The organism is Parageobacillus sp. G301 (assembly GCF_030268025.1).
Lineage (GTDB): Bacteria > Bacillota > Bacilli > Bacillales > Anoxybacillaceae > Parageobacillus_B > Parageobacillus_B toebii.
Map to the genome: position 1 here is coordinate 1,168,973 of NZ_BSDB01000002.1, position 113,699 is coordinate 1,282,671.

Consider the following 113,699-nt stretch of genomic DNA (forward strand, 5'->3'; position numbering starts at 1 on the left):
TGAAATTGGCGTTCCGGCGCATATTAAAGGATATTTATATTTACGTGAAGCAATCGCGATGGTATATAACGATATCGAATTGCTCGGTTCCATTACGAAAGTGCTTTATCCAGACATTGCGAAAAAATACAACACAACCGCCAGCCGTGTAGAGCGGGCGATTCGCCATGCGATTGAAGTTGCTTGGAGCCGCGGCAACATTGAATCAATTTCTTCCTTATTCGGCTACACGGTCAGCATGTCCAAAGCAAAACCGACAAACAGCGAGTTCATCGCGATGGTGGCGGATAAGTTAAGATTAGAACATAAAGCTTCTTAAGAGGTTGATGAATAAGGATTTAGCCGTAAAGGCAAAACCAACTAATTCTGATAAACTGAACTAAAAACTCGGATTTTAAACCAATAAACTTTTTCCATCTCACCCAATAAATCGAATGATTTATTGGGTATTTCTTTTTATTGAGATGGGGGGTTAAATCATGAAGATGTGCATTTTTCACAGGTAATGGCGAGGAAATTAAAGTATACATACGATTTAAGGACAGATATACAGATACAGCACTGTTGTTTCCAACCACAAGGAACACTCAGCTTACTATACAGTCATTTGAAAAGCAACTAAGACAAGCGGGAGAGCGGATAGGATTGTCTATTCATCCACATCAAATACGAAACAATTTTGCAAGGTAGTATTTGCTAAATGGTGGCGACTTTTATACATTGAGCAGAATATTAGGCCGCAGTTTTGTTAAAGTAGCGGAACAGGCTTATATGGACTTAACAAGAGAGGAAATTGCAAAGAAATATCAACAGCATAGTCCTTTAGCTAAATGGAAAATAAGATAAATATTAATGTTTAGGTAAAGAAGCGGAAATGCCGCTTCTTTTTTCTGTTTACGCTCACCTAAATTTTATTTTAAATGAAAAAAGAGGGGAATGTTTAGTTTTACCAATGTGAGTGAGTAAAACCATTTTTATGTGTTTTTTGAAGGTTATGTGGAATTTTACTGCATTAACGGAGGTTTTACTTCAAGAAGGAGTAGAGTCTTTTTGTTGTGCTAACGAACAGGTTAGTTAGAGAAGGAATAACACTATAGAGTATTAGTTTGAATAGACTTTTACATAATTAAGGGGGGATTAAGATGGAAATTTGTTCAGGGAAAGGTGGTGTTATGTCAAGAAAACGGATACGTTAAACAGAGAGGAAGTCACTTGCTTATGTAACTGTTTTTTCTCGTTAGCGCTTTATCTTATTAGACATCTCGAACGTATATTTATAATCTTATAATCCCCCTGTTCTCCGTGTGTATTTTTATGTTCGTAATAGAAGTCACCGGCACGCAAATATCGCTAACAAAAATATATAGGATCGAAGCAATACTATTTCAAATCCTTGGCATGCCGGCATTTTCTATTATAGACAAGGGCTTATTAAAAACCTTATTGTTGTTCACTTTGCTTTTTTTCCAATTCGAGCAATTTTTGGATTAAAATATGTTGAGGCATATGCATAATCTGTTCGATGGGCATTCCTAACGCTTTCGCTAATTTTTGCGCTGTTTCTAAGGAGATTTGCAATGGTCTCATCTTATCACCTCGCTTATTATCAATAGTATAGCAAATTTTTTGGTTTTCTCGCATATATTTTGATGATCGTTTTTGTACTGGATCGACAGAAGGGAGTAAACAAACGTATGACAAAAATTTTCGCACACCGCGGTTCCGCCGGCACACATCCGGAAAATACGATGATCGCTTTTTATGAAGCAGAACGAGTCGGAGCGGATGGGATTGAATTGGATGTGCAACTAACCAAAGATGGGCAAATTGTTGTTATTCATGACGAAACGATCGACCGAACGACAGATGGAACCGGCTGGGTAAAAGATTTTACGTATCGGGAATTGCAGCAATTTAACGCTGTATATAAATTTGCCGATCAATATGATGTTTGCCGCATCCCTCTATTAGAGGAAGTGCTGGCATGGATTTGCTCGACGACACTATTGTTGAATATTGAGTTAAAAAACAGTTTGATTGCGTATGAAACATTAGAGCAAAAAGTCATCGATATGATCCGGCATTATGGCCTAGAAGATCGCATTATTTTATCGTCTTTTAATCATAATAGTATGGCGCTTTGTCGCAGTCTTGCGCCAAATATAGAAACGGCTTTATTATATATGGAGTCTTTATACGATCCGTGGAAATATGTTCGAGTGATGAGAGCGGATGGGTTGCACCCTTATCATCGAACGGTGACGGAGCCGTTTGTTCGCCAAGCTCGTCATTATCAAATTGCCATCCGTCCATTTACGATTAATCAAGAGCCACTAATGGAAAAAATGTTCCAATACGGAGTGGATGCCATTTTTACTGATTATCCGCGCAATGCGAAGAATATTCGGGAAAATAAAAAAACGCCCTAAGCGCGAGAACCGTTTAAGGCGTTTTTTTCTTTTTTTGGAATCGTGGTTGGACTTTATTTCGTTTTCGGTCACGATGCAAAATAAACCCCCCGATAAAAGACAAGCCAGCTGCAAACAAAAGAAAGCCGCCCAAAAATTGCAGTGAAAGGGACGGAAATGGAGAATGCAAAATACCAAATAGTGTATCACGCATCCATTTAATGCCTAGTGCGGCTAACAAACCAGGAATGACTAAAATGAGCAGAGCAATGATCCGTACCATTATGATCATGATCCTTTCACAGAGAAAAAGTTGTTTCATCCCTCATCATAACGGTTCCGCTTTATTTGTCAAGCAAAGAAAAAATAATTATGATAAAAATACCTGCAAAAACTTGCACATTGAAAAGAGCGGTGAATAAAAATGAAAAAGGTATTGATTATTGGAGCTGGAAATGGAGGCACAGCACTATTAAAGCTGCTGGAAAAAACAACAATGTTTCAAATTGTCGCAGTAGTTGATATCAATGAGAAAGCTTGCGGTATAAAACTTGCGAAAGAAATGAATATTGCTACTGGAACCGACTGGCGTGCTTTTACGAGTGAAGAAATTGACCTTATTATTGAAGCGACAGGAAAACAGGAAGTGTTGGATGAGATCCGCAAACATTGTTCGCCGAATACGATTGTCGTGCCAGGGACAGTCGCTCATATAATGGCCGAACTTGTCGAAGAAAAAGAAATGTTGATTGCGAAACTGAAAAGCGAAACAACAAGGCGCGGTTTGATTTTTAATTCTGCGCATGACGGAATGATTGTCGTTGACGAGTTTGCCTATATTACGGATATCAATAACAGCGCCGCGGAAATGATTGAAGTGGATAAAGAGGAAGTCATCGGAAAACACATTTTAGAAGTCATCCCAACGAGCGGCCTGCCGCGAGTGTTAAAAACAAAACAAACAGAATTTCATCAAGAATTAAAATTAGAAAATGGCAAAAAAATCATTACAACGAGAATTCCAATGATTGATGAAACGGGTAAACTGTTCGGTGCATTAGCTGTTTTTAAAGATATTACGGAATTAGTAAAGCTAGCGGAGGAAATTACCGACTTGAAAGAAATGCGCATGATGTTGGAGGCGATTATTCATTCTTCAGAGGAAGCTATTTCCGTTGTTGATGAGCATGGAAACGGCATTTTAATTAATCCCGCTTATACGCGCATTACCGGCCTGACGGAAGAAGAAGTAATCGGCAAGCCGGCGACCGCCGATATCGCCGAAGGGGAAAGCATGCACATGCAAGTGCTCAAAACGCGCCGGCCTGTTCGTGGGGTGCGGATGAAAGTAGGGCCAAAAAACCGCGATGTGGTTGTGAATGTGGCGCCGATTATTGTCGATGGAGTGCTGAAAGGCAGCGTCGGGGTGATTCATGACGTATCCGAGATCCAGCGGCTGACAGCGGAGCTTAATCGGGCAAGGCAAATTATCCGTACCCTCGAAGCGAAATATTCGTTTGCCGATATTATCGGTACGTCAGAGGGAATAAAGGTAGCAATTGAACAAGCGAAAGTAGCCGCAAAAACGCCGGTGACGATATTGCTGCGTGGCGAATCCGGCACAGGAAAGGAATTATTTGCTCACGCGATTCATAATGCAAGTGATAGAAAATATAACAAATTTATCCGTGTCAATTGTGCGGCCATTCCTGAAACACTATTAGAGAGCGAGCTGTTTGGTTATGAAGAAGGGGCATTTTCCGGGGCAAAGCGCGGCGGCAAACGCGGCTTGTTTGAAGAAGCGAACAACGGCAGCATTTTCCTGGACGAAATCGGTGAGCTTTCTGCGAATACGCAGGCGAAACTGCTTCGCGTTTTGCAAGAAGGGGAAATCGTCCGCGTCGGAGGCACGAAGCCAATCCCGATTAACGTCCGTGTCATTGCCGCCACGAATGTCAACTTGGAAAAAGCAATCGCAGAAGGAACGTTTCGTGAAGACTTATACTACCGGTTAAATCGCATGCCAATTTATATTCCTCCATTGCGGGCGAGAAAAGAAGATATACCCGCACTATGCCAGCATTTAATTCAAAAACTTAATCAAGACTACGGACGCAATGTCGAAGGAGTCACTTCGGCCGCGCTTGACCTCCTGCTTGCTTACGATTGGCCGGGAAATGTTCGCGAATTGGAAAATGTATTAGGCCGGGCGATGATTTTTATGAAGTTTAATGAAGTGATGATCGATGTTCATCATATTCCGCCCCTTGATATTTCGCGAGCCGATTCTTCTCCCCATAAAAATGAGAAGGAGACGGAAATCCGTCCGCTTGAGGAGATGGTGGAGCAATATGAAGCAAGCATCATCAAGCAGGCGCTGCGAAAATACAACAACAATAAAACGGCGACAGCGCGGGCGCTGGGCATTTCGATTCGCAATTTATATTACAAGTTGGAGAAATATAATATTGACAAAAATAGCATGCAATAATTTGCACACCATGCAAATTATTGCTTATAATCAGCGAAAAAATAAAGCGCTTTCAAGTTTTTGGGGTTGGCACGTTTTTTGCATACTAATAAAGGTGCCTCCACAAATTTCATAAAGAGGTTGGTGCATAAGATGAAGCTGCAATCGTTGATCGATCATGCAACCAAATATACCGATATGACGGTAGCCGTCGCGGCAGCGGAAGATGAAGAAGTAATTGATGCCGTAACGATGGCGATCGCTCGCCATTTCGGAAAGTTTGTGTTGTATGGAGACCGTGAACAAATTGTGCAACTGTTGAGGCGAAAAGGCTATGAGAATTCCAGACATATTGAAATCGTCCATGCCAATTCCACTGTGCAAGCCGCTGAGCTGGCGGTAAAAGCCGTTCACTTCAATGAGGCAAATGTCTTGATGAAAGGGAACATCCCGACCGCTACGCTTTTAAAAGCGGTGTTAAACAAAGAATACGGCCTGCGGACGGGAAAGGTGCTTTCCCATGTCGCGGTGTTTGAAGTTGCCGGCTATGACCGTTTCATTATTGTGACGGATGCCGCGATGAATATTTCACCTGATTTAGAACAAAAAGCGCAGATTGTGGCGAATGCCGTTGCCGTAGCCCGGTCAATTGGCATTGACGTGCCGAAAGTGGCGCCGCTGGCGGCGGTGGAAGTAGTCAACCCAGCGATGCCGGCTACCGTTGATGCGGCAGCGCTGACCACGATGCAAAAACGCGGACAAATAAAAGATTGCATCATTGATGGACCGCTTGCCCTCGACAATGCTGTTTCGGCTATAGCGGCGGAGCATAAGCGCATTGACAGCGAAGTGGCGGGAAGGGCAGATATTTTGCTTGTTCCTGACATTGAAGCGGGAAACATGCTATATAAGTCACTTGTTTATTTTGCCAATGCCAAAGTCGGGGCCGTCATCGCTGGGGCGAAGGCACCGATTGTCCTTACATCACGCGCCGATTCGGCGGAAAGCAAATTATATTCGTTAGCGCTCGCGGTTTGTTCCGCGTCCAAATAAACCATTAGGGAGGAAGTTATCATGGAACTGTTTAAATACATGGAACAATACGATTATGAACAATTGCTGTTTTGCCAAGATAAAGAATCGGGATTGAAAGCGATCATCGCTATTCACGATACAACGCTCGGACCGGCGCTAGGCGGTACGCGCATGTGGATGTATAACTCGGAAGAAGAAGCGATTGAAGATGCGCTCCGCTTAGCCCGCGGCATGACGTATAAAAACGCTGCGGCAGGGCTCAACCTTGGCGGCGGAAAAACGGTCATTATCGGTGACCCGCGCAAAGATAAAAATGAAGCGATGTTCCGCGCGTTCGGCCGCTTTATTCAAGGATTAAACGGCCGCTATATTACAGCGGAAGATGTTGGTACGACGGTGGAAGACATGGATATTATTTATCAAGAAACAGATTATGTCACAGGAATTTCCCCTGAATTTGGTTCTTCCGGAAATCCATCTCCCGCAACCGCCTATGGTGTTTATCGCGGTATGAAAGCGGCGGCAAAAGAAGCATTTGGCAGCGATTCATTAGAGGGAAAAGTCGTTGCTGTGCAAGGGGTCGGCAATGTCGCCTATCATTTATGCCGTCATCTTCATGAAGAAGGGGCGCAACTTATTGTTACTGACATTAACAAAGAAGCGGTGCAGCGCGCCGTTGAAGAATTTGGCGCCAAAGCGGTAGATCCGAACGATATTTACGGCGTCGATTGCGACATTTTTGCTCCATGTGCGCTTGGCGGGATTATTAACGACCAAACGATTCCGCAATTAAAAGCGAAAGTCATTGCCGGTTCGGCGAACAACCAGCTAAAAGAGGCAAGACATGGCGATATCATTCATGAAATGGGCATCGTGTACGCGCCAGATTATGTCATCAATGCCGGCGGCGTCATTAACGTTGCCGATGAGTTGTACGGCTACAATCGCGAGCGTGCAATGAAAAAAATCGAACAAATTTACGACAATATCGAAAAAGTATTTGCGATTGCCAAACGTGATGGTATTCCAACATATAAAGCGGCAGACCGCCTTGCGGAGGAACGGATTGAAACGATGCGCAAGTCCCGCAGCCAATTTTTACAAAACGGCCATCACATTTTAAGTCGACGTCGCGGTCGTTAATTACAACACATGGAGGCGGGAGAATGATTCCCGCTTCCATGGTCAGAAATGGAGGTTACAAACGTTGCAAGAGCAGAAGTTTCGCATTTTAACCATTAATCCTGGATCGACCTCGACAAAAATTGGTGTGTTTGAAGATGAACGCTCCATTTTTGAAAAAACGATTCGCCATGACGCGGAAACGTTGCAGCGCTATCCATCGATTATTGATCAATATGAGTTTCGTAAACAAACGATTTTAGACGCGCTTGATGAAGAAGGCATCAATCTTTCCAAATTAAGCGCTGTTTGCGGCCGCGGCGGACTTTTGCGCCCGATTGAAGGCGGAACGTACCGCGTCAATGAGCAAATGCTGGAAGATTTGAAAAAAGGCTATTCTGGGCAGCACGCTTCCAATCTTGGCGGCATTTTGGCGCATGAAATTGCTTCGGCGCTAAATATCCCCGCGTTTATTGTTGACCCTGTTGTTGTCGATGAACTGGAACCAATTGCCCGCATTTCGGGATTTGCGCTGATTGAACGAAGAAGCATTTTTCATGCGCTAAACCAAAAGGCGGTAGCACGCCGTGTCGCCAAGCAGCTTGGCAAACCATATGAAGAACTGAACCTGATTGTCGCTCATATGGGTGGCGGGATTACCGTCGGCGCTCATAAAAAAGGTCGAGTGGTGGATGTCAATAACGGTTTGGACGGGGAAGGACCGTTCAGCCCAGAGCGAGCCGGTACGGTGCCTGCGGGAGATCTCGTTTCGCTATGTTTCTCGGGAGAGTATTATCGTGATGAGGTAATGAGCATGCTCGTTGGAAAAGGCGGGTTAGTCGGTTACCTTGGCACGAATGATGCCGTGAAAGTCGAAAAAATGATCGAAGCGGGAGATGAAAAAGCAAAGCTTATCTATAGCGCAATGGCCTATCAAGTGGCGAAAGAAATTGGTGCAGCAAGCGCCGTATTGGCGGGAAAAGTCGATGCGATTATTTTAACAGGAGGACTTGCATACGGAAAACAATTTGTGAAAGAAATTATTGATCGTGTGAACTGGATTGCCGATGTGTTTGTCCACCCGGGTGAAAACGAGTTGCAAGCGCTTGCGGAAGGGGCGTTGCGCGTGTTGCGCGGCGAAGAAAAAGACAAAGTATATCCGAGCGGGAATGTGGCACACACAACCGTTTTGCGATAGAAAGGAGAAAACGATATGGCAAAAGAATATGATCTTGTCATCCTTGGCGGCGGCACCGGAGGATATGTGGCAGCGATTCGCGCTTCCCAGCTAGGGCTAAAAACAGCCGTTGTCGAAAAAGGCAAGCTGGGCGGAACGTGTCTGCATGCCGGCTGCATTCCAAGCAAGGCGCTGCTGCGAAGCGCGGAAGTATACGCACAAACGAAAAATAGCGAAACGTTCGGAGTCATGGCAAGCGATGTACGCCTTGACTTCGCCAAAGTGCAGGCGCGCAAAGCAGCCATTATCGAACAGCTCCATAAAGGCGTTCAGCACTTAATGAAAAAAGGAAAAATTGACGTTTATGCCGGAACTGGGCGCATTTTAGGCCCATCCATTTTCTCGCCGATGCCGGGGACGATTTCCGTGGAAATGAATGACGGTTCGGAAAACGAGATGCTCGTGCCGAAAAATGTTATCATCGCCACAGGTTCGCGTCCGCGGACGCTGCCAGGCCTTGACATTGACGGCAAATTGGTCATGACATCCGATGAAGCGCTGCAAATGGAAACACTTCCTTCTTCCATTATTATCGTCGGCGGCGGTGTCATTGGCATTGAATGGGCATCGATGCTGAATGATTTTGGGGTGGAAGTGACGGTATTGGAATACGCGGAGCGAATTTTGCCAACCGAAGACCGCGATGTATCCAAGGAAGTAGAAAAGCTTCTTAAGCGCCGCGGCATTACGATTGTCGCAGGGGCAAAAGTCTTGCCGGAAACGTTGGAAAAAGGAAATGGTGTGACGATTAAAGCGGAATATAACGGCGAGCAAAAAACGTTTACCGCCGAAAAAATGCTCGTTTCCGTCGGCCGCCAGGCAAACATTGAAGGAATCGGCATTGAAAATACCGATATTGTCGTCGAAAAGGGATTTATTCAAACGAACGAGTTTTACCAAACGAAAGAATCGCATATTTATGCGATTGGCGATGTCATCGGCGGCTTGCAGCTAGCACATGTAGCATCCCATGAAGGCATCGTTGCTGTCGAGCATATTGCCGGCCAAAATCCATCGCCGATCGACTATACCATGATTTCGAAATGCGTCTACAGCCGTCCGGAAGTCGCAAGCGTCGGCTTAACGGAAGAAGAAGCGAAAGCAAAAGGATATGATGTCAAAGTCGGAAAATTCCCGTTTAAAGCGATCGGCAAAGCGCTCGTGTTTGGCGAAGCGGAAGGATTCGTGAAAATCGTAGCCGATCAAAAAACGAACGACTTGCTTGGCGTTCATATGGTAGGACCTCACGTTACCGATATGATTTCCGAAGCGGGACTCGCTCGCGTGCTGGATGCGACGCCGTGGGAAGTCGCGCATACGATTCATCCGCATCCAACGTTATCAGAAGCGATGGCAGAAGCGGCGCTTGCCGTGGATGGAAAAGCGATTCATTTTTAAGCGAATAAAGGGAGGTTGTTTCGATGGCTGAAAATCGTCACCAAGCGCTAGGCTTAAGCGATGAAACGGTATTGCAAATGTATGAAACGATGTTGTTGGCTCGTAAAATCGACGAGCGTATGTGGTTATTAAACCGCGCTGGAAAAATTCCGTTCGTTATCTCCTGCCAAGGGCAGGAAGCGGCGCAAGTCGGCGCGGCGTTTGCCCTTGATCGTACGAAAGATTATGTTTTGCCTTACTACCGTGATATGGGCGTTGTTTTAACATTCGGGATGACGCCGACGGAATTAATGCTTTCCGCGTTTGCGAAAGCGGAAGATCCAAACTCCGGCGGCCGGCAAATGCCAGGCCACTTCGGGAAAAAGAAAAATCGCATCGTAACCGGCTCATCTCCAGTAACGACGCAAGTGCCGCATGCGGTTGGCATTGCGCTGGCGGCAAAAATGGAGAAGAAAGATTTTATCGCGTTTGTCACGTTTGGGGAAGGTTCATCAAACCAAGGCGATTTCCATGAAGGAGCGAACTTTGCCGGCGTGCATAAATTGCCTGTTATTTTCATGTGCGAAAATAACAAATACGCGATTTCTGTGCCAATTTCAAAACAATTGGCGTGCGAAAAAGTATCGGACCGCGCCATCGGTTACGGTATGCCGGGCTATACGGTAGACGGAAACGATCCGCTTGAAGTGTACAAAGTCGTGAAAGAGGCAGCTGATCGTGCCCGCCGCGGTGAAGGACCGACATTGATTGAAACGGTTTCCTATCGTTTAACCTCGCATTCTTCCGACGACGATCAACGCGCATACCGGTCCGAAGAAGAATTAGAAGAAGCGCGTGCCAAAGACCCGATTATTTCGTTTGCGAAATATTTAAAAGAAGCCGGTGTGTTAACAGACGAACTAGAAAAAGAAATTCATGACCGCGTCATGAAACAGGTGGACGAAGCGACCGATTATGCGGAAAAGGCGCCATACGCGGAACCAGAACATGCCTTAAAGTACGTATATGCAGAGAAGTAAGGGGGAATGGACGATGCCAGTGATTTCCTATATTGATGCTGTGACGATGGCGATTCGCGAGGAAATGGAACGCGACCCGCGCGTCTTCGTATTAGGAGAAGATGTTGGAAAAAAGGGCGGGGTGTTTAAAGCGACGCAAGGATTGTATGAACAGTTCGGCGAAGAGCGTGTCATTGATACTCCGTTATCTGAATCTGCGATCGTTGGGGTCGGAATCGGTGCGGCGATGTACGGATTGCGCCCAATTGCTGAAATTCAATTTGCTGATTTCATCATGCCTGCGGTCAACCAAATTATTTCGGAAGCGGCGCGGATTCGCTACCGCTCCAATAATGACTGGAACTGTCCGATCGTCATCCGTGCTCCATACGGCGGCGGCGTTCACGGCGCCTTATACCATTCGCAATCAGTGGAAGCGATTTTTGCAAACCAGCCAGGTTTAAAAATTGTCATGCCATCGACACCATATGATGTAAAAGGGTTATTAAAAGCGGCGATTCGCGATGAAGACCCGGTGCTTTTCTTTGAACATAAGCGCGCGTATCGTCTGATTAAAGGAGAAGTGCCGGAAGGAGATTATGTATTGCCAATCGGCAAAGCAGACGTTAAACGCGAGGGCGACGATATTACCGTTATTACGTATGGATTATGTGTTCATTTTGCGCTGCAAGCGGCAGAACGGGTAGCGCAAGATGGCATTTCCGCGCACATCCTTGATTTGCGTACGGTATATCCGCTAGATAAAGAAGCGATTATCGAAGCGGCAAGCAAAACAGGAAAAGTGCTGCTGATTACGGAAGATAACAAAGAAGGAAGCGTCATGAGCGAAGTGGCCGCCATTATCGCTGAACATTGCTTGTTTGATTTAGACGCGCCAATTATGCGCCTTGCCGGCCCGGACGTCCCGGCGATGCCATACGCACCGACGATGGAAAAATTCTTTATGGTGAACCCGGACAAGGTCGAAAAGGCAATGCGCGAGCTAGCGGCGTTTTAAGCAGACGGATTTTTGCGATTCAAAATGCAGATTTGAACGGAGATAGGAGGTTATCCCACGTGGCAATTGAACAACTTACCATGCCCCAGCTCGGGGAAAGCGTCACCGAAGGAACGATCAGCAAATGGCTTGTATCTGTCGGCGACAAAGTAAACAAATACGATCCGATCGCCGAAGTCATGACAGATAAAGTGAATGCGGAAATTCCTTCGTCATTTACGGGCGTGATCAAAGAAATTATCGCGAATGAAGGAGAAACGCTGCCGGTTGGCGCCGTGATTTGTACGATCGAAGTGGAAGGCGAAGGAACAGCAGCGGAAGCGAAACAAGAGGAAGCACCGAAAGCAGAAGAGACAAAAGGAGCAGCTGCTCAAGCGCCAAAAAAAGCGGATCGGGCCAATAAAGGCCGCTATTCGCCAGCTGTTCTTCGCCTCGCTCAAGAACATAATATTGATTTAGAGCAAGTGCAAGGAACGGGACTGGGAGGACGGATTACGCGCAAAGATTTGTTAAAGCTCATCGAATCCGGAAATATTCCGAAAGCCGGTGGGCAGCCGGCCGCTTCATCCCAGCCTGCACCGCAGCCAACACCAGTGCAAGAAGCGCCGAAAGCAGAACCCGCAGCTGTTCCAAAACAGGCGGCGACAAGCGTTCCTGTTCATGCAGGCGACATCGAAATTCCAGTCACCCCTGTGCGCAAAGCGATCGCCACGAACATGCTTCGCAGCAAACACGAAGCGCCGCACGCATGGACGATGGTCGAAGTCGATGTGACGAACTTAGTGGCATACCGCGACTCGATCAAAGACGAATTCAAAAAACGCGAAGGTTTCAATTTAACATATTTTGCCTTCTTCGTCAAAGCAGTCGCGCAAGCATTGAAAGAATTCCCACAAATCAATTCGATGTGGGCAGGCGACAAAATTGTCCAGAAAAAAGACATCAACATCTCGATCGCAGTGGCGACAGATGATGCGTTATTTGTTCCAGTCATTAAGCACGCCGACGAAAAATCGATCAAAGGCATCGCACGCGAAATCGCCGAGCTGGCCGCAAAGGCGCGCGCCGGCAGACTCCGCCCGGAAGATATGCAAGGCGGCACGTTTACGGTGAACAACACCGGTTCCTTCGGCTCGGTGCAATCGATGGGCATCATCAACTATCCGCAAGCGGCGATTTTGCAAGTCGAATCGATCGTCAAGCGCCCGGTTGTCAAAGACGGCATGATCGCCATCCGCGATATGGTCAACTTATGTCTATCCCTTGACCACCGCGTCTTAGACGGCCTCATTTGCGGCCGCTTCCTTGCGCGTGTCAAAGAGATTTTGGAAAACGTATCGAAAGACAATACGCCGATTTATTAATGGAAGAACCCCACCGCAAATTCGTTTGTGGTGGGGTTTTTCGTGTTATAATACTCCTAATACAAATCTTCTCCAAGAAGGGCTTATCGATGAATACAGCGGAGCTTTTAGAAAGTGGGGATTGCATTGGACCAGCCCTTCCTGATATTTGCCGTTTATTTTGATAAATTATCAAAAGACGGATTGCGTTTTGTTCATTGCTAGAACTCTCCTCATATATTACAATAAAAATATCAGCAATATTTTTAAAAATGAAAAAGAAAGCGATTTCTAAAGGATGGGAGAAAAGATATAAGGGGGAGAACGCAGTGAGCGATATTTCAGCGATGAAGCAGCAGTCGTTTCCCATTCCAAGCTTCGAGGAATGGAAACAGGAAGTCGAGAAGTCGTTAAAAGGGAAGCCATTCGAAAAACTTTATTCGACTACATATGAAAATATCACGATTAAACCCATTTATACGCGTCAGGACATAGAGTCGCTTGCTCATGTCGAACAGTATCCAGGTTTTCCGGGCTATGTTCGCGGAACCAAGCCGAACGGATATATTCGCGAACCATGGAAGGTCAGCCAGGAAATTTCAGCTAGCAGTCCGACGGAGTGGAATGAAATCGTTAAACACGATTTGGAAAGAGGGCAAACAGAAATCCATATCGTGTTGGAACGGCTAGGTTTTCCGGTAACATCGGTTGACGATATCGAAGCCATGTTTTCCGGCATTTCTTTGGATAAATATTCGCTTCGCATCGATGCGGGGGCACAATCGCTTTCATTTTTGGCATTGCTTGCCGCCTATTTGCAAAAACAGCAAATACCATTTGACGCAGTGCGCGGAACGATTGGGATGGATCCAGTCGGTGCACTTGCGGAAAAAGGCCAGCTTTCAACCCCGCTTGCGGCATTGTACGACGTGATGGCCGATGTGACGAAATGGGCAAAAGAAAACATGCAGGGTGTAAAGACGGTCATTGTCCGCGGCGAACCGTACCATAACGGCGGGGCAAACGCGGTTCAAGAATTAGCGTTTGCGTTCGCAACAGCGGTGGAATATATTCGTGCATGCTTGGACAGAGGATTGGTGATTGATGCCATTGCGCCGCAAATCCACTTTTCGTTTGCAATCGGTTCGAACTTTTTTATGGAAATCGCAAAGCTTCGCGCAGCAAGACTTGTTTGGTCCAACATCGTACAGGCGTTTGGCGGCAGCGAATCATCGCAAAAAATCGCGATGCATGCGCGCACGTCTTATTTTACGAAAACGGTTTACGATCCATATGTAAACATGCTTCGGGCGACGGCGGAAGCGTTCGCCGCAACCATTGGCGGCGCCGACAGTCTTCACGTCTCTCCGTTTGATGAAGCGATTGGACGCGCGGACGAATTTTCTCGAAGAATCGCCCGCAATACACAGCTTATTTTGTTGGAAGAAGCGCATATCGCCAATGTCATCGATCCGGCCGGCGGTTCGTACTATGTCGAAACATTGACGGCGCAAGTGGCGGAAGAGGCGTGGAAGCTGTTCCAGCAAATCGAAGAAAAAGGCGGTATCGTGAAAGCACTTCAAGACGGTTTTGTACAAGCAGAAGTGGAAAACGTCGCCGAACAGCGAAAAAATAATGTGAAAAAACGGAAAGAAAAGATTGTTGGAACGAACTTTTACGCCAACTTAGCGGAAGCGCCTGTGCAAAAAGCGAGTGAAAACAACGAAAACGATGAAAAACAACTATCTTCTTCAGCGCTAAACGAAGAAAACGTCGCACAATTGCAAGCGGGATTCGGTGAAAAACGATGGATCGAGACAGCTATTTTTATGGCAGTTCGTCGAGCAACCGCTCAGGAAATCGAAGCGGCATTAAAAGCAGATGAAGCATCCGTAAGCGTCAAGCCGATCAAACAATGGCGCTTGGCCGAACCGTTTGAACAACTGCGCAAAGCTTCGGAAGCGCATCTTGAAAAACATGGAGCGCGTCCGACGGTGCATTTAATTAACATTGGCTCCATTCCAAACTATAAAGCACGCGCCGATTTTATTACCGGCTTTTTTGAAGCCGGCGGCATGGCAGTAGTGAAAAGCGAAGGGGTACATACCGCTGAGAAAGCGGTGTCGGAAGCAATAAACGCAAACGGCACGCATTATATTATTTGCGGATCTGATGAAAGCTACACGGACATCGTTCCTGCCATCGCGAAAGCGTTAAAGCAAGCGAATTCAAATATGAAGTTGTACGTGGCTGGAAAGCAAGCGCCGGATGTGGAACAATCATTCGTGCAAGCTGGCGTGGATGGTTTTATTCACATCGGTTCGAATTGTTATGAAACGATTGTATCGTTTATGAAGGAAATGGGGGTGGACCTCAATGAGTAAAAAGGTAGATTTTACAAATATTTCGCTGCGCATGCCGGAAAAAACGGCAGATGAACAGCAATGGAAGCAGGCGATCGAAGAAAAAGTGCGCGCGTCCATCGATGACTTATTGTTTCAAACAAATGAACATATCACCGTAAAACCGCTATATACGAAAAAAGATATCGAAGGCTTTGATTTTCTTGATTATATGCCGGGAATTCCACCGTATTTGCGCGGACCGTATCCATCGATGTACGTGAATCGGCCGTGGACGATCCGGCAATACGCAGGTTTTTCGACAGCGGAAGAAAGCAACGCATTTTATCGACGCAACTTAGCGATGGGACAAAAGGGGCTGTCCGTCGCGTTTGACCTTGCGACCCACCGCGGCTATGACTCCGACCATCCGCGCGTCGTTGGTGACGTCGGCAAAGCGGGAGTGGCGGTCGATTCGATTTTAGATATGAAAATTTTGTTTGACGGCATTCCGCTTGATCAAATATCGGTATCGATGACCATGAACGGCGCGGTGCTGCCGATTATGGCATTTTATATCGTCACCGCCGAAGAGCAAGGCGTCACGCAAGATAAGCTCTCCGGAACGATTCAAAACGATATTTTAAAAGAATATATGGTGCGCAACACGTATATTTATCCTCCGGAAACGTCGATGCGCATTATCGCTGACATTTTTGAATACACTTCCAAATACATGCCAAAGTTTAACAGCATCAGCATTTCCGGATATCATATGCAAGAAGCGGGAGCGCCGGCGGATATTGAATTGGCGTATACGCTTGCGGACGGATTAGAATATGTTCGTACAGGATTAAAAGCAGGAATTGATATTGACTCGTTCGCGCCAAGATTGTCATTCTTCTGGGCAATCGGCATGAACTATTTCATGGAAGTCGCGAAAATGCGCGCGGCGCGCATTATGTGGGCAAAAATGATGAAAACGTTCAATCCGAAAAATCCAAAATCGCTCGCATTGCGGACGCATTCGCAAACATCTGGCTGGAGCTTAACCGAGCAAGATCCATTTAACAACGTTGTGCGTACATGTATTGAAGCGCACGCCGCTGCGCTTGGGCATACGCAATCGTTGCATACGAACGCGCTCGATGAAGCGATCGCGCTTCCGACTGATTTCTCCGCGCGCATCGCCCGCAATACGCAGCTTTACTTGCAAGATGAAACAGGCATTTGCAATGTCATTGACCCATGGGCAGGTTCTTACTATGTGGAAACGTTAACGAACGAATTGATGAATCGCGCGTGGAAGCATATTGAAGAAATCGAAAGCCTTGGAGGCATGGCGAAAGCGATTGAAACGGGGCTTCCGAAAATGCGCATCGAGGAAGCGGCGGCAAGACGCCAAGCGAGAATCGATTCTGGTGCGGAAACGATTATCGGCGTCAACAAATATCGCCCGGAAAAAGAAGAACCAATCGAGATTTTAGAAGTCGACAATACGGCGGTTCGGATGCGGCAAATCGAAAAATTAAAACAGCTGCGCGCTTCCCGTGATGAACAAAAAGTGCAGGAAGCGCTTGACGCGATTACAAAAGCGACGGAAACGGGAGAAGGAAACTTGCTCGAGCTCGCCGTACAGGCAGCGCGCGCCCGCGCGACATTAGGCGAAATTTCGTACGCGATCGAAAAAGTAGCCAAGCGACACAAAGCGGTCATTCGCTCGATTAGCGGGGTGTACAGCTCCGAATTCACAAATGAAGAACAATTCGAGCGAGTCAAGAAAATGACTAATGAATTTTATGAATTAGAAGGCCGCCGTCCGCGTTTAATGGTAGCGAAAATGGGGCAAGACGGCCATGACCGCGGAGCGAAAGTGATCGCCACTGCCTTTGCCGACTTAGGATTTGACGTCGATATCGGTCCATTGTTCCAAACTCCGGAAGAAACGGCGCGTCAGGCGGTCGAAAACGACGTCCATGTCGTTGGGATCAGTTCGCTTGCCGGCGGGCATAAAACATTATTGCCGCAATTAGTGGAGGAATTGCGGAAGCTTGGCCGCGAAGACATTATTGTCGTCGTCGGCGGCGTTATTCCGCCGCAAGACTATGAATTTTTGTATGAGCATGGAGCGGCGGCGATTTTCGGACCAGGCACGGTCATTCCAACCGCAGCGGAAAAAGTATTGAAAGAAATTTATAAACGTCTCGGCTACGAGGAAGTGAGGCAATGAACGGCGAACGGACGCATCGCCCTGAATGGGTGGAAAAAGAGAGAGAAAGTGAGTTTGCGACCGCTTATGTGAAAACCACTGCTTCCGCTTCGCCAAAACGTTGGGTGAAGCGGAAAGAAAGGTCAGTAAAAGAATATGTCGAAGGCGTGTTGAACAATGACCGCACGATTTTAGCCCAGGCAATCACCCTTGTTGAGAGCAATGCGCCCAAGCATATGGACATTGCCCAACAAGTGTTAAACGAACTGCTTCCACATGTCGGAAAATCGATCCGCATTGGCATCACCGGCGTGCCGGGAGCAGGAAAAAGCACGTTTATTGAAGCGTTTGGCACGTTTTTATGCGAACAAGGGCACCGTGTTGCCGTATTAGCGGTTGACCCGAGCAGTTCTTTAACAGGCGGCAGTATTCTTGGCGATAAAACGCGGATGGAGTCGTTAGCGCGCCATCCGCGTGCATTTATCCGTCCGTCGCCATCAGGAGGAGCGCTCGGCGGTGTGCATCGAAAAACGCGTGAGACGATGATGCTTTGCGAAGCGGCAGGATATGATGTTATTTTGGTAGAAACGGTTGGTGTCGGGCAAAGCGAATTTGTCGTACGCGGCATGGTCGATTTCTTTTTAATGCTTGTTTTAACAGGCGCTGGGGACGATTTGCAAGGAATAAAACGCGGAATTATGGAATTAACCGATGCGGTTGTCATTAATAAAGCGGACGGAGACAATAAGCCAAAAGCGCTGGCCGCGCAAAAAGAGTATAATCAGATTCTTCATTATTTGCGCCCAGCGACACCAGGGTGGGAGACAAAAGCATATACGTGTTCGGCTCTTTTAGGAGAAGGCATCGAAGAAATTTGGAACGTGATTCAGAAGTTTGTAGAAACGACGAAACAATCAGGCGTGTTTGACATGCGCCGGCGCCATCAGCAAAAAGATTGGATTTACTCAATGATTAAAGATTATTTAGAAACGAGTTTCTTTTCCCATCCCGCAGTAAAAGAAAAGCTGCCGGTCATTGAAAATAACGTTATTTCTGGAACGCAATCCGTTACTTCCGCGGTGCGAGAACTCATTAAGATATATGAAAGTAGGTCGTAATGGAAAAATGTGATACGATAAGAAAAGGAGGTGCTTGAGCATGTTTCAATTTCCGTTATTTAATGATATCGTGGAACAATCGCGCCGCGAAATCGTGGAGGCTGGCTTTGAAGAATTGCGTACACCTGAAGAAGTGGATGCCGCATTTAAGCGACCGGGCACAACGCTTGTAATGATTAACTCGGTATGCGGCTGTGCGGGGGGCATTGCCCGTCCTGCAGCGGCGCATGCGATTCATTATGACAAACGTCCAGACCATCTTGTAACCGTATTTGCCGGCCAAGATAAAGAGGCAACAGCGCGAGCAAGGGAATATTTTGAAGGACAGCCGCCTTCTTCTCCATCTTTCGCTTTACTAAAGGACGGCAAGCTTTGTACGATGATTCATCGTCATGAAATCGAAGGGCACGAGCCGATCGAAGTCGTCCAAAAGCTGCAGGCGGCGTTTGATCAATATTGCGATGAAGTATAACGGAGCTGAATTTTTCAGCTCCGTTATTTATTTTGTTATTCTCAAAAAGCAAAAATAATTTATTTATAATTAAAAAATAGATTGCATAATTATTACTATGTGTGTTAATATACAAAACATAGAATATATATTCAAAAAACAAGTATGCATTATTAATCTTCAAAACTTATTTCGCAATATTATAAAAATTATTTAAACTTTTGAGAAGAGAGGGAGAGACACCGTATGAAAAAATCATTGTTGCTTTTTATTGCTAGCATTTTATTAATTGGTTTGCTCTCGGCATGCGGCACAGGCGGAGAACAGAAAAACGGAAGCGGAGAACAAAAGAAAGTGTTAAAAATGGGTACTTCCGCCGACTATGCGCCATTTGAATATATCGATACCACAAAAGGCAATGAAATTATCGGATTTGATGTCGATTTGGCGAAAATGATTGCGAAAGAATTGGGATATGACGTTCAAATTGTTGATATGGATTTTAGCGGTCTTATCCCAGCACTGCAGTCAGGAAAAGTAGATTTTGTATTGGCGGGGATGACTCCAACGAAAGAACGCAAGAAAAACGTTGATTTCTCGGATGTGTATTATGTAGCGCGAAACATGATCGTTTCCAAGAAAGGAAGCGGCATTAAAACAGTTGAGGATTTAAAAGGAAAAACGGTTGGTGTTCAAACCGGCTCGATTCAAGAAGGAGAAGCAAATAAAATTGCAAAGAAAGTTGACATGAAAATTGAAAGCCGCAACCGCATTCCGGAGTTAATTCAAGAGATTCAAGCAGGGCGCTTTGATGCAGCAATTATCGAAGATACAGTTGCAAAAGGATATCTAGATAGCAGCAATGGCAAACTAGAAGGCCATACAATCCCGACAGACAAAGAAAAATCAGGATATGCGATTGCTTTTCCAAAAGGAAGCAAGCTTCGCGATGAGTTTAATAAAGTATTGCAAGAAAAGATCAAAAACGGCGAAGTGGACAAGTTGATTAAAAAATGGTTTGACCAATAATTTGTAATGCGTTCAAAAAGGGGGGTCCTTTTTGAACGTTTTCACTATGTTGCAAGGAAGGATGAAGGCTCGGTGAACTTAGATTTTTCACAAATTGTTCCATCAATTCCATTTATATTAGCAGGAATTGCAGTTACATTGAAAATTGTCGTTTTCGCGGTGCTGTTAGGGTTTGTGCTTGGAGTTATTTTAGCGTTAATGAAAATTGGCAGAATGAAGGTTTTGACATGGTTTGCCGATGCGTATACATCCGTATTTCGCGGCACGCCGCTTGTGTTGCAGCTTGTCCTTATTTATTTTGGAATACCGCAGCTTACCGGTGTTGAAATTGACGCATTTCCCGCAGCGGTCATCGCGTTCGGGCTAAACTCTGCCGCCTATGTTTCTGAAATCATCCGCGCCGGCATTTTAGCCGTTGATAAAGGGCAGCGGGAAGCGGCGCTGGCGCTTGGTGTTCCATACAAGCTAATGATGCGTGATATTATTTTGCCGCAAGCGCTGAAAAATATTTTACCGGCATTGATGAATGAATTTATTACATTGACGAAAGAATCTGCAGTCGTAACGGTAATTGGAGCAATGGATGTCATGCGGCGTGCTTACATCGTTGGCGGACAAGTGTATCGGTATATTGAGCCGCTGTTGATTGCCGGGCTTATTTACTACGTTTTAGTCATGCTTCTTACGCTGCTTGGCAAAGCGTTAGAAGGGAGATTGAGAAAAAGTGATTAAAGTAGAAGATTTGCATAAATCGTTTGGCAAATTAGAAGTATTAAAAGGAATTACAACAACGATTAAGCAAGGCGAAGTAGTGGCGGTTATTGGTCCATCTGGGTCAGGAAAATCCACGTTTTTACGCTGCTTAAACTTGTTGGAAGAACCGACAAGGGGGAGAATTTGGATCGGTGACGAGGAAATTACAGATAAAAAGACAAACATTATGAAAGTGCGCCAGCATGTCGGCATGGTGTTTCAGCATTTCCATTTGTTTCCGCATATGACCGTGCTTGAAAACGTCACGTATGCGCCGATTAAAGTAAAAGGAATGACAAAGGCCGAAGCGGAAGCGAAAGGAATTGAACTGTTGAAAAAGGTCGGATTGGAACAAAAGGCAAACGAATATCCAAGCCGGCTGTCGGGAGGCCAAAAACAGCGCGTAGCGATTGCGAGGGCGCTTGCCATGTCGCCGGATGTAATGTTGTTTGACGAACCAACGTCAGCGTTGGATCCGGAAATGGTCAAAGAAGTGCTTGAAGTCATGAAGTCGCTTGCCCATACGGGAATGACGATGGCGATTGTTACGCACGAAATGGGCTTTGCCCGCGAAGTTGCCGACCGGGTGTTGTTTTTAGACGGCGGCCAGCTCATCGAGGACGCGCCTCCGCAAGAATTTTTCACATCTCCGAAAAGCAAGCGGGCTCAAGAATTTCTTGAAAAGATGCTATAATAAAGTACAATAAAAAGATGGTCCCTTGGATCATCTTTTTTACTTTTTTAAGCAGGGGAATGAAAAAATGGTGAAGATTGGATATCGCACAGCGAAAACAGCAATAGGCACCGCGCTTTCAATTAGCATCGCTCAGCTAGTGGGATTACATAATTTTGCCTCTGCCGGCATCATTACGATTTTATGCGTTCAAGTAACGAAAAAAAGATCGTTAAAAGCCGCATGGGCTCGTTTTGTCGCATGTGTTGTCGCGATGCTGTTTTCGTATATTTTTTTCCAAGGAATAGGGTATTACCCGTTTACCGTCGGATTAATGCTGCTCTTTTTTATTCCAACAACAGTGTGGTTAAAAGTAAATGAAGGGATTGCGACAAGTTCGGTTATCATTCTCCATTTGTACGCGGCAGGGAAGTTTACGTGGGAAATTATTTGCAATGAATTGTTGCTTATTTTAATCGGCATTACTGTTGCCTTATTAATGAATATGTATATGCCAAGTGTGGAAAAGCAATTAAAGGAATACCAGCGCATTGTTGAAGATTTATTTCGCATTATTCTGAAGGAGATCGTTCGTTACTTGCGCACCAATGAAACCGATTGGGATGGAAAAGAATTGACGTTAGCAGCAGATATTTTACAAAAGGCAAAACTGCTTGCGATAAGAAATGTTGAAAATCATATGCTGCGAAGTGAAGAAGGATATTATCATTATTTTCGAATGAGAGAGAAGCAACTGGAAATTATTGAACGAGTATTGCCGCTTGTCACATCACTCACTTATACGGTGGAGCAACGCAACATTGTCGCCGATTTTATCGACAAATTAAGCGATGCCGTTCATCCGGGAAATACGGCAGACCGCTTTCTTCGTGAACTTCATTGTATGAAAAAAAGGTTTGAAACAATGCCTCTTCCAAAAACGCGAGAAGAATTTGAGGAACGAGCTGCTTTGCTGCACTTAGTGAAAGAACTTGAACAATATTTGATTATAAAAAGTCAATTTCGTGTTTCAGAAGGAAAAAAACGGGCTTCTGCTGCCATGTAACAAATATGTATGCCCACTCCCCTTTTGCCTCACACTATAACAAAAAAAACAAAGGGTGTGGGAAATATGCGCTTTATATTAACAATGATACTTATGTTATTTTCATTTTTATCCATCCCCGCTTCTGGGACGGCAGAAACAAAACCGTTTATTATTATCAATAAGGCGGTCAATCAACTCGCCTTTATTCATAACGGAAAAATTGAAGCCGTATATCCTGTCGCCACTGGTTTTAATGAGTCACTAACGCCAGAAGGATTGTTTATGGTTACTGTCAAGGCGGAAAAACCATATTATCGCAAACAAAATATCCCGGGCGGTGCGCCGAACAATCCGCTTGGAACACGGTGGGTTGGATTTAATGCTAGAGGAACGGACGGACGCATATATGGGATTCATGGAACGAATAATCCATCATCCATCGGAAAATATGTATCGAAAGGCTGTGTGCGCATGTACAATCGCGATGTCGAACAATTGTATGAAAAAATCCCGATTGGCACAAAAGTAGTGATTGTTCGCAGCAACGAATCGTTTTATGCAATTGCCAAACGGTATGGCGCACTATGACTATAAAAGGGCAAGCTCCGCAATAATGAAGCTTGCCCTTTTTGCATCTACAAAAAAGTGTTTCGCAAAGCCAAGAAGGCAACATTCACCACCCGAAGGATATGGGAGGCCTTTAGGCGAAATTGGGCCGCCTTCGCTTTTCTTACTTAAACCCACATGCTGATGCCGGTTAAAATCGTTGTAATGAGCATAGCGATCAGCATTAAATAAACGACTAATTTTTGTGTTTTTTTGCGGGACATTTCTGTTCCTCCCTTATGCAAACGTTCCTGTCTATCATTGTACCGTGATGAAAACAGGGGGACAAGGGAAAAACTTGTCCATGATTGTAAGAGAAAAAGCAGGATTTTTTGTCGAAATATCGAATATACTTAATGTTCGCAACATTCTACAGCAAAGGGGATTGGACAATGGATGTAAAAAAAGTAGACCATGTTGGAATTGCCGTTAAGTCTATCGAGAAAGCGTTGCTATTTTATGTCGATATTTTGCAGCTGAAGTTGCTTGGCATCGAGGAAGTGGAATCAGAAAAAGTAAAAGTCGCTTTTTTAAAGGCAGGAGAGACAAAAATTGAATTATTAGAGCCGACGTCGCCAGATAGTGCGATCGCTAAGTTTATCGAAAAACGAGGAGAAGGAATTCATCACGTTGCACTTGGTGTTGATCATATTCAAGAACGTATTAATGAATTAAAGGAAAAAGGAATTCGCATGATTCAAGATGCACCAAAACGCGGCGCTGGCGGGGCGCTCGTTGCGTTTATGCATCCGAAATCAACAGGAGGCGTTTTGTATGAACTTTGCGAAAAGACGGATGCGGAGGTGCAGCAATAATGGCAAATACAACAATAATGACAGACATGTATGATAAAATTAATGAGTTGTACGACCGCCGCCGCGAAATCGAATTAGGCGGCGGTGACGATAAAATTGAAAAGCAGCACGCCAAAGGAAAACTGACAGCCCGTGAGCGTATTGACTTGCTTCTTGATGAAGGAACATTTGTGGAACTGAATCCATTTATCGAGCATCGTTGTACCGATTTCGGTTTAGATGGAAAAAAAGGCCCAGGAGACGGCGTTGTGACCGGATATGGGAAAATCAACGGCCGCACCGTATTTGTCTTTTCCCAAGATTTTACCGTATTCGGCGGTGCGCTTGGAGAAATGCACGCGAAAAAAATTGCGAATATTATGGATTTAGCCGCAAAAACAGGCGCACCTGTAATTGGTCTCAACGATTCAGGCGGAGCGCGCATTCAAGAAGGGGTCTTGTCGTTAGATGGTTATGGCCATATTTTCTACCGTAACTCGATTTATTCCGGTGTCATTCCGCAAATTTCTGTAATCATGGGGCCTTGTGCGGGTGGTGCCGTATATTCACCGGCGATCACCGATTTTGTCTTTATGGTGGAAAAAACGAGCCAAATGTTTATTACAGGACCGAAAGTGATCGAAGCGGTGACAGGGGAAAAAATTAGCGCCGAAGATTTAGGCGGCGCCCGCGTCCACAACACGATCAGCGGTAACGCTCACTTTTCCGGTGCAACCGAGGAAGAAGTGCTTAATAAAGTGCGGCAGCTGTTAAGTTATTTGCCGCAAAACAATCAAGAAAAACCGCCGTTTGGCCCGATTCCAAACGGAGACGATTATCGGCCTGATTTAGCGGATGTTGTGCCGATTGACGCAGTCCGTCCGTATGATGTGCGCAACGTCATTTTGCAGGTCGTTGATGAAGGTTCGTTTATGGAAGTACAAAAAGATTTTGCTAAAAATATTGTCATCGGTTTTGCTCGCATTAAAGGCGAAGTCGTCGGGCTTGTGTGCAATCAGCCGAAATTTATGGCTGGCGGTCTTGATATTGATTCATCGGATAAAGCGGCGCGATTTATCCGCTTCTGTGACTCATTTAACATCCCGATTATTACATTTGAAGATGTCACTGGCTTTTTCCCGGGTGTCAAGCAGGAACATGGAGGCATCATTCGCCACGGAGCGAAAATTTTGTATGCATATTCCGAGGCGACCGTCCCGAAAATTACCGTCATTTTGCGGAAAGCATACGGCGGCGCGTATGTGGCGCTCAACAGCAAGTCGATTGGCGCCGATGTCGTTTACGCGTGGCCGAATGCGGAAATCGCCGTCATGGGTCCGCAAGGAGCGGCGAATATCATTTTTGCAAGCGAAATCGAAAACAGCCCAAATCCGGAAGAGACGCGGGCGCAAAAGATCGAAGAATATCGCAGTAAATTTGCCAACCCATACGTTGCGGCGAAATACGGCATGGTCGATGATGTCATCGATCCGCGTGATACGAGAATCAAACTCATCCAAGCGCTCGAAATGCTTCGGAATAAACACGAGGAACGTCCGAAGAAAAAACATGGAAATATTCCGTTGTAAAACAATCAAACCCGCTGCCACGATCATCTGTGGCGGCGGGTTTGATTGATTCGAATCGTTTTTTATTTTTCAAAAATAGAAAGAGTTACCGCTAACTATTGGCATATTTATGCCGCGAACATTAAAGTGCGTTCCATCTTTCTAGAACGTGATTTGACGGGAATTATATCTGCCATGGCTGCTTTCGGACTGTCAAGAGGCAGCGACATCGATTCGCGGAAACCGGGCTTTTTTTATTCTTCAAAAACAATTTTTCGCAATCGTTGGTTAAATCGGGTATACTTTTAAATGAGTACATAAGTAGGAGGAAGAACGAACATGATCAATCAGCAACGTTTAGTCGACGAATTTTTGGAACTCGTGCAAATCGATTCGGAGACAAAGCATGAAGGAGAAATCGCCAAAGTATTAAAGCAAAAATTTGAAGCGCTTGGACTGCATGTCATTGAAGATGATGCAGCGGCGAAAACCGGACATGGCGCTGGAAACTTAATTTGTACGTTAGAAGCGACAAAAGAAGGGGTAGACCCGATTTATTTTACGTCCCATATGGATACCGTTGTTCCTGGAAAAGGAGTGAAGCCGTCCATCCAAGATGGATATGTCGTGACCGATGGAACGACGATTTTAGGAGCGGACGATAAAGCGGGATTGGCGGCGATGTTCGAGGCGATTCGCGTCTTAAAAGAGCAAAACATTCCGCATGGCACGATTCAATTTATCATTACGGTCGGGGAAGAATCTGGCCTTGTCGGAGCGAAAGCGCTCGATCCGTCATTGATTCAAGCAAAATTTGGCTATGCGTTAGACAGCGATGGCAAAGTCGGAAACATCGTCGTTGCCGCGCCGACACAAGCAAAATTGAAAGTCGTTGTTCACGGAAAAACGGCGCATGCCGGCGTCGCTCCTGAAAAAGGCGTATCGGCAATTACGATCGCCGCAAAAGCAATTGCTCAAATGCCTCTCGGCCGCATTGATGAAGAAACAACGGCAAACATCGGCCGTTTTGAAGGTGGAACGCAAACGAACATCGTCTGCGACCGCGTCGATATTTTAGCAGAAGCACGATCCTTAGTGCCGGAAAAGATGGAAGCCCAAGTCGCAAAAATGAAAGAGGCATTTGAAACGGTTGCCGAAGAAATGGGAGGACGCGCCGAAGTAGATGTCGAGGTGATGTATCCAGGATTTAAGTTCGGCGACGGCGACCATGTTGTGGAGGTTGCAAAACGTGCCGCGGCAAAAATCGGGCGTCCGTGCGAATTGCTTCGCAGCGGCGGCGGCAGCGACGCGAACGTCATTGCCGGTTTTGGCATTCCGACAGTGAACTTAGCAGTTGGCTACGAAGATATTCATACGACGAATGAACGCATGCCGATTGAAGAGCTTGTCAAATTAACGGAAATGGTTGTCGCAATCGTCGAAGAAGTGGCAAAATAATAACGGAGCATCCATTGTTTGGATGCTTCTTTCTATATAGAAATAGAGTAGAGCGATAGACGGTGAGGGGAGGCGGTCGAATGAAAAAATTTGTCGTTTTTCAATTGGAGCGTGAACAATATGCGATACCGGTTGAGCTTGTCATTTCCATTGAAAAAATGATGGCTCCAACAATCGTTCCGCAAATGCCAGATTATATGGTCGGAGTCGTTCGCATTCGCGGCGAGTTGGTGCCGGTGCTTGATACGCGAAAACTGTTGTACGGTCGTCCTTTTGAAGAAACGGGTAGGACGCGTCTTGTTGTCACCAAGGCCGAAGATATTTCCGTTGCGTTTATTGTCGATGAGGCGAAAGAGATTCTCGATATTCCGGAAGAAGCAGTAAAGCAAGTGAATATGCTTGCGTACGAGCAAACACCATATCTTGTCGGGATCGCCAGCTTGCCGGAGCGGTTGATTACATTAATTGACCCAAACCGATTATTTGCCCATTTGGAAGGGACGAAAGCGATTAAGGAGCATATTTATAGTGCGGCTTTTTCCTTAGAAACGGAGAGAGTCTAATGAATCATGATTTTCAAACCATTGTCCAATTTCTTGTAAAAAAAATAAATCCTTATGTCATCTATCTTTTCGGTTCTGAAGCGCAACAACAAGCGCGGCAAGATAGCGATATTGATCTTGCTTTTTTAAGCGAACGAACATTAAGCCATTACGAACGGTTTATGGTTGCCGGGGAGCTTGCGGCAATCTTGAATTATGACGTTGACTTAGTTGATTTGAAAGAAGCAACGACCGTTTTTCAAGCGCAAGTTGTTGGGAAGGGGAAAGTGCTGTATTGTGCCGATGATGATAAAAAAGCACAATTTGAGATGAAAGTGTTCAAGGAATATGCGAAATTAAACGAAGAGCGGGCAGAAATTCTCGAGCGGATTCGCAAAAGGGGAGCGGTGTATGAATAATGATGTCATCCTCAACAAAATTAGCGTTATTGAGCGCTGCATCAAAAGAATAAACGAAGAATATGATAACAATCCGAAAAATTTACAAAACTATACAAAACAAGACTCCATTATTTTGAATATACAACGGGCATGTGAGGCAAGCATCGATATCGCTATGCATATTGTGGCAGAAAAAAAATTAGGCATTCCACAAACAAGCCGTGACGCGTTCGAATTGCTTTACAAAAATCATATCATTACTGAATCGGTTATGAAGAAAATGAAAGCAATGGTCGGTTTTCGCAATATTGCGGTCCATGATTATCAGGAAATTAATTTGCAGATCGTTCAAATGATTGTCGAAAAACATCTCGATGACTTTCGTGAATATGCGAAGCAAGTGTTGGTGCAAGAAAACAAGGAATCATGAGGAGTGGCTGCTTGATGCAGCCTTTTTATTTTTAGGTTTTCGCCTATACCTTTTTGCATTCCGCACATATCCTAGAACTAGAAAAGGAAGAAATGAACTTCATTCTATTATCAAGGAGGGAATTTTAAATGGACGACAGACAATTTGAAATGTATCCGGATGGTGGATACTATCCACATCATTATTACCCGTATCATTATCATCATTATCCGTATTATCCTTATCACTATCCGTATTACCATTATCACCATCATCACTTCCCGCATCATCCATACGGCCATCACTATGGCATATATTAAGATAATCTTACAGAGTCCTGAAACCAGGACTTCTTTTTTTCAGAAACATTATGTCCGCGGAAAGCTGTTCTAAATGTAATTGAAAAACTTGATATGGTAAAATGAACTGTGGTATGTTCTTTCATGAACAAAATAAAAAGTTTATAGAAAGGAACGTTTGACGATGGCAAAACAACAAATTGGCGTCATTGGATTAGCAGTAATGGGAAAAAACCTTGCGCTAAATATTGAAAGCAAGGGATATTCAGTTGCCGTGTATAATCGTTCCCGTGAAAAGACGGACGAATTTTTAAAGGAAGCGCAAGGAAAAAATATTGTTGGTACATACAGCATTGAAGAATTTGTCAATGCACTTGAAAAACCGCGGAAAATTTTGTTAATGGTGAAAGCAGGTGCGCCGACGGACGCAACCATTGAACAATTAAAACCATATCTAGAAAAAGGTGATATTTTAATCGATGGCGGCAATACGTATTTCAAAGATACACAGCGCCGCAACAAAGAATTAGCTGAACTTGGCATTCACTTTATCGGCACGGGTGTTTCGGGCGGCGAAGAAGGCGCGTTAAAAGGTCCATCCATCATGCCTGGTGGCCAAAAAGAAGCGCATGAACTTGTTCGTCCGATTTTCGAAGCGATTGCGGCGAAAGTAGATGGCGAGCCGTGCACGACGTACATCGGTCCGGACGGTGCGGGACATTATGTGAAAATGGTTCATAACGGCATTGAATACGGCGATATGCAGCTCATTGCCGAAGCGTACTTCTTGTTAAAGCATGTGCTCGGCTTAAACGCCCAAGAGCTGCATGAAGTGTTTGCCGAGTGGAATAAAGGTGAATTAAATAGCTATTTAATCGAAATTACGGCAGATATTTTTACAAAGATCGATGAGGAAACGGGCAAGCCGCTTGTCGATGTTATTTTAGATAAAGCCGGTCAAAAAGGAACGGGAAAATGGACAAGCCAAAATGCGCTTGACCTAGGAGTGCCGCTTCCAATCATCACGGAATCAGTGTTTGCCCGCTTTATTTCGGCGATGAAAGACGAACGGGTGAAAGCGAGCAAACTTCTTTCTGGTCCTGCGGTCAAACCGTTTGAAGGCGATCGTGCCCGCTTTATCGAAGCGGTGCGCCGTGCGCTGTACATGAGCAAAATTTGTTCGTATGCCCAAGGTTTTGCGCAAATGAAAGCGGCGTCTGATGAATATAACTGGAATTTGCAGTACGGCAATATTGCGATGATTTTCCGCGGCGGCTGCATCATTCGCGCGCAATTTTTGCAAAAAATTAAAGACGCATACGATCGCGATCCACAGTTGCCAAACTTATTGTTAGACCCGTATTTCAAAGACATTGTGGAAAATTATCAAGAAGCGTTGCGTGAAATCATTGCAATCGCTGTTATGCGTGGCATTCCAGTTCCGGCATTCTCAAGCGCGTTAGCATATTATGACAGCTACCGGATGGAAACATTGCCGGCGAACTTAATTCAAGCACAGCGCGACTACTTTGGCGCGCACACATATGAACGTGTAGACAAAGAAGGAGTTTTCCATACAGAGTGGTTGAAGAAGTAAAAAAATTCCCCTTATTGCCTCGCAATAAGGGGAATTTTTTTATTGCATGTTTTCAAATAAAATAACACGCGCCGGCGCGGCGTCCGTGCCGACAAGTTTAAGCGGTGCTGCGACCATAAAGTATGAGCCTTCTGGAACGTCTTTTAACCGCAGCCCTTCGATCACGATCACACCTGCGGAAAATAACGTTTTATGCGTCGGATGCCCCGGCTGGCTTCGTTCAATGCCTAGGGCGTCGATGCCAACGCCACGAACTTTTTTATCGGCAAGATATCGGGCCGCATCTTCAGCAACATAAATAAATTCAAAATTAAAGGCATCTTCTAGCGAGTTTTTCGTTTTAAACAATACAAAATCATTTTCATGAATATCTAATGAAGCGATATCCTCTTTCGAAATTTTATCGCTCACATGCGTAAGATCGAATAGTTTGCATGTGCCAACGAGGCGGTCGAGAGAAATCGTTTCAAACGTTTCGCCGCCTTTGACCATATGAAGCGGCGCATCGATATGGGTTCCGGTATGTACATCCATGTCAATACGGGATTCCGTGACGTAATCATTTGTCACGCTCGTTAGTTTCGGTTGTTTTTCCGGTTTATTTTTATAGACAGGCATTCCTTCAAAAATTGGTGCGGTCACGTCATAAAATTTCATCGTTTCATTAGCTCCCTTCGTTATTGTTTAGGGTGGTAAATCGGCCACCAATGGAACCCATCTTTTTGCAACAATTCATCTGAAGCTTTCGGTCCCATCGATCCGGCTTCATAGTTTGGAAAATCGATAGCTTTTGTATTTTCCCATACTTCGGAAATAGGGTCGACAAATTGCCATGAAGCAGCTACTTCATCCCAATGCGTAAAGTTTGTTGCATCGCCGCGCATGCAGTCATATAACAATTTTTCATACGCTTCTGGCGTGTTAATGCCATCGATGCAGTTGTTGCAGTAGTCTAATTTAATTGGTGTTGTTTTCATATATTCGCCGCTTTTTTTACCGTTTAAATGAAGGGTGATGCCTTCATCCGGCTGTATATGAATAATCAATAAGTTTGGCTGGATTTTTTCATTTGTCCGATAATACAAGTTCATTGGCACATCTTTAAATTGGACAACAATTTTCGTTGATTTTTCTGTCATGCGTTTACCTGTGCGAATATAAAACGGCACGCCGGCCCAACGGAAATTATCGATCATCAACTTTCCGGCTACAAACGTTTCTGTATTGGAGTTTGGATCGACGTTATTTTCCTCACGGTAGCTGATGACTTCTTTTCCGTTGACGATTCCTCTGCCGTATTGCCCTCGTACAAAGTATTGGTCTACTTCCTCGTGAGAAATTGGCCGTAGCGCGCGAAGCACTTTTATTTTTTCGTTGCGGATGTCATCGGTTGTCAGTTTAATCGGCGGTTCCATCGCCAAGAGCGCGACCATTTGCAACATGTGATTTTGCACCATATCCCGAAGCGCTCCGGAATGGTCGTAATAGCGTCCGCGGTCCTCGACACCAAGCGTTTCGCTTGACGTAATTTGAATGTTAGAAATAAATCGGTTGTTCCAAAGCGGCTCAAAAATCGCGTTCGAAAAACGGATTACTTCGATGTTTTGCACCATTTCCTTGCCAAGATAGTGGTCGATACGGTAAATTTCATTTTCTGAAAACGATTGACGAATTTCTTCATTTAGTTGTTGCGCGCTTTGAAGGTCATGGCCGAACGGTTTTTCAATGACGAGCCGCTTCCAGCCGTTTGTCGCGGTAAGACCTTCCGATTTTAAGCGGGACGTAATCGTGCCAAAAAATTCTGGCGCCATCGCTAAATAAAAAATGCGGTTTCCATCAACATGATATATTTCATCTAATTGTTGAAGCAATGACTTTAATTGCTGGTAAGAAGCCGTATCGGTTACATCGAATGGATGATAATAAAAATGAGATACGAAGCGCTGATCGCTTAATTCTTGATTAAGCGCATTTTCCACTGATTGACGGACATAATTGCGAAATTCATCATTGGATAGCGGTCGTCGTGCGACACCGACAACGGCAAATTCTTCGGACAGTTTTCCTTTTTCATATAATCGGTAAATAGAAGGAAATAATTTGCGTTTTGCTAAGTCACCAGTTGCACCAAAAATCACAATTAATGATTTCGGATTCATGTTGTTCACGATATGTACCTCGCTTTAGCCAAATTTGTCTCTTCAAGTAATTAATTGTAGAGATTTATGGCGATGAACGCAAACATTTTATGTTTTTGTAAAAGAGTGTTGAAATAAGGCACAAAACATTGATACGCTAACAACAGACAAAAGTTGCTTTACATAAGGAGTGGGTGCGTTGGAATTATTGTTTTTAGGTACAGGAGCTGGAGTACCGGCAAAGGAAAGAAACGTATCATCGATTGCGCTGCAGCTATTAGAAGAACGCGGGGCAACGTGGTTATTTGATTGTGGAGAGGCGACACAACATCAAATTTTGCATACGTCCATTCGTCCGAGACGAATTGAAAATATTTTTATCACCCATCTTCACGGTGATCATATTTTTGGGTTGCCGGGATTGCTTGGCAGCCGCTCTTTTCAAGGCGGGGATACACCGTTAACCATATATGGCCCGAAAGGAATTCAAGCGTTTATCGAAATATCGCTTTCCATTAGTTGCACACGTTTGAAATACGACCTGCAAGTTGTCGAAATCGAGGAAGGAACGATTTTTGAGGACGAACGATTTTTAGTGATTGCCAAGCAGCTCGATCACGGCATCCCTTCCTATGGCTTTCGGGTTGTGGAAAAAGATTTGCCTGGCACACTTTTAGTAGATAAATTGAAGGCGCTCGGCATTCGTCCCGGTCCTATTTATCAACAAATTAAGCTAGGGAAAACGGTGCAGTTAGACGACGGTACGGTCATTGATGGGCGTGACTTTGTCGGTCCTCCACAAAAAGGGAGAATTGTCGCGATTCTTGGCGATACACGCTATTGCGAAGCGAGCGTGGAACTGGCGAAAGAAGCAGATGTGCTCGTTCATGAAGCAACGTTTGCGGCAGAGGATAGCGCTTTGGCGCACGATTATTTTCATTCCACCGCTGTCCAAGCGGCGGAAGTGGCGAAACTTGCTGGAGTAAAGAGACTGATTTTAACTCATATTAGTTCCCGTTATCAAGGAACGCTAAGTGAAGAACTGCTAGAGCAGGCGAGAGAGTTGTTTCCGAATACGGAGTTGGCATCCGATTTTTCTTCTTTCATCATTCCGCGAAAAAAATAAAGCTGCCGGAAAATCGGCAGCTTTAGAAACGCCATCCCCGCTCATATTGTACTGGAGCGGAAATCGCAGTTCCCAACTCTTTTGCAGCGGCGTATGGCCAATATGGGTTGCGTAACAGTTCACGGGCGAGAAATACTAAATCCGCGCGGCCGCTTCTTAAAATTTCTTCCGCTTGCAGACCGGAAGTAATGAGTCCAACTGCGCCAGTGGCAATATTCGCTTCGCGGCGAATCGTTTCCGCAAACGGAACTTGGTAGCCTGGATACACATGGATATTTGCGGGAACGACAGCTCCAGAACTTACGTCGATAAGGTCGACTCCCTGTTCTTTCATGCGTTTTGCATATGGAATATAATCTTTGACCGTCAAACCTTCCGGATGGTAATCAGAAGCGGAAATGCGCACAAAGAGCGGTCCGTCCCATACTTCTCTTACGGCATCGATAATTTCTCCTAAAAAGCGGTAGCGGTTTTCTGGTGAACCGCCATACTCGTCTTGCCGCCGGTTCGATAGCGGCGACAAAAATTCATTGATTAAATAGCCGTGGGCACCGTGAATTTCAATGATATCAAAACCAGCTTCTTTGGCGCGGCGTGCACCATTTTGGAACGCTTGGATCGTTTCTTCAATGTCTGCTTTTGTCATTTCTTTCGGAGTGCGTGTTTTTTCACTAAATGGAATTGCTGAAGGAGCGATAATTTCTCCATCTACTTCCGATTTGCGTCCGGCATGGGCAAGCTGGATGCCGATTTTAGCTCCATGCTCTTTGACGAGCGAGGCTAATTCACGCAATCCATCTACATGCTCATCGCTCCAGATTCCTAAGTCGCGTGACGAAATTCTTCCTTGAGCAGCAACGGCAGTCGCTTCAACGATAATAAGACCGACTTGGCCGACAGCACGTGTCGGATAATGAATTTTATGCCAATTTCGTACTTTTCCATCTTCTGTATCGCAAGAATACATACACATAGGAGACATAACAATCCGGTTTTTGATAGTAACCCCGCGTATCGTATACGGTGAAAAAAGCATCGTTTCCATTCTCTGTTTTTCCCCCCAAGTAGTCGTTTTCAATTGAATAATAACACGTTTACTTGGAGAAGAAAAACGATACGTACTATGCGAAGAGGATTTCACTCACAACATTTAGCGAGATGGAGCGGCAGCGCGTGGAAAAGAAGAAGAAACAAGCGCTTTTCCTAACTCTTCGGATCGCTCCGTTGCCCGTTTGATACAAGCAACAACCGCTTCCTGGTATCGGTAACGCTCCAGCACTTGAATGCCAGCTTCGGTCGTTCCGCCCGGACTAGTTACTTCTTTGCGCAAGATAGAAGGATGTTTGCTCGTTGCTTGCAACATTTGTGCCGCGCCGATAATTGTTTGCAAAATCAATTCTTTTGCGACAGTACGGTCAAGCCCGATTTCTTCCGCCGCTTTTTCCATTGCTTCCACTAAATAATAGACATAGGCAGGTCCGCTTCCGGAAAGCCCTGTAACGGCGTGCAAATCATGTTCAGGAACGACCGTGACAATGCCCACCGTCTCAAACAACGTTTTCGCAATCGCCAAATGTGTTTCAGTAGCAAAACGGCCTTGAGAGATGGCGGTGGCAGACTGACCGATCGTTGCTGACGTATTTGGCATGGCACGAATCACCGCAACGTTTTTACCAATTAGTGAAACGATGGTTTCCGTCGTAACGCCAGCCAGCACGGAAATGATCAGCTGGTGTTCGCCAATCATTGGTGCAATGGAAATGATGCCTTCCGCCGCGTCTTTCGGCTTCATCGCTAAAATGACAATATCGGCTTCTTTTACCGCTTTTTCTTTATTGGTTTCGATCCGGACTCCATACGTTTCTTTCATATATTCAAGCCGCTTTTGATTACAACGGTTTGTCATAATAATTTGTTCAGGCTGGTACAATGTTTTTGTCATTCCGGAAACAAGTGCTTCTGCCATCGAACCGGCACCGATAAACGTAATGGTCGTTTCTCGTTTCACGGCGATTCCTCCTTTTGATCAAATAAAAAAGACCTTGCATCCTAAAAAGGACGGAAGGTCTTTTTTCCGCGGTACCACCTTTTTTGACTCTTTTGCCGACAGACGGCCAAAAAAGAGTCCACCTCTTCACCGATAACGCCGGTTGAGCGTTTAGGTTTTCCTAACAGCTCATGGGGTAGGTTCAACCACGAAGAGGGTAATGAAACCTTCCAGCCTATGGGTTTCACTCTCTGGGTACCATTCATGGTTTACTGGCCCCACTCATTGCCCGTTTGCAATGTTTAATTTTGTTTGCAATTATGCAATGAAAACAGGTGTGTTGTCAATAGGAAAAGATAATTTTTTTTGTGAATTATTCGAAAAAAATGACAAACCGATAAAATCGGTGTAAACTGTTAAATATCATTATTGTCGATTTATTTTATAAATATATCATTAGAAAGGGATTGTCGATGATGAATGAACATATTTATCGCATCGTCGTGCCGACGCCGTTTCCGGTTGGAAATGTAAACATGTATTTGATTAAAGGAGATAGCTTGACTCTGATTGATGCCGGAGTAAAAACAGAAGAGGCGTGGCGCTCGTTTCAACAGCAGCTTCGTCAAATTGGATATACTCCTTCCGACATTGATCAAGTTGTCATTACCCATCATCATCCTGACCATGTCGGCTTGCTCGATTATTTACCAGATTCAATTCCAGTCATTGGCCATCAGAAAGCAGATCGCTGGCTTCGTCAGGACGAAACATTTTTTCAACAACATCAACGATTTTTTGAACAGTTTTTGTTAGAATGCGGCGTGGATCGTTTGTTTCTTGCCGAACTTCCAAATTTACGGGGCTCGCTCCGCTATGCATGCCATCGACCGCTTACCGCTACGGTCAAAGAAGGTGATTTGCTGCCCGGCTTGCCGCATTGGAAAGTGATTGAAACACCGGGACATGCCCAAAGCCATGTTGTGTTTTACCGCGAAACGGACGGTGCGATGATTGGCGGAGATCATTTGCTTTTACATATTTCGCCAAATCCATTGATGGAGCCGCCTTTTCCAGGAGAAACGGAGCGCCCGAAACCATTACTGCAGTATAACGCTTCATTGCTAAAAATGCGGAATTACGACATTTCTTTTGTCATGACGGGACATGGCGAGGATGTGACAGACGTATCTGCATTGATTGAAAAACGGCTCCGTAAACAACGCGAACGTGCCGAGCAAGTGCTCGATATGCTCAAGCAAAGACCGCATACGGTATTTGAAGTTTGCCAAAAGCTATTTCCTACTGTATATCAACAAGAGTTTATATTAACGATGTCTGAAACGATTGGGCAGCTCGATTACTTAGAAGAGAACGGCGCAGTGAGAAAGACAAAAGTAAATGATTATTACGTTTATGAAGCGATGGAGGGATCTATTTGCGGATAGAAGGCAAACATATCGTCATTACTGGAGCGTCAAGCGGCATCGGCGAACAGATCGCCTATGAAGCGGCACGCCAAAAGGCGCTGCCGGTGTTGCTTTCCAGAAATGAAGAAAAGTTGAAAGCGGTGGCAAGACAAATTGAACATACATATGGCATTTCGCCACGTTATTATCGGTTGGATGTGAGTGATACAGATGCGGTAGAAATGGTGTTTCAACAATTATTTCGTGATGTCCAAACGGTTGACGTATTGGTAAATAACGCAGGTTTTGGCGTGTTTCGCAATGTGGAAGACATTGATCTTGAGGAAATGAAAGCCATGTTTGCTGTCAATGTATTCGGTTTAATCGCTTGTACAAAAATAGTATATTTACATATGCAAAAAAGGCGAAGCGGCCATATTATTAATATTGCTTCACAAGCTGGAAAATTGGCAACGCCAAAATCGAGCGTATATGCTGCTACAAAACATGCGGTGCTTGGGTTTACGAACAGCTTGAGGATGGAAGCGGAACAGTACGGGATTTTTGTTACTGCTGTGAACCCAGGACCGATTCGGACGAATTTTTTCCATGTAGCCGACCAATCAGGAGAATACGTAAAAAATGTGGAACGATGGATGCTTTCGCCGGAAAAAGTAGCAAAACAGGTCGTTTCGATTATGATGACGCCGACAAGGGAAGTAAATATGCCGCGCTGGATGAATATTGGGAGTCAACTCTATCGCTTATTTCCATCCGTGGTCGAGAAAGTCGGGAAACGTGCATTCTTCAAAAAATAACACTCCTTGCTGCATAACAAGGAGTGTTATTTCGTTATATATTCATAAATGACATCATGCACAATTTCGTACATATCCATATCTTCATGGTTTGTTTTTTCTAATAAAATTTTTTCGCATAACTGTTTCCATTCTGAGTCATTAAGGGGCAGGCATTCCGTATCATGCCCATATTGAACAAAGCAGTTGCGAATAAGTTTTTTAAGCCATTTTTCGTCCAACAATGCCACTTCCTATCATTGCGATTCGGATGGAGTGGCGCGGACAACAGAGTGGAATTTGCCTTTATGGGAACCGTCGCAAAATGGCATATTGTTGGACAGCCCACATCGGCAAAGCGAAAAGGTTTGTTTGGTTACAAATTTATTTCCTTCCGCATCAATAAGCTCTACATCGCCAGTAATGCGATAGGAGCCGTTATCGTTCACTTTAATTTGCACTTTTGGCATGATTGAATTCCTCCTTTTTATTTTGACAGCAATTTGCATATGTAGGTACAATAGGAGCAGAAACAAGAAGAAAAGGAGCATCGTGTAGCGTGAATATTACATTTACAGATAAAGCGACCAAACAGCTCACTCCTATTTTAGCGCAAACAGGGCGAATGTTGAAGCTAAAATATGACACAGATGGATGCGGATGCCTCGTTGACGGTGTCATTGCCTTATGGCTCGTTGATGAGGCGGATGAGGACGATATCGCTGTCGAGACGAATTTCGTTCCTGTTCTTGTGGAAAAGTCCCGTCTCATCTTCTATGATGATGTGATGACGATCGACGTTGTCGAAGGGACGAGCAGTTTTTTGCTGAAAAGCCCTGGACAAATTTTAAATCCACGCATGCCGCTTATAGAAGTGAGTGAGCGGCATGAAAGATAAGCTGAAACAAATCGCCAATGTAGCGAAGCAAAAAACATGGGTATCATTTTTGCATGAAAATGACCCGTACAGTTTGCTGCATTGGTCGATTGCCGGCGTCTATCATGAGCCAAAAGACGTCTGGCTTTTGCAAAATGAAATGACTTTTGAGACAAAAGAATTTGCCACACTAGATGAAGCAATAGCGTGGATGGATGAGCATATGCCTAATATCACGGAAATTTTATAAAAAGAGGGTGCCCCAAAAGGATCACTTTTGGGACACCCTCTTTTTTATGCATATTTTTATAACCTCTAGATATATAAGCTGGCTTTATACTAATTACCTTGCATTTGTACTTTTTATAAACTCCTATACTCCTTAAAAAGGGGGGTCTAAAGCTATATTTTCCTTAACTTGACAAAAACCTATTTTGATTAAATAATTATATATGAACATATGCTCATATTTAGTTTTTATAAGAGAGGTTATGTATGATGAACAAAAATAAACATTCTTTTTTGTCTTCTGAAGCTGTTGAAAGTGTATCACTCATTTTTAAAGCGTTGGCTGACCCAACACGAATCAAGATACTTTACTTATTGTCGCAAGAAGAATGTTCGGTAAACCATATTGCTGAAGTATTGGAAATGTCTCAATCGGCAATTTCCCATCAATTAAGCATGTTGAGAAATCTACGATTAGTGAAATATCGCCGTGAGGGAAAAACATTGCTTTATTCTTGTGATGACGAACACGTAATTTCTTTATTAATGCAAGCCATTCACCATTCTGAACATAAGGGGGCGTTTGATGATGCATAGTCATCACCACCATCATTCTCACGACCGCCACGATCACCACGACCTGGGCAGAGAAGGCAATAAAAAAGGGCTTACGATTGCGCTTCTCATTACCGCTGGAATTATGTTATTGGAGTTCTTTGGGGGGTTAATTACCCATAGTCTAGCTTTACTATCTGATTCTGGCCATATGCTTAGTGATGCCAGCTCATTGGTTCTTAGCTTAGTGGCTATTTGGTTTGCGACCAAGCCGGCATCGCCCAGTAAAACTTATGGATTTTACCGCTTTGAAATATTGGCAGCTCTTTTTAATGGAGTTACCTTGTTTGTAATCGCTGGATTTATTATTTGGGAAGCAATTGAACGATTTTACAATCCTCCAACAGTTGCTAGCGGCTCTATGATGCTGATTGCATTCGTTGGTCTTTTTGCCAATCTTTTAAGTGCTTGGGTGTTAATGAGAAAAGGGGATGTGAAAAATAATGTCAATCTTCGTAGCGCCTATCTTCACGTTATCGGTGATGCTTTAGGTTCTGTCGGGGCCATTGTCGCGGGATTCGTAATGTGGCTCTTTGATTGGTATATGGCAGACCCCATTATTTCAGTATTGGTTGCTTTGTTAATTTTGAAGGGCGCTTGTGGAGTGATTAAGCATACGGTTCACATTTTGATGGAAGGAACGCCAATTACCATTGACCAAAATGAAGTAAAAAAAGCCTTAGAAAGTATTGAAGGAGTGATTGATGTTCACGACCTTCATATTTGGACGATTACATCAGGCCTGGATTCATTAAGCTGCCATATGCTCATTGAAGATGATCAAGACAGCCAAAAGGTTTTACAAGATGCTATTCATATTATTGAAGAAAAATTTAAGATCCTGCATACAACCATTCAAATTGAAACTTCTAAAATCCATCACGGGGAAATGAAGGTCTAACCCCTTTCGGAGCTGGTTGAAATGCAACACAATGTCGATGTTCTTGTTATTGGTGCGGGCCAAGCAGGGTTAGCGATGGGATATTATTTGAAACAAAAGAATATATTGTTTGCCATTGTTGGCAAGGAAGATCGAATCGGAGATGTTTGGAGAAATCGTTATGATTCCTTAGTTCTTTTTACTCCTCGTTGGTTTAGTTCCTTGCCAGGAATGGCTTTAATGGGCGACCAGAACGGATATCCAACCAAGGACGAAATTGCCGATTATTTAGAGGATTATGCTCAGAAATATGAGTTGCCTGTTCATCTGAACACAGAAGTCCAAAGAGGGGTAACTTCTGTGAAAGGATTGTATTTCTTAGGATTACCATGGCAGTATCGAAGAGGATCCGCTCTTATTGGAGGAGTGGGTGATGATGCGGAGTATTTGATAAATGATATTTTAAAAATTAAATAAATGCTCTTTTTCTGCTTGTCCTTCGCTTTTCTTATTGTCTAGCTTCGACGGCTAGCCTTCTTCTGCCAAATAACCTTCTCCCTCAGGGTGCAAGCACCCTGAGGGAGAAGAACATTTGCCCTTCGCGGTTAAGCAGCTCGCCTTCGCTTTTCTTTATTGCTGAGCGTTTTGGCGTTTTGTTGGATGAATCGCTTTTTCTAATTCTTCTTTTGCGATTGTTTGTTTTACGGTATCGGCAGTTGATTTTCCTTTTTGTGAGCCGTTTTTTGCCATTTCATTTAACTCCTTTTCTTGAAAGTGTTTGTTTTTATCATGGAAGAATGAACAACGTTTTATACATTGGAGGGATAGGTGTGAACAAGAAACAAAAAAATCAAGCAGACGAATTGTTTACGCTGAAGGATCGTTTAAATGAGGAATTGTTCGCTAAGCTGAAGGAGAAAAAACGGGAATTGGAACAACAAGAACAGCGAAAAAAAGAGGAGGAAGAAGCACGGAGACGAGAGGAGCAGCGCAAACGTGAACAACAAAAAACATTTGAAGAGCTGCTGAATGAGAGCAATTTGGATTGGCGGAATTTTAAGTAAATCGTGGAGATATTCTGTTTTATGGGAGAGCGGAGAAATCCGCGTACAAAGCGTGATTTTTCTTGCGGCGAATTTTCGGACGCCAATCATGCTGTTTGCTCGCTTTCGGATGTGTATTGCGGAAAGAGAAAGTTCTCTTTCCGCATCGTTGTAAGTATCCTATCGATGCATTTCGTATACGGAAGCTTTCGTATGCTGACGGAGCCATTCATATTCTTCCTCTGTTAAGCGTGGGGCGGAAGCAGCGTTTACGTTTTCGATGAGCTGTTCAACGCTGCTCGCTCCTGGAATGACAGCGGCAACAACCGGATTATATAAACAAAACTGCAGCGCCGTTGCGGTGAACGAACGGTGTTCGGCCGTTTTCGCTTTTAACTTTGGAAGCAGCGTCTGCAGTTCCTCATATGTATAATCAAGATAGCCGTTTTTCTTGACGGAATCGCTCGCCGCCTCTAGAGGACGTTCTGTGAGCAATCCTTTCGCGACAGGTCCGCGGGCGATGACGCTGACGTTGTGTTCGCGCAAAAGCGGAAACCACTCTTCTGGTCGGCGGTCAAGCAGGCTGTATTGCATCATGACGCTGACGATATTGGAACGTTTTACATATTCACGAATAACGTTTGGGCGAATCGAGGAAATGCCGTAATAGCGGATCACCCCTTCTTGTTTTAATTCTTCGAACGCTTCAATTGTTTCGTCGATCGGGTCATCGATCGTACCGCCGTGAAGCTGATATAAGTCAATGTAATCCGTTTGCAGACGGCGCAAGCTTTCTTTTACTTCCGATTTAATGTATTTTTTGGACGGATCCCAAAACCAGCCGTCTTTTCCGTCTTCCCAGCGGTTGCCCACTTTTGTTGCGAGGATGACTTGATCGCGTTTTCCTTTGATTGCTTTTCCGACAAATTCTTCATTTAGTCCGCGGTCATAAAGGTCGGCCGTATCTAAATAGTTAATGCCGCGTTCTAACGCCTCATGAATAATGCGAATCGCTTTTTTTTCGTCAGTGCCAAGCGACATGCAGCCGAGCCCGATTTCGCTGACATATAAATCCGATAAGCCGATGCGGCGCTTTTTCATGTTAGACATCCCTTTCCTTAATGATTGTTTTTTATTCCATGAATCTCTGCACTACTATGTAAATCCATTTCGTTAAATTTCCATACTGCTTTATCCCCGTGCTTGAGCAATATTCGCTTCCCCACACTGTCATGATTCCTAGGGGATAGCCCCACCTACGAAACCGAATCCTCTGAAAAGGGGAATCGGCTCATGTACGCTCTGATTCGGCAGGAATCTGTTCTGCGCTTTGTCTTCCTACTTCCAAAATCATATCGATCAACTCCAGAGCTTCTTCAAAAGGCGCGTTTGCTTCCGAATCTTGGCATCGAGCCGAGCCATTGCTCCATCTTCAGGATGTGAAATTAAACAAAATATCTTCGATTTTGTCTTCGTGTTATAAACTGGTATTCAATAAAACAGCAACCAATGAAAGATAGCAAAAAGATTGACATATAGTTCTGAATTATAAAATAAATGACGGAATTAGAATTATAATAATCAATAAATTCTTTTGTGCCATGTTGAGACAATGTTACATAAATATTTAAAACATAAAAAACAGCCCACATAAATGATAAGCCGTAAGTTGTTAGCTGAAGAAAAAAGCTGGCCATTGTAATCAAAGCAACAATACTAAAAAACAGGGTAGTTTCTTTATCAAAAAGAACCATGCTTAATACATTTAAATGCAGCGGCTTCGACAATGCAGAAAAGAAATAGAAAGAAGTGCCTAAGTATGCAATCATTGACCAGAAACGGCTATTGTATCTTTTGCTTAAAAGTATGGCAACTGCTGTTGCTAATAACCAAAATGCATCAACAATTGATTCATTATGTTTCCATGTTCCATATGCAATTAAAGCCCCGAAAACAATTAAAAAGTAGTCAATAATGTTCATCCATCTTTCCATGATCCAGATTCACCCTTTTTTGTATGTGGTAGTAGGAGTTTAACTTCATCTCGAGTGCTTGAATAAATGTATCTAGGAAGAAGGTCATAGATTTTTTTAAAATTGTATTATAACATTATTATAAATAAATTATGCTAGTTTTTCATTTAAATACTAATACTTCCTTAATTTATAATAAGGGATGATGACTATGCAAATTGAAAGGATTTTTTACCCAGTTGAAACGTTGGGATTTGGAAAACGGATAGGTATTTGGACGATCGGCTGTCCACATGCTTGCTTAAATTGTTCGAATCCAGAACTTTGGGAAGAGAATCGTGACAAAGATTTACCAATGTCAATTATTTTTCAAATGTTACGATCCATTCATCAGCCGATTGATGGCGTGACGATTACAGGAGGTGAACCTTTCCAACAAGTTGATGAACTAGCAGAGCTTGTATCATTTATTCATGAAGAAATAACGGATGATATATTGATCTATTCAGGGTATACGCTCCGACAGTTGAAGAGCTGGAAGAATGAAAATGTGAATCGTATATTAAACACAATTTCCGTGCTTATTGATGGGAAATATATCGAAGAAAAAAATGATAACAAACCATTAAGAGGTTCAGCGAATCAAAAGGTGCATATTTTAAATGAAAAATATCGCGAAAGATACGAACTGCTTTTAAAAGGAAAAAGAAGTGTACAAACTGTGTTTTTTCACGACAACGTAATCGCTATCGGAATTCCCATGAAACACACAAAGCAAAGACTTGCTGAACAACTTTCCCATTATGGAGTTCAAATAAAGCAAAATCTTGAAAACATTTAAGATCAATCTATTACACATACAAATCATTTGGGGGGCAAAAAGAAGGTGTCTGAGCAACAATTAAGTCCTAGTGCATGGGAACTAGAGCTGGACCGCTTTAAATCAATTAAAACCACCTTCATATTAGAAGGGAATATTTTTGATTTACATGCCTATCAAATAGAAAAAAACGGGGAAAAACAATGGGCCATTAACCATCTCGATTATTTTTTATATCAATATTTGTTGAATAAGGGATATGGTACAGTAGTTTTTTATAATCATATTGACGGATTTTATAATGAGTACAATGCCGACCACTTAAAACAGTTTTTACAATTGGCGAAAGGAAGAGAAAGCCATTCGCATCCTGCTTTAACAAGCTCTCGACAACTAGAGCAAGTTACAAAAACATATAAAGCTACTATTAACCGTGCAACCGAAATGATTCGTCAAGCAATGGATACAAACAGCCATCCAGTGGCCGTCATTTTAAATTTGTCTTCTCGTTATATTGCATCGCCGCAAAATTTAAGTGAGGAAGAACGGGAATTTTATTCCCGGCTGCTACTGACGACGCAAAAGCGAAAACAACATCGGATCGAGCATACAAACCAACATGTCAATAATCTGCTGTTTCTTATATGCAATAAAGTTAATGATATTCCAGCTTGGTTTTATCTTGATAATCCTTATGTCAAGACATTGCATATTCCAAAGCCTGACCGCAAGACAAGAGCTCGCTTTATTGAAAGTCAGTTTCGCGGCTTTATCGGTGCTGAAGATGTGACGCCAGAGGAGCAGAATAAATTAAAACAGCAATTTATCGATTTAACTGAGGGATTTACAAACATTGAACTGAATGGTTTAAGAATGCTTTGTCGCCAAGAAAAAATTCATATTCGTAAAATTGCTGAAGCTATTCGACTGTATAAACATGGCGTCAAAGAAAGCCCGTGGGAAGAAATAGGAATTGAGAAATTAAAAAATGCCCAATCTTTTATTGAATCACGTGTAAAAGGACAGAAAGCGGCGGTTACAAAAACATTGGACATTTTAAAGCGGGCTGTGACAGGTTTATCAGGGCTTCATCACTCCTCTCATTCAAGTAAACCAAAAGGAATTTTATTTTTTGCCGGCCCTACCGGTACAGGAAAAACGGAATTAGCGAAGACCATTGCTGCGCTTTTATTTGGTGATGAATCGTTTTGCCAACGTTTCGATATGAGTGAATACCAGCAAAGTCATGCCGATCAGAAACTTCTCGGAGCCCCTCCGGGGTATGTCGGGTATGAAGCGGGAGGACAGCTTACAAATGCAGTAAAAGAGCGGCCGTTTTCTGTGTTATTATTTGATGAAATTGAAAAAGCGCACCCTTCTATATTTGATAAGTTTTTACAAATATTAGAAGACGGACGGATGACGGATGGAAAGGGAGAAACGGTTTATTTCTCAGAATCTCTTATTATATTTACAAGTAATCTAGGAATTTATACAAAAGATGAATATGGCCATCGTACATTGAATGTGACACCAGATATGCCTTACGAGGAAATAAGAGAAAAAATTTTATCCGCTATCAAAGATTATTTCACATTAGAATTAGGACGTCCGGAGATTTTAAACAGAATTGGCGATAACATTGTTGTTTTTGATTACATTCGTGAAGATGTTGCTGCTTTAATTCTAGAGCACCAATTAAAGAAAATTACTGACATTTTAATGGAACAGAAAAAGATCGACCTTCGTATCAGTGACGAAGCAAAGCAATATATCGCTAAAAAAGCGTTGGCCAATTTAGAAAATGGCGGAAGGGGAATTGGTAACATTGTTGAATCAACTTTCATCAATCCTTTGTCACGATATTTATATGACCATAACATCCAAGGAAATTGCCAATTGACCGTTCAGCAGATTTTTGAAAAAGATGGTGTCATTGAGATGGAGTGTGATGTGACATATGTATAAAATTTATGGAATTACGGATGTTGGAAAAGTTCGCCAGAATAATGAAGATGGATTCGTGGTAAACCGTGCTCTTATTACAGAAGGAGATTATGAAATAGAGGTCTTGAGTGACTTTATTGCCGTTGTGGCTGATGGAATGGGAGGGGAAAATGCTGGGGAAATCGCTTCCTTTCTTGCATTAGAAAGTTTTGCAACACGAAAACATATTCAAAGCAAAGAGGAACTAAAACATTTTATTGAACATGATATACAAAATAAACTATTTCAGCATATGGAACGACATCCTGAAACGAGAGGGATGGGAGCAACGTTAGCGGGAGTCTTATGCAATAATCATAAAATAACCATCTTTCATATTGGAGACAGTAGAGTGTATCGATTTCGGCGTCCATTTTTTAAAAGACTTACAAAGGATCATAGCTTAGTAGAAATGTTATATGCTGCAGGACAAATTTTGTTTGAAGAAAAGCAGCATCACCCAAAAAGAAATATTTTGTTGCGTTCTCTTGGTCAAAAGAATGTCGAAGTTGAAATAGCGGAACTATTATCTCCTCCAGAAATAGGTGATGTGTTTTTGCTTTGTAGTGACGGGTTAACCGAGTATGTAACGGATGAAGAAATCGAAATGTGCTTATCTTCCAATGAACCGCTTGAAAAACAAGGAAAACAACTTGTGGAATTAGCAAAAAATCGTGGCGGGGCAGACAATATTACGATTGTTCTCATCAAGCGCGACAATTGAAAGGTGGATACATATGGGAATAAAGAAAGAAACGTTCGATATGCTGCTTCTCCTTTCCGCAATATCAAATAAAAGCCAAAAATTATCGGATGCATTAATTGAAAAAATTAAAAAAACACCTGAGTATCAAGTGATTCAAAATGTTGAACAATACCATTTTATCACACCTCGCGCAAAGGAGCTAAAAGCAAAACTGCAAAATATTCATATCGATAAGAACAATATTGCTGACATCCAGCAAGAATATCGAAAATTAGAAACGTTATATGAAGAATTTCAACATTTTCTAACAAAATCGAATGAAAACATTCAATCGGACAACTATCGCGTTGACATCATTTCTAAAAAACAATTAGACGAGCTGAAGAAAACCAATGAAGGATTGTACCGCAAAATACAAGTTGTATTGACGGCGGATGAGGACAATATAGCTGAGGCATTTAGGAATTATATCAAGCTTCATCCTCATCCAGACATTATTGAAGAGTATAAGCGAATACGCAGTTCGCAAATGGAAGATAAAGACAATAAGCGAGCTAAGACATTCCAATGGGGTGGAGCCCTTATTGGTTCTTTCGTGTTCGTGCTCATTCTTAAGATGCTTTTGCCTGTTTCAAAACAAATTGAATTGGGCATTATTGGCGCATCCGCGTTACTATTCGCATTAGGGTTGGCAAAGTTAAACCATTATTTGCGTTTATATTCCGTAAGTGTGCAAATCGGCTATATCGTTTTTTTCGTTTTAGTAAGCTTTGCACAGGAATTTGGTTTTCTGCCAAATCAATTTAATTTTATGAAACTAAGAGAGTTGCATTTGCTTTTTTTGATGGCAATGTTTGGGGCGTTGATTGGTTTCATTGTTGGGCCGAGATTTAACTTTATCCCTGCCCGATTAACCATTCGACTGCCGGCATTCGTGAATTATGTAGAGCGACAACGCTTTTTTCTTCTCGTTGTATTTTCGCTTTTTGGCTATATTTGGACAGCTGCTTTTATGAACAACATGAATGTTTATCATTGGTTGGCTGCGAAGATTGAAGAACAAATAGACAAAAAGGCAATCGACGCCAGTGCTTCTGCAGAAAAGCCGCTTGGGCAAGTTCGTGTAAAATCTCTTTATGCGAATCTGAGAACGGAGCCTTCAGTAAATAAAAAAACGATATTTAAACAGGCAAAGAAAGGAACAATTTTTGATTATTACGGCTCGCAAAAAATAAACGGCCGTGTATGGTATCGAGTATTGGAAAAAGAATCAGGAAAAATGGTTTGGATTAGTGAGATCACTGTTGATGTCATTAAGTAAATGGATGAAAAGGAAGGGTTCATGATGAAGGAAAACCTGAAACGGACGCTTCGGATGGTAACAGACAACCAAGATAAAACAGTTCGCATGCCAAACGAGTTAGCAACAGTAAAAATGGGTGAACAACATGCGAAAACGGCGGTCATGGAAAATACGGATAGCTTTGCAAATGGTAATGGCTACATTCAAATTGGTGACATGCTTAACGGAAAGTATAAAATTGTTGACAGCCTAACCTATAATACTGGGGAAGCAACTCTTTTTCTTTGCGAATATGAAGGGGACATGTTCGTTGCAAAAGTGTATCATAAAAATTTTCAACCGAAGGATGAAGTAAAAGAACGAATTCGTTCAATACAGTCTAAATATGTCATTTCCGTTCTAGAAGACGGAATCGACGAAAAATCAAAGCGGTATTTCGAAATACTTCCTTATTACAAGAATGGCGATTTGACGAAACATTCTTCCTATACATGGGATTTTATTTTCAATGTAGTCGTCCCTTCTGTTAATGAAGGATTACATGCCATTCATCAAGCCGGCATTGTTCATCGCGATATTAAACCGAATAACATCTTTTTTAGCAATGATTCTTCCTATTTAGTTCTTGGTGATTTTGGCATTAGCTCAACTTTAGGAAAGGGCAGTGTTGTTTTCACTCGAAACGCTAACCGTACGGATGGATATGCCGCTCCCGAAGTATACAATCAACTGATTTGTAAAGAAAATGATTACTACTCGTTTGGGATTACATTGCTTGAGTTAGCGTTGGGGGAGTATCCGTTTAAAGGGCTTACTCCAGAGCAAATTATGAAAGTGACGATATCGGATCCACTTCATATACCCGCTCATATCCCGGAACGTTTGGCGAAATTAATCAAAGGTTTAACACGTAAAGACCGAAATATCCGTTGGGGATACGAAGAAGTAAAAAAATGGCTGAACGGTGAAGATGTTTATGTTGGTGAAGACAAAATTACTCGCAACATTCGTCCGTATCGATTTGCTGGAAAAGACATCCAGACATTAGAAGAGCTGACGTTAGCTTTCGCCTCCAATTGGGAGGAGGGCAAGAAGCATTTATATCGCGGATTGACAAAAGATTTTGTCAAACAATTTGGAGAAGAATATGCTTTAATAGTAATGGAATGTGAAGAAATCCGTAAAGAAGATATCGGGCTACATCAATTCATTACAAAGCTTCATCCAAGTCCGCCGCTTTGTTGGAAAGGCGAGGTTTTTCATAGTTTGCATGAATTAGGTGAAGCAATCCAAAAAACATTGCCAGAAATGAATGAAACGCTGGCAGAATTATTAAGCGAAGACATATTGCGAACGTATTTAAAAAGCATTGACATGGACAAGGAAGATGATGGCTTTTTTAAGGAAATAGAACAAATAACAGAACAAGCAAAAGAGAATTTACCGTTTGCGTACTATCGTTTAGGCTTTCTATTATTGAATACACAAGAGTTTCAATTTAATGGAAATGTATACACAACTGTTGATGCGTTGCTCGATGATTGGATTCAACAGGGAAAAGATATTGAGCAACTTGCGACGGAATTATTAAACAATCAATACTTTTTTGCCTGGTTAACACAACTTGGATATGAAAATCATTTAAAACATTGGCGTACGATTATATAGCTTGAGGGGGAAGGAATATAGGAAATGAGCGGTCCGAAATATAGTCATTTACAGCTAGAAAGAGAAAGACAGCGGCTATTAGAAATGGAACGGCAACGGCAATTAGAAGAGGAACGTAGGCGGCTCGAAGAAGAAAGAAAGCGAAATGAGCTAAATAACCAAATTCAAAAACTTCAAGAAGAATTAAAGCGTTTAAGGGGAAATATTACTTATATAGCAGATGAAGGGGATCAAATGGTTCAAATTCATCAGATTAAAGAATCTTTTTCTTATTATCAAATACAAGAGGAAACAAAGCGTCTGTTAACAAACATCGAACAATTTCCGCTGGATTATGACAAGCAAAACATTTCGAACATGGAACATTATTTACAACAATTACAACCGTTTATAGATACAATGAGAAAAGAAATTGATGTCGCAATAACACCGTTAATGGAAAAATTGCATCAAGATGTGCAAATGCAAGAGGAGTATAAACAACGTCAACAATTTTTAGATAATGCCGCAATACTTTCGCGAACACAACAAAAAAATTATACGATACCGAAAATGTTTAAAGAAAAACAAAAAGAGAAGCGAAATATAAACCATATTTTGCAAGAAGCACTTCAAGAACTTGAACCATATATACAACATCCATCGTTTCCGTTTGTCGGGGAGATTCAAAACCTTTATGATTCCATCCGCGCTATTGCGGCTCATCCAACTTATGACGATGAATATAAGGAAGCGCAAATCAAATTACGTCTTAACACTTTTTTCGCTAATAAGAAAAAATATGATGAGATCTATGAGCGTTTGCGGAAAGAAAAAGAAGAGTATGGAAAGTTGCTTGTACATTATCAAACGTTATGCCAATTACTAAATATTCCCGAAAACGAAGAGTTTTTCCATCTAGAAGACATGATGCTTCCAGAGGTAAAGGAACGTCTAAAAGCGGAAATTGCAAGACTGGATCAAAAACATGCCGAACAACAAGAAATCAACTATATTGTCAATAGTGTTCATGAAGTGATGCAATCGCTAGGTTATGAGATTTTAGCGACCGATTACATGGCAAGAAAAAAGCAAAACGTTCATCATCATATATATGAACTCGGCTTTGAGCAAGCGGTAAATGTCTTTATTTCCGATAATGGAAGCATCCTTTTTGAAGTAAGTGGAGTGAGCAATGGGCCAAAAGAATTAAGTTCATTAGAAAAGCTAAAAGTGAAAGAAGCAATGGAAGCCTTTTGTACAAAATATGAAGAAATTAAAGAAGGTTTAAAACAAAAAGGGATTCACCTTTGTAATGAAAACTTAAGTCCAGCGGATGAACGATATGTTAGAAACATTGATATTAGCCAGAAAAATGTGGTGAAGCCATTGCGCAAAGTGAACAATCATCATTTAGAAATCAATAAAACAGAGCCGCCTATGCAGAAAAAATCTCATTAATGAAGAAGGTGAGGGAGAATGAAAGAGGTACGAATTTGCGATGTTTGCGGTTATCATAATTCGCTAAGCTCGCTATTTTGTGAGAACGATGATTGTGGGGAGGATATTTCGCATATTCCGCCATCCATCCTTCAAGATAAAACTGTCCTGAGTGACCGTACTGTAGAACATGAATCAGAAGTACAAGAGCGACTACCGAATGAACAGATGAAAACGGTGCGAATGACAGGCATTCGCCTTGTGCATACAGCGAGCGGCTATGAAATACCAATTCCGGTTGAAGGAGGAATTATTGGCCGGCTAGGCACGATTCATCCCGAACATTTTCAAAACAATCAATTCGTAAGCAAAGAACATGCGAAAATAGAATTGCGGGCTGACGGATATGTCTTAATTGATTTGCATAGTACAAACGGAACAAAAATAAACGGTATACGAATTATTAGCGGAGAAGCCTATCCACTTAAAGACAAAGACCGTATTGTGTTTGCAAATATGGAATATTTAGTAGAAATGTAGGATTTGTGGAGGCCATTGGCCTGTAATCAACAGCAACAATGGTAATAATAAGGAATATAGCATTTTTATTAGTGCTGGGAAATTTGATTTACAATATATTGATGACAAATCCCTTTCCTTATTATCTTATCGGTCGAGGAGCGAATGCGGGATTGACTGCTTCATCCAAATGACTAAAGTTATGGGCTTTCATGATTATTCTTTATGTAAAACTTTCACAATGATGTAGTACAATAAATCGGAAAATATTATTTGGACTGGAGAGAAGAACATGGACCATTTAGTGGAAAAAACGATTCGCAAAGAAAAAATATTTAGCGGCAAAGTAGTTCAATTGTATGTGGAAGACGTACAGCTGCCAAATGGGAAAACGAGCAAACGGGAAGTTATTAAACATCCAGGTGCGGTGGCTATTATCCCAATTACAAAAGAAGGAAAACTAGTGCTCGTTCGACAATACCGAAAAGCATTGGAACGAGTATTAATAGAAATTCCAGCGGGCAAGTTAGAAAAAGGGGAGGAGCCGCTTGCCACGGCACAGCGTGAACTAGAAGAGGAAACAGGCTACCGCGCCCAGTCGATGCGCCATATCGTGTCATTTTATACGTCGCCGGGATTTGCCGATGAGCTGATTCACTTATATATGGCGGAAGGGCTGGAGAAATTGGAAGATGCCGCATCGCTCGATGAAGATGAATTCGTCGATATTTTAGAAGTGACGTTGGAGGAGGCGATGGAAATGCTTGAAAAACGCGAGATTTATGATGCCAAAACAGCATATGCGCTGCAATATTTGCAATTGCGTCGTGTCCTAGGAGAAGAAAATGCATAACTATTATGTTGATTTACATATCCATATTGGCCGCACCGCTTCCGGAAGGCCAGTAAAAATTACAGGTGCAAAAACATTAACGCTCACAAACATTTTGCACGACGCAGCACATGTAAAAGGATTAAATATGGTTGGCATTATTGACTGCCATGTTCCGGAAGTGCTCAATGAATTGGAACAAGGAATGAACGCAAAAGGCTGGTACGAGCACAAGGACGGTGGTGTCATCGCCGGTGAGGTGACGCTTTTATTAGGAAGCGAAATCGAAGTATATGATGAACATTGTCAAGGCCCTATTCACGTGCTTGTCTTTTTACCGACGATTGCGGCAATGCGTACGTTTTCTGCATGGCTAAAAGAGCGGGTGAAAAACATTTCCCTCAGTTCGCAGCGCATGTACGGAACGGGCCGTGAATTACAGGCGTTTGTAAAACAATTAGGCGGTTTGTTTGTTCCAGCGCATGCGTTTACTCCGTTTAAAAGTTTGTATGGCAAAGGAGTGAAAAAAAGCTTAACTGAAGTGTTCGACCCTGATGCCATTGATGCGATAGAACTGGGGTTAAGCGCTGATACCGAGATGGCCGACCAAATCGCCGAACTTCATCGCTATCCATACATTTCTAATTCCGATGCCCATTCGCTGCGAAAATTGGCGCGTGAATACCAAGTGATTCGCATGAACGCTCCGACGTTTGCCGAATTGAAAAAAGCGTTGCGAAATCAGGAGGAAAGAGCGATTATCGCCAACTATGGGTTAAATCCGAAACTAGGAAAGTATCATCAAACGACATGTGAACGATGTTTCAAGCCGATGAGCCCTCGCGAAAAACGATGTCCATCATGCGGCCATCACCGGCAAATTAAAGGAGTGTTTGACCGTCTTAAGGAGCTAAAAACAGGCGGAGCGCCGCCGGAACGCCCACCGTATATTTATCAAGTGCCGCTTGAGTTCATCCCAGGACTTGGGGCGAAAACATATGAAAAATTACTCGCCCGTTTCGGTACGGAAATGTACGTGCTACATCAAGCGACAGAAGAAGAACTAAAACGGTGTGTGGGAGAAAAACTAGCCAAACTCATCATGCTCGCGCGCAGAGGAGAGCTTTCAATTCAGGCCGGGGGCGGCGGAAAATACGGAAAAATCGCTTCGGAATAGAAGCGATTTTTTGTATACGGAGTTGTCTTCTCTTTCTTTTCTTGCAAATAAGTCATACATCGAAGAATGTTTCATACAATCTACTAAGAGGGTGATAGGGGGAAGAAAAAAATGAGAAGACATCCGGTAAAATCAATGATCGCTGTACATATGCGCGAGCATGCGCCTGTGTATTTATTTGTGATTGTGCTATTTTTAATGGGAGTGATTTTTGGAGCGATTGTTGTAAACAGTTTAAACTTTAGCCAGAAACAAGATTTATACTACTATTTAACGCAATTTTTTGGACAAGTATCAAAAGGAAATATTGCAAGCGCCCACGATATGTTTCAACAAAGTTATTTCCATAATTTAAAATATGTCGCTTTAATGTGGGTGCTGGGCATTTCGATTATAGGATTGCCTATTATTTTGATTTTGCTGTTTTTAAAAGGAATTGTTGTCGGATTTACTGTCGGATTTTTGGTGAACCAAATGGGATGGCAAGGGTTTTTATTATCTTTTGTGTCTGTAATGCCACAAAATTTAATTATCATTCCGGCCTTTGTGATCATGGGAGTGATTTCTGTTTCATTTTCATTGCAAATGGTGCGCAATCAATTTATGAAACGGGGGCATGAACCAATTTTTCCGATGATTATGCGCTATACGATGGCGATGATGTTGATCAGCGTGAGTTTGCTCGTTTCTTCATCCCTAGAGGCGTACGTATCTCCGCTATTTATGAAACAAGTAATCGAGATGGTTGGACATAAATAATTATTTCTATTATATAATAATCATTTTTGTTCTTTTATAATAATAATTTTATTTTGATACTTCCCTCTTTCTTTTGTTATAATGGTAGTTGAATGACGTGGGAGGGAATAAAAGATGGAAGATCGAATCGACCGAATTAAGAAGCAATTGCATACCGCCGGTTATAAATTAACACCGCAGCGGGAAGCGACAGTCCGTGTTTTGTTAGAACATGAAGAAGATCATTTAAGCGCAGAAGACGTCTACCTCCTCGTTAAAGAAAAATCTCCAGAAATCGGATTAGCTACGGTATATCGTACACTCGAACTGTTAACCGAACTAAAAATTGTCGATAAAATCAATTTTGGGGATGGTGTATCTCGCTACGATCTGCGCAAAGAAGGAGCAGCTCACTTTCATCATCATTTAGTTTGTATTGAATGTGGGTCAGTAGCGGAAATTGAAGAAGATTTATTAGAGGAAGTAGAAGAAATTGTGGAACGAGATTGGAAGTTTAAAATTAAAGATCACCGCTTAACGTTTCATGGCATTTGTTATCGTTGCCAACAAAAACATGAGGAAGAACAAAATAAAAAGTAAAAAACCTTTTCCGATGGGAAAGGTTTTTTTATGGTATAAAAGAAAAAAAACATGGCATATCCTCATAGTAAGCATGATTGGAAATGAGGAGGAACGGCCATGAAAACGATATGGCAGATGATAAAAGTATTTCTTTTATTTACGGGGTGTACGATTTTATTTTATTATAGTCTTATATGGTTCAATCGAGAATACGATAATTACCACCGTTATGATGAACCACAAGGATCAGCGGTGAAAGTTTCAACCGTCGAAAGCTCGACATTGGAATGGATGGATCGACTATTATTTTTCTATCGCAATGGGGAGTAGAGAAATGTTGGAATATGAATTGAAAGATTTTCTTCATTATTTGACGGTAGAACGAAATTTGGCAAAAAATACGATTATTTCTTATGAAAGAGATTTAAAAAAGTATGCGCACTATTTGCGCCACGTTGAGCAAATTCAATCGTGGAACGACGTGTCGCGCCTTCATATTATGCAATTTTTGAAGTTTTTAAAGGAAAAGGGAAACTCTCCAAAGACGATTGCACGCCATATTGCATCGATCCGTTCGTTTCATCAATTTCTTCTTCGTGAAAAAGTAGCGGAACAAGACCCGTCGGTGCATATCGAATCGCCGCAAATGGAGCGGACGTTGCCGAAAGTGCTGTCTCTCGAAGAAGTCGAGGCGCTCTTAGAAGCGCCGAAAACGAATACACCAATTGGCGTTCGCGATAAAGCGATGCTAGAATTATTGTACGCAACCGGAATGCGTGTCAGTGAGCTTGTGAACTTAAACCTTTCCGATGTGCATTTGACGATGGGCTTTGTCCGCTGTTACGGGAAAGGGAAGAAGGAGCGCATCGTGCCGGTCGGCAGCATGGCGCTAAACGCATTAAAAGTATATCTTGAAACTGCGCGTCCAAAGCTAATCAACCCGAAAAAAAGGACAACCGATGCATTATTTTTAAACCATCATGGCGAACGTTTGACAAGGCAAGGTTTTTGGAAAATTTTGAAGAAGCTCGCGAAAGAAGCAAATATCGAAAAAGAGCTGACACCGCATACGTTGCGGCATTCATTCGCCACCCATCTTCTTGAGAACGGCGCTGATTTGCGCGCCGTGCAGGAATTATTAGGCCACGCCGATATTTCAACAACGCAAATTTATACGCACGTTACGAAAACGCGTTTAAAGGATGTGTATAAGCAGTACCATCCGCGCGCATAGCGTTTTTGTTGCTTGCAAGAAACACCCGCTTGTGGCGAGCGGGTGTTTTGTTTTGGCACTCCGCATCTCTGTTTTTCATTGTGCTCTTTTCTGTTTTTTATTGCGCATAATTATGAAAACGTTTTATAATATGGTTGTCAGACTTCTGACCAATATAATGTTGATGTGTGAATAAGTGTTTTGGGAATGATACAAAAGATAGATCATTTGATGAAGACAGGAGGCATAATAATGGGTTATACATACAAACGGGTATTTTTAATTGTCATGGACTCTGTCGGCATTGGAGAAGCCCCAGATGCCGAAAAGTATAATGATAAAGGTGCGGATACGCTCGGGCATATTGCTGAGCATCGAGGCGGATTGCATATGCCAAACATGGCGAAGCTCGGCTTAAGCAACATTCGCGAAATTAAAGGCATTCCAAAAGCGGAAAAACCGCTAGCCTATTATACAAAAATGCAAGAAGCATCCGCCGGAAAAGATACGATGACGGGTCACTGGGAAATTATGGGGCTTCGTATTGACAAACCGTTCCAAGTGTTCCCAAACGGATTCCCAAAAGAATTGATTGACGAATTGGAAAAACGAACGGGCCGAAAAGTCATCGGAAACAAACCGGCAAGCGGTACGGCGATTATTGAAGAGCTTGGCAAAGAGCATATGGAAACAGGAGCAATCATCGTTTATACTTCGGCGGATTCTGTATTGCAAATTGCTGCACACGAAGAAGTGGTTCCGCTTGAAGAACTATATCACATTTGCAAAATTGCTCGTGAATTAACGCTTGATGAAAAATATATGGTCGGCCGCGTGATCGCTCGTCCGTTCATCGGCACGCCTGGCAATTTCCAGCGCACAGCGAACCGGCATGATTATGCGTTAAAACCGTTCGGCCGTACAGTAATGAACGAATTAAAAGACGCGGGATATGAAGTGATCGCAATCGGAAAAATTTCCGATATTTATGATAATGAAGGAGTTACACAATCGTTGCGGACAAAATCCAATATGGATGGAATGGATAAATTGGTAGACACGCTGAAAATGGACTTTACGGGATTAAGCTTTGTAAATCTCGTTGACTTTGATGCAATGTACGGCCACCGCCGCGATCCAAAAGGATACGGGGATGCGCTCGAAGAGTTTGACGCTCGTCTGTCCGACGTGTTTCCGCTTTTGAAAGATAATGACTTGCTCATTATTACAGCGGACCATGGAAATGATCCGGTCCATCACGGTACGGATCATACGCGTGAATATGTGCCGCTTCTTGTCTATAGTCCAAGCATGGACGGCGGAAAAGAGCTGCCGCTTCGTAAAACATTTGCCGATGTTGGCGCAACCATTGCAGAAAACTTTCAAGTGAACATGCCGCAACACGGAACAAGCTTTTTAGCAGATTTGAAATAGGAGGATGGAATCATGAATAAACAGGCGATTGAAAAAGCAGCTCGTTATTTGCAAGAAAAATTTCCGACACCGCCCCGCATTGGTTTAATTCTTGGATCGGGTCTTGGCGTGCTCGCAGATGAAATCGAACAAGCGGTAAAAATTCCGTACGAGCAAATTCCAGAGTTTCCTGTGTCCACTGTGGAAGGGCATGCCGGCCGGCTTGTTTACGGTCAGCTGGAAGGTGCGACCGTTGTCGCCATGCAAGGACGTTTTCACTACTATGAAGGGTACAGCATGGATCAAGTGACATTCCCCATCCGAGTGATGAAAGCGCTCGGCGTCAAAGAGCTAATTGTAACAAACGCGGCAGGAGGGGTGAATGAACGTTTTCAGCCGGGGGATTTAATGATTATTACGGACCATATCAATAACATGGGCACTAACCCATTAATCGGCCCGAATGACCCTGAGCTTGGTGTGCGTTTTCCGGATATGACGGAAGCTTATAGCAAGCGACTGCGCAGCATTGCAAAAGAGGTAGCGGCGAATCTCCACATTCCGATTCAAGAGGGAGTTTATGTAGCGAATACCGGTCCTTCTTACGAAACGCCAGCAGAAATCCGCATGATTCGCGCGATTGGTGGTGACGCGGTCGGCATGTCGACCGTACCGGAAGTGATTGTCGCGCGCCATGCGCAAATGGAAGTATTGGGTATTTCTTGCATCTCCAATATGGCGGCAGGGATTTTAGATCAGCCGCTTACGCATGATGAGGTCATAGAAACGACGGAAAAAGTAAAAGCAAACTTTTTGCGGTTAGTCAAAGCGATTGTCGCCGAAATGGCAAAAAACGAAAAAGGTGATATTATATGAGAATGGTGGATTTAATTGCGAAAAAGCGGGATGGCCACGCTCTTACAAAAGAGGAAATTGAGTTTATTATTCGCGGCTATACAAACGGGGATATTCCGGATTATCAAATGAGCGCATTTGCGATGGCGGTGTTTTTCCGCGGCATGACCGAAGAAGAAACGGCAGCGCTGACGATGGCGATGGTTCATTCGGGAGATGTCATCGATTTATCGAAAATCGAAGGAATTAAAGTCGATAAACACTCAACCGGCGGCGTCGGCGATACGACAACGCTAGTGTTAGGCCCGCTCGTTGCGTCTGTCGGTGTGCCGGTCGCGAAAATGTCGGGCCGCGGACTCGGTCATACAGGAGGAACGATTGATAAATTAGAATCGGTTCCTGGTTTTCATGTGGAAATCGATAATGATCAATTTATTGAGCTTGTTAATAAAAACAAAATCGCGATTATCGGCCAGACAGGAAATTTAACGCCGGCTGATAAAAAGCTGTATGCGCTCCGCGACGTCACAGCAACGGTAAACAGCATTCCGCTCATCGCTTCGTCGATTATGAGCAAAAAAATCGCCGCTGGTGCGGATGCGATTGTTTTAGATGTCAAAACAGGCGCTGGTGCATTTATGAAAGATTTGGAAGGGGCAAAACAACTCGCAAAAGCGATGGTCGAAATCGGCAAGCGCGTTGGCCGGAAAACGATGGCGGTTATTTCCGATATGAGCCAACCGCTTGGATACGCGGTTGGCAACGCACTCGAAGTAAAAGAAGCGATTGATACACTCAAAGGAAAAGGGCCGGAAGATTTACAAGAGCTATGTTTGACGCTTGGAAGCTATATGGTATATTTAGCGGAAAAAGCATCTTCATTAGAGGAAGCGCGTGCGTTATTAGAAGCATCGATTCAAGAAGGAAAAGCGCTAGAAACGTTCAAAGTGTTTCTAAAAGCGCAAGGCGGCGATGCATCGGTTGTCGATGACCCATCCAAACTGCCGCAAGCAAAATATCAATGGGAGTTAGAAGCTCCGGAAGATGGATATGTCGCGGAGATTATTGCTGACGAAGTCGGAACAGCCGCGATGCTGCTTGGAGCGGGAAGGGCGACGAAAGAATCGGCGATCGACCTTTCTGTGGGACTTGTCTTGCGTAAAAAAGTCGGCGATCCAGTGAAAAAAGGGGAATCGCTTGTTACGATTTACAGCAATACGGAAAATATCGAGGAAGTAAAACAAAAACTTGCTAAAAGCATCCGAATCTCCCAAATTCCTGTTGCCAAACCAACGCTCATATATGAAACGATTTCATAAAAGGAGGCTGATCACAGCCTCCATTTTTTTTGGACAAAATCTGCTGAAATTCATTGCTTCTGTTGTATAAAAATATCTTATTTGGAAAAAATGGCATGTATAAAGAATGGAGGTTTGGGAGATGAAGAAGCTATTTATTCGCTTACTTCTTTTTGCATCTATTTTCATATTGCCAATTTCCGCTAACGTCCATGCGGAAGAAAAGAAGACAAACACACGAGGGGTTCAGCTTGCCAATGATGCAAAATCGGCTATTTTGATTGAACGGGATACCGGAACTGTCTTGTATGAAAAAAACGCCCATAAAAAACTGCCGCCGGCTAGTATGACAAAAATTATGACCATGCTTCTCATTATGGAAGCGATTGATAAGGGAGAGCTTTCTTATAAGGAAAAAGTGCGGGCGAGCGAATATGCCGCATCCATGGGTGGATCGCAAATCTTTTTAGAGCCTGGGGAAGAAATGACGGTGGATGAACTATTGCGTGGAATTGCAATCGGTTCAGGCAATGATGCATCAGTCGCCATGGCCGAACGAATCGCGGGATCTGAAGAAGCTTTTGTCGAGATGATGAACAAGAAAGCGAAAGAACTTGGTTTGAAAAACACTTCGTTTCGAAACGCGACAGGGTTGCCTGCCGAAGGGCATTACAGCAGCGCGTATGACATGGCAATGATGGCACGCGAACTGCTAAAATATGAGGATATTACGAAGTACACCGGAATGTATGAAGATTATTTGCGAGAAAACACGGATAAAAAGTTTTGGCTTGTTAATACGAATCGGCTCGTGAAATTTTATCCAGGAGTGGATGGGTTAAAAACCGGATTCACAAGCGAAGCGAAATACTGCTTAACCGCGACGGCGAAAAAGAACGGCATGCGCGTCATTGCTGTCGTATTTGGAGCATCGACGCCAAAGGATCGCAATGCGCAAATTACGAAAATGCTCGATTATGCGTTTAGTCAATATAAAACACATCCAGTTTATAAACGGAACGAAATCATTGCTCGTGTCAATGTAAGTAAAGGAAAGAAAAAAGCGATTGCTCTTGTTACATCAGAGCCAATCTCTGTATTAACGAAAAAAGGACAATCCATTGATCAAATAGAAAAAGTGATCCAAACAAAAGAAAACGTAAAAGCGCCAATTAAAAAAGGAGACGAGCTTGGTGTACTGATTTTGAAACAAAATGGAAAAGAGTTGCTGCGGAGTCCAATTGTTGCGAAAGAAAATGTAGCAGAAGCAAGCTGGTGGGATTTATTTAAACGGACGTTGCAAAATTTTACGAAATCCGCATAAACATTGTCAGCTTTTGTAGTAGGTTTTCTACATTTAGCGAATCGACACTAGTTTTGTCATCAAGCAGGATTTTTATCGGAATGTAGCGAAACTTCTCCCTATCCGAAATGAACAAGGGGGAAAACGCTGTGAGTCTGATGATGGACTTTGAAGTAAAACAAGACGTATTAATCATTCGACTTTCAGGAGAGCTTGACCATCATACAGCCGAAGAACTTCGGGAAAAAGTAACGGATACGATGGAAAGAGAGTCGATTCGCCATATTGTGTTTAATTTAGAACATTTGACGTTTATGGATAGCTCCGGACTTGGAGTGATTTTAGGACGCTATAAACAAATTAAAAACCTTGGCGGAGAAATGATTGTATGCTCCATTTCTCCAACGGTAAAACGCCTGTTTGAAATGTCTGGGCTGTTTAAAATTATTCGTTTAGAAAACAATGAACAATTCGCATTAGAGACATTGGGGGTGGCATAATGCGAAACGAAATGCACCTCCAATTCTCCGCGCTTAGCCAAAATGAATCGTTTGCCCGCGTTACGGTTGCTGCGTTTGTGGCACAGCTTGATCCGACAATGGATGAACTAACGGAAATCAAAACCGTTGTCTCTGAAGCGGTGACCAACGCGATTATTCACGGATATAATAACGATCCAAACGGAATCGTATACATTTCCGTTGTGATTGAAGACGGAGTCGTACATTTAACCATTAAAGATGAAGGGGTTGGCATTGCCAATATTGAAGAGGCGCGCCAGCCATTGTTTACAACAAAGCCAGAATTAGAGCGATCTGGAATGGGATTTACCATTATGGAAAACTTTATGGATGAAGTCGTCGTTCAGTCGGAAGTGAATAAAGGCACAACCGTTTATTTAAAGAAATATATAACGAAGAGCAAAGCCTTATGTAACTAAGGGAGACATGCCTATGGATGTCGATGTCAAGCAAGATCAGACGCCAATAAAAGATCACGAGATGAAGGAGCTTATTCGCCGCAGTCAAGAAGGCGACCAAGAGGCGCGCGATGAAATTATTGAAAAAAACATGCGCCTCGTTTGGTCGGTCGTCCAGCGCTTTTTAAACCGCGGCTACGAGCCGGACGATTTATTTCAAATTGGCTGTATCGGCTTGTTAAAGTCCGTCGATAAGTTTGATTTATCGTATGATGTTAAATTTTCCACATATGCCGTACCGATGATTATCGGCGAAATCCAGCGGTTTATTCGCGATGATGGAACGGTAAAAGTGAGCCGTTCTTTAAAAGAAATGGGCAATAAAATCCGAAAAGCGAAAGATGAGCTCTCGAAAAAACAGGGACGAGCACCAACAGTTACGGAAATTGCTGATTATTTGGAGATTTCTCCGGAGGATGTAGTGCTTGCCCAAGAGGCGATCCGTTCACCTGCTTCCATTCACGAAACGGTGTACGAAAACGATGGCGATCCGATCACACTTCTTGATCAAATCGCTGATTCGGATGAAGTATCATGGTTTGATAAAATCGCGTTAAAAAAAGCGATCGAAGAACTAGACGAACGAGAACGGCTCATTGTATATTTACGCTATTATAAAGATCAAACACAATCAGAAGTGGCATCTAGATTAGGCATCTCTCAAGTGCAAGTGTCCCGGCTTGAAAAAAAGATTTTACAGCAAATAAAGGAGAGAATGGATGGGTAGACATCCATTCTTTTTTATTTTTATGAAATTGCTGGTAAACATTGTATCATCGTATGATTCCTTTTTTGCTCCAACATACTAAAGAAAAGCAATATGCTTCGCCTTTTTACACATATGAAAAAACTACAAGGTTAAGGTGTGAGGCAGATGGAAAAAACCGTCTTTATTAAGCTCCGGCATCGTGTTCAAGTGAAGCCGGGAGATGTTGTTACGATTGGCGATGTTGCGCAAATCATCGCAAATGATCGCGATGTAGCGGAGCAATTAAAAATAATTCCGCTATATAAAATTCAACCGAGTGATAAAAATATCGTCATTATTGATGTGATGAAAGTAATGCAAGCAATGATGAAAAGGGTTGGTTCATTAGATGTGCAAACAGTTGGACCATCGCAAACCATTATTGAAGTCGTTTATCAAAAGCGGCGTTTTTCCACTCCTTATTTTCTGCTTATATGGCTGTTGCTTTTCGTCGGATCCGCAATGGCCATTATGAATTTTCATGAAGATGTCAGCATGCAAGAAGTGCATCAACGTCTTTATGAGATGATGACCGGAAAAAAAATCGATAAGCCTTTGTTGCTGCAAATTCCTTATTCACTCGGATTAGGGATCGGAATGATTTTGTTTTTTAATCATGTGTTCCGCAAGCGAATTAATGAGGAGCCCAGCCCTCTTGAAGTCGAGATGTTTAATTATCAACAATCGTTAGATCAATACGTCATTTTACATGAAAACAAAGAGAGTATGAGAAAAATTGATGACGATTGAGATTTTAACCGTTATATTTGTCGGCTTCGCGGGAGGGCTCGCTGTTGGAACAGGATTTGTAGCGTTTTTAGTCGTTCTTGGCGTTATTCCCCGCTTAACGCAATTAACAAAAACGATGAAGCGGATTCGTGCTTATGAATGGAGCGCAGTAACTGGCGCGGTAGCAGGGGGATGGATGAGCCTGCGCCACTCTGTTTTATATATATCAAAATATTGGCTGATTCCAATTGGCTTACTGCATGGGGTATTTATCGGAATGCTCGCCGCCGCGCTGACGGAAGTGCTTAACGTATGGCCGATTTTAGCGAAACGCATTGGCGTTGATGATAAAATTGTCATTTTATTGATGGCGATCGTATTTGGAAAAATAGCTGGTTCGTTATTTCAATGGATCTATTTTGTTGATTATTTGCGATAAGGGGGAGAGAAAAATATGAATTTAAAAAAAAATTATCGCCAAGCGGTGAAAGCATTCCAGCCTAAACCCCCATATGTGTTTAACAGCTTAAAAGCGTTTGTTGTCGGCGGCGCGCTTTGTGCGATGACCGAGCTGTTCGCAAATTGGTACAGCCGTTTTCTGTCTATGCCGTTGCTTTCTGCTCAGCAGCTGGCGGTGATGACAATGATGTTTTTGGCGATTGTCCTCACGGGGGCGGGAAAGTATGACGATTTTAGTCAATTTGCGGGTGCAGGCGCTACTATACCGATGACTGGCTTCGCGAATGCGTTAGCAAGTGCCGCTCTCGAGCATCGAAGTGAAGGATGGACGGCGGGAATTGCCAGCCAAATGTTTAAATCAGGCGGTGCGGCGATTGTTTATGGCATTGTCGTTGCTTATCTACTTGGAATTTTATATTACATCATGTTTTAAGAAGAAAGAGGGATTTCCCATGAAGCTCGTTGGAAAGCAAACGTGGGTGTTCGAACATGATATTTACATTCAGGAAACTGGAACGGCAGTAGGACCGTTGGAAGCGGAAGGTCCGCTTCGAGCCAGCTTTGATATTACGCATGATGACTTATATTGTGGGGCAAAGACGTGGGAGTTGGCAGAGCGGCGTTTAATGCAAGAGGCGATTGGCGTTTGCTTGCAAAAAGGAAATATTTCATTCAATGATATCGACATTTTCCTTGCCGGAGATTTGCTGAATCAAAACATCACTGCCAACTATGTCGCCCAAACGATTCCCACTCCGTTTTTAGGCATGTTTGGAGCTTGTTCTACTTCCATGCAGACAGTAGCTGTCGGCGCCGCGTTAATTGACGGCGGATTTGCTGAAACAGTATTAGCGGCAACAAGTAGTCATAATGCCACGGCAGAACGGCAATTTCGTTATCCGACCGAATTGGGAGTACAAAAACCGGAAACAGCAACGTTTACTGTGACAGGTGCGGGAGCATTGGTCATGGGACGGAAAAGAGGAAGATGGCGCATTACTGCTGCTACAATCGGAAAAGTGATTGATGCGGGAATGACGAATCCTTTAGATATGGGATCGGCGATGGCACCGGCCGCCGCAAGCACGATTGAACAACATTTTATTGATTTAGGCGTTTCTCCCGAAGATTATGACTTAATTGTAACAGGGGATTTATCAAGAGTAGGAAGCGTTATTGTTAGACAGCTGCTTGCTGAATCAGGCTATGATGTAACGAGCAATTATAACGACTGTGGTTTAATGATTTACTGGCCGGATCAAAAAGTATTTGCCGGAGGCAGCGGATGTGCTTGCTGCGCGGTAGTAACATACGGGCATTTATTGAAAGAAATGGAACGCGGCGCGTTTCAAAAAATTTTCGTTGTCGCAACAGGAGCGCTATTTAGCCCAACGATGATGCAGCAAAAACAGTCGATTCCAGCTATTGCGCATGGTGTTGTGATTGAAGCGGCAAAGGGGGAATCATGATGGATTATGTAATGGCATTCATTGTTGGAGGAGCGCTTTGTGCCATTGCCCAATCTTTAATGGATATTGGAAAGCTTTCGCAAATGAAAATGATGAGCTTGCTTGTTGCGGTTGGCGCCATTTTGGGAATCAGCGGAATTTACGATCGACTTATTGCGATTGCCGGGGCAGGCGCTTCTCTTCCTATTACCGGTTTCGGTTATTTTCTCATTAAAGGGGTATTGGTACAAAAAGAGTCAAACGGATGGCTGGCCATTGGTGCAGGGATGTTTCAATTTGCCGGCGCCATTTTGTCATTTACCATTGTACTTTCATTTTTTACCGCTCTTATATGTAGGCCGAAAGGGTAATCGATTATGAAAAAAAGGCGAGTCATATTAGTAACAGACGGCGATGAGTTTGCATGCCGGACAATTCAATATATTGCTGAACAAATAGGGGGACGATGCATTTCTCGCTCCCATGGCAATCCGACAAAACTAACCGGTGAAGAACTCGTTGAACTTATTTTACAAACACCGTATGATCCCGTATTCGTCATGTTTGATGATTGCGGAGCCATTGGCGAGGGAGCGGGGGAGCAAGCGCTGAAATATGTGGCAACGCATGAACAAATTGAGGTATTAGGAGCGATTGCCGTTGCTTCCAATACTCATAAGCACGAATGGGCAAAGGTGCATATTAGCGTTGATCGCGACGGAAACGTGACAGAATATGGAGTGGATAAAGAGGGGATTCGCGAGCTAGAAATAGGCCGTATTAATGGAGATACCGTATATTGTTTAGACCAATTAAATATTCCTGTTATTGTTGGAATCGGTGATATTGGAAAAATGGGATATCGCGATCATATTAAGTACGGCTCACCAATTACACGACAAGCAGTGGAGTTAATCCTTGAAAGGAGTGAGTATCGTGACAGCCAACACCAATAAAGTTCCCATTTCGGAAAAGCTCGTCGACAATGAAAAATTTTTTAAGGAGAAAATTGGAGTTGGAACTAGTTTTGATTTAGGGGTAAGGAAAATTCATGTATTAAATAGGGAAGTACATATTTATTATTGCACCGGTTTATGCGATACGCAATTTTTAATTGAGCTATTAAAACAAATTGTCCGTATTAATGACAACGAACGGCAGACGGCACAGGCAAAGCAAATTATCGAAAACCGCCTCGTTCATCAACAAGTAAGCACTGTCAATAATTTAGATGAGGCTGTTGATCGGTTGTTATCAGGGTTAATGATCATTTTAATTGAAGGAGAATCGACGGGGTTTATCGTCGATGTACGAAGCTATCCGGGGCGGCAGCCGGAAGAGCCAGATACGGAAAAAGTGGTGCGCGGGGCGCGTGATGGTTATGTAGAAAATATTATCGTCAATACGGCGCTAACGCGGCGCCGCATTCGTGATGAGCGGCTTCGTTTTGAGATTTTACAAGTAGGGGAACGTTCAAAAACAGATATTTGTATTGCTTACATTAAAGATGTCGCCGATCCAGGGCTTGTTGAACTTGTAAAAAAAGAACTTCAACAAATTAATATCGATGGACTGACAATGGGAGATAAAACAATAGAAGAATTTTTAGTGAAGCAAGGATATAATCCGTATCCGCTCGTCCGTTATACCGAGCGTCCAGACGTTGCTGCCACTCATTTGCTTGAAGGACATGTATTAATTATGGTAGATACGTCACCAAGCGTGATTATAACTCCTACTACGTTTTTTCATCATGTGCAACATGCCGAAGAATATCGGCAATCTCCAGCGGTCGGGACATTTGTACGCTGGGTGCGCTTTTTAGGCATTTTGACATCGCTATTTTTATTGCCGCTTTGGGTGTTGTTCGTACTGGAACCATCTTTATTGCCGGATAAATGGGCATTTATCGGACCAAACAAACAGACGAATATCCCAGTTATCATACAAGTTTTAATAGCCGACTTTGGAATTGAGTTTCTCCGCATGGCAGCGATTCATACCCCAACGCCGCTTTCTACCGCAATGGGTTTAATCGCCGCGGTGTTAATCGGAGAAATTGCGATCAATGTCGGATTGTTTGTCCCGGAGGTAATTTTATATATTTCTGTTTCCGCCATCGGTTCGTTTGCGACTCCAAGCTATGAGTTGAGCATTGCGAATAAAATATCACGATTGTTTCTTGTCATTGCGGTGGCATTGTTTAAAGTGCCAGGGCTTGTGATCGGCACAACGGTTTATTTGCTTCTGCTGATTCGAATTCGTTCATTAAACACGCCATACTTATGGCCGTTTATTCCGTTTGATCCGGCCGCATTTATGCAAATTATCGTCCGTCGTTCTGTAGCGGGAGCAAAAGTAAGACCGAGCATCGTCCATCCGCAAAACCGCCGCAGGCAACCGTCATAAATTTGCAAAAAGCCGCTCAAAGGACCGATTATTATTGGCTCATCAACACGCTTAGAAGTTGCAACTTTTTTATAATTATGATACTTTATACGTAATCTTTTTTCTTCAAAAGACAGTTATACCTCATGCTAACTGTCTTTTTTTGCTTTCTGCATGCATAAATTAATGCGGTTTGATAATTTTTATTTTGCGGGAATGAGGGGTTCGTATGTTTTTTCATGGGACAAGCCGTGTCAATGACAAGGGGCATTTAGAAATTGGCGGTGTCGATACCGTTGATTTAGCGAAAGAATATGGAACACCATTGTATATTTATGATGTGGCACTCATTCGTGAGCGTGCGCGGGGGTTTAAAGAAGCGTTTCAAAAACATGGTGTCAAAGCACAAGTTGCCTATGCAAGCAAGGCATTTTCTTCCATTGCGATGGTTCAGTTAGCAGAGGAAGAAGGATTATCGTTGGATGTAGTGTCAGGAGGAGAGCTGTATACAGCATTGCAAGCGGGATTTCCACCAGAACGCATCCATTTTCATGGAAATAATAAAAGTCGTGATGAATTAATGATGGCCCTTGATCATGGAGTCGGATGCATTGTTGTCGATAACTTTTATGAACTGGAATTGTTGGAACAACTAAGCAAGCAGTACGGAAAAAAAACGGCGATTTTACTAAGAGTCACCCCTGGTGTGGAGGCGCATACGCACGATTATATTTTAACCGGTCAGGAAGATTCAAAATTTGGGTTTGATTTGAACAATGGCCAAGCAGATGAAGCGCTGCAAAAAGCGCTATCTTCCCCGCATTTTTCCGTAATGGGAATTCACTGCCATATCGGTTCGCAAATTTTCGAAACGACAGGATTTGTGTTGGCGGCACAAAAAATTTTCCAAAAAATTGGTCAGTGGAAGGAAACGTGCGGATTTATTCCAACGGTTGTCAATCTTGGCGGTGGATTTGGCATTCGCTATACGAGTGATGACGACCCGATTCCTGTCTCGGAATACGTCGACCAAATTGTAGAGGAAGTAAAAAAACAAGTAAGCGAACAAAATATTCCAATGCCAGAAATCTGGATTGAGCCGGGACGCTCCCTTGTCGGCGATGCGGGAACAACGATTTATTCGATCGGTTCGCGCAAAGATGTGCCGAATGTCCGTCATTACGTTGCGGTAGACGGAGGGATGAGCGACAATATCCGCCCGGCGCTATATGATGCGAAGTATGAAGCGGTGTTAGCGAATCGAGTGTTGGACGAAAAAAATGAAATTGTCGCCATCGCCGGGAAGTGTTGTGAATCAGGAGATATGCTTATTTGGGATTTGCCGCTGCCAAAAGCAGCCCCTGGAGATTATTTAGCAGTTTTTTGCACTGGGGCGTATGGCTATTCGATGGCGAACAACTATAACCGCATTCCGCGTCCAGCTGTCGTGTTTGTGGAAAATGGAGAAGCACAACTCGTTGTTAAACGGGAAACGTATGAAGATTTAGTGCGGCTTGATGTACCGCTTAAAACAAAAGTGAATAAGTAAGTTTGCAAATAAAAAGCGCCCAAAAAACGTTTGGGCGCTTTTTCCTTATTGATTGTTTTGCGGCTCGGAAGAAGTAAATGCTGATTTAATGGCGTTCCAAATTTCTTTTAAAATGTCGATAATGTTTTGAATAAATGTTTTTCCTTCTTCCGATTGAAGGAACGTGGATAATTTATCTTTCGCTTTGCTTAATTGATCATTGACTTGATTCCAATCGATATTAGCGTTTTTCATTTTATTGAATAACGAAATTAAACTGTTTATTTCATCTTCCGTTAACGTAATTCCGAGGTCTTTTGCGACTTTTTCAATAAGCGCGCGCAAATCGGCATCCGTTTGCGGCGGATTATTTGCGATTTCTTCTTTAATTTTCGCAAGAAGGGCAACCGCTTTATCCGTTCCGATGGATTCCCCAAGTTTTGCGGTTTTGACCATTTCCTCCGTAGCCACTTTTTTTACATCCTCAGGAATGACTTGATCGGAAGAGACTTCGTATGCCTTCATTAATCCGGTTAACGCTGCCGTACCGGACACTGCAAACGGAGCAGTGACATAAATTTTCGCATCTTTCACTCCCGCTGTAATCAGGGCGTTTGTGTACATTTCTTCTGTTACCCATGTGATATTGTGAGTTTCTACGTCCAACCCAGAGCCTTTCGCACCGATCGTAATCATCGATGAGGAGATTGCTCTCGTTCCGATTTGCGCTTTTGGAATAAGACCATCGAGATATTTATGTTCTTCCGCGTTAGAAACCGTAATGATTTGTGCGTTGTCTGGAGCATTCATTTCATTTAAAATTTGTTGCTTTTGCTGTTCGGTTAAATTTTCGCCTAATGTAATAATCACATCGCCTTCTGCCGCATCTGCTGCTGCCATGGCTGGAAATGTAAATAGCAACGATGCAAGCAGAGACCCTATCAACATTCGTTTCACAATGTCATCCTCCTTCGTAATAATACCCCTTTTCAACATATCCGTAATACATTATATTACTTTTTTTATGTGAACAACAATGATATGATAGTGATGCGCAATCATGAAAAAAGGAGCTGTTTACGTGTGGCGAAAAAAGGATATATCTTAATGGAAAATGGGGAAAAAATCGAGTTTGAACTATTTCCAAATGAAGCGCCGATTACGGTAGCAAATTTCGAAAAATTAGCAAATGAAGGATTTTATAACGGTTTGACATTCCACCGCGTCATTCCTGGTTTTGTCAGCCAAGGAGGGTGCCCATATGGCAACGGAACGGGGGATGCCGGCTATACGATTCCGTGCGAAACCGATCACAATCCGCATAAGCATGTGACCGGTGCGATTTCGATGGCACACCGCGGCCGTGATACAGGAAGCTGCCAATTTTTCATCGTTCATGAACCACAGCCGCACTTAGATGGGGTACACACCGTATTTGGCCAAGTGACATCGGGAATGGATGTTGTAAAATCAATGAAAAACGGCGATGTCATGAAAGAAGTAAAAGTGTTTGATGAGGAATAAGGATGAAAAAGGCTTAACAGTTTCTCTGTTAAGTCTTTTAAATATGTGAAACACCATCTCCGTAAGAGGTGAAAGAATGGAGCGGAAAAAATGGATATTATTTTTTCTTTTATTAGGAGCAAGTTTTGTATGGGGGATTATTTATTGGCTGTATATCGCGAAATAATAAAAACATCGTTTAAGCCATCCGTTTTTGTTTCACAATCGTGAATGAATAGACAAACCGTTTTTGTGTGATATAATAATAAAAAATTCCATATTGTTCGTATCCTTCGGGGCAGGGTGAAATTCCCGACCGGCGGTGATGAAGTGGTGTCACTTCTCAGCCCGCGAGCCTTATAGGCACGATCCGGTGCAATTCCGGAGCCGACAGTATAGTCTGGATGGGAGAAGGATCACAAGATGCATATGGCCGTACTATATTAGATAAGGAGCGGTTTCGTTTGTCGCAACTCCGCTTTCCAAAATATAGAACGCGATATTTAAAGGGGATTATCTATGTGGAGCAGCGATAAAAACGCCAGATAAATGGCGTTTTCGCGGTGTGTTTTGTTTATTTTTTCATAATATGAACAAAGAGAGTTATCCAAGGTTATTTTTTAGATAATGTGTCTAAAAATGCCGAAAAATTCACTCCCCCGCTTTAGTACGCAAAAATGCAATCATTGTGATTCTACATAATCCTGCCCTAGGACTTTGGACTAGGGTTTTCTTTATGCCAAAAAAGGAGGCAGCGCCATGCGAAACGATGAACAGTATATGCGCCTAGCAATCGAAATCGCCAAAGCAGGAATTGGACAAACGTCTCCTAATCCGGTTGTCGGCGCTGTTGTGGTGAAAGATGGAGAAATTGTCGGATTTGGCGCCCATTTGAAAGCAGGGGAGCCGCACGCGGAGGTACATGCCATCCGTATGGCGGGAGAAAAAGCGAAAGGATCTACCGTTTATGTAACGCTAGAGCCGTGCAGTCATTATGGGAAAACGCCCCCTTGCGCCGATTTATTAGTGGAAACAGGTGTTCAACGCGTCGTCATTGCGACGACAGATCCAAACCCGCTCGTAGCCGGTAAAGGCATCGAAAAGCTAAGGAGTGCGGGAATTGACGTGAAGCTTGGGGTGTTGAAAGAGGAAGCGGATGAGTTAAACCGCGTGTTTTTCCACTACATTGCGACAAAAACGCCGTTTGTGACGCTAAAATATGCAAGCAGTCTTGATGGAAAAATTGCAACGACAACCGGAGAAAGCAAATGGATCACATCCGAAGCGGCCCGGGAAGATGTGCATCGCTATCGGGCGGTGCATGATGCGATTCTTGTTGGGGTAAACACCGTTATTGCGGATAATCCAAGTTTAACCGTAAGGCTTTCCGAGGGTGGAAAAAATCCGATACGCATCGTTTTAGATACGCATTTGCGCACGCCGCTTGATGCAAACATTCTCAATGATGGCCAAGCAGAAACGTGGATTGTTGTCGGCAGTGAAATCAGCGTCGAAAAAAGGAAGCGGTATGAGAAAGAAAATGTACAAATTATTTCCATGAAAAAGCCTCGTATTGATATAGATGAATTGTTGCGCGTGCTTGGCGGGAAACGAATTACTTCCCTTTTTGTTGAAGGCGGATCACACGTGCATGATAGTTTCGTGCGAGCTAAGGCAGTTAACGAAATCGTCGCATACTTTGCTCCGAAGATCATTGGCGGAAAACAAGCGCCGACGCCAATCGGGGGAATTGGTTTTGCCGGCATGGCTGACGTTATGCAGCTAGAAATTCGGCGAGTAGAGACGATCGGGCCAGATATAAAAATCGTCGCGATACCAAAATAAAAGGGTGAGTACACGATGTTTACAGGAATTATTGAGGAAGTCGGTACGATCGAGCAAATGAGACAGTCAGGCGAAGCGATTGTGATGACGATTGGAGCAAAAAAAGTTTTAGAAGACGTTCATCTTGGGGACAGCATCGCGGTCAACGGAGTTTGCTTGACTGTAACGTCGTTTACGGACCGATCGTTTACTGTTGATGTGATGCCGGAAACGGTAAGAGCCACATCGCTGCGCACGTTAACAAAAGGTTCGAAAGTGAATTTAGAACGGGCGATGGCAGCAAACGGCCGTTTTGGCGGCCACTTCGTTTCCGGACATGTCGACGGCATCGGTGAAATCATTCGCAAATGGCCATCGGCGAATGCGGTGTATTATGAAATTAAAATCCCGCAGGAATTGCGGAAATATATGATTTTAAAAGGGTCTGTCGCTGTCGATGGAACGAGTTTAACGATCTTTGGACTATCCGATGACACGTTTACGATTTCGCTCATTCCGCATACGCGCACGGAAACGATTTTAGGCGATAAACAGCCAGGAGACATTGTCAATATCGAATGTGATGTCATCGGAAAATATGTTGCCCAGTTCATGGAAGGAAAAAAAGAAGAACCGAAGTCGGCGATTACGCTCGAATTTTTAGAACGGCACGGTTTTAAGTAAGCAAAAAAGGAGGAACATGACGATGTTTGACACGATCGAAGAAGCGATTTATGAATTGATGCAAGGGAAAGTCATTATTGTATGTGATGATGAAGATCGTGAAAACGAAGGAGATTTTGTCGCATTGGCGGAAAAAGCGACTCCAGAAGTGATTAATTTTATGATTAAATACGGCCGTGGCCTTGTTTGCGTTCCGATTACGGAAGAATTAGCCGATAAGCTTGATTTAGCCCCAATGGTCAATCATAATACGGATTCTCATGGCACTGCTTTTACGGTTAGCATTGATTATAAATCAACGACAACAGGCATTAGCGCTTATGAACGTTCGATGACGATTCAAGCGCTGTTAGATCCTAATGCGAAAGCGAGCGATTTTAAACGTCCTGGGCACGTTTTTCCACTTGTGGCGAAAAAAGGAGGCGTATTGCGGCGCGCCGGCCATACGGAAGCGGCGGTCGATTTAGCGCGATTATGTGGTGCAAAGCCGGCTGGTGTGATTTGCGAAATCATTAAAGAGGATGGCACGATGGCGCGTGTCCCGGATTTAAGAAAAATCGCTGATGAATTTGATTTGAAAATGATCACGATTAAAGATTTAATCGAGTATCGGAGCCGAAAAGAAAAATTAGTGAAACGCGAAGTAGAAGTGATGCTTCCAACAGAGTTTGGCAAGTTTAAAGCGGTTGGCTATACAAATATTGTTGATGGAAAAGAGCATGTTGCTTTAGTCAAAGGCGAAATCCTTCCAGATGAACCGATTCTTGTTCGGGTGCATTCCGAATGCTTAACAGGTGATGTGTTTGGCTCCTGCCGTTGTGATTGCGGACCGCAGCTTCATGCGGCGCTCCGCCAAATTGAAGAAGAAGGACGCGGCGTTTTATTATATATGCGTCAAGAAGGACGCGGCATCGGGTTAATCAATAAATTGCGCGCGTATAAGCTGCAAGAGCAAGGCTATGATACGGTGGAAGCAAATGAAAAGCTTGGATTCCCTGCCGATTTGCGTGACTATGGGATTGGCGCGCAAATTTTAAAAGATCTTGGCGTGACGAAAATGCGACTATTGACAAATAATCCGCGGAAAATCACTGGATTAAAAGGACACGGTCTTGAAGTCGTCGAGCGTGTTCCACTGCAAATGCCGGCGAACAAGGAAAATGAAAAATACTTGCGGACGAAGTATGAAAAATTAGGACATATGTTGCATTTTTAAAAAACATGTTCGCCATTTTTGTTTTTTTGTATTATGATGAATACGATGGGCGGAAAAGATAGGAGGATTTACGATGAAAGTAATGGAAGGAAATTTAGTCGGTACAGGATTAAAAATTGCCATTGTCATTTCCCGTTTTAATGAATTTATTACGAGCAAGTTATTATCTGGCGCCATGGATGGCCTCAAACGGCACGGGGTCAATGAAAACGATGTGACAGTAGCATGGGTGCCAGGAGCGTTTGAAATTCCGCTTATAGCGAAAAAATTAGCCGAATCGAGGCAATATGATGCCGTCATTGCGCTTGGCGCGGTCATTCGCGGGGCGACAAGCCATTACGATTACGTATGCAATGAAGTAGCAAAAGGGGTTTCCCACGCAGCTTTATCAACGGGAACACCGGTTATATTTGGAGTATTAACGACAGATACGATTGAGCAAGCGATTGAACGCGCCGGAACGAAGGCGGGAAATAAAGGATGGGAAGCTGCGGTAAGCGCCATTGAGATGGCAAATCTTCTTCGCACGTTTGCTTAATTGGAGTAAAAATGCATGAAAGAGTTCACAATATAACTAAGAACGTTTATAATACGTAATGAGAAAATGACGGAAGCACTTTTCTATTTTGGAAAAGTCTTTGTCGGTAATGAGGGAGTTTTTATGCTGATTCGTTATCGAAAAAACTATGAAAAAATTGCCATGGGTCTTCTGTCGTTCATGCCGACAGAAAAAGACTTAAAGAAACTGCAGCAAACGATCAAACAGTACGAAACAAACGATGATTGGCAACTGTTTTTATGGAAAGAGAACGATGATATTATTGGCATTATCGGAGTGCTGTTGCGAGACGAGGACGTTGTCGAAATTCAACATATTAGTGTAAATCCTTCGCACCGTCATCAAGGTATTGGAAAACAAATGGTAAAGGCGTTAAAGGATATGTATCCTAATCATCGACTGCAGGCAAATGAATTTACCGCGTCTTTTTTAGATAAATGTCAGTTTTAACGAAAGAGCTGCCGTTTAGTGGTTTGGCAGCTCTTTACTCTTTTTCTTTTCCTCTCGTGCCGCGATCACATCCGAGCGATCGCGCAATTTATGTTTGTGAATTAAAAATACATCACTCATATCGCTTGCTTTTCCCCAAGAAAGCCCGCGCTCATCGCATATCGCTTGACACATTTTCTGCAATGTTTCATCGCAAATAGGCAGCTCGATGCTTTTATAAGCCTCGTTTTGTGCTATTCGTTCGATATAACGTTCCAGCTGTTTGGCAAGCCGCTGTTCATCTAACCCTAACTCGCGAACCGCTTTTTGTTCTTTTTGTAAAAGTGATAGTGCTTTTCGCATCATACGCAGCGCCCCCTGACCGTTGCTGCGGCGATGATGGTACAGCGCTACGGCAATTTGAATAAGCACGACCCATACTTTTTTGTAACCGTCTTTTTTCCAATGTTCTTCTAATATTTCATGACATTCAAAATAATCACGGTCTGTATGAAAATGAATTAAATAGCGGATATAAGCGTCAGGATACATCGTTTCACAACCTTTCTATTGTTGTATCCGTAATATATCAATTGTATCATATTAGACGTGAAAAATTTGCTTGGACAATGTTAGATGATCGTCTATACTTAACGATAGCGTAATGAAAATGGTGGGATGAACGTGCAATATAATGTGAAAATTGATGCGTTTGAAGGTCCGCTCGACCTTTTGTTGCATTTAATTAATCGTTACGAAATCGATATTTATGATATTCCTGTTGCGCAAATTACCGAGCAATATATGGCATATATTCATGCGATGCAAGAATTGCAGCTGGATATCGCAAGTGAATATTTGGTGATGGCGGCAACGCTTTTGGCGATCAAAAGCAAAATGTTGCTGCCAAAACACGAAGAAGAAATATTGGATGAAGGCGTGGAGCTGCCTGAAAGCGATCCGCGTGAAGAATTAATGCAGCGGTTGTTAGAATACAAAAAATTTAAAGAAGCGGCGCAAGCATTGAAAAAGAAGGAAGAAGAGCGAGCGCTTTTATTTACAAAGCCGCCGAGCGATTTAAGTATGTATGCAGACGAAAAAGAAATGATGAAGCGGCCGCTCGATGTAAATGTTTACGATATGCTTGGCGCGCTGTCAAAACTATTGCGCCGCAAAAAATTGCAAAAACCGCTTCACACGAAAGTTACCCGTCAAGACATTTCGATTGAAAAGAGGATGGAGGAAATTTTAGAGGAGCTGAGACGTACAAAAACGAGAAAAAATTTTTATGATTTATTTCCATATTATGACCGTGGACACATTGTGGTGACATTTTTAGCGATTTTAGAATTAATGAAAAAAAATGCGATTATTATTGAGCAAGAGCGAAATTTTGCCGATATTTTCATCTCTAGCAACGAAAGGATGGAACAACATGGAGATGAATGAATATAAAGCGATTGTCGAAGGACTGCTATTTGCTGCAGGCGATGATGGATTATCGCTTCAGCAAATTGCCGCCGTCTTAGAAATTGAAGAAGAACAAGCACAGGCGATCATTCATATGCTGAAAGAGGAGTATGAACAGCAAAAGCGCGGCATTCAGCTTATTGAATTAGCAGGAGTATTTCAACTGGCGACAAAAAAAGAACATGCCCCATATTTAAAAAAGCTTGTTGAATCGCCAAGTTCGACTTCGTTGTCGCAAGCGGCGTTAGAAACATTGGCGATTATCGCTTACCGCCAACCGATTACAAGAGCGGAAATTGAAGAAATTCGAGGGGTGAAAAGCGATAAACCGATACAAACGCTAATTGCCAAAGCGCTTATAAAGGAAGTCGGGCGTGCGGAAGGAACGGGGCGCCCGATTTTATATGGCACGACGAAGGAGTTTCTTGACTACTTCGGTTTGAAAACGTTGGAGGAACTGCCTCCGCTTCCGGAATTACAGGGAGATGATGAGGTGGAGAAAGAAGCTGATTTGTTTTTCGAAAAATTTGAAGAAAATTTTAACGAATCAACATGAGTATGATAAGATAGGAATAACTTTATATTTTCGTTTTTTGGCATGATAAGGGGGCTTGTTGTATGCGGATTTGCCGCTTGCAAGGATATGAGCTGGAAAAATCGAAGCCGAATACGTTTGAAGATTATTTCAGCCGCTCGGAAGTAACGTTTCGCGAAGATGGGGTTGAAAAAACGCTTCACGTTCTATATTTGCGCTATTTTGAGGAATCTATTTCATCGTTTACGCCGTATGAACAAAATCCGATTTTTACTGTTTTAGGGCGTGACGTCTATTTCCGCGATATCGTTGCTTTCGTATGTTTATTGCAAAATCCGGCTTTCCGGTACCGTAAGCGAGTATATATTAATGAGGAAGAAGAATTTCGCCGCTATTTTGCGCATATGGAATTTACGAAGCTTCCAGACATATTTGCATCATTGCAGACAAATGGCGAATATCATTTAACGTCACCGCTTCTTTTTATTCGCCAGCCATCTTAAAACCGATATGGGGGTCTTGTGAATATGGGGAACTCAATGGTTTTGAATCAAACGAAACAAGTAGAAGCCTTTTTGCAAAAAACCGTTCAGACGATTTCCAATTATTTAAATGAAACAACGTTGACCAAACTATTGGCGGAACAAGAAGGAGGCGACAAAGCCTATTATGAATTATTGCTTTCGAATTTACGCCGCCTCGTTGTATATTGCGAGGAGGGGCTTGAGGCGTGCCGTATCATATTGAATGATGAACCATTTCGTAAAGCGGCGGCGGAAAGAACATTGTATCGTGTCTATCATCTATGTATTGCCGAATATTTTACGCCAAAAAGCGATGCGTGGTATGAAGATAGCCGTTCCGCTTATACGGGACGCAACTCGATTAAGTTTCGTCAAACCCCTCCGCCTTCGTTGAAAGATTTGTTGTTATCGCTTGAAAGCGAGTTTCAGACGATTCGTGAAGAGCTGGAATTTTATGAAACGGACTATCGGACGAAAATGATGCAATCCAATTGAACGCAAGCTGTCCCACATCTGGGGCAGCTTTTTTGATGTTCATCATTCTGTCCTTGGTTTTGTCGGGTCGCAGGCAGGCGATTTTACTTCGTTTGTCGTCTCCGCTAGTTTTTGCAAATAATAACATTCTTCTCGTGCCATATGGTCCGCCATAAGCGGCGTCAGGACGCCAAGCACTTCTTTGTTTAGCTCCATTTCTTCCAATTCGCGCAAAAAACATTGAAAAATAACCATTTCTAATTGAATGTCCCGGTGAAAGCGATGCAAAGCTGGAAAATCATATATGTTTGTCCGCAAATATCCTGCCATTTCGATTGCTTTGAAGTAAAATTCTTCCCACTCTTTTGTAAACGTATGGCTTTGTTGTTTTAAGTCCTTTTCCGCATGATCAAGGCGGTCGTGGATCGCACCGGCGTGACCGGCCGCGTCGAGAAGCCATAACAAATCATGATGAAGCGGGTGGACGATGGGAGGCCGTCTCCCTTGGACGTAATAGCCAGCAAGACGCAGCCATTCTTCTAATTCATTTACCATATGGTTGAGAAAAGTAGGGGGAAGGGAAAAGCTGATTTTTTCTGTCAAAAGCCGTTTTAATAAATGAAGTTTGAATGTCCGCAGCTGTTCACCTGCCTCTTTTCCGCGCTGAATAAGAGAAGTCCAAGATTCTGCCGGCAACCGACGCGCTTCTTCTAACAGTTCATCAAACATGTAAATGAATCGCTTTGTTTGATCAATTTCCATCTTTTCTTTTTCCGCTAAAGACTCAAGAATGAATCGGCAATGGTCGCCAAGGATCTGCATCCAAAAACGCATTTCCCATAATGCTTCGTGTTCCAATGTGTTTTTCACTTGTTCCTCACCTCGATTTATATGTATGAGTACTAAGGAAAATGGGTGAATGCGGACAAGAACGAGTTTTAGGCGGATGGCATACGATATGATGACAAAGAAAGAGGGAGGAATTTCCAAGTGAATGAACAAGAACGAATTCAACAATATGTGGCGGAAGTAAAAGAATGGGGAAAACAAGTCGAGCAAATTTTGCTGCAGCGGGGGGAGGACAGCGGCGATTGCCGCGTTGATTCATTGCTTTCCTACATTGAAAATCATGGAGACGCATGGACGGAAGACGCCATTTATGAACTTCAGCGCATGGTGGACGAAGTATATGAAAAAGCGCTGGCGTTTCAACAAAATGGGCAGTCGGCCAGTGAACAGGAGGAAGGCGGGACAGAAGAAAGACAACAAACGGCCAGCGAACAGGAAGAAGAAAGCGAGGCAGAAGAAAGACAACAAACATATGTGGCAGCAGGAAGACACGTCCTTCCGCCGCTTCCATACAGTTACGATGCGCTTGAGCCGCATATTTCCAGAGAAATTATGCGCCTGCATCATACAAAGCACCATCAAAGCTATGTGGACGGCTTAAATAAAGCAGAAAAAATGATGAAAAAAGCGCGCGAAACGAATAATTATGAACTGTTGAAGCATTGGGAGAGAGAAGCGGCGTTTCACGGTTCTGGACATTATTTGCACACGATTTTTTGGAATAATATGCATCCAAAAGGCGGCGGAGAACCGCGCGGTGAGTTGCTAGAACAAATAAAACGCGATTTTGGAAGCTTTGAAAGGTTTAAGCGCCATTTCACTGAGGCGGCAAAAAGCGTCGAAGGAGTCGGCTGGGCGCTGCTCGTTTGGTCACCGCGGTCGCACCGCTTAGAAATTTTACAGACGGAAAAGCATCAATTCATGACGCAATGGGATACGATTCCGCTTCTTGTGTTAGACGTTTGGGAGCATGCCTATTATTTACAATATAAAAATGACCGTGCAGCATATATTAACAGCTGGTGGAATGTTGTTCATTGGCGCGATGTGGAAGAACGGTTTGAGCAGGCAAGAAAATTGCGCTGGAAACCGTTTTAATGAAAGGCGAAGGGGCATCCTTCGTCTTTCTTGCGTTAGTATCATCAACGAGTGAAAGCTATTCATGTTTTTCGTTCGTTAACAAGGCGGATTTGTATACTTGCAAATGACGTTTGTGCTGATGAACTTGTACATTTTACAATCATATCTATATTTTTTGGCGCATACACTTGTACAAAACAGCAAAAGGGATGGGGATTACATGAAGATACGGAAACAAATTGCACTGTTCATCGCAGCGGTGATGATGCTTTTTTCATGTATTCCGGATCGGGCAAGGGCAATGAACGGAGTCAGTGCGCAAAGCGCCATTTTGATGGAGCAGAATTCCGGACGCATATTATTTGAAAAAGACGCGCATACGAAGCGGCGCATTGCAAGCATTACCAAAATTATGACGGTGATTTTAGCGATTGAATCAGGAAAAATGGATGACACGGTAACGGTAAGCGCCCGCGCTGTTCATACAGAAGGGTCGTCGATTTATTTAAAGGAAGGAGAAAAAATAAAGCTTCGCGATCTTGTCTATGGGACGATGCTGCGTTCCGGAAATGACGCGGCGGTGGCGATTGCCGAACATGTGGGCGGCAGCTTGGAAGGCTTTGTATTTTTAATGAACCAAAAAGCAGCGGAAATCGGCATGCGCAATACCCATTTTGCCAATCCACACGGATTAGACGATTCGGAAAATCACTATTCCACTGCCTATGACATGGCGCTTCTTATGCAGTATGCGATGAAAAATAAGGAGTTTCGCAAGATTTCTGGGACAGAAGTATACCGGGCTCCTGCTTCTCCCGGAGAAGATTGGGATCGGGTATGGAGGAATAAAAATAAGCTGCTCACTAGTTTGTATGAGTATTGCACCGGAGGAAAAACAGGCTATACAAAACGGGCAAAGCGAACGCTTGTGACTACCGCTTCCAAAGGCGGAATGGATTTAATTGCGGTAACATTGGATGCACCGGATGATTGGAATGACCATATTGCCATGTATGAATATGGCTTTGGCCATTATATGATTGCAAAAGTAAGCCGAAAACGAATGGTGAAAAAAATTCGTGATTCCTTTTACCGAAAAAACATACAAGCAAGCCGTGATTTGCGATATCCTGTGACGGAAGAAGAAATCAAAGAACTGCACGTGAAAATTTATCTTCTTCGTCCAAAAAAAGATTGGAAGAAAGACGAAAGGGGAATCCCGACCGTCGTTGGGAAAGCGGTGCTGTATTTAGGGGGTCAAGCGGTGGATGAAGTTCCGCTTTTGTATAAAAAGAGCGTAAGCAAGGAAACGGACCATTCCATTTGGAACGCATTTCATTTTTTAGGTGTGGGAAGCGATGGTTAATCTTATTTGGGTAGCGATGGCCATTATTGGAATTGTTTTTGCGATGATAAACGGTACGATGAATGAAGTGAATGAAGCAATTTTTAAAAGCGCGAAAGAAGCGGTCACAATCAGCATCGGCATGATCAGCATACTAGTGTTTTGGCTTGGATTAATGAAAATTGCCGAGGAAGCCGGTCTTCTTGAGAGGCTTGCTGCTTTTTTCAAACCGCTTGTCCGCCGTTTGTTTCCGGAAGTGCCAGCAAACCATCCAGCGCTTGGCTATATCGTCTCCAACATGATTGCCAATATGTTCGGGCTTGGCAACGCCGCCACTCCAATGGGGATTAAGGCGATGGAAGAATTGAAAAAGCTCAATGGCCATAAAGACGAAGCAAGTCGTTCGATGGTAACGTTTTTAGCAATTAACACATCAAGCATCACCCTTATTCCAGCGACGGTCATTTCGATTCGCATGACATATGATTCGGCATCGCCTGGAGAAATTATTGGGACTACGCTCGTCGCTTCAACCATTTCGACGGTTGGCGCGGTTTTCATCGACCGTTATTATTATTGGAAACGCACGCGGAAAGGCGGGAAGCGGTAATGGCGTTCATCCAACTCCTTTCTACTTGGCTTATTCCAGTAACCATTGCGTTTATTCTTTTATACGGAACCGTAAAAAAAGTGCCAACTTATGAAGCGTTTGTCGAAGGCGGAAAAGAAGGGATACAGATTGCGTTTTCGCTTATTCCGTATTTAGTCGGCATGCTTGTTTCGATTGCCATTTTCCGCGCGTCTGGCGCGCTTGATTATATGATGAACGGGATTAAACCGCTTGCTGATGCGATCGGTCTTCCGGCTGAAGTGGTGCCGCTGGCGATGATTCGCACCATTTCCGGTACCGCTGCGCTTGGGATGACAACCGATTTAATTGCTACATATGGTCCCGATTCGTTTATTGGCAGGCTTGCATCCACCATACAAGGAAGCACGGAAACAACGTTGTATGTTTTAACCGTTTATTTTGGCGCCGTCGGCATTAAAAAGATGGGAGATGCGCTCAAAGTAGGGATTTTAGCAGATATTCTCAGCTTTATCGTTTCCTTTTTTATTGTGCTGTTTGTCTTTGGAAGATAGCTCGCCTATGATTAGGCGGCTTTTTTTGTCGTTTTCTATCGATATAACTTTTGTATTTGTCGAAAAAGGGCGAGTATGATAAAAATAGTGAGAGAGCATGCTTGTATCTTTTGGATCGAAAGAGTAAGATGATGAAAGAGGTGAAACAGTGATGGAACGATTGCAAAAAGTTATTGCTCATGCAGGCATCGCATCAAGACGAAAAGCAGAACAACTCATATTGCAAGGAAAAGTAAAGGTAAACGGGAAAGTCGTTACCGAACTTGGCGTGAAAGTAGGTCCTCAGGATAAAGTGGAAGTAGATGGGATACCGGTAGAAAGAGAGGAGCCAGTATATTATCTTTTTTATAAACCGCGCGGGGTCATTTCAAGCGTAAAAGACGATAAAGGTCGGAAAGTCGTAACCGATTTTTTTAAAGATGTTGATAAACGCATTTACCCGATTGGCCGTCTCGATTATGATACGTCCGGAATTCTTTTGCTTACGAACGATGGGGATTTTGCCAATTTATTAATGCATCCTCGTTACGAAATCGAGAAAGTATATATCGCAAAAGTGAAAGGGATTCCGACACGGGAGCAATTAAAACTGCTTGAAAAAGGAATTATGCTCGAAGATGGCATGACGGCGCCGGCAAAAGTAAAACTGCTTTCTCACAATAAACAAAAACAAACAGCCATTATTGAAATTCGCATCCATGAGGGACGGAATCGCCAAGTGCGCCGAATGTTTGAAGCAATTGGATGCAAAGTGATGAAACTAAAGCGAGAGCGATACGCTTTTCTCGATTTAAAAGGGTTAAACCCTGGTGAATATCGTAAACTTACACCGCATGAAGTAAAGCAGCTGCGCGCGCTTGCGTTGTCAGGCGGTGGAAAATAACCGTTTACATTGTCACATAAATTTCATATAATATGAATTTTCACTATAAATAACACTGTTATAATGGAAAATGGAATATTATGATTTCGAGGGGTTAGGAACATGAAAAAACAACAACGCCTTATCATGCGAACGATTGTTTTGTTGTTATTATTGGCTGGGGTAGGATATACGATTTATTCCAACTTTTTTACAGAAAAAGAAAGGGTAAAAGTTGGTTCGACGGCGCCGGATTTTGTCTTGACCGATTTAAGCGGAAAAGAACACCGTCTTTCTGATTATCGCGGCAAAGGGGTGTTCTTAAACTTTTGGGGAACGTGGTGTAAGCCGTGCGAAAAGGAAATGCCGTACATCAACAGCCAGTATGGCGTATATAAAAAGCAAGGGGTCGAAGTATTAGCGGTCAACGTTGGCGAGCCGAAGTTGAGCGTGCAAAAATTCGCCGATCGATTTGGTTTGACGTTTCCAATTATGATTGACCGTGAAGATCAAGTCATGAACGCATATGATGTCGATCGATTGCCAGCAACCTTTTTAATCGACAAAAACGGCAAAGTCAAAAAAATCATCACAGGAACAATGACGGAAGAAATGGTAAAGCAGTACATGGAAAGCATTAAACCGTAAGGAGTTTTGCCAATGGAACATGTAAAATGCGAATGCGGTCATGTTAATCCACATGGGACTTTTTTTTGTGAATCATGCGGAAAACCGCTTGAGGAAAATACAGAGAAGCGACTTTTGGACATGCGCTATGAAGGGAGCGCGCGCCGTTCCCAAACATATAATAAGACCATTATCGATAAAATTTGGGCGTTTTTCTCTTCCGTGAAGGTCGGAGTGGCGCTTATTGTTATTACACTCATCGCCTCAGCGATCGGAACGATTTTTCCACAGGAAATGTATATTCCGCCGAACGTCAGCCCAGCTGAATATTATGCCGATCAATACGGATGGGCAGGAAAATTATATTATAAGCTCGGATTTAATAACTTGTATAAGTCATGGTGGTATATGCTTTTAATTGCGTCAATCGGCGTATCGCTCGTCATTTGCAGTTTAGACCGTGTGATTCCGCTCTATCGCGCGTTGAAAAAACAAGGCGTCACAAGACATCCGAACTTTTTGCGGAAGCAGCGGTTATTTAGTGTTTCAAAAGTCGATGATGCCGATGATGTGCTAAAACGCGTGAAAGAAAAATTGGCGCAGCGCCACTACCATATCCGTGAAGAAAACGGCAATATTTTAGCAGAAAAAGGTCGTTTTTCCCGCTGGGGCCCTTATGTCAATCATATCGGATTAATTATTTTCTTAATTGGAGCGATGCTTCGCTTTGTTCCGGGAATGTATGTCGATGAGGTGCTGTGGATTCGCGAAGGAGAAACAAAAGAGATTCCCGGTACACAAGGAAAATATTTTTTAAAGAACGAAAAGTTTATTTATGAGACATATGAAAAAGGAAAAGAAAATGAAGTGTTTAATGCGGCGATTGATCGCGTCGGCAACGGCACGGTAGCAAAAAATTACCAAACGAACGTTGTACTCTACAAACGTGTCGGTCCTATTGTCGCCGGTGAAGAACCGAAGCTGCAAAAAATAAAAGAGTATAAGATACGTGTCAACGAACCGTTGAAATATGATCATTACGCGCTATATCAAGTCGATTTTAAACAAAACGAGCCGTATAAAATGGCGTTTCAATTAATGGATAAAACGTCGGGAAAATCGTTTGGCACTGTCGTTATTGATTTGCACAATCCAAAATCTTCCTACGACCTTGGCAACGGTTATCGGGTAGAACTATTAAGCTATTTCCCTGATTTTTATTTTGATGAGGAAGGGAATCCGGCTACAAAATCAAAAATTCCAAACAATCCGGCGTTCGTGTTTAAAATGTTTACCCCTGATAAGCCGAAAGGGGAAGTAAGCTTTGTGGCCATTCAGCAAACGATTGAACCGTTTGGGGATAACAAGTATAAAATGAAGTTTGCTGGATTAGAGACGAGAAACGTATCAGGACTTACTGTGCGCCGCGACTTTACGCTTTGGATTTTAGGCGTTGGCGGAGCGATCTTTATGATTGGTCTCATCCAAGGAATGTATTGGAACCATCGCCGCATCTGGCTGCAGCGCGTCAATGGCGAAGTATGGCTTGCTGCGCATACGAATAAAAACTGGTTTGGTTTAAAAAATGAAATTCGCCGCATCCTTGACGGAACCGGATTAGCAATGCCAGAGGACCAGGCGGATGAGGAGACAAAAGCGGGACAAGGAGGGCAAGTGCATGGCGCAGCTCAGTAGCACGTTACTATATATTGCTTTTATTCTTTACTTGATTGGAACGTTCTTTTTCGGCGGAGCGATTCGCGATAAAAGAAAGGAACAAACGGGAAAAAATCGCTGGTCACAACTTGGAATTATCACGGCGATTATCGGTTTTCTGTCTCAACTAGGCTACTTTATTACACGGTGGATTGCAGCGGGACATGCCCCGGTCAGCAATTTGTTTGAGTTTACTACCTTTTTTGGAATGATGCTTGTCGCCGCCTTTATCATTATTTATTTTATTTATAAAATAAGCATTCTCGGCTTATTTGCGCTGCCAGTCGCCTTATTGGTGATCGCTTACGCCAGCATGTTTCCGCGCGAAATTACGCCGCTGATTCCGGCATTGCAAAGCGACTGGCTACATATCCATGTGACCACTGCCGCGGCAGGAGAAGCAATTTTGGCTGTCAGCTTTGTTGCCGGTCTCATTTATTTGATTCGTGTCGTCGACCAGTCCAAGCCAAGCAAGCGAACATTTTGGCTGGAAGTCGTAATGTTCTGCTTAATTACGACGCTCGGCTTTGTGCTTGTATCAACATCATTCACCCTTGCGGATTATGAAGCAAAATTTACGTGGATCGATAAAAGTCGGCAAAAAACGGAAGCAGTTTATCATATGCCTGCGTTAGTCGGGCCGCATGAAGGAAAGCTAGTGAAAGAAAGTGCCGATCGTTTTGAGCCGCTGGTGTATATGCCGGCAATCATCAATGCGAAAAAATTAAATACGGTGATTTGGTCGCTAATCGGGGGCACGATTTTATATGCATTGCTCCGCCTCATATTGCGGAAGCGGATCGCCGCCGCCTTGCAGCCGCTTGTCAAAAACGTAAACTTAGATTTAACGGATGAAATCAGTTATCGCGCGGTCGCGATCGGATTCCCCGTATTTACGCTTGGAGCGCTCATTTTTGCGATGATTTGGGCGCAAATTGCGTGGACTCGCTTTTGGGGCTGGGACCCGAAAGAAGTATGGGCGCTTATTACTTGGCTGTTTTACGCCGCGTTTTTACACCTTCGCTTGTCAAAAGGATGGCACGGTGAAAAATCGGCATGGCTTGCAGTCATTGGTTTTGCGATTATTATGTTTAATTTAGTCGCGGTTAACTTAGTGATTGCCGGGCTGCATTCATACGCCGGAACATGACGAAGCAGCGTAACTGGGATAAAAGGATGCCCCGAGGTTTGGGCATCCTTATTTTACAATAATGTGGATAAATGCCATGAATTTTTGTACAATAGTGAACAAGGGAGGATGTTCTATGGATAAAGATCAACAAGTCAAAATTTTAGTAGTAGATGATGAAGAACGCATTCGGCGCTTACTAAAAATGTATTTAGAGCGCGAAAATTATATCATTGATGAGGCCGATAACGGCGATGACGCGCTCGAAAAAGCGCTCGAAAACGACTATGATGTCATTTTGCTTGACCTCATGCTGCCAGGGAGGGACGGCATTGAGGTATGCAAAGGAATTCGCGAAAAGAAAGCAACCCCGATTATTATGCTGACAGCAAAAGGGGAAGAATCGAACCGTGTTCAAGGGTTTGAAGTGGGGACAGACGATTATATTGTTAAGCCGTTTAGCCCACGCGAAGTCGTATTGCGCGTAAAAGCGCTGTTGCGGCGTGCAGCGAATACAATGTATGTTCTTGCTGACACGACCGCAAAAGATGTGCTCGTTTTTCCACATTTAACAATTGATAACGATGCCCATCGCGTAACGGTTGACGGTCAGGAAGTGAATTTAACTCCGAAGGAATACGAGTTGCTTTTATTTTTAGCAAGATCTCCAGATAAAGTATTTGACCGTGAACAGCTATTGAAAGAAGTATGGCATTACGAATTTTTTGGCGATTTGCGCACGGTAGATACACATATTAAACGTTTGCGTGAAAAGTTGAATAAAGTCTCCCCAACGGCGGCAAAGATGATCGTAACCGTTTGGGGGGTTGGCTATAAATTTGAGGTAGTGAATGACTAATGTGGCTTTTTCGCAGCGTAGTCGGGAAATTATGGGTTACTATATTATTGCTCGTTTCGTGTGTGTTATTTGTTCTTACGATTCTTTTATTGAAATTTTTTGAAAATTATTATGTGCAAGAAGCGGAAAAAGAATTAACTCAGCTAGCAACAAAAATATCGGAAGTAATGCATGATTACGAAGACGAAAAACTGGCCCGTTCCATTGCATGGACGCTTGTCGGTAATATGTCTAAAGCTGTTATTTTTGTTGATTCATCGCATTACTGGTATTCTCCTACAAACGATGAATTGCGGGATCTGCCGTTATCATTCATTAAGCAAGATAAAGATTTGCGAAAAGTATTGACAGAAGGAAAAAACGTAAAAAAGAAAACCTATTTGCCAAATGTACAAACCGGCAGAAGTCGATATAGCAGTGAAGTGATTATTGTTGGCGTGCCGCTTGAAATGGCAAATGGAAATCGGGGCGGAGTATTTATTTACCAATCATTGCAGGCAATTGAAGATACAACAAGGCAAACGAAAAAATTAATTTTTCTTGCGGCATTTATCGCCATTGTGTTAACAACATTTTTTGCCTTCTTCTTATCAACTCGTATTACCGCTCCATTGCGAAAAATGCGGCAGGCGGCGTTTGAAGTGGCGCGTGGCAAGTTTGATACAAAGGTGCCAATTTTAACGGATGATGAAATTGGCGGCTTGGCGATGGCGTTTAATCAGATGGGAAGACGGCTGCAGTTTAATATTAATGCCCTAAATCAGGAAAAAGAGCAGTTGGCAAGTATTTTAAGCAGTATGGCCGATGGAGTTATTACATTTAATCGCGATGGCGAAATATTAATTACGAATCCACCTGCGGAGCGGTTTTTGCAAGCATGGTATTTTGAGCAAGGAAACGGTGCGGAAACGATGGCTCCGCTGCCGCCGCAAGTAAAAGAGTTATTTATTCGTGTTGTCCGCGAGGAGAAAGAGCAATCGATCGAATTGTCGCTACAAGGACGGACATGGGTGATTTTAATGACGCCGCTTTACAGCAAAACGACTGTACGCGGTGCGGTAGCGGTGCTGCGCGATATGACGGAAGAACGCCGCTTGGATAAACTTCGCAAAGATTTTGTCGCCAACGTTTCTCATGAACTGCGCACGCCGATTGCGATGCTTCAAGGGTACAGCGAAGCGATTATTGATGATATTGCGGCAACGGATGAAGAAAAGAAAGAGATGGCAAAAGTGATTTACGACGAATCGTTGCGCATAGGCCGTCTTGTCAATGACTTGCTTGATTTGGCGCGCATGGAAGCGGGTCATATTACATTAAATTACGAAACCGTCCAGCTCGCTCCGTATATTGGGCGGATTATTCGCAAATTTCAAGGGCTAGCAAAAGAAAAGCAAATTGATTTGTCCGTGGAGTTTAAAAATGAGGATATCCAAATTACGATGGATCCAGACCGGATTGAGCAAGTTTTGACGAATTTAATTGATAATGCGATTCGTCATACGGATAAAAACGGGATGGTCAAGATCATTGTTGAGCGAAGCGGAGACGGCGTCACGATTCATGTCCAAGATTCCGGCTCCGGCATCCCAGAAGAAGATTTGCCGTTTGTGTTTGAACGCTTCTACAAAGCGGATAAGGCGCGTACGCGCGGCCGCTCGGGAACGGGATTGGGCCTTGCCATTGCGAAAAATATCGTTGAGGCCCACAAAGGGACGATTTCCGTTCATAGCAAGCTTCATGAAGGAACGACGTTTACGTTTTATTTGCCAGACGGCCCGCATGAAGCATAATATGCCCCTTGCCTAAGCAGCGAGGGGCTGTTTTTTTGATGGCGAAACGAAAAAGAAAAGGGAAGCCAATGGTGAGTATTGGTGCGTTTATTTCGAATGATACAAAATATATAGTGGTATAGACAACTAGATGATATGATGTTAATATAATTATACAGAAAGAAGGTGCAATAATCAGTGAAACGATGCTTGCTTAAAAATGCGGTTATATATGCGGAAACAGGAAAAATCGAGCAGGGATATGTGCTGACAGAGGGAGACAAAGTGATTGAAGTAGGGCCGATGTCCTCATGCCCAGCTTCTAGTGAAGCAGAGGTGATAGAGCTTGACCCAAGCTTCTCCATTGTACCAGGGTTTATTGATGTCCATATCCATGGAGCATCTGGAGCCGATGTAATGGATGCGACAGACGAATCGTTGCGCACAATGGCAAAAACATTGCCAAAGGAAGGAACAACAAGTTTTTTAGCGACGACGATGACCGCACCGATTGCGGATATTGAACGTGCTTTGCAAAACGTTGCGCAATATATATATAGAAGCAATCCACCTGGAGAAGCAGAGGTGCTTGGCATTCATTTAGAAGGTCCATTTATTTCTCCAAAACGCTCGGGAGCGCAGCATCCAAAAAATATTATTGAACCAAATATCGAATTATTTCAAAAGTGGCAGAACATCGCGAATGGACATATTCGCCTTGTCACGCTGGCGCCGGAAGAAAAGAATGGATTGGCGCTTGCGGCATACTTAAAAGAAACTGGTGTCGTCGCCTCGATCGGTCATTCCGATGCGGTTTACGAACAAGTAACCGCCGCCATTCAATCAGGAGTGACCCATGCCACTCATTTATTCAACGGCATGCGCGGTATTCATCATCGCGAGCCGGGAGTTGCCGGAGCGGTTCTTATGCACGATGAAGTTGTATGTGAACTAATTGTCGATGGAATTCATGTTGCGCCGGAAATGGTTCGTTTTGCGTACAAAATGAAAGGCAGTGATGGCCTCATATTAATTACGGATGCGATGCGCGCGAAATGTCTCGGCGCCGGTATATATGAACTTGGTGGCCAAGATGTCATTGTTCAAGGAGAAAAAGCAACATTACGAGATGGCACGTTGGCTGGAAGCATCTTAAAATTAGGCGATGCGGTGAAAAACGCCATGTCTTTTACCGGATGCACGCTGGAAGATATTATCAGCATGGCTAGCTGGAATCCAGCAAAGCAGTTAGGCGTTTCAGACAAAAAAGGAAGCATCCGCGCCGGGAAAGATGCTGATCTTGTCGTATTAGACGAACAGCATCATGTTGTGATGACGATATGCCGTGGTAAACTTGCCTATTCAAAATAAAAAAGGGGGGATCGGACGATGAAATTAATTGAAGCAGCCAACTACGAAGAGATGAGCCAGAAAGCGGCTGACATCATTATTGCCCAGGTAAAGGAAAAGCCTGATTCCGTTCTTGGTCTTGCCACGGGATCGACAATGCTTGGCACATATAAACAATTAGTCGAGGATCATCGCCAAAACGGAACATCTTATCGAAACGTTCGTACGGTCAATTTAGATGAATATATTGGTTTGTCGCCCGATCACCCGAACAGCTATCGTTACTATATGAATCAACATTTATTTTCCCATATCGATATCCCGCTTTCGCAAACATATATTCCAAATGGAGCGAGCGATGATGTGAAAGCGGAATGTCAGCGCTATGAACAGCTAATTGAAAATTTGGGAGGAATTGATTTACAGCTGTTAGGAATTGGAAGAAACGGACATATTGGTTTTAATGAGCCGGGGACATCGTTTTCGACACCGACGCATGTAGTCGAACTGGCGCCGTCAACCCGGCAAGCGAATGCTCGCTTTTTTCCATCTTTAGATGATGTACCGCGCCAAGCGATTACAATGGGAATCGCAACGATTATGAAAAGCCGTCATATATTGCTATTAGCGTCGGGAACGGCGAAAGCGCCAATTATGGCAAAGCTGTTCGAAGAAACCGTGACTACAGATGTGCCGGCATCGGTGCTTCATACTCATCCGAACGTCACGGTGATTGCTGATCAAGATGCATTGTCGCTTGTACCAGATGAAAAACGAAGGGTGTATGCAAAATGATTAGCAAAAACTCACCGCTTCCTATCTACTATCAATTAGAGCAAGGAATTAAAGAAATGATCGAAAAAGGGCAGCTCAAGCCGGGAGAAATGATTCCGTCCGAGCGGGAACTGGCGGAAACATACGATATTAGCCGAATGACTGTTCGGCAGGCGATCAATAACTTAGTGAATGATGGATATTTAGTAAGAAAACGCGGCAAAGGAACATTTGTTGCCGCGACAAAAATCGAACAGCCGTTGAAAGGGCTTACAAGTTTTTCAGAAGATATGCGCGCGCGCGGCATGGAACCTGGAACAAACGTGCTCGATTTCAACATTGTTCCTGCCAGCACGTCATTAGCACAGCTTTTGGACGTCCGCGAAGGAGCGGATCTTTACGAAATCCGCCGCGTCCGTCTTGCCGACGGGCTGCCGATGGCACTCGAAACATTATATATTCCATGTATGCTTGTTCCTCATTTAACCTACGAAATTGTAATCGGTTCCGTTTATGATTTTATTGAAAAAGAATTAGGGTTGGCCATTCAATCGGGCGTGCAGGTAATTGAAGCTTCCGTCGCCCGCAAGATGGAGGCGGAGCTGTTGCAAATAAAGGAAGGTGCGCCTGTATTGCTCATGCAGCGCAGAAGTTATTTAAATAACGGACGGCCTCTAGAAGTCGTCAAATCGGTTTATCGCGCCGACCGTTACAAATTGACGATTGAGATGGAACGCTGGAGCAAAACGGCTCGGTTTTGATTTTGCCTGCCTAACCAAAAATCCGAAAAGCCATACGTATATTCCCATGGCAAGATCGCCGCTGCGATAAAATGAACGACATTTTTACGCCATGAATGAAACTTGTTGTTCTTTTGTTACGTATATTTTTAATAAAAAAGGAGGAAAATCATATGTTTTCCCGGTCTCCAACTTGTTCCGTCTGCGGGAAGCCGATTGAAAAAAATGAACCTATCTACGTGCGCATGAGGTATCCGGTGTACAGAGGAATGGTAGAAATTAAGGCTTTCCTTCAGCAAGAAGGGACCATTATTTGCGATGGGTGTTTCTCGCAAAAAACAAATAATCATGAAAAATGAGAGGAGCTATACTATGTTTGGAAAAGTCGCCGCCGATGTGCTTGGATTAAGCGATATCGGCTCGGTTATTAAACCGGAAAACTATGATAAAGTCGATGCCGATGATTACGTGATGCATGAAGACGGGGAAAAGATTTATTTCTTAATTAAATCGAAGTCGGATGAGTATTGCTTTACCAATAAAGCGCTTATTCATTTGGATGGCACGAGCGCGACAAGCAAAAAACGCGTATTGCGCCGCTATGATTATTACAAACATACGATTTCCGACGTGTCGCTCGAAACGGCAGGCACGGTCGATTTAGACGTGGAGATTAAGTTTAAAATCGGCGCCCATGCCTATTCGATTGACGTCCATAAAAAGCATTTAGAAGAACTAAAAGATTTATATAAATCGCTGCTCGCCATCTCTGAGCTTTGCCATGAAAACAAAACGAAGCTCGAGTACGCGCATAAAAGTTTGGAATTGACGGCAAACGTATTCGGGCGAGTGAAAAGTGACACAAATAATTTCGTTGCCGATTTCAAAGCGGTGAATGAACTCGCGTTTCAATGGCTCGTTGACGCGAAAACAAAATATACGGTGAAAGACTTCGGCTTTGTGTTTGAACGGTATATTAATAATTAATTGTAGTAACCCCCGGATCGCTAAAAGTTCGGGGGTTTGAATGTCTTGAAAACAATGAAACTTTGAATTTTTTATTGCCAAACGATCTTTCTTCCTTTAATATTATAACTGTCAATTGTTCGACAATTTTATACAATAGCGGCAAGGTGCCGAATGGAGCGATTCGCTCTTAATGGCTTAATAGGGAATCTGGTGAAAGTCCAGAACTGTCCCCGCAACTGTAAATGCTGACGAAATGAAATCGCCACTGTACGGTGGAATGGCAAGCGCCGTTTGCCGTATGGGAAGGTTCAGAGTAGGATGAAGCATGAGTCAGTAGACCTGCCTTGTTCGCTTATGGTTTCCTATCTTCGGGGGGTGAGATGAGGAAACGGCAACGGTGGCTGCCTTCGTGTATACATATTGCCGTTTCTCGCTCATTCCGAGTTAGGAATGAGTTTTTTTATTTTACATAAAGAAGGGGGAACAAAAAATGAAAAAATGGAAACAGTATGTCATGTTGCTCGTATTCATCCTTACATTCGGCTTCTTGTTTGGATGTAATGGAGAGAACGCAAGTAAAGAGCCTGCAAAAAAAGAAGAACCGAAAACGGAACAAGCGGCGTTTCCGGTAACGGTAAAAGATGGATTAGGCGAGGATGTAACGATACAGTCTGAGCCAAAAAAAATCGTTTCCTTAATTCCAAGCAACACAGAGATTGCCTATGCGTTGGGATTAGGAGACAAAATCGTTGGCGTCAGCGATTTTGATAACTATCCGGAAGATGTAAAAAATAAGGAAAAAATAGGCGGCTTGGAGTTTAATGTAGAAAAAGTTATTTCGTTGAAGCCAGATTTAGTACTTGCCCATGCGTCTAGCGCACATAACTCGAAAGATGGGCTTCAGCAATTAAGAGATGCGGGTATTGCTGTATTGGTTGTCCATGACGCGAAAACGTTTGATGATGTATATCATTCAATCGAATTAATTGGCAAAGCGACAGGAACTGCGGACAAAGCACAAGAAATCATCCAAAATATGAAAACAAAATTAGAAGCTATAAAAGAAAAAGCAAAGCAAATTAAAGAAAAAGATCAAGCAAAAGTATGGGTCGAAATATCACCAGCTCCAGAAATTTATACTGCTGGAAAAGGAACGTTTATTGATGAGATGCTCCAGGCGATCTCCGCGAAAAATGTCGCCGGTGATTTAGAAGGGTGGCCGATGGTTACGGAAGAAAAAGCGGTCGCGTACAAGCCGGATGTCATTATTACAACATACGGCGGAGCGAAGCAAGTGTTGGACCGTCCTGCTTGGAAAGATGTCCCGGCGGTGAAAAACAAACGGGTGTATGATGTAAATACAGACTTAGTAAGCCGTCCAGGTCCACGTTTGATCGAAGGAGTAGAGGAACTTGCAAAAACAATTTACCCGGATATTTTTAAGTAATATATGGATGTATGCAGTTGCAATAACGGTCGTTATTACTTCGCTCTTGCTGGGGATATCGATAGGTTCTCTATCGATTCCCTTTTCTACTATTATCAAGATTATTTTTTCGATCTCGTTTGGGTTGCCGTTGCCCGGCGATGTTCCCGATGATCTCGTGCAAATCGTGATGGCGATCCGCCTTCCACGCGTTGTGCTCGCGTTTCTTGTCGGGGCGTCGCTGGCGGTCGCGGGAGCGGCGTTTCAAGGGCTGTTAAAAAATGCGCTTGCCGATCCGTATACGCTCGGCGTGTCGTCAGGTGCTTCCGTCGGCGCTGTTTTTGTCATTTTCTTCGGTATTCAATTGCCGCTATTTGGTACATTTACGCTTCCTATTGTCAGCATTATATTTGGCCTTGTGACGCTCGTGCTTGTTCTTTTATTTACACGAGCGGTGGAGCGAAAAATGTCCGTAGAGACCATCATCCTAGTTGGAATTATGTTCGGGGCGTTTTTCAGCGCGCTTATTTCATTAATGATTGCGCTAACCGGAGAAGAATTGCGGCAAATTATTGCATGGCTGATGGGGAGCGTAGCGATGCGCGGCTGGAAATATACGATGATGATGCTTCCGTTTTTTCTCATCGGAGTGATCATGCTGCTTTTTAATGCGCGCGAACTGAATGCTTTTGCGTTTGGGGAGTCGGCCGCTATGCATATCGGGGTCGATGTGTTGAAGCGAAAAGTGATGATTTTAACCGGTGCTTCGCTGCTAACCGGCGCGGCGGTGTCTGTTTCCGGAACGATCGGTTTTGTCGGATTGGTCGTTCCACATATGGTTCGCCTCGTCTGTGGTCCGAACCATCGCCTTCTGTTGCCGCTTTCCCTATTGTATGGCGGTGCCTTTCTCGTTCTTACTGATTTATTGGCACGTACGATTATTTCGCCGAGAGAATTGCCAATCGGCGTAATTACCTCATTGATTGGCGCACCTTTATTTGCACTACTATTTTTTCGAAGAATGCGAAGAAAGACGTGATGAATGTGCTTGAAGTAAACCATGTTTCTTATCACTATCATCGTAAACAAGTGCTTCATGATGTAACGTTTACCGTAACAAAGGGAGAAGTATTTGGGATTTTAGGGCCAAATGGGAGCGGGAAAACGACCTTATTGAAACTGTTAAGCAAGGAGTTGTTATTACAAAACGGAAGTATAACAGTAAACGGCCGGCCGCTTCGTTCTTTTTCGCAAAAAGAATGGGCTCGTTTTGCCGCGGTGCTTCCGCAAACGGTTGATGCGGCATTCGGATATACGGTAAAAGAAACAGTGGAACTTGGAAGATATGCCCATCAAAGCGGTCTATTTCCGACATGGACGGAAGAAGATGAACAAGCGGTGAAAACAGCAATCGAAGAAGTTGGGCTAATGGAAAAAGCAGAAGAAGGGATTGACCGTTTGAGTGGGGGAGAACGTCAGCGTGTTTATTTAGCAAGAGCGCTTGCGCAGCAGCCTCAGCTTTTATTGCTAGACGAACCGACCAATCATATGGACATTACCCAGCAAATGAAGCTATTGGACCAGCTTGTCCGCTCGGCGAAGGAAAAAGCGTTAACGGTTATTGCGATTTTTCATGATATTAACATCGCTAGTTTATATTGTGACAGGCTTTTAATGTTAAAAAACGGGGAGGTAGTCGCGCTAGGGACGCCGGAAGAGCTGATGGAACCTGAGCTTTTCCGTTCTGTATTTCACGCGTCCGTAAGCAGGCAAGCACATCCGACCGTCTCTAAACCGCTTATGGCGTTTTTACGGGAATGGAAATTTCCGATATTACAACATAACGAACTGCGCGAACGATTCGCGTGGAAAATGTTGGAGGACTGCGTCGTTGTAACCGCAACCGAGCCGCTTAAGGTGTTATCTTCCGCGCTTGTCGGATCAGGCTTTCAATGGGCGACTCATTTTGTCAATCGTCAAGTTTCAAAAGATTATGATTGCGAAGATGCGGAAACGGAAATGAAACATTATTTACGGCGCCGCGGCTTTCCCGTCCAAAAAACGATTGGAATGATGACCGCTGTTTCTGTCGAAGATGCCGTCTGCATGTATGAGAAACATGATGCGTTTTCTGTATGGGCCGTCGTTACCGCTGGAGTAGGAAATGCCGTTGATGCCGCACAAGCATGGAAACGAGAGGAATTAAGCCAAAAAGTCGGTACGATTAACATTATGGTATTTATCGACGGAACATTGACGGATGCTGCCTACGTGCAGGCTTTAATGACGGCGACGGAAGCAAAAACAAAAGCATTATACGATGAAAAAATTGTTGATCCTGAAACAAGCACCTATGCAACAGGAACATCGACGGATTGCATCGCGATTGCCGCGACACAAACGGGAGCAACGTTTCCTTATGCTGGAACGATCACACCGATTGGAAAAGCGATCGGGCGAACCGTTTATGAAGCGACAAAGGAAGCCCTTCGCCGTTATAAACAGCGGAGGGAATCATTGTGAGTCATCTTTTGGCGATTGCTCTGGCGCTTGTGCTGGATTGGTTGCTTGGCGATCCTCGTTGGCTTCCGCACCCCGTGCGTGGAATCGGATCATTCATTTCCTTTTTCGATAAACGGCTTAATCAAGGGCGATATCGGCGGATGAAAGGGATTATTACCGTCGCGGCCGTAGCAGGAATGGTTTACTGCTTGGCGTCTCTTGTTGTATATATCAGTTATTCTCTTTCATGGATATTTGGCGTTATGATGGAAGCGGTCCTTATTTTTACGACGATTGCGACAAAAAGTTTACAAGAAGCTGCCTGGAATGTGCTTATTCCTTTAGAACAAGGAAAAATCGAAAAGGCCCGCCGCGAATTAAGCATGATTGTCGGCCGGGATACAGATAATCTTGACGAACCGGAAATTGTGCGCGCTTGTGTAGAAACGGTGGCGGAAAATACGAGCGATGGAATTACCGCGCCGTTGTTTTACGCTGTCATCGGCGGGGCTCCATTGGCGCTTTTTTATCGGGCCGTAAATACGTGTGATTCGATGCTCGGCTATAAAAATGAGGCGTATCGCGAATTCGGTTGGGCGTCAGCGCGTTTGGATGATGTGGTCAATTATGTGCCTGCTCGTCTTACGGCGATGGTGATGATATTTATCCATAGCGGAAAGCGACTTCGTCATTGCTTGCGGGTGCTTTTTCGCGACGCTCCCAAGCATCCAAGCCCAAACAGCGGATGGCCGGAGGCGGCGATGGCGGCGCTTTTAGGCGTGCAGCTTGGCGGAACGAACACATATAACGGAATCGTTTCGCACCGGCCGACGATCGGCGATCCGCTCGTTCCGCTAAAAAAAGAACATATTCGCCATGCAGTGCGGATTATGCTCGTTACGGTTTTATCGTTTGCGATATTGCTGTTCATAGGAGGGATATTGATTGAATTTGCCAGCACATGGAGCAAATCCCCGCCAATTATATGAGCATCTTGGGATTCCAATTCCAGAAACTTACGTTGATTTTAGTGTCAACACAAATCCATATGTATTGCCGCTGTCGCTTTGGCCGAAACAAGCTGATTTTTGCAGTTGGACGATGGAATATCCAGACCCGGATGCTTCTTTATTAGTTGATTTACTTGCGCGTATCGAAGGAATCGCACCGGAGCAAGTGCTGATTTCCAACGGCGCTTCGGAATGCATTCATTTGCTAGGACAATTATTTTCACGGAAACGAATTGGAATTGCGGAACCGACGTTTTCTGAATATCGCCGCGCTTGTGAGGCTCACCATTGTAAGATCGTTTCGATTGTCTCGAATGAGGAAAGCAACTGGAAATATAATCTAAGTGAGTTAACAACGTTATTAGGGGATGTTGATGCTTTCTTTTTATGCCATCCAAACAATCCAACCGGAACGGTGATGACGGAAGAAGATCTATATACGTTGCTTGTGGCAGCGGAGAAGGCAGAGACATTTGTTGTCATCGATGAAGCGTTTTATCATTTTTGGATCGATGGCTTTACCGCATTGCAGTGGGTGAACGACTTTTCCCATCTGATCGTTTTGCGTTCATTAACGAAAATCCATCATTTAGCCGGGGCGCGTATCGGCTATATGGTTGCCAATAAGGAAGTCATTGCGCAAGTAAAAGCATTGCAGCCGCCATGGAGCGTAAGTAGACTTGCCCAGCAGCTGGCGTTGCATTTTTTGCCGATGAACGAGTTTGTCGCACAAACAAAGCGGATGATTGCCAGTGAACGGGAGCGAATAACGACGACATTAAGCGATTATGGGTATTATGTTTCGCCATCGGTCGTTAATTTTTATTTATTACGGTTGCCAAACCGTTCCACAGAAGCGCTGCTTTATCATTTATTACAGAAAGGGATTGTGCCGCGCCATACGATGAATTTCCGCGGCCTTGACGGCCATTATTTGCGTTTAGCGGTGAAGACGAAGGAAGAAAACGATCAATTGCTGCATGTGCTAAGGCGGTGGGCGCAATGATCGTGTTTATTAGCGGCGGTGTCCGAAGCGGAAAAAGCCGAATTGCTGAAACTTATGTACAAAAGCTGGCAACTCCAGAAAGTTCTTTACACTATATCGCAACGGCACGAGCGTCTGATGACGAAATGAAACAGCGGATTGATCATCACCAAAAGCGGCGAAAGAAACAACCGATGAAGTGGATCACATGGGAACAGTCGGTGCGGCTTGATAAACTGATTCCTGTTTTTACAAAAAGCGACGTTGTTTTGCTTGATTGTATAACGAACTGGCTTGCTAACGAATTGTTTGCTGATGAAAGCTGGCAAAAGGAAGCGAACTGTTTTCATAAGGCAAGACAAATGTGGATTGTGTTACAGCAATTAGAAAAAGCGTGCAAGGCGTTAATCATTGTCTCGAATGAATTATTTTCTGGAGGAGTCCCGGATGATTTAGGGACATATCATTTTATGAAAACGCTTGGGTGGCTTCATCAACAAATTGTCGCAAACGCTCAAATCGCCATTTTGGTGCAGAATGGCATAGCTGTTGTGAAAAAAGGAGAATCATTGTCATGAAAGCGGTTTGGAGCGGGTTTTTATTGTCTGTTCAATTTTTAACGGTGATTCCTATTCGGAAGCAGATTGATTGGAACGATGCCACGGCACACTGGTCTGTCCGCACATTTCCGCTTGTCGGTGCGCTGATTGGCGTTATTGAAGCTGTTACGTACTTCATGTTTTCTTCGTTTTCTTCTCTTTCGCCGTTGTTTCTTGCGCTTTCCCTCATGTGGCTATCTATTTGGATCGCAGGCGGATTGCACGCGGATGGTTGGATGGATGTAAGCGATGCGTTTTTTTCGTATCGGGATGTAAAGCGGCGTCAAGAAATCATGAGCGATTCGCGTGTTGGAGCGTTTGCGGTATTATCGATTTTGTTTTTGCTTTCATTTCGCTTTTTATTTATGTTTGAAACAATATGTTCCGATTTTGATATATTCCTTATTACCGTTATTCCGGTGTTGTCGAGAACGGCGATGGCATGGTTGCTTATTTATGGAAAACCGGCAAAACAAACTGGTATGGCTGCTGCTTTTCGGGAACATGCCGATCGTTACGATGCGCATGTTGCAATGATTATTGGCAGCTGCTTACTCGCGTGTTTATGCGCCGCCCATTTTTCTGTTTGGAAAACCGTTATATTTTTAGTGTGTGGGACAATATTTGCTGTTTTCGTTGCGCGTTTGTTTTTTGAAAAACAATTTGGCGGCATTACCGGCGATGCGCTTGGGGCGTTTGTCGAAGGAGTGGAGACGTGGCTATGGTGTATGATTTGGCTATTACGTTCATACGTCATGGTATGACGCCGGAAAATGAAGCAAGACGATATATCGGGCATACGGATGTACCGCTTGCAGAGCAAGAAAAAGCGCGGCTTCTTAAAGCAGACTTACAGTTTTTTGCGCCTGTTGATTTGCTTGTATCAAGCGATTTGCTGAGGTGCCGGCAAACGTGTGAGCTGTTGTTTCGAAGTTATTCCGGCGCGAAATTCGAAATGGCGCAATGGCGGGAAATGCATTTTGGCGACTGGGAAGGAAAAACGTTTTTTGAGTTGAAAGAAATAAAAGAGTATCAAAAATGGTTGAATTCCCCGCTTTCGACTGTTCCTCCCAACGGGGAAGGCTATCAACAATTTCAAACGAGAGTGGAGCAAGCGTTGGAACAAACGATCATACTTGCCGAGAAAACAAATGCGAAACATGTCGCCGTCGCCACGCATGGCGGCCCGATTCGTTACGTATTGGAGCGCTACGCTCCGCAAGAACGGTCGTTTTGGGAATGGGCGGTGCCATTTGGCGGCGGGTATACACTGCAATCGACGCTCGAGAGGTGGAAGGAGAAAAAACGATGCATTTCATTGTCGGAGGTGCTTTTCAAGGAAAACGAAAATGGGCGTGCACTTACTACCGAATAACAGAACGGAAAGATGTCGTTTGGTATAACGGATATGAATGCGAATATGGCGAGCCAGATGCGAATATACTCGAACGAATCGTTGTGATGGAAGGATTGGAAGCAGCGATTCGGTGTATTCCAGATTTAGCTTATTGGAAACGCATGTTTCAAATGTGGCATGAGTGGGAACGACAAGGTTCTGGCCGAACGGTTGTGTGGATTGGTTCTGACATTACGCAGGGGGTTGTCCCGGTGGAAAAAGAAGAACGATTATGGCGCGATGTAACCGGCTGGTGTTACCAGCAATTGGTTCAGCTTTGCGACCGCGTCGATCGTATTTGGTGCGGATTAGCAGAACGAATGAAATAAGGGGGAGAAACGATATGAGACTATATACGAGAACAGGTGACAAAGGAAAAACGAGTTTAATCGGCGGACGTGTCGATAAAGATCATCTGCGTGTGGAGGCGTACGGGACGCTAGATGAAGTAAATTCATTTGTCGGGCAGGCGATGACGCTGTTAAATGATGAGAAATTTCAAGACATTTACGCTGAATTGCAAAAAATTCAACATGAATTATTTGATTGCGGCGGCGACTTGGCCATTGTGAATGGGAAGATTCCGTACAAAGTAACGGCAGATATGGTAACATTTTTGGAAACGCGCATCGATGAATATGTGAAAGAAGCTCCGCCGCTTGAAAAATTTATTTTGCCTGGCGGCTCTAAAGCTGCGGCGGCGCTTCATGTCGCCCGCACGGTAACAAGAAGAGCGGAACGGTGCATCGTGTCATTAAGCAAAGAGGAGCCGATTAATGAAATTGTATTGCAATACGTGAATCGTTTATCTGATTACTTTTTTGCTGTCGCCCGCGTCATTAACGCGCGTTTGGGAGTAAAAGACGTCGAATATGAACGGAGCGCGATCGTGTTTCGGGATAAGGAGGGGAAAAAATGATAGGAAGCCGGAAACAATTTGCCGCGACAATTGTGTTGATTAGTTTATCGGTAATCGGTTCATTGTTGAAGCTGCCAACTTCGCTTGGCAGCATTGCATTGGATAGCGCTCCAGCACTTGTTGCGGCAGCGATTCTTGGAGGGAGTATCGGCGCGATCGTTGCCGCGTTCGGCCATTTCATATCCGCGTTTTTTGCAGGATTTCCGTTAGGAGCGTTTCATCTGCTAGTCGCTGTGGAAATGGCAGCGCTTGTGTACGGATTTGCTTGGTTATATCAACATAAATGGAAAAAGGTCGCTTTCTTCTTTTTCTTTGTCGGCAACGCCTTTTTAGCGCCGCTTCCATTTGCTTTATGGATGGGTAAAGCGTTTGTTTTGGCGATTATTCCTTCTTTGGCTATTGCAACACTTGCAAACATCATCGTTTCCTCACTCGTTATTCCGGTGCTTTGGAGATGGACAATCATGGAATCGGAGAAGATGCCACGTGCGTGATGTATTGTTTATACCTTTTTATGATGGCACAGAGTTAGTGGTTGCGGCGGATGGCTCGGCAGCAATTGGAGAGAAAGAGAAGGATGTTGTACACGCTCCATATGATGTTGTTTCGTATTTTGCTGCGCGCGTTGCATTCATGGAAGTATTGAGTGTTGGAGCGAAGCCGCATGCCGTGGTGCTGCAAAATTTTGTGCATGATGAAGCGTGGGAAACACTTTGCAATGGCATCCGCAGGACGTGTCAAGAATTGCATATAGACATTCCGGTCATCGGGAGCAGTGAAACGAATTTTCCAACGTTGCAGTCCGCTGTTGGAATAGTGGTTGTCGGTACGGTACAAACAGAGCGAAAACGGGTCGGAATAACACCAAAAGATGCAAAATTTGCGGTAATCGGCGAGCCGCTTGTTGGAGATGAAGTATTGAAGCGTAAGGAACGTATGCTTTCTCTTTCGTTATTTCAAGCACTATTGAGACAAACGTATGTTTATGAAATTGTTCCGGTTGGTTCAAAAGGAATTTATTATGAATTGCAACAGTTGCTTCGGGACAACGGTCTTTCCTCTTTCTCTTGTTCCTGCTCGTTGCCGCTTTTTGCTTCATCCGGTCCGGCTACTTCTGTATTAATAAGCTATGATCCTCATATGGAGGAAGAAATAAAGAAGATGGTAAAAGATTTATTTTTTTCGATCGAATTGCGCTTATAGATTAGTAGAGATGAAAAGGAAGAATATTCCGTAAATATTCTTCCTTTTTTTGCGAAGAAACTTTATGATAGTTGTAACGAAACGATTGTTCTATCGACAGATGTAGTAGAATGGGAGGAGAAAGGATGGACTCCGTTTTTGAGGAGTTGTACGAAAAGTATCATGATGACATTTTTAATTTTTTATTTTATATGGTACGAAATCGAGAACAGGCAGAAGATCTCGTTCAAGAAGTATACATAAAAGTATTGCGTTCGTATAAGCGATTTAAGGGGGAAAGCAGCGAAAAAACGTGGCTGCTATCGATTGCTCGCCATGTGGCAATCGATTTTTTTCGCAAACAAAAAAGCTGGCGGCGGAGAGTGTCAGAAAAATTCGATTGGAACGATGATCAGCTTTGTGATATGCAGCCACTCCCGGAGGAAATTGCGATTCAAAAAGAAGAAATTCAACAGATGTACCGTTGTTTAGAGCGTTGTACCATTGATCAGCAACTTGTCATTGTACTCCGCTTTATTCAGTCGCTATCGATCACAGAAACAGCAGAAACGTTAGGGTGGACGGAAAGCAAAGTAAAAACAACGCAACACCGGGCATTAAAAGTATTAAAAAAGTATATGGAGGAAGAAGCGGCGAAAGGAGGAAAACAACATGAAAAAATTTCGGTGGAATGACGAATGCCTCCAATATACGTTGCAACAAATGCCGATGATCAAAGATCATCGTTCGAAAGAAGAAGTGTACCGACAATTGATGAAAGCAAGAAAAACAGCACGTTTGAAAGCGTGGTTTCTTCCATCGCTTGCTTCGATCGTTGCAGTCATGATCGTTGTTGTCATTAGTGTGCACAGCCTCCCGTTTACCAAACAGACAGAAGAAAAATCGGATAAATCTGTCGTTATGTTGCAAGCTGATCAGCGTTCCAATATGAGTCAACCGCTTTTGTCAGCAAACCAATACAGCGAGTTTCCATCGCACATTGTTACAAAAGAAGCTTTGAATGATCAAGATGTTGCTGTACTAGGGCTTCCCGATCAGCAGTCTCAAATCGTGATTCCGATTAGCGTGCCAGTCCAAAAGCATGAGTCGGTAAAACAGCAGCTAGAAACGGCCAAAACACAAATTGATGAACAAAAATGGGGAGTCTCGAAACGTTTGCTTAATGGGGTAACGATGGTTCCTTCTCGTGAAAGCAAACGAGTCTGGCTTGTTTATGTTTCAAAACAACATCCGGTTTTTTTGGAAGGAAGAGTGAGTGAGTCGCTGTTTTTATCCAGTATTGAAGAAACCATTCGATGGATGGGTGGCAAGAAAATTCGCTTTTTTACGGGAAGTAAAGAAGGGATGAAACTAAGTCATAAAGGATATATAGAATCGATGGAAATTCCAAATAAGAAGCGGGCGTATTATTTATATCAGCTCAGTTCGTCGCATCCTGTATATCTCGTTCCGTCCTCCCAACATTTCCCAACATTTCTCAAAGCATTAAGACAAATGCAAAAGGATATTAGTGCATCACTGCGATCAACGATTCCGCAGGGAGTGCAAATTGAGAAAGTAGATGTGCAACAGGATCACGTCGTTGTTCAATTTACTGAGGATTCAAAGCTTGATGTATCGCCATCGTTATGCTGGATGGTGGAAGCGATTTTACTTACCGCTAAGGAGTTTGGTTTTCGCTCGGTGACGTTTATGGGGGGGAATGTAAAACAGATCGGTCCATATATATTTGGCAAGAAGATTGATGTACCCGTTGGCCCCAATCCGATGCAGGCGGTTTTGCCAACAAGATAAGGGAGGGCTGTATTTTTTAATGTCAATGAAGTTCTATTTGCTCTTTTTTGGCATAATACTATATGGTGTAAAAAATAACGAGGAGGGATGAGCGACGATGGGTGATGTGGTGAGACGATTGCTTGTAGTGGCGGGAATGGCCGTTTGCATTCGGTTATTATTTATGGTAGGGTTAACTGGTTAACGTTTCGAAAATTCGTGAAAATCGTTGTCCTCTCGCATTTTCATACGATATAATGATAGAAACATAGTGGGAGGCGATTTGTGAATGTTAACAGACTACCATAACCATTTAGAACGCGGAACGCTGACATTGGACTATTTGCGGCAATTTACCGATGAAGCGGCGCGGAAAGGAATTCAACATTTCGGTATATCCGAACATGCCTATCATTTTTATCAAACGAAAAATATTTTATCGAATCCATGGGTAGACGAACGTCGCTATTATGATATGGCAGATTATGTCCGTCTTTTCCATGAGGCGTGGGATGCCGGAATTGATGTAAAAATGTCTATCGAAATGGATTATACGCCAGGAAAACATGAAGAGATGGCGGCGTTTATTCGATCATATGAGTTTGATTATGTCATTGGTTCCATTCACTGGATCGATGATTTCGGCATTGACTTAGCGGAATATCGAAAAGAATGGGAACGCCGGGATTTGTACGATACATATCGCAAATATTTTGACCAAGTCGTTACTTTAGCCGAGTCGAACTTATTTGATATTATCGGTCATATAGATCTGGTCAAAATATTTAAATATGTTCCGGAGGATGAGGAATTTTTATTAGAGCAATATGATCGTGCCACGACAGCGCTTGCGAATTCCAAAACATGTGTGGAAATCAGCACTGCTGGACTCCGCAAGCCAGTCGGTGAGCTATATCCGGATAAGCGGCTATTGCAAATGTGCTATGATAAGGGAATTCCGATTGTGCTTTCTTCTGATGCGCACGTTCCAGAGCACGTGGGGGCGGATTACGACAAGGCGATTGCGCTGGCGAAAAGCGTCGGCTATACGGAGCTGATGACGTTTCAAAAAGGGGAGCGTAAAGCGGTGCCGCTTGGATAAGAGAACAGCAATGGAAAAAGGAATGGGAAATTCCCATTCCTTTTTTGCTTATGAAACTTCTAATCTTTTTACCGTTTCAATATCTTCAATTTCAGCTAATTTCTCAAGTAAAGCGTCATCAATCGGTTTATCTAACGAAAGCATCATAATTGCCTTTCCACCTGCCTGCTCGCGTCCGACTTGCATTGTAGCGATATTTACTTGATGTTCGCCGAGGACGTTTCCGACCTTTCCGATCATTCCTGGTCGGTCTTGATGTTGGATGTAAAGAAGATGCCCATCTGGTGCAAAATCAATCGTAAATCCATCGAAGTGAACGATGCGGTCGCCATAGTTTGGAATGTGCGATCCTTTAATCGTAAACGTTCTGTTTTCCCCGTGTACGGTAAGGGAAATGCAGTTTGCGTAACCATGTGTTTCATCGGAAAATTTTTCTCCATACGTAATGCCGCGTTCTTTTGCGATCATGGCGGCATTCACTTCGTTAACCGTCGAAGCGACGCGCGGTCGTAAAAACCCAGCGAGCAAGCTGCGAGTGATATATGTTGTTTCTAAATCGGCAACCGTTCCCGCATAGGTTACGGATAGTTCTTGGACAGGAATATTCATATATTGTGATGCGATCGTGCCCATTTTTTTCGCTAAATTGTAGAATGCTTGAATTTTTTCATATACGTCTTTAGACAATGTTGGTAGATTAATAGATGATGTAACTGGTTTTCCTTCTAAAAAGTGTAATATTTCCTCGGCAACTTGTGTAGCAACATTGAGCTGCGCCTCTATAGTCGAAGCGCCAAGGTGAGGGGTGACAATCACATTATCAAACGCAAAAAGCGGATGATCGCCTGGCGGTTCTTGTTCGAATACGTCGAGAGCTACCCCTGCAACATGACCGCTTTGAAGAAATGGAATTAATGCTTGTTCGTCAATAATACCGCCGCGGGCACAGTTGATAAGGTATACGCCCTTTTTCGTTTTGGCCAAATTTTTTTCGCCAAGAAGCCCTTTTGTTTCTTTAGTTAATGGGGTGTGTACGGTAATAATATCAGAGCAAGCAAGCACTTCATCAAGCGTATGGATCGATACACCAAGTTTTTCCGCCCGCTCTTTTGTTAAAAATGGATCATATACATGAACCGTCATGCCGAATGCGCGCGCGCGTTTGGCTACTTCGGATCCGATGCGGCCAAATCCGATAATTCCCAAATGTTTTCCTTGCAACTCTGTTCCAACGAACGCAGAACGATTCCACTCCCGGGATTTCACAGAAACATGTGCTTGCGGAATATGGCGCACAAGCGCAGCCATCATAGCAAATGTGTGTTCAGCAGCAGAAATCGTATTTCCATTTGGAGCATTAATAACGACAATCCCGCGCTTCGTTGCTGCTTCCACATCAATATTGTCAACTCCCACACCAGCGCGCCCGATGATTTTTAAATTTGGCATTTTGGAAAGGAGTTCTTCTGTCACTTTCGTAGCGCTGCGAACAAGCAAGGCGTCAAATTCATGAAGTTGCTCTTCTACTTCTGTTACCTTTTTTTGTACGATTTCAATTTGTTCGGATTTTCGTAGTGGGGCTAATCCTTCTTCGCTAATTGCGTCGGAAACTAAAATGCGAAACACGGTGGTGAGCTCCTTTCTTTTTTCAAGGATTTTAAATTTCTGATAATTTAACATAATAAATTACCATCTGTCAATGATATGAGAAGAAGTCATACCAATGTAAACGTTTTTATTATGAAATGTTCGGATTTTCCTGAATAAAAAACGCCCAAGCCGTCAACCGTTCACTTGGGCGTCTTTTCTGTTATTTATTTTTTTGTTCGTTGTAGCGAGCGATGCATTCATCAATTAGTTTAGCGGCAGCTTCTGGACCTTCCCACGAGCCGATTTCCGTCCGTTTCCCTTCCAAGTCTTTATAGCGTTCGAAGAAATGGGCAATTTCTTTTAATTTATGCTGCGGAAGATCTTCGATGCTACGTACTTCATCGAAACGAGGATCTTCGACAGGAACACCGATCAATTTCGCATCCTCTTCGCCGCTGTCGACCATGTTTAAATAACCGATGACACGTGTGTCGATCACGCAGCCAGGGAACGTTGGATTTGTGGTGATGACTAAAATGTCAAGCGGGTCGCCGTCTAAAGCAAGCGTGTTTTGCAAATATCCATATTCTGCTGGATAAAACATTGGAGAGTATAAGACGCGGTCTAGTTTGAAAATGCCCCGTTCTTTGTCAAATTCGTACTTGTTTTGGCTTCCTGTCGGAATTTCGATAAATGCTTCGACAACTTTATTTTCAAATGCCACAACATTTTCCTCCCTTTATATGTATGTATGTGTTTCTATTATAGAATAGATGGTAGAAGTATAGCAACTATGTAAATATAACTCGATGTTTCGTTCTTTTGATCAACAAATTTTTCAACAGTTGACAAAATCTCATTATAACAAAATCATAAACACAATCAAAAACATGATTGGATGATCTTGTTTTTGTGCAGGAGCGGATAATCGATCCGTTGTTGCTTAAATGGATGGCAATAGAGGCTTCATTCAGATCATTTCCATAAGACATAAAAAAACCCTCTTGCATTTTGCATACAAGAGGGTGTATTTTTATTACTCAAATTTATTTGGATCGCCATCAAACGGTTCGTCTGCAACCTTAATCGATTCCGTTGGACAGCCTTCGAATGCATCCATCATGTCATCAATAAGAATTTCTGGCACTTCCACGATGCCTTGGTTGTCATCTAGTGTTACGTATGCAATGCCATCTTCATCGTAGTCATAAATATCCGGAGCTGCGGCACCGCACGCACCACATGCAATACATGTTTCCTTATCAACAATCGTATATTTTGGCATAAATAAAAACCTCCTCAAATTCTATTTCAAACGGACTGTCATCTCCGTGCTGCATACTCGGAAATGAACTTTCACTTCTTATAATAAGACTGTTTCCACAACTTTTCAATACAAAAAATATTACACCGATATTTTTAAACATACATTTCTCATTATGCATTTTTTTAGATGAGAAAAACTTTGTGTGAGAAACGAAGAGAGTATTTTTGCTACAATGGATGTATATCAAAGTGTTTCAATAAAGGAGCGGCGCGAATGAAAGGTGGGTATGCTTCGTTTCTTATTTTATTTTGTTTGCACCGTTTCAGCGGGGAGCGGTCTTTATCCGCGATATATCATCTATTTACCGGAAAAAAGTCGTCACAAACGTTACAAGATAGTAAATGGTTTCAGTTAGAACCATTTTTCGGAGTGTGGAAAGAAGTTACGTTAAACGATGTCGAGGCAGCAGCGCAACAGTTGTTCGAAAACGGCTTGATTTCCCCTGTACAAAACCGTTCTTATATACTGACGGAAGCTGGAAAAAAGCAGTTAGACGAACAGTTGCATCAAGTGTTTTTTCCGGTTCATATAAACGGATGGCGGTATCACGCCACAGAAAAACCGTTTTGGTATCGGTTGTCCTTGCTTGTTCAAACGTTATCGAACGTGCTCCATCAAACCCGTTTTGAACCGATTCATCGCCATGAGGAAACATTGATTTGGGTAAAGAATTACTTATTATCGCAAAAAAGGACAGTGCATGAATTAGCGCAAACGCTCTATAAAGAAATATATGACATTCTTTCTTCCGTTTCGGAAGAAGAGGCGACGGTGTTTACATTGCGCTTAACGAGTTTTGAGAGAATTGGCTGGACAAATGAGCAAATCGCTTCCTATTTGCAAAAAGATCCAGTATACGTTCGGTTTCAATTCCAAAATGTATTGCATTATATGATGGCTAGAGCGGAATCAAAACGTTCATCCGTTTTATATGAATTGATGCATGATTTATCGTTGCCGATACCATTAACGTTTTCGACACAAAAAACGTATGAATGGCTATTGCGTGGAAAATCGATCGAAGAGATCGCTAAGCTGCGCCGTTTAAAAAGAAGCACCATTGAAGACCATGTGGTGGAGATTGCGGCGAATATTCCTCATTTTTCTATTCAACCGTTCATCAATGAGAAAAGAGCGGCAAAAATTATTGAAACGGTACGAAAATTACGGACGCGGAAATTAAAGGTGATTCGTGACGCTATCGATGATGATGTCAGCTATTTTGAAATCCGCCTCGTATTAGCAAAGGAAGGAGAAATGTGGTGACATTAGAACAGTTGCTTCAAGAAAAATTCGGCTACTCCTCTTTTCGAAAAGGACAACGGGAAATTATTGAAGATATTTTGCGCGGATATGATGTATTAGCAATGTTGCCGACTGGTGGGGGAAAATCGCTTTGCTATCAGCTTCCAGCATATGTATTGCAAGGCAGCGTGTTAATTATTTCGCCGCTCGTTTCGCTGATGGAGGACCAAGTGCAGCAGCTTCGCCAACGTGGAGAAAAGAGAGTCATCGCATTTAATAGTTTTTTAGAAACAGAAGTAAAGATCAAAGCACTTGAGCGGCTTCATGAATTTCGGTTTATTTATGTTTCCCCGGAGATGCTGCAGTCGGAACGATTGCTTCGCGCTTTAATGAATATCCGTATTTCCTTATTTGTAGTTGATGAAGCACATTGCATTTCCCAGTGGGGTTACGATTTTCGTCCTGATTTTTTAAAGTTGGGAGAAATTCGCCAGCGTCTTGGCACTCCAACTTGTCTGGCGCTAACAGCCACCGCACCGCCTGAGGTGATGGATGATATTGTACATATTTTGCAGCTCCAGCCTCTTCGTCGGCATGTTCATTCTGTTGACCGGCCTAATATCGCCATCAAAGTGGAGAAAACGGACTTTATCCATGAGAAAGTAAGCAGGCTGCTTGATTATGTAAAAATGCTAGAAGGACCTGGGTTAATTTATTTTTCAAGCAGGCAATGGGCGGAAACGATGGCGCGGAAGCTGCAAGAGGAAGGAATTGAGCGAGTCGCCTATTATCATGGAGGAATGGATTCCGAACAGCGAATGCTTGTTCAGCAACAATTTTTGCGTGACCAATTGGAAATTGTATGCTGTACGAATGCATTTGGCATGGGAGTAAATAAAGAAAATATTCGCTTCGTCATTCATTTTCACATGCCTGGTCAGATAGAGGCTTATTTACAGGAAATCGGCAGAGCCGGCCGCGATGGAAAAAAGAGCATTGCCATTTTACTATATACCAATGGTGACGAGAGCATGGTACAATCTCTTATGGAAACGGAATTGCCGGACGATGTGCAAGTAAAACAATTATGCGAAAGCTTATTATATGGTGTAACTCCGGATCGTTTAGAACAGCAAATGAATGCATGTTCGTTAACAGATGTGCAAAAACGGATTTTAACGTATTTTTTCGAAGCGGAAGGAATCATTTCTTCCAAGCGGTTGCTTACGGAACGGGATGTTGCCTGTTTATATCAGACATTGATGAAGTATATCGAGACGCGCAGGCAATGGAAGCGAAAAAAGCTGCGGGAAATGATGAGTTGGGTGTTGCATCGTTCATGCCGGCGTGAGGCGATCGTTCAGGCGTTTCAACAGTCATTGGAGAGAAAGCCAGATTTATGCTGCGACCGATGCGGTTTTCCGCTCGAGAGCTACTTGCGCATGGAGAAAGAGGATAAAGATCTACATTTCCGTGGCTGGAAAGCGGAATTAAAGCGAATTTTCTTTTAAAGCGAGGCGTGTCTAGAATGAGGCGGCAAAGTGAACAAATCCGCATGATGGGCGATCGTGAAGTACTCATTCATTTATATTTTACTCAGTTATTGTTAATTGTCGTATCAGCAATCATCGGATTTTTTCTTTTTGATCTTTCGACATTCCAAAAAATTTGGCATTTTGATGTTGCCACGGTGTTAAAGTATGGCGGCGGAAGTGCAATGATTGTATTGGCCATCGATTTTTTATTGATGCGTTATTTGCCGGAACATTGGTATGATGATGGAGGAATTAACGAAAAAATTTTCCAAAACCGATCGATTCCGCATATCTTTTTTTTATGTTTATTGATCGCTTTTAGTGAAGAACTATTGTTTCGTGGAGTGATCCAGACGCATTTTGGCTTGTTTATTGCCAGCATCGTGTTCGCTTTGTTGCACGTGCGCTATTTAGAAAAGTGGTTTTTATTTGTGATGGTCGTATTGTTAAGCTTCTTTCTTGGATATATTTACCAACGAACAAACAGTCTTTGGGTCACCATTTTTGCTCATTTTCTTATTGACTTTATCTTGGCGATCGATATTCGTCTTCATTATGTCCGCAGCATGAAAGAGGGAGACGGGAGTGATAATGTGTGAATCATGATAAAACAGAATCATTGCGCGAATTAGTGGAACAAAGAGACGAAATGATGCAGCAAGAAGATGTATTATCACTTCCATCGCGCAGAGAGGTACATAGACAAAAGAAATCAAAAAAATGGGTGAAATGGAAGTTAAAATATCCGCTTATTCGCTTGTTAGCACTATTTTTTATTTTACTTCCGATTTCGATGTTAAGCATTTATTATGCAAATGATGATTCAAAACCAGTGACTGTCGTAACACGCAGTGAGACGGGCAGCTACGAACGAATTGACATTGCTCCTGCTGAGGAAAAGGCGGCGCCGCCATCAAGCGAGCCAAGCTCGCAAAAAAAAGATCGGCCTGAATCAGACGCACAAAAAGAAAATAAAGCTTCGGATAAGCAAAAAAAGCAAAAGATTATTACACATACAGTCCAAGAAAATGAAACATTGTACAGCATTGCGATGAAATATTATCAAAGTGATAAAGGAATGGAAATGATAAAAAAATGGAATCATTTAAAGAGCGCACAGCTTCATAAAGGACAAGTGCTGCAA

127 protein-coding genes, 1 pseudogene, 2 riboswitches and 1 other annotated feature (2 of these 131 running past the window's edge) are annotated in these 113,699 nt (G+C 43.2%); of the genes and pseudogenes, 111 read left to right on the plus strand and 17 right to left on the minus strand.

All coding sequences use genetic code 11. From position 1 onward, the window contains the following. Together spo0A and QSJ37_RS18115 are read left to right on the plus strand one after the other, a co-directional pair. Positions 1 to 319: the end of a sporulation transcription factor Spo0A gene (gene spo0A, locus QSJ37_RS14735; protein WP_089097906.1), read on the plus strand. Its footprint begins 461 nt before the window's first position; 319 of the gene's 780 nt are visible here — the last part of the coding sequence; its start codon lies beyond the left edge, outside the window; the stop codon is at positions 317 to 319. A gap of 245 nt (positions 320 to 564) precedes the next feature. Next, positions 565 to 690, plus strand: a complete 126-nt coding sequence (locus QSJ37_RS18115) for a hypothetical protein (RefSeq protein ID WP_483313602.1) — start codon at positions 565 to 567, stop codon at positions 688 to 690. A 750-nt stretch (positions 691 to 1,440) separates the two neighbouring features. On the opposite strand, the gene QSJ37_RS14740 is transcribed toward QSJ37_RS18115, so the two are convergent. Then, on the minus strand, positions 1,441 to 1,587 hold the full coding sequence (locus tag QSJ37_RS14740) for a YycC family protein (RefSeq protein WP_015864434.1): 147 nt from the start codon (positions 1,585 to 1,587) through the stop codon (positions 1,441 to 1,443). A 107-nt stretch (positions 1,588 to 1,694) separates the two neighbouring features. Between QSJ37_RS14740 and QSJ37_RS14745 the strand changes: the two genes are divergently transcribed. Next, entirely contained in the window at positions 1,695 to 2,429 is a 735-nt protein-coding gene (locus QSJ37_RS14745; RefSeq protein ID WP_062678703.1) for a glycerophosphodiester phosphodiesterase, read from the plus strand. Positions 2,430 to 2,442: 13 nt separating this feature from the next. Here QSJ37_RS14745 and QSJ37_RS14750 read toward each other — a convergent pair whose 3' ends face one another. Then, complete coding sequence (locus QSJ37_RS14750) at positions 2,443 to 2,691, minus strand: DUF2627 domain-containing protein (protein WP_015864432.1); 249 nt, start codon at positions 2,689 to 2,691, stop codon at positions 2,443 to 2,445. Between the two features lie 141 nt (positions 2,692 to 2,832). On the opposite strand from QSJ37_RS14750, the gene QSJ37_RS14755 reads away from it, so the two are divergent. From QSJ37_RS14755 to QSJ37_RS14835, 17 genes are all read left to right on the plus strand, one after another. Next, positions 2,833 to 4,899 carry a sigma-54 interaction domain-containing protein gene (locus tag QSJ37_RS14755; protein ID WP_062752863.1) on the plus strand — a complete coding sequence of 689 codons (2,067 nt, stop codon included), beginning with the start codon at positions 2,833 to 2,835 and terminating at the stop codon, positions 4,897 to 4,899. Between the two features lie 132 nt (positions 4,900 to 5,031). Beyond that, positions 5,032 to 5,931 (plus strand): phosphate butyryltransferase, encoded by a 900-nt coding sequence (gene yqiS / locus QSJ37_RS14760; RefSeq protein WP_285755877.1) that lies wholly within the window; start codon positions 5,032 to 5,034, stop codon positions 5,929 to 5,931. A gap of 21 nt (positions 5,932 to 5,952) precedes the next feature. Then, positions 5,953 to 7,056: a leucine dehydrogenase gene (locus QSJ37_RS14765; RefSeq protein WP_015864429.1), complete on the plus strand. Its 1,104-nt coding sequence runs from the start codon at positions 5,953 to 5,955 to the stop codon at positions 7,054 to 7,056. A 64-nt stretch (positions 7,057 to 7,120) separates the two neighbouring features. Next, positions 7,121 to 8,233, plus strand: a complete 1,113-nt coding sequence (gene buk, locus QSJ37_RS14770) for a butyrate kinase (protein WP_015864428.1) — start codon at positions 7,121 to 7,123, stop codon at positions 8,231 to 8,233. A 15-nt stretch (positions 8,234 to 8,248) separates the two neighbouring features. Beyond that, positions 8,249 to 9,670: a dihydrolipoyl dehydrogenase gene (lpdA, locus tag QSJ37_RS14775; protein ID WP_097354719.1), complete on the plus strand. Its 1,422-nt coding sequence runs from the start codon at positions 8,249 to 8,251 to the stop codon at positions 9,668 to 9,670. 23 nt (positions 9,671 to 9,693) lie between these two features. After that, positions 9,694 to 10,689, plus strand: coding sequence for a thiamine pyrophosphate-dependent dehydrogenase E1 component subunit alpha (locus QSJ37_RS14780; protein ID WP_015864426.1), 996 nt, complete (start codon positions 9,694 to 9,696; stop codon positions 10,687 to 10,689). 13 nt (positions 10,690 to 10,702) lie between these two features. Beyond that, a complete protein-coding gene (locus QSJ37_RS14785; RefSeq protein ID WP_015864425.1) occupies positions 10,703 to 11,686 on the plus strand; it encodes an alpha-ketoacid dehydrogenase subunit beta in 984 nt (327 codons plus the stop codon). A 59-nt stretch (positions 11,687 to 11,745) separates the two neighbouring features. Beyond that, positions 11,746 to 13,050, plus strand: a complete 1,305-nt coding sequence (locus tag QSJ37_RS14790; RefSeq protein WP_285755879.1) for a dihydrolipoamide acetyltransferase family protein — start codon at positions 11,746 to 11,748, stop codon at positions 13,048 to 13,050. 308 nt (positions 13,051 to 13,358) lie between these two features. After that, positions 13,359 to 15,413, plus strand: coding sequence for a methylmalonyl-CoA mutase family protein (locus QSJ37_RS14795; RefSeq protein WP_285755880.1), 2,055 nt, complete (start codon positions 13,359 to 13,361; stop codon positions 15,411 to 15,413). Further along, positions 15,406 to 17,601, plus strand: a complete 2,196-nt coding sequence (gene scpA, locus QSJ37_RS14800; RefSeq protein WP_081188166.1) for a methylmalonyl-CoA mutase — start codon at positions 15,406 to 15,408, stop codon at positions 17,599 to 17,601. The genes QSJ37_RS14795 and scpA overlap by 8 nt, the downstream gene beginning before the upstream one ends. Next, positions 17,598 to 18,698 carry a methylmalonyl Co-A mutase-associated GTPase MeaB gene (gene meaB / locus QSJ37_RS14805; RefSeq protein ID WP_285755881.1) on the plus strand — a complete coding sequence of 367 codons (1,101 nt, stop codon included), beginning with the start codon at positions 17,598 to 17,600 and terminating at the stop codon, positions 18,696 to 18,698. Before scpA ends, meaB begins: the two co-directional genes overlap by 4 nt. 40 nt (positions 18,699 to 18,738) lie before the next feature. Continuing rightward, positions 18,739 to 19,170: a BrxA/BrxB family bacilliredoxin gene (locus tag QSJ37_RS14810; RefSeq protein ID WP_015864419.1), complete on the plus strand. Its 432-nt coding sequence runs from the start codon at positions 18,739 to 18,741 to the stop codon at positions 19,168 to 19,170. A 225-nt stretch (positions 19,171 to 19,395) separates the two neighbouring features. Next, positions 19,396 to 20,178, plus strand: a complete 783-nt coding sequence (locus QSJ37_RS14815; protein ID WP_285755883.1) for a transporter substrate-binding domain-containing protein — start codon at positions 19,396 to 19,398, stop codon at positions 20,176 to 20,178. Between the two features lie 72 nt (positions 20,179 to 20,250). Beyond that, complete coding sequence (locus QSJ37_RS14820) at positions 20,251 to 20,910, plus strand: amino acid ABC transporter permease (protein ID WP_015864417.1); 660 nt, start codon at positions 20,251 to 20,253, stop codon at positions 20,908 to 20,910. Then, on the plus strand, positions 20,903 to 21,625 hold the full coding sequence (locus QSJ37_RS14825; RefSeq protein ID WP_285755884.1) for an amino acid ABC transporter ATP-binding protein: 723 nt from the start codon (positions 20,903 to 20,905) through the stop codon (positions 21,623 to 21,625). The genes QSJ37_RS14820 and QSJ37_RS14825 overlap by 8 nt, the downstream gene beginning before the upstream one ends. A 67-nt stretch (positions 21,626 to 21,692) precedes the next feature. Then, positions 21,693 to 22,670, plus strand: a complete 978-nt coding sequence (locus tag QSJ37_RS14830; protein ID WP_285755885.1) for an aromatic acid exporter family protein — start codon at positions 21,693 to 21,695, stop codon at positions 22,668 to 22,670. 66 nt (positions 22,671 to 22,736) lie between these two features. Further along, entirely contained in the window at positions 22,737 to 23,240 is a 504-nt protein-coding gene (locus QSJ37_RS14835) for a L,D-transpeptidase (protein ID WP_285755886.1), read from the plus strand. Positions 23,241 to 23,386: 146 nt separating this feature from the next. On the opposite strand, the gene prli42 is transcribed toward QSJ37_RS14835, so the two are convergent. After that, positions 23,387 to 23,482 carry a stressosome-associated protein Prli42 gene (prli42, locus tag QSJ37_RS14840; protein ID WP_015864413.1) on the minus strand — a complete coding sequence of 32 codons (96 nt, stop codon included), beginning with the start codon at positions 23,480 to 23,482 and terminating at the stop codon, positions 23,387 to 23,389. Between the two features lie 168 nt (positions 23,483 to 23,650). Here prli42 and mce point away from each other — a divergent pair, with 168 nt between their 5' ends. The 9 genes from mce to gndA all read left to right on the plus strand — a co-directional run bounded on the left by mce (position 23,651) and on the right by gndA (position 30,326). Then, positions 23,651 to 24,073: a methylmalonyl-CoA epimerase gene (mce, locus tag QSJ37_RS14845; RefSeq protein WP_285755888.1), complete on the plus strand. Its 423-nt coding sequence runs from the start codon at positions 23,651 to 23,653 to the stop codon at positions 24,071 to 24,073. Between the two features lie 17 nt (positions 24,074 to 24,090). Further along, positions 24,091 to 25,641: an acyl-CoA carboxylase subunit beta gene (locus tag QSJ37_RS14850; RefSeq protein ID WP_081188266.1), complete on the plus strand. Its 1,551-nt coding sequence runs from the start codon at positions 24,091 to 24,093 to the stop codon at positions 25,639 to 25,641. 45 nt (positions 25,642 to 25,686) lie between these two features. Further along, positions 25,687 to 25,929 (plus strand): hypothetical protein, encoded by a 243-nt coding sequence (locus QSJ37_RS14855; protein WP_285755889.1) that lies wholly within the window; start codon positions 25,687 to 25,689, stop codon positions 25,927 to 25,929. Positions 25,930 to 25,959: 30 nt separating this feature from the next. Continuing rightward, on the plus strand, positions 25,960 to 27,078 hold the full coding sequence (locus QSJ37_RS14860) for a tripeptidase T (RefSeq protein WP_015864410.1): 1,119 nt from the start codon (positions 25,960 to 25,962) through the stop codon (positions 27,076 to 27,078). A gap of 80 nt (positions 27,079 to 27,158) precedes the next feature. Continuing rightward, entirely contained in the window at positions 27,159 to 27,641 is a 483-nt protein-coding gene (locus QSJ37_RS14865) for a chemotaxis protein CheW (protein ID WP_285755891.1), read from the plus strand. After that, positions 27,641 to 28,039, plus strand: coding sequence for a type VII toxin-antitoxin system MntA family adenylyltransferase antitoxin (mntA, locus tag QSJ37_RS14870; RefSeq protein ID WP_285755893.1), 399 nt, complete (start codon positions 27,641 to 27,643; stop codon positions 28,037 to 28,039). The genes QSJ37_RS14865 and mntA overlap by 1 nt, the downstream gene beginning before the upstream one ends. After that, positions 28,032 to 28,451: a type VII toxin-antitoxin system HepT family RNase toxin gene (gene hepT, locus QSJ37_RS14875; RefSeq protein WP_062752844.1), complete on the plus strand. Its 420-nt coding sequence runs from the start codon at positions 28,032 to 28,034 to the stop codon at positions 28,449 to 28,451. The genes mntA and hepT overlap by 8 nt, the downstream gene beginning before the upstream one ends. A gap of 128 nt (positions 28,452 to 28,579) precedes the next feature. Further along, on the plus strand, positions 28,580 to 28,750 hold the full coding sequence (locus QSJ37_RS14880) for a hypothetical protein (protein WP_285755895.1): 171 nt from the start codon (positions 28,580 to 28,582) through the stop codon (positions 28,748 to 28,750). 163 nt (positions 28,751 to 28,913) lie between these two features. Then, entirely contained in the window at positions 28,914 to 30,326 is a 1,413-nt protein-coding gene (gene gndA / locus QSJ37_RS14885; protein ID WP_285755897.1) for an NADP-dependent phosphogluconate dehydrogenase, read from the plus strand. Between the two features lie 39 nt (positions 30,327 to 30,365). Here the strand turns inward: gndA and QSJ37_RS14890 are convergent, their stop codons facing one another. Together QSJ37_RS14890 and zwf are read right to left on the minus strand one after the other, a co-directional pair. Beyond that, positions 30,366 to 30,983 (minus strand): cyclase family protein, encoded by a 618-nt coding sequence (locus QSJ37_RS14890; protein WP_015864405.1) that lies wholly within the window; start codon positions 30,981 to 30,983, stop codon positions 30,366 to 30,368. Between the two features lie 20 nt (positions 30,984 to 31,003). Beyond that, positions 31,004 to 32,485 carry a glucose-6-phosphate dehydrogenase gene (gene zwf, locus QSJ37_RS14895; protein ID WP_374719805.1) on the minus strand — a complete coding sequence of 494 codons (1,482 nt, stop codon included), beginning with the start codon at positions 32,483 to 32,485 and terminating at the stop codon, positions 31,004 to 31,006. A gap of 178 nt (positions 32,486 to 32,663) precedes the next feature. Between zwf and rnz the strand changes: the two genes are divergently transcribed. Beyond that, a complete protein-coding gene (gene rnz, locus QSJ37_RS14900; RefSeq protein ID WP_285755899.1) occupies positions 32,664 to 33,590 on the plus strand; it encodes a ribonuclease Z in 927 nt (308 codons plus the stop codon). A gap of 22 nt (positions 33,591 to 33,612) precedes the next feature. Here rnz and namA read toward each other — a convergent pair whose 3' ends face one another. Both namA and proI read right to left on the minus strand, forming a co-directional pair. Beyond that, the gene (gene namA / locus QSJ37_RS14905) at positions 33,613 to 34,635 is read right to left on the minus strand and encodes an NADPH dehydrogenase NamA (RefSeq protein ID WP_285755900.1); all 1,023 of its coding nucleotides are present in this window, start codon (positions 34,633 to 34,635) and stop codon (positions 33,613 to 33,615) included. 105 nt (positions 34,636 to 34,740) lie between these two features. Then, positions 34,741 to 35,598 (minus strand): pyrroline-5-carboxylate reductase ProI, encoded by an 858-nt coding sequence (gene proI, locus QSJ37_RS14910; RefSeq protein WP_285755901.1) that lies wholly within the window; start codon positions 35,596 to 35,598, stop codon positions 34,741 to 34,743. Positions 35,599 to 35,641: 43 nt separating this feature from the next. Further along, positions 35,642 to 35,872, minus strand: a binding site (T-box leader). Positions 35,873 to 36,053: 181 nt separating this feature from the next. On the opposite strand from proI, the gene QSJ37_RS14915 reads away from it, so the two are divergent. Then, on the plus strand, positions 36,054 to 37,025 hold the full coding sequence (locus QSJ37_RS14915) for an MBL fold metallo-hydrolase (protein ID WP_285756154.1): 972 nt from the start codon (positions 36,054 to 36,056) through the stop codon (positions 37,023 to 37,025). Next, positions 37,016 to 37,804: an SDR family NAD(P)-dependent oxidoreductase gene (locus tag QSJ37_RS14920; RefSeq protein ID WP_483313603.1), complete on the plus strand. Its 789-nt coding sequence runs from the start codon at positions 37,016 to 37,018 to the stop codon at positions 37,802 to 37,804. Before QSJ37_RS14915 ends, QSJ37_RS14920 begins: the two co-directional genes overlap by 10 nt. Positions 37,805 to 37,830: 26 nt before the next feature. On the opposite strand, the gene QSJ37_RS14925 is transcribed toward QSJ37_RS14920, so the two are convergent. Continuing rightward, on the minus strand, positions 37,831 to 38,034 hold the full coding sequence (locus QSJ37_RS14925) for a YqzH family protein (protein ID WP_285755903.1): 204 nt from the start codon (positions 38,032 to 38,034) through the stop codon (positions 37,831 to 37,833). 6 nt (positions 38,035 to 38,040) lie between these two features. Then, the gene (locus QSJ37_RS14930) at positions 38,041 to 38,253 is read right to left on the minus strand and encodes a CDGSH iron-sulfur domain-containing protein (RefSeq protein WP_285755904.1); all 213 of its coding nucleotides are present in this window, start codon (positions 38,251 to 38,253) and stop codon (positions 38,041 to 38,043) included. 89 nt (positions 38,254 to 38,342) lie between these two features. Between QSJ37_RS14930 and QSJ37_RS14935 the strand changes: the two genes are divergently transcribed. From QSJ37_RS14935 to QSJ37_RS14965, 7 genes and pseudogenes are all read left to right on the plus strand, one after another. Continuing rightward, a complete protein-coding gene (locus QSJ37_RS14935; protein ID WP_285755905.1) occupies positions 38,343 to 38,681 on the plus strand; it encodes an iron-sulfur cluster biosynthesis family protein in 339 nt (112 codons plus the stop codon). Further along, complete coding sequence (locus tag QSJ37_RS14940; protein WP_015864395.1) at positions 38,671 to 38,910, plus strand: YqkC family protein; 240 nt, start codon at positions 38,671 to 38,673, stop codon at positions 38,908 to 38,910. Before QSJ37_RS14935 ends, QSJ37_RS14940 begins: the two co-directional genes overlap by 11 nt. A gap of 248 nt (positions 38,911 to 39,158) precedes the next feature. Then, entirely contained in the window at positions 39,159 to 39,485 is a 327-nt protein-coding gene (locus QSJ37_RS14945) for an ArsR/SmtB family transcription factor (RefSeq protein ID WP_285756157.1), read from the plus strand. Continuing rightward, positions 39,478 to 40,404, plus strand: coding sequence for a cation diffusion facilitator family transporter (locus QSJ37_RS14950; protein WP_285756158.1), 927 nt, complete (start codon positions 39,478 to 39,480; stop codon positions 40,402 to 40,404). Before QSJ37_RS14945 ends, QSJ37_RS14950 begins: the two co-directional genes overlap by 8 nt. A 21-nt stretch (positions 40,405 to 40,425) precedes the next feature. Then, positions 40,426 to 40,725, plus strand: a pseudogene (locus QSJ37_RS14955) (NAD(P)-binding domain-containing protein); the annotation flags it as partial. Between the two features lie 488 nt (positions 40,726 to 41,213). Then, positions 41,214 to 41,447, plus strand: a complete 234-nt coding sequence (locus QSJ37_RS14960; protein ID WP_285755907.1) for a YqkE family protein — start codon at positions 41,214 to 41,216, stop codon at positions 41,445 to 41,447. After that, positions 41,413 to 41,601 carry a hypothetical protein gene (locus tag QSJ37_RS14965; RefSeq protein ID WP_285755908.1) on the plus strand — a complete coding sequence of 63 codons (189 nt, stop codon included), beginning with the start codon at positions 41,413 to 41,415 and terminating at the stop codon, positions 41,599 to 41,601. Before QSJ37_RS14960 ends, QSJ37_RS14965 begins: the two co-directional genes overlap by 35 nt. A gap of 5 nt (positions 41,602 to 41,606) precedes the next feature. Here QSJ37_RS14965 and QSJ37_RS14970 read toward each other — a convergent pair whose 3' ends face one another. Beyond that, positions 41,607 to 42,527, minus strand: coding sequence for an aldo/keto reductase (locus tag QSJ37_RS14970; protein WP_285755909.1), 921 nt, complete (start codon positions 42,525 to 42,527; stop codon positions 41,607 to 41,609). Positions 42,528 to 42,871: 344 nt separating this feature from the next. Then, on the minus strand, positions 42,872 to 43,420 hold the full coding sequence (locus QSJ37_RS14975; RefSeq protein ID WP_285755910.1) for a hypothetical protein: 549 nt from the start codon (positions 43,418 to 43,420) through the stop codon (positions 42,872 to 42,874). Positions 43,421 to 43,646: 226 nt separating this feature from the next. Between QSJ37_RS14975 and QSJ37_RS14980 the strand changes: the two genes are divergently transcribed. The 28 genes from QSJ37_RS14980 to lysA all read left to right on the plus strand — a co-directional run bounded on the left by QSJ37_RS14980 (position 43,647) and on the right by lysA (position 69,531). Next, positions 43,647 to 44,240 carry a 4Fe-4S single cluster domain-containing protein gene (locus tag QSJ37_RS14980; RefSeq protein WP_285755911.1) on the plus strand — a complete coding sequence of 198 codons (594 nt, stop codon included), beginning with the start codon at positions 43,647 to 43,649 and terminating at the stop codon, positions 44,238 to 44,240. Positions 44,241 to 44,285: 45 nt separating this feature from the next. Further along, positions 44,286 to 46,187, plus strand: a complete 1,902-nt coding sequence (locus QSJ37_RS14985; RefSeq protein WP_285755912.1) for an AAA family ATPase — start codon at positions 44,286 to 44,288, stop codon at positions 46,185 to 46,187. Further along, positions 46,180 to 46,929 carry a PP2C family protein-serine/threonine phosphatase gene (locus tag QSJ37_RS14990; RefSeq protein ID WP_285755913.1) on the plus strand — a complete coding sequence of 250 codons (750 nt, stop codon included), beginning with the start codon at positions 46,180 to 46,182 and terminating at the stop codon, positions 46,927 to 46,929. Before QSJ37_RS14985 ends, QSJ37_RS14990 begins: the two co-directional genes overlap by 8 nt. A gap of 13 nt (positions 46,930 to 46,942) precedes the next feature. Beyond that, positions 46,943 to 48,232: a hypothetical protein gene (locus QSJ37_RS14995; RefSeq protein ID WP_285755914.1), complete on the plus strand. Its 1,290-nt coding sequence runs from the start codon at positions 46,943 to 46,945 to the stop codon at positions 48,230 to 48,232. 21 nt (positions 48,233 to 48,253) lie between these two features. After that, positions 48,254 to 49,882: a protein kinase domain-containing protein gene (locus QSJ37_RS15000; RefSeq protein WP_285755915.1), complete on the plus strand. Its 1,629-nt coding sequence runs from the start codon at positions 48,254 to 48,256 to the stop codon at positions 49,880 to 49,882. 24 nt (positions 49,883 to 49,906) lie between these two features. Further along, a complete protein-coding gene (locus QSJ37_RS15005; protein ID WP_285755916.1) occupies positions 49,907 to 51,322 on the plus strand; it encodes a hypothetical protein in 1,416 nt (471 codons plus the stop codon). A gap of 18 nt (positions 51,323 to 51,340) precedes the next feature. Then, positions 51,341 to 51,841, plus strand: a complete 501-nt coding sequence (locus tag QSJ37_RS15010) for an FHA domain-containing protein (protein ID WP_285755918.1) — start codon at positions 51,341 to 51,343, stop codon at positions 51,839 to 51,841. A gap of 271 nt (positions 51,842 to 52,112) precedes the next feature. Continuing rightward, positions 52,113 to 52,673 (plus strand): NUDIX domain-containing protein, encoded by a 561-nt coding sequence (locus tag QSJ37_RS15015; protein WP_285755919.1) that lies wholly within the window; start codon positions 52,113 to 52,115, stop codon positions 52,671 to 52,673. Continuing rightward, entirely contained in the window at positions 52,666 to 53,829 is a 1,164-nt protein-coding gene (locus tag QSJ37_RS15020; protein ID WP_285755920.1) for a TIGR00375 family protein, read from the plus strand. Before QSJ37_RS15015 ends, QSJ37_RS15020 begins: the two co-directional genes overlap by 8 nt. Before the next feature lie 111 nt (positions 53,830 to 53,940). Next, positions 53,941 to 54,588, plus strand: coding sequence for a stage II sporulation protein M (spoIIM, locus tag QSJ37_RS15025; RefSeq protein WP_062677616.1), 648 nt, complete (start codon positions 53,941 to 53,943; stop codon positions 54,586 to 54,588). A gap of 114 nt (positions 54,589 to 54,702) precedes the next feature. Then, on the plus strand, positions 54,703 to 55,167 hold the full coding sequence (fur, locus tag QSJ37_RS15030) for a ferric iron uptake transcriptional regulator (RefSeq protein WP_285755922.1): 465 nt from the start codon (positions 54,703 to 54,705) through the stop codon (positions 55,165 to 55,167). Between the two features lie 99 nt (positions 55,168 to 55,266). Next, complete coding sequence (locus QSJ37_RS15035) at positions 55,267 to 55,479, plus strand: YqzK family protein (RefSeq protein WP_285755923.1); 213 nt, start codon at positions 55,267 to 55,269, stop codon at positions 55,477 to 55,479. Between the two features lie 7 nt (positions 55,480 to 55,486). After that, positions 55,487 to 56,383, plus strand: coding sequence for a site-specific tyrosine recombinase XerD (xerD, locus tag QSJ37_RS15040; protein WP_285756159.1), 897 nt, complete (start codon positions 55,487 to 55,489; stop codon positions 56,381 to 56,383). A 231-nt stretch (positions 56,384 to 56,614) separates the two neighbouring features. Beyond that, positions 56,615 to 57,796 carry a phosphopentomutase gene (gene deoB / locus QSJ37_RS15045; protein WP_285755924.1) on the plus strand — a complete coding sequence of 394 codons (1,182 nt, stop codon included), beginning with the start codon at positions 56,615 to 56,617 and terminating at the stop codon, positions 57,794 to 57,796. Between the two features lie 12 nt (positions 57,797 to 57,808). After that, positions 57,809 to 58,651 carry a purine-nucleoside phosphorylase gene (locus QSJ37_RS15050; protein WP_285755925.1) on the plus strand — a complete coding sequence of 281 codons (843 nt, stop codon included), beginning with the start codon at positions 57,809 to 57,811 and terminating at the stop codon, positions 58,649 to 58,651. Next, positions 58,648 to 59,949: a pyrimidine-nucleoside phosphorylase gene (locus QSJ37_RS15055; RefSeq protein ID WP_285755926.1), complete on the plus strand. Its 1,302-nt coding sequence runs from the start codon at positions 58,648 to 58,650 to the stop codon at positions 59,947 to 59,949. The genes QSJ37_RS15050 and QSJ37_RS15055 overlap by 4 nt, the downstream gene beginning before the upstream one ends. Before the next feature lie 121 nt (positions 59,950 to 60,070). Next, complete coding sequence (locus QSJ37_RS15060; RefSeq protein WP_285755927.1) at positions 60,071 to 61,252, plus strand: D-alanyl-D-alanine carboxypeptidase family protein; 1,182 nt, start codon at positions 60,071 to 60,073, stop codon at positions 61,250 to 61,252. Positions 61,253 to 61,389: 137 nt separating this feature from the next. After that, positions 61,390 to 61,731 (plus strand): anti-sigma F factor antagonist, encoded by a 342-nt coding sequence (gene spoIIAA, locus QSJ37_RS15065; protein ID WP_373467274.1) that lies wholly within the window; start codon positions 61,390 to 61,392, stop codon positions 61,729 to 61,731. Then, positions 61,731 to 62,171 carry an anti-sigma F factor gene (gene spoIIAB, locus QSJ37_RS15070; RefSeq protein ID WP_015864379.1) on the plus strand — a complete coding sequence of 147 codons (441 nt, stop codon included), beginning with the start codon at positions 61,731 to 61,733 and terminating at the stop codon, positions 62,169 to 62,171. Before spoIIAA ends, spoIIAB begins: the two co-directional genes overlap by 1 nt. Positions 62,172 to 62,184: 13 nt before the next feature. Next, the gene (gene sigF / locus QSJ37_RS15075; protein ID WP_081188198.1) at positions 62,185 to 62,937 is read left to right on the plus strand and encodes an RNA polymerase sporulation sigma factor SigF; all 753 of its coding nucleotides are present in this window, start codon (positions 62,185 to 62,187) and stop codon (positions 62,935 to 62,937) included. 147 nt (positions 62,938 to 63,084) lie between these two features. Beyond that, positions 63,085 to 63,708, plus strand: a complete 624-nt coding sequence (locus QSJ37_RS15080) for a stage V sporulation protein AA (protein ID WP_285755931.1) — start codon at positions 63,085 to 63,087, stop codon at positions 63,706 to 63,708. Next, positions 63,698 to 64,126: a stage V sporulation protein AB gene (locus QSJ37_RS15085; RefSeq protein WP_285755933.1), complete on the plus strand. Its 429-nt coding sequence runs from the start codon at positions 63,698 to 63,700 to the stop codon at positions 64,124 to 64,126. Before QSJ37_RS15080 ends, QSJ37_RS15085 begins: the two co-directional genes overlap by 11 nt. A gap of 15 nt (positions 64,127 to 64,141) precedes the next feature. Then, a complete protein-coding gene (locus QSJ37_RS15090; protein WP_062752814.1) occupies positions 64,142 to 64,579 on the plus strand; it encodes a SpoVA/SpoVAEb family sporulation membrane protein in 438 nt (145 codons plus the stop codon). A 19-nt stretch (positions 64,580 to 64,598) separates the two neighbouring features. Continuing rightward, positions 64,599 to 65,615, plus strand: coding sequence for a stage V sporulation protein AD (gene spoVAD / locus QSJ37_RS15095; protein WP_285755935.1), 1,017 nt, complete (start codon positions 64,599 to 64,601; stop codon positions 65,613 to 65,615). Then, positions 65,615 to 65,965 (plus strand): SpoVA/SpoVAEb family sporulation membrane protein, encoded by a 351-nt coding sequence (locus QSJ37_RS15100; RefSeq protein WP_352177345.1) that lies wholly within the window; start codon positions 65,615 to 65,617, stop codon positions 65,963 to 65,965. The genes spoVAD and QSJ37_RS15100 overlap by 1 nt, the downstream gene beginning before the upstream one ends. Positions 65,966 to 65,971: 6 nt before the next feature. After that, entirely contained in the window at positions 65,972 to 66,550 is a 579-nt protein-coding gene (gene spoVAEA, locus QSJ37_RS15105; protein WP_285755937.1) for a stage V sporulation protein SpoVABEA, read from the plus strand. Continuing rightward, a complete protein-coding gene (locus QSJ37_RS15110) occupies positions 66,531 to 68,003 on the plus strand; it encodes a spore germination protein (RefSeq protein WP_483313604.1) in 1,473 nt (490 codons plus the stop codon). Before spoVAEA ends, QSJ37_RS15110 begins: the two co-directional genes overlap by 20 nt. A gap of 208 nt (positions 68,004 to 68,211) precedes the next feature. Next, the gene (gene lysA, locus QSJ37_RS15115; protein ID WP_285755940.1) at positions 68,212 to 69,531 is read left to right on the plus strand and encodes a diaminopimelate decarboxylase; all 1,320 of its coding nucleotides are present in this window, start codon (positions 68,212 to 68,214) and stop codon (positions 69,529 to 69,531) included. Positions 69,532 to 69,576: 45 nt separating this feature from the next. On the opposite strand, the gene QSJ37_RS15120 is transcribed toward lysA, so the two are convergent. After that, positions 69,577 to 70,458, minus strand: coding sequence for a DUF1002 domain-containing protein (locus tag QSJ37_RS15120; RefSeq protein ID WP_374719802.1), 882 nt, complete (start codon positions 70,456 to 70,458; stop codon positions 69,577 to 69,579). A gap of 135 nt (positions 70,459 to 70,593) precedes the next feature. On the opposite strand from QSJ37_RS15120, the gene QSJ37_RS15125 reads away from it, so the two are divergent. The 6 genes from QSJ37_RS15125 (at position 70,594) to QSJ37_RS15150 (ending at position 75,746) form a co-directional block, all read left to right on the plus strand. Further along, entirely contained in the window at positions 70,594 to 71,034 is a 441-nt protein-coding gene (locus QSJ37_RS15125; RefSeq protein ID WP_171699238.1) for a peptidylprolyl isomerase, read from the plus strand. Between the two features lie 264 nt (positions 71,035 to 71,298). Beyond that, positions 71,299 to 71,433, plus strand: a riboswitch (FMN riboswitch). A gap of 339 nt (positions 71,434 to 71,772) precedes the next feature. Then, positions 71,773 to 72,858, plus strand: a complete 1,086-nt coding sequence (ribD, locus tag QSJ37_RS15130; protein ID WP_285755942.1) for a bifunctional diaminohydroxyphosphoribosylaminopyrimidine deaminase/5-amino-6-(5-phosphoribosylamino)uracil reductase RibD — start codon at positions 71,773 to 71,775, stop codon at positions 72,856 to 72,858. Between the two features lie 15 nt (positions 72,859 to 72,873). Then, the gene (gene ribE / locus QSJ37_RS15135; RefSeq protein ID WP_285755943.1) at positions 72,874 to 73,521 is read left to right on the plus strand and encodes a riboflavin synthase; all 648 of its coding nucleotides are present in this window, start codon (positions 72,874 to 72,876) and stop codon (positions 73,519 to 73,521) included. 16 nt (positions 73,522 to 73,537) lie between these two features. Continuing rightward, positions 73,538 to 74,737: a bifunctional 3,4-dihydroxy-2-butanone-4-phosphate synthase/GTP cyclohydrolase II gene (locus QSJ37_RS15140; protein WP_285755944.1), complete on the plus strand. Its 1,200-nt coding sequence runs from the start codon at positions 73,538 to 73,540 to the stop codon at positions 74,735 to 74,737. A gap of 73 nt (positions 74,738 to 74,810) precedes the next feature. Next, positions 74,811 to 75,275 carry a 6,7-dimethyl-8-ribityllumazine synthase gene (ribH, locus tag QSJ37_RS15145; RefSeq protein WP_015864364.1) on the plus strand — a complete coding sequence of 155 codons (465 nt, stop codon included), beginning with the start codon at positions 74,811 to 74,813 and terminating at the stop codon, positions 75,273 to 75,275. A 123-nt stretch (positions 75,276 to 75,398) separates the two neighbouring features. After that, on the plus strand, positions 75,399 to 75,746 hold the full coding sequence (locus QSJ37_RS15150; RefSeq protein WP_285755945.1) for a GNAT family N-acetyltransferase: 348 nt from the start codon (positions 75,399 to 75,401) through the stop codon (positions 75,744 to 75,746). A 15-nt stretch (positions 75,747 to 75,761) separates the two neighbouring features. Here QSJ37_RS15150 and QSJ37_RS15155 read toward each other — a convergent pair whose 3' ends face one another. Next, the gene (locus QSJ37_RS15155; RefSeq protein ID WP_285755947.1) at positions 75,762 to 76,277 is read right to left on the minus strand and encodes a DUF309 domain-containing protein; all 516 of its coding nucleotides are present in this window, start codon (positions 76,275 to 76,277) and stop codon (positions 75,762 to 75,764) included. 126 nt (positions 76,278 to 76,403) lie between these two features. Between QSJ37_RS15155 and QSJ37_RS15160 the strand changes: the two genes are divergently transcribed. From QSJ37_RS15160 to QSJ37_RS15175, 4 genes are all read left to right on the plus strand, one after another. Then, positions 76,404 to 77,174 (plus strand): segregation/condensation protein A, encoded by a 771-nt coding sequence (locus QSJ37_RS15160; RefSeq protein WP_041269704.1) that lies wholly within the window; start codon positions 76,404 to 76,406, stop codon positions 77,172 to 77,174. Next, complete coding sequence (scpB, locus tag QSJ37_RS15165) at positions 77,161 to 77,751, plus strand: SMC-Scp complex subunit ScpB (protein WP_285755949.1); 591 nt, start codon at positions 77,161 to 77,163, stop codon at positions 77,749 to 77,751. Before QSJ37_RS15160 ends, scpB begins: the two co-directional genes overlap by 14 nt. A 62-nt stretch (positions 77,752 to 77,813) precedes the next feature. Then, entirely contained in the window at positions 77,814 to 78,233 is a 420-nt protein-coding gene (locus QSJ37_RS15170; protein WP_285755950.1) for a hypothetical protein, read from the plus strand. 24 nt (positions 78,234 to 78,257) lie between these two features. Then, on the plus strand, positions 78,258 to 78,749 hold the full coding sequence (locus QSJ37_RS15175) for a YpuI family protein (RefSeq protein WP_285755952.1): 492 nt from the start codon (positions 78,258 to 78,260) through the stop codon (positions 78,747 to 78,749). 42 nt (positions 78,750 to 78,791) lie between these two features. Here the strand turns inward: QSJ37_RS15175 and QSJ37_RS15180 are convergent, their stop codons facing one another. Beyond that, positions 78,792 to 79,598 (minus strand): DUF2935 domain-containing protein, encoded by an 807-nt coding sequence (locus QSJ37_RS15180; protein WP_285755953.1) that lies wholly within the window; start codon positions 79,596 to 79,598, stop codon positions 78,792 to 78,794. Positions 79,599 to 79,718: 120 nt separating this feature from the next. On the opposite strand from QSJ37_RS15180, the gene QSJ37_RS15185 reads away from it, so the two are divergent. The 30 genes from QSJ37_RS15185 to QSJ37_RS15330 all read left to right on the plus strand — a co-directional run bounded on the left by QSJ37_RS15185 (position 79,719) and on the right by QSJ37_RS15330 (position 106,858). After that, positions 79,719 to 80,675 (plus strand): superoxide dismutase, encoded by a 957-nt coding sequence (locus QSJ37_RS15185; RefSeq protein ID WP_285755954.1) that lies wholly within the window; start codon positions 79,719 to 79,721, stop codon positions 80,673 to 80,675. 202 nt (positions 80,676 to 80,877) lie between these two features. Then, entirely contained in the window at positions 80,878 to 82,023 is a 1,146-nt protein-coding gene (locus QSJ37_RS15190; protein ID WP_285755955.1) for a D-alanyl-D-alanine carboxypeptidase family protein, read from the plus strand. Then, the gene (locus QSJ37_RS15195) at positions 82,016 to 82,612 is read left to right on the plus strand and encodes a nucleoside recognition domain-containing protein (RefSeq protein ID WP_081188222.1); all 597 of its coding nucleotides are present in this window, start codon (positions 82,016 to 82,018) and stop codon (positions 82,610 to 82,612) included. Before QSJ37_RS15190 ends, QSJ37_RS15195 begins: the two co-directional genes overlap by 8 nt. Continuing rightward, positions 82,612 to 83,145, plus strand: a complete 534-nt coding sequence (locus tag QSJ37_RS15200; protein WP_015864354.1) for a spore maturation protein — start codon at positions 82,612 to 82,614, stop codon at positions 83,143 to 83,145. The genes QSJ37_RS15195 and QSJ37_RS15200 overlap by 1 nt, the downstream gene beginning before the upstream one ends. A 151-nt stretch (positions 83,146 to 83,296) precedes the next feature. Continuing rightward, a complete protein-coding gene (gene rluB, locus QSJ37_RS15205; RefSeq protein WP_285755957.1) occupies positions 83,297 to 84,028 on the plus strand; it encodes a 23S rRNA pseudouridine(2605) synthase RluB in 732 nt (243 codons plus the stop codon). A 102-nt stretch (positions 84,029 to 84,130) separates the two neighbouring features. After that, a complete protein-coding gene (gene resA / locus QSJ37_RS15210; RefSeq protein ID WP_285755958.1) occupies positions 84,131 to 84,655 on the plus strand; it encodes a thiol-disulfide oxidoreductase ResA in 525 nt (174 codons plus the stop codon). 12 nt (positions 84,656 to 84,667) lie between these two features. After that, entirely contained in the window at positions 84,668 to 86,329 is a 1,662-nt protein-coding gene (gene resB, locus QSJ37_RS15215; RefSeq protein WP_285755959.1) for a cytochrome c biogenesis protein ResB, read from the plus strand. Beyond that, complete coding sequence (gene ccsB / locus QSJ37_RS15220; RefSeq protein ID WP_285755960.1) at positions 86,313 to 87,500, plus strand: c-type cytochrome biogenesis protein CcsB; 1,188 nt, start codon at positions 86,313 to 86,315, stop codon at positions 87,498 to 87,500. The genes resB and ccsB overlap by 17 nt, the downstream gene beginning before the upstream one ends. 115 nt (positions 87,501 to 87,615) lie before the next feature. Continuing rightward, positions 87,616 to 88,338, plus strand: a complete 723-nt coding sequence (locus QSJ37_RS15225) for a response regulator transcription factor (RefSeq protein WP_285755962.1) — start codon at positions 87,616 to 87,618, stop codon at positions 88,336 to 88,338. Then, entirely contained in the window at positions 88,338 to 90,131 is a 1,794-nt protein-coding gene (locus tag QSJ37_RS15230; protein WP_285755963.1) for an ATP-binding protein, read from the plus strand. Before QSJ37_RS15225 ends, QSJ37_RS15230 begins: the two co-directional genes overlap by 1 nt. Positions 90,132 to 90,308: 177 nt before the next feature. After that, entirely contained in the window at positions 90,309 to 91,481 is a 1,173-nt protein-coding gene (gene nagA, locus QSJ37_RS15235) for an N-acetylglucosamine-6-phosphate deacetylase (protein ID WP_285755964.1), read from the plus strand. An 18-nt stretch (positions 91,482 to 91,499) separates the two neighbouring features. Continuing rightward, positions 91,500 to 92,255, plus strand: a complete 756-nt coding sequence (gene nagB, locus QSJ37_RS15240; protein ID WP_285755965.1) for a glucosamine-6-phosphate deaminase — start codon at positions 91,500 to 91,502, stop codon at positions 92,253 to 92,255. Next, positions 92,252 to 92,995, plus strand: coding sequence for a GntR family transcriptional regulator (locus tag QSJ37_RS15245; protein WP_285755967.1), 744 nt, complete (start codon positions 92,252 to 92,254; stop codon positions 92,993 to 92,995). Before nagB ends, QSJ37_RS15245 begins: the two co-directional genes overlap by 4 nt. A gap of 152 nt (positions 92,996 to 93,147) precedes the next feature. Beyond that, on the plus strand, positions 93,148 to 93,333 hold the full coding sequence (locus QSJ37_RS15250; RefSeq protein ID WP_015864344.1) for a hypothetical protein: 186 nt from the start codon (positions 93,148 to 93,150) through the stop codon (positions 93,331 to 93,333). Positions 93,334 to 93,346: 13 nt separating this feature from the next. After that, the gene (locus QSJ37_RS15255) at positions 93,347 to 93,961 is read left to right on the plus strand and encodes a PH domain-containing protein (protein WP_285755969.1); all 615 of its coding nucleotides are present in this window, start codon (positions 93,347 to 93,349) and stop codon (positions 93,959 to 93,961) included. A gap of 128 nt (positions 93,962 to 94,089) precedes the next feature. After that, positions 94,090 to 94,304: riboswitch (cobalamin riboswitch) on the plus strand. Between the two features lie 129 nt (positions 94,305 to 94,433). After that, positions 94,434 to 95,390, plus strand: coding sequence for an ABC transporter substrate-binding protein (locus QSJ37_RS15260; protein ID WP_285755970.1), 957 nt, complete (start codon positions 94,434 to 94,436; stop codon positions 95,388 to 95,390). Beyond that, complete coding sequence (locus QSJ37_RS15265) at positions 95,356 to 96,408, plus strand: FecCD family ABC transporter permease (RefSeq protein WP_062752781.1); 1,053 nt, start codon at positions 95,356 to 95,358, stop codon at positions 96,406 to 96,408. Before QSJ37_RS15260 ends, QSJ37_RS15265 begins: the two co-directional genes overlap by 35 nt. Next, positions 96,408 to 97,892: an adenosylcobinamide amidohydrolase gene (locus QSJ37_RS15270; protein WP_285755973.1), complete on the plus strand. Its 1,485-nt coding sequence runs from the start codon at positions 96,408 to 96,410 to the stop codon at positions 97,890 to 97,892. Before QSJ37_RS15265 ends, QSJ37_RS15270 begins: the two co-directional genes overlap by 1 nt. Then, complete coding sequence (gene cbiB, locus QSJ37_RS15275) at positions 97,889 to 98,860, plus strand: adenosylcobinamide-phosphate synthase CbiB (RefSeq protein WP_285755975.1); 972 nt, start codon at positions 97,889 to 97,891, stop codon at positions 98,858 to 98,860. Before QSJ37_RS15270 ends, cbiB begins: the two co-directional genes overlap by 4 nt. Next, positions 98,817 to 99,887: a threonine-phosphate decarboxylase CobD gene (gene cobD, locus QSJ37_RS15280; protein ID WP_285755976.1), complete on the plus strand. Its 1,071-nt coding sequence runs from the start codon at positions 98,817 to 98,819 to the stop codon at positions 99,885 to 99,887. The genes cbiB and cobD overlap by 44 nt, the downstream gene beginning before the upstream one ends. Further along, positions 99,884 to 100,444: a bifunctional adenosylcobinamide kinase/adenosylcobinamide-phosphate guanylyltransferase gene (locus QSJ37_RS15285; RefSeq protein ID WP_081188242.1), complete on the plus strand. Its 561-nt coding sequence runs from the start codon at positions 99,884 to 99,886 to the stop codon at positions 100,442 to 100,444. The genes cobD and QSJ37_RS15285 overlap by 4 nt, the downstream gene beginning before the upstream one ends. Then, a complete protein-coding gene (gene cobS / locus QSJ37_RS15290) occupies positions 100,441 to 101,229 on the plus strand; it encodes an adenosylcobinamide-GDP ribazoletransferase (protein WP_285755977.1) in 789 nt (262 codons plus the stop codon). Before QSJ37_RS15285 ends, cobS begins: the two co-directional genes overlap by 4 nt. Beyond that, positions 101,187 to 101,840: a histidine phosphatase family protein gene (locus tag QSJ37_RS15295; protein ID WP_285756160.1), complete on the plus strand. Its 654-nt coding sequence runs from the start codon at positions 101,187 to 101,189 to the stop codon at positions 101,838 to 101,840. The genes cobS and QSJ37_RS15295 overlap by 43 nt, the downstream gene beginning before the upstream one ends. Then, positions 101,774 to 102,190, plus strand: coding sequence for a bifunctional adenosylcobinamide kinase/adenosylcobinamide-phosphate guanylyltransferase (locus QSJ37_RS15300; RefSeq protein WP_285755978.1), 417 nt, complete (start codon positions 101,774 to 101,776; stop codon positions 102,188 to 102,190). Before QSJ37_RS15295 ends, QSJ37_RS15300 begins: the two co-directional genes overlap by 67 nt. A 14-nt stretch (positions 102,191 to 102,204) precedes the next feature. Next, on the plus strand, positions 102,205 to 102,780 hold the full coding sequence (locus QSJ37_RS15305) for a cob(I)yrinic acid a,c-diamide adenosyltransferase (RefSeq protein ID WP_081188246.1): 576 nt from the start codon (positions 102,205 to 102,207) through the stop codon (positions 102,778 to 102,780). Next, a complete protein-coding gene (locus QSJ37_RS15310) occupies positions 102,777 to 103,274 on the plus strand; it encodes an ECF transporter S component (RefSeq protein ID WP_285755980.1) in 498 nt (165 codons plus the stop codon). The genes QSJ37_RS15305 and QSJ37_RS15310 overlap by 4 nt, the downstream gene beginning before the upstream one ends. Further along, positions 103,267 to 103,983 carry an AIR synthase family protein gene (locus tag QSJ37_RS15315; RefSeq protein WP_285755981.1) on the plus strand — a complete coding sequence of 239 codons (717 nt, stop codon included), beginning with the start codon at positions 103,267 to 103,269 and terminating at the stop codon, positions 103,981 to 103,983. The genes QSJ37_RS15310 and QSJ37_RS15315 overlap by 8 nt, the downstream gene beginning before the upstream one ends. Positions 103,984 to 104,108: 125 nt before the next feature. Beyond that, positions 104,109 to 104,657, plus strand: a complete 549-nt coding sequence (gene sigX, locus QSJ37_RS15320; RefSeq protein ID WP_285755982.1) for an RNA polymerase sigma factor SigX — start codon at positions 104,109 to 104,111, stop codon at positions 104,655 to 104,657. Then, the gene (locus QSJ37_RS15325; protein WP_285755983.1) at positions 104,635 to 105,777 is read left to right on the plus strand and encodes a GerMN domain-containing protein; all 1,143 of its coding nucleotides are present in this window, start codon (positions 104,635 to 104,637) and stop codon (positions 105,775 to 105,777) included. The genes sigX and QSJ37_RS15325 overlap by 23 nt, the downstream gene beginning before the upstream one ends. Positions 105,778 to 106,045: 268 nt before the next feature. After that, entirely contained in the window at positions 106,046 to 106,858 is an 813-nt protein-coding gene (locus tag QSJ37_RS15330) for a histidinol-phosphatase (protein WP_015864328.1), read from the plus strand. Positions 106,859 to 106,906: 48 nt separating this feature from the next. Here the strand turns inward: QSJ37_RS15330 and serA are convergent, their stop codons facing one another. From serA to QSJ37_RS15345, 3 genes are all read right to left on the minus strand, one after another. Continuing rightward, a complete protein-coding gene (serA, locus tag QSJ37_RS15335) occupies positions 106,907 to 108,484 on the minus strand; it encodes a phosphoglycerate dehydrogenase (RefSeq protein ID WP_171698715.1) in 1,578 nt (525 codons plus the stop codon). A gap of 184 nt (positions 108,485 to 108,668) precedes the next feature. Beyond that, the gene (locus QSJ37_RS15340) at positions 108,669 to 109,172 is read right to left on the minus strand and encodes an inorganic diphosphatase (protein WP_285755985.1); all 504 of its coding nucleotides are present in this window, start codon (positions 109,170 to 109,172) and stop codon (positions 108,669 to 108,671) included. A gap of 312 nt (positions 109,173 to 109,484) precedes the next feature. After that, on the minus strand, positions 109,485 to 109,733 hold the full coding sequence (locus tag QSJ37_RS15345) for a ferredoxin (RefSeq protein WP_166909843.1): 249 nt from the start codon (positions 109,731 to 109,733) through the stop codon (positions 109,485 to 109,487). A 255-nt stretch (positions 109,734 to 109,988) separates the two neighbouring features. Here QSJ37_RS15345 and QSJ37_RS15350 point away from each other — a divergent pair, with 255 nt between their 5' ends. The 4 genes in view from QSJ37_RS15350 to QSJ37_RS15365 are tightly spaced (at most 17 nt apart) and all read left to right on the plus strand, a layout consistent with a single transcriptional unit that may run on beyond the window. Then, positions 109,989 to 111,041, plus strand: coding sequence for a YpbB family protein (locus QSJ37_RS15350; RefSeq protein WP_285755986.1), 1,053 nt, complete (start codon positions 109,989 to 109,991; stop codon positions 111,039 to 111,041). Beyond that, positions 111,035 to 112,531: a RecQ family ATP-dependent DNA helicase gene (locus QSJ37_RS15355; protein ID WP_285755987.1), complete on the plus strand. Its 1,497-nt coding sequence runs from the start codon at positions 111,035 to 111,037 to the stop codon at positions 112,529 to 112,531. The genes QSJ37_RS15350 and QSJ37_RS15355 overlap by 7 nt, the downstream gene beginning before the upstream one ends. Positions 112,532 to 112,548: 17 nt before the next feature. Continuing rightward, complete coding sequence (locus tag QSJ37_RS15360; protein ID WP_285755988.1) at positions 112,549 to 113,154, plus strand: CPBP family intramembrane glutamic endopeptidase; 606 nt, start codon at positions 112,549 to 112,551, stop codon at positions 113,152 to 113,154. After that, a protein-coding gene (locus QSJ37_RS15365; protein WP_285755989.1) for a LysM peptidoglycan-binding domain-containing protein crosses the window boundary here: on the plus strand, positions 113,151 to 113,699 show its 5' portion. Its footprint extends 27 nt past the window's final position; 549 of the gene's 576 nt are visible here — the first part of the coding sequence; it begins with the start codon at positions 113,151 to 113,153; the stop codon falls past the right edge of the window. Before QSJ37_RS15360 ends, QSJ37_RS15365 begins: the two co-directional genes overlap by 4 nt.

What these genes read in the sequence shown, in the direction of transcription:
- QSJ37_RS14740 (WP_015864434.1), bottom strand. Translation starts at nt 1,587, where the DNA reads ATGAGACCATTGCAAATCTCCTTAGAAACAGCGCAAAAATTAGCGAAA.
- QSJ37_RS14745 (WP_062678703.1), top strand. Translation starts at nt 1,695, where the DNA reads ATGACAAAAATTTTCGCACACCGCGGTTCCGCCGGCACACATCCGGAA.
- QSJ37_RS14750 (WP_015864432.1), bottom strand. Translation starts at nt 2,691, where the DNA reads ATGGTACGGATCATTGCTCTGCTCATTTTAGTCATTCCTGGTTTGTTA.
- QSJ37_RS14755 (WP_062752863.1), top strand. Translation starts at nt 2,833, where the DNA reads ATGAAAAAGGTATTGATTATTGGAGCTGGAAATGGAGGCACAGCACTA.
- yqiS (WP_285755877.1), top strand. Translation starts at nt 5,032, where the DNA reads ATGAAGCTGCAATCGTTGATCGATCATGCAACCAAATATACCGATATG.
- QSJ37_RS14765 (WP_015864429.1), top strand. Translation starts at nt 5,953, where the DNA reads ATGGAACTGTTTAAATACATGGAACAATACGATTATGAACAATTGCTG.
- lpdA (WP_097354719.1), top strand. Translation starts at nt 8,249, where the DNA reads ATGGCAAAAGAATATGATCTTGTCATCCTTGGCGGCGGCACCGGAGGA.
- QSJ37_RS14780 (WP_015864426.1), top strand. Translation starts at nt 9,694, where the DNA reads ATGGCTGAAAATCGTCACCAAGCGCTAGGCTTAAGCGATGAAACGGTA.
- QSJ37_RS14785 (WP_015864425.1), top strand. Translation starts at nt 10,703, where the DNA reads ATGCCAGTGATTTCCTATATTGATGCTGTGACGATGGCGATTCGCGAG.
- scpA (WP_081188166.1), top strand. Translation starts at nt 15,406, where the DNA reads ATGAGTAAAAAGGTAGATTTTACAAATATTTCGCTGCGCATGCCGGAA.
- meaB (WP_285755881.1), top strand. Translation starts at nt 17,598, where the DNA reads ATGAACGGCGAACGGACGCATCGCCCTGAATGGGTGGAAAAAGAGAGA.
- QSJ37_RS14810 (WP_015864419.1), top strand. Translation starts at nt 18,739, where the DNA reads ATGTTTCAATTTCCGTTATTTAATGATATCGTGGAACAATCGCGCCGC.
- QSJ37_RS14815 (WP_285755883.1), top strand. Translation starts at nt 19,396, where the DNA reads ATGAAAAAATCATTGTTGCTTTTTATTGCTAGCATTTTATTAATTGGT.
- QSJ37_RS14830 (WP_285755885.1), top strand. Translation starts at nt 21,693, where the DNA reads ATGGTGAAGATTGGATATCGCACAGCGAAAACAGCAATAGGCACCGCG.
- QSJ37_RS14835 (WP_285755886.1), top strand. Translation starts at nt 22,737, where the DNA reads ATGCGCTTTATATTAACAATGATACTTATGTTATTTTCATTTTTATCC.
- prli42 (WP_015864413.1), bottom strand. Translation starts at nt 23,482, where the DNA reads ATGTCCCGCAAAAAAACACAAAAATTAGTCGTTTATTTAATGCTGATC.
- mce (WP_285755888.1), top strand. Translation starts at nt 23,651, where the DNA reads ATGGATGTAAAAAAAGTAGACCATGTTGGAATTGCCGTTAAGTCTATC.
- QSJ37_RS14850 (WP_081188266.1), top strand. Translation starts at nt 24,091, where the DNA reads ATGACAGACATGTATGATAAAATTAATGAGTTGTACGACCGCCGCCGC.
- QSJ37_RS14860 (WP_015864410.1), top strand. Translation starts at nt 25,960, where the DNA reads ATGATCAATCAGCAACGTTTAGTCGACGAATTTTTGGAACTCGTGCAA.
- QSJ37_RS14865 (WP_285755891.1), top strand. Translation starts at nt 27,159, where the DNA reads ATGAAAAAATTTGTCGTTTTTCAATTGGAGCGTGAACAATATGCGATA.
- mntA (WP_285755893.1), top strand. Translation starts at nt 27,641, where the DNA reads ATGAATCATGATTTTCAAACCATTGTCCAATTTCTTGTAAAAAAAATA.
- hepT (WP_062752844.1), top strand. Translation starts at nt 28,032, where the DNA reads ATGAATAATGATGTCATCCTCAACAAAATTAGCGTTATTGAGCGCTGC.
- QSJ37_RS14880 (WP_285755895.1), top strand. Translation starts at nt 28,580, where the DNA reads ATGGACGACAGACAATTTGAAATGTATCCGGATGGTGGATACTATCCA.
- gndA (WP_285755897.1), top strand. Translation starts at nt 28,914, where the DNA reads ATGGCAAAACAACAAATTGGCGTCATTGGATTAGCAGTAATGGGAAAA.
- QSJ37_RS14890 (WP_015864405.1), bottom strand. Translation starts at nt 30,983, where the DNA reads ATGAAATTTTATGACGTGACCGCACCAATTTTTGAAGGAATGCCTGTC.
- zwf (WP_374719805.1), bottom strand. Translation starts at nt 32,485, where the DNA reads ATGAATCCGAAATCATTAATTGTGATTTTTGGTGCAACTGGTGACTTA.
- namA (WP_285755900.1), bottom strand. Translation starts at nt 34,635, where the DNA reads ATGGAAACGATGCTTTTTTCACCGTATACGATACGCGGGGTTACTATC.
- QSJ37_RS14915 (WP_285756154.1), top strand. Translation starts at nt 36,054, where the DNA reads ATGAATGAACATATTTATCGCATCGTCGTGCCGACGCCGTTTCCGGTT.
- QSJ37_RS14930 (WP_285755904.1), bottom strand. Translation starts at nt 38,253, where the DNA reads ATGCCAAAAGTGCAAATTAAAGTGAACGATAACGGCTCCTATCGCATT.
- QSJ37_RS14940 (WP_015864395.1), top strand. Translation starts at nt 38,671, where the DNA reads ATGAAAGATAAGCTGAAACAAATCGCCAATGTAGCGAAGCAAAAAACA.
- QSJ37_RS14945 (WP_285756157.1), top strand. Translation starts at nt 39,159, where the DNA reads ATGAACAAAAATAAACATTCTTTTTTGTCTTCTGAAGCTGTTGAAAGT.
- QSJ37_RS14950 (WP_285756158.1), top strand. Translation starts at nt 39,478, where the DNA reads ATGCATAGTCATCACCACCATCATTCTCACGACCGCCACGATCACCAC.
- QSJ37_RS14965 (WP_285755908.1), top strand. Translation starts at nt 41,413, where the DNA reads ATGAGAGCAATTTGGATTGGCGGAATTTTAAGTAAATCGTGGAGATAT.
- QSJ37_RS14970 (WP_285755909.1), bottom strand. Translation starts at nt 42,527, where the DNA reads ATGAAAAAGCGCCGCATCGGCTTATCGGATTTATATGTCAGCGAAATC.
- QSJ37_RS14975 (WP_285755910.1), bottom strand. Translation starts at nt 43,420, where the DNA reads ATGGAAAGATGGATGAACATTATTGACTACTTTTTAATTGTTTTCGGG.
- QSJ37_RS14990 (WP_285755913.1), top strand. Translation starts at nt 46,180, where the DNA reads ATGTATAAAATTTATGGAATTACGGATGTTGGAAAAGTTCGCCAGAAT.
- QSJ37_RS14995 (WP_285755914.1), top strand. Translation starts at nt 46,943, where the DNA reads ATGGGAATAAAGAAAGAAACGTTCGATATGCTGCTTCTCCTTTCCGCA.
- QSJ37_RS15000 (WP_285755915.1), top strand. Translation starts at nt 48,254, where the DNA reads ATGATGAAGGAAAACCTGAAACGGACGCTTCGGATGGTAACAGACAAC.
- QSJ37_RS15005 (WP_285755916.1), top strand. Translation starts at nt 49,907, where the DNA reads ATGAGCGGTCCGAAATATAGTCATTTACAGCTAGAAAGAGAAAGACAG.
- QSJ37_RS15010 (WP_285755918.1), top strand. Translation starts at nt 51,341, where the DNA reads ATGAAAGAGGTACGAATTTGCGATGTTTGCGGTTATCATAATTCGCTA.
- QSJ37_RS15015 (WP_285755919.1), top strand. Translation starts at nt 52,113, where the DNA reads ATGGACCATTTAGTGGAAAAAACGATTCGCAAAGAAAAAATATTTAGC.
- QSJ37_RS15020 (WP_285755920.1), top strand. Translation starts at nt 52,666, where the DNA reads ATGCATAACTATTATGTTGATTTACATATCCATATTGGCCGCACCGCT.
- spoIIM (WP_062677616.1), top strand. Translation starts at nt 53,941, where the DNA reads ATGAGAAGACATCCGGTAAAATCAATGATCGCTGTACATATGCGCGAG.
- fur (WP_285755922.1), top strand. Translation starts at nt 54,703, where the DNA reads ATGGAAGATCGAATCGACCGAATTAAGAAGCAATTGCATACCGCCGGT.
- QSJ37_RS15035 (WP_285755923.1), top strand. Translation starts at nt 55,267, where the DNA reads ATGAAAACGATATGGCAGATGATAAAAGTATTTCTTTTATTTACGGGG.
- deoB (WP_285755924.1), top strand. Translation starts at nt 56,615, where the DNA reads ATGGGTTATACATACAAACGGGTATTTTTAATTGTCATGGACTCTGTC.
- QSJ37_RS15050 (WP_285755925.1), top strand. Translation starts at nt 57,809, where the DNA reads ATGAATAAACAGGCGATTGAAAAAGCAGCTCGTTATTTGCAAGAAAAA.
- QSJ37_RS15055 (WP_285755926.1), top strand. Translation starts at nt 58,648, where the DNA reads ATGAGAATGGTGGATTTAATTGCGAAAAAGCGGGATGGCCACGCTCTT.
- QSJ37_RS15060 (WP_285755927.1), top strand. Translation starts at nt 60,071, where the DNA reads ATGAAGAAGCTATTTATTCGCTTACTTCTTTTTGCATCTATTTTCATA.
- spoIIAA (WP_373467274.1), top strand. Translation starts at nt 61,390, where the DNA reads ATGATGGACTTTGAAGTAAAACAAGACGTATTAATCATTCGACTTTCA.
- spoIIAB (WP_015864379.1), top strand. Translation starts at nt 61,731, where the DNA reads ATGCGAAACGAAATGCACCTCCAATTCTCCGCGCTTAGCCAAAATGAA.
- sigF (WP_081188198.1), top strand. Translation starts at nt 62,185, where the DNA reads ATGGATGTCGATGTCAAGCAAGATCAGACGCCAATAAAAGATCACGAG.
- QSJ37_RS15080 (WP_285755931.1), top strand. Translation starts at nt 63,085, where the DNA reads ATGGAAAAAACCGTCTTTATTAAGCTCCGGCATCGTGTTCAAGTGAAG.
- QSJ37_RS15085 (WP_285755933.1), top strand. Translation starts at nt 63,698, where the DNA reads ATGACGATTGAGATTTTAACCGTTATATTTGTCGGCTTCGCGGGAGGG.
- QSJ37_RS15090 (WP_062752814.1), top strand. Translation starts at nt 64,142, where the DNA reads ATGAATTTAAAAAAAAATTATCGCCAAGCGGTGAAAGCATTCCAGCCT.
- spoVAD (WP_285755935.1), top strand. Translation starts at nt 64,599, where the DNA reads ATGAAGCTCGTTGGAAAGCAAACGTGGGTGTTCGAACATGATATTTAC.
- QSJ37_RS15100 (WP_352177345.1), top strand. Translation starts at nt 65,615, where the DNA reads ATGGATTATGTAATGGCATTCATTGTTGGAGGAGCGCTTTGTGCCATT.
- spoVAEA (WP_285755937.1), top strand. Translation starts at nt 65,972, where the DNA reads ATGAAAAAAAGGCGAGTCATATTAGTAACAGACGGCGATGAGTTTGCA.
- lysA (WP_285755940.1), top strand. Translation starts at nt 68,212, where the DNA reads ATGTTTTTTCATGGGACAAGCCGTGTCAATGACAAGGGGCATTTAGAA.
- QSJ37_RS15120 (WP_374719802.1), bottom strand. Translation starts at nt 70,458, where the DNA reads ATGTTGATAGGGTCTCTGCTTGCATCGTTGCTATTTACATTTCCAGCC.
- ribD (WP_285755942.1), top strand. Translation starts at nt 71,773, where the DNA reads ATGCGAAACGATGAACAGTATATGCGCCTAGCAATCGAAATCGCCAAA.
- ribE (WP_285755943.1), top strand. Translation starts at nt 72,874, where the DNA reads ATGTTTACAGGAATTATTGAGGAAGTCGGTACGATCGAGCAAATGAGA.
- QSJ37_RS15140 (WP_285755944.1), top strand. Translation starts at nt 73,538, where the DNA reads ATGACGATGTTTGACACGATCGAAGAAGCGATTTATGAATTGATGCAA.
- ribH (WP_015864364.1), top strand. Translation starts at nt 74,811, where the DNA reads ATGAAAGTAATGGAAGGAAATTTAGTCGGTACAGGATTAAAAATTGCC.
- QSJ37_RS15150 (WP_285755945.1), top strand. Translation starts at nt 75,399, where the DNA reads ATGCTGATTCGTTATCGAAAAAACTATGAAAAAATTGCCATGGGTCTT.
- QSJ37_RS15155 (WP_285755947.1), bottom strand. Translation starts at nt 76,277, where the DNA reads ATGTATCCTGACGCTTATATCCGCTATTTAATTCATTTTCATACAGAC.
- QSJ37_RS15160 (WP_041269704.1), top strand. Translation starts at nt 76,404, where the DNA reads ATGAACGTGCAATATAATGTGAAAATTGATGCGTTTGAAGGTCCGCTC.
- scpB (WP_285755949.1), top strand. Translation starts at nt 77,161, where the DNA reads ATGGAGATGAATGAATATAAAGCGATTGTCGAAGGACTGCTATTTGCT.
- QSJ37_RS15170 (WP_285755950.1), top strand. Translation starts at nt 77,814, where the DNA reads ATGCGGATTTGCCGCTTGCAAGGATATGAGCTGGAAAAATCGAAGCCG.
- QSJ37_RS15175 (WP_285755952.1), top strand. Translation starts at nt 78,258, where the DNA reads ATGGGGAACTCAATGGTTTTGAATCAAACGAAACAAGTAGAAGCCTTT.
- QSJ37_RS15190 (WP_285755955.1), top strand. Translation starts at nt 80,878, where the DNA reads ATGAAGATACGGAAACAAATTGCACTGTTCATCGCAGCGGTGATGATG.
- QSJ37_RS15195 (WP_081188222.1), top strand. Translation starts at nt 82,016, where the DNA reads ATGGTTAATCTTATTTGGGTAGCGATGGCCATTATTGGAATTGTTTTT.
- QSJ37_RS15200 (WP_015864354.1), top strand. Translation starts at nt 82,612, where the DNA reads ATGGCGTTCATCCAACTCCTTTCTACTTGGCTTATTCCAGTAACCATT.
- rluB (WP_285755957.1), top strand. Translation starts at nt 83,297, where the DNA reads ATGGAACGATTGCAAAAAGTTATTGCTCATGCAGGCATCGCATCAAGA.
- resA (WP_285755958.1), top strand. Translation starts at nt 84,131, where the DNA reads ATGAAAAAACAACAACGCCTTATCATGCGAACGATTGTTTTGTTGTTA.
- resB (WP_285755959.1), top strand. Translation starts at nt 84,668, where the DNA reads ATGGAACATGTAAAATGCGAATGCGGTCATGTTAATCCACATGGGACT.
- ccsB (WP_285755960.1), top strand. Translation starts at nt 86,313, where the DNA reads ATGGCGCAGCTCAGTAGCACGTTACTATATATTGCTTTTATTCTTTAC.
- QSJ37_RS15225 (WP_285755962.1), top strand. Translation starts at nt 87,616, where the DNA reads ATGGATAAAGATCAACAAGTCAAAATTTTAGTAGTAGATGATGAAGAA.
- QSJ37_RS15230 (WP_285755963.1), top strand. Translation starts at nt 88,338, where the DNA reads ATGTGGCTTTTTCGCAGCGTAGTCGGGAAATTATGGGTTACTATATTA.
- nagB (WP_285755965.1), top strand. Translation starts at nt 91,500, where the DNA reads ATGAAATTAATTGAAGCAGCCAACTACGAAGAGATGAGCCAGAAAGCG.
- QSJ37_RS15245 (WP_285755967.1), top strand. Translation starts at nt 92,252, where the DNA reads ATGATTAGCAAAAACTCACCGCTTCCTATCTACTATCAATTAGAGCAA.
- QSJ37_RS15250 (WP_015864344.1), top strand. Translation starts at nt 93,148, where the DNA reads ATGTTTTCCCGGTCTCCAACTTGTTCCGTCTGCGGGAAGCCGATTGAA.
- QSJ37_RS15255 (WP_285755969.1), top strand. Translation starts at nt 93,347, where the DNA reads ATGTTTGGAAAAGTCGCCGCCGATGTGCTTGGATTAAGCGATATCGGC.
- QSJ37_RS15260 (WP_285755970.1), top strand. Translation starts at nt 94,434, where the DNA reads ATGAAAAAATGGAAACAGTATGTCATGTTGCTCGTATTCATCCTTACA.
- QSJ37_RS15270 (WP_285755973.1), top strand. Translation starts at nt 96,408, where the DNA reads ATGAATGTGCTTGAAGTAAACCATGTTTCTTATCACTATCATCGTAAA.
- QSJ37_RS15285 (WP_081188242.1), top strand. Translation starts at nt 99,884, where the DNA reads ATGATCGTGTTTATTAGCGGCGGTGTCCGAAGCGGAAAAAGCCGAATT.
- cobS (WP_285755977.1), top strand. Translation starts at nt 100,441, where the DNA reads ATGAAAGCGGTTTGGAGCGGGTTTTTATTGTCTGTTCAATTTTTAACG.
- QSJ37_RS15295 (WP_285756160.1), top strand. Translation starts at nt 101,187, where the DNA reads ATGGTGTATGATTTGGCTATTACGTTCATACGTCATGGTATGACGCCG.
- QSJ37_RS15300 (WP_285755978.1), top strand. Translation starts at nt 101,774, where the DNA reads ATGCATTTCATTGTCGGAGGTGCTTTTCAAGGAAAACGAAAATGGGCG.
- QSJ37_RS15305 (WP_081188246.1), top strand. Translation starts at nt 102,205, where the DNA reads ATGAGACTATATACGAGAACAGGTGACAAAGGAAAAACGAGTTTAATC.
- QSJ37_RS15310 (WP_285755980.1), top strand. Translation starts at nt 102,777, where the DNA reads ATGATAGGAAGCCGGAAACAATTTGCCGCGACAATTGTGTTGATTAGT.
- sigX (WP_285755982.1), top strand. Translation starts at nt 104,109, where the DNA reads ATGGACTCCGTTTTTGAGGAGTTGTACGAAAAGTATCATGATGACATT.
- QSJ37_RS15325 (WP_285755983.1), top strand. Translation starts at nt 104,635, where the DNA reads ATGAAAAAATTTCGGTGGAATGACGAATGCCTCCAATATACGTTGCAA.
- QSJ37_RS15330 (WP_015864328.1), top strand. Translation starts at nt 106,046, where the DNA reads ATGTTAACAGACTACCATAACCATTTAGAACGCGGAACGCTGACATTG.
- QSJ37_RS15345 (WP_166909843.1), bottom strand. Translation starts at nt 109,733, where the DNA reads ATGCCAAAATATACGATTGTTGATAAGGAAACATGTATTGCATGTGGT.
- QSJ37_RS15350 (WP_285755986.1), top strand. Translation starts at nt 109,989, where the DNA reads ATGAAAGGTGGGTATGCTTCGTTTCTTATTTTATTTTGTTTGCACCGT.
- QSJ37_RS15360 (WP_285755988.1), top strand. Translation starts at nt 112,549, where the DNA reads ATGAGGCGGCAAAGTGAACAAATCCGCATGATGGGCGATCGTGAAGTA.